Below are 110537 nucleotides of genomic sequence, written 5' to 3' on the forward strand. Positions count from 1 at the left end.
GCAGCGCCATCATCCCGCTGCTGGTCCGCAAGGAGCTCCTGCCCGCTGCCAACGCGCTGAGCATGATCAGCTTCGGGCTGACCCTGACGGCCGGGCCGCTGCTGGCCGGGCTGCTGGTCGCCACGGTCGGCTTCGCCTGGACCTACACCATTGACGTGGCCACCTTCGCCTTCGCCTTGTGGGCGCTGTTCAAGCTGCCCGCCATGCCGCCGGGGGAACATGCCCGGCCCGCGGGGCTGCGCTCCGTCGTCGAAGGCTTCCGTTTCCTGGGCACCCGCCCCAACCTGCGGATGACCTTCATCATCGACCTCGTCGCCATGATCTTCGCCCAGCCCCGGGCGCTGCTGCCCGCGATCGGCGCCGTGATGATCGGCGGCGGCGAAACCACGGTGGGGATCCTGCTGGCCTCCACGGCCGTCGGCGCGTTCCTGGCCGGCCTGTTCTCCGGGCCGCTGGGCGCGGTGCGGCGGCAGGGGACCGCCGTCGTCTGGTCCGTGATGGGCTGGGGCGCCTCCATTGCCGGGCTCGGCCTCGTCGTCGTGCTCGCCGGGAACGCCGGCGCCGAGGGTGTGACGTGGTGGCTGCTGCCCGCGGCCCTCTCCTGCGGGCTGGCCGGCATCGCCGACTCGGTCAGCGCCGTCTTCCGCACCACGATCCTGCAGGCCTCGACGCCGGACCACCTGCGCGGCCGGTTGCAGGGCGTCTTCATTGTGGTGGTGGCGGGCGGGCCGCGGGTGGGGGACATGCTCGCCGGCGGTGGGACTAAAATTCTGAGTGAAGGCTGGGTCCTGCTTTTGGGCGGCCTGTTGAGCATCGCGGTGGCGTGGGCCGTGGCGCACTGGCAGTCGGGCTTCCTGAAGTACGACGCGCGGAACCCGGTGCCATAGCGGGACGTTTTTCTTGTGCGGGTCGATATTGGGACGACTTCTGGAGGAACAGTGCATCAGCATCACAACGGACTGAAGACCGCCGCCCTGTTCGGCGTGCTGTGGGCGGTGCTGCTGGGACTCGGCGCGCTGATGGCCTCCAGCATGCGCAGCGCCGCTCCGATCTGGATCATGGCCCTGGTCGGCGTCGCCACGACGGCCTACGGCTACTGGAACAGTGACAAAATCGCCATCAGGGCCATGCAGGCCTTTCCCGTGACGGAGGCTGAGGCGCCCCAGCTCCACCAGATTGTCCGGGAGCTTTCCGCCGCCGCGCAGCAGCCGATGCCGCGGATCTACATCTCACCCACGATGGCCCCGAATGCCTTTGCGACCGGCCGGAACCCGCAAAACGCGGCGGTGTGCTGCACCGAAGGCATCCTGCGGATGCTCGACGCGCGGGAACTCCGCGGCGTGCTGGGCCACGAGCTGATGCACGTGTACAACCGGGACATCCTGACCGCCTCGGTGGCTGCCGCCGTCGCCGGCGTCATCACCTCGGTGGCGCAGATGTTCCTGATCTTCGGCGGCGGCGGCGGGGACCGGCGCAACGCCAACCCGATCGCCGCGATCGCCATGGCCCTGCTGGCACCGTTTGCCGCCTCGCTGATCCAGATGGCCATCTCCCGGACCCGGGAGTTCGACGCCGACGAGGACGGTTCCAAGCTCACAGGGGACCCGCTGGCGCTCGCCTCCGCGCTGCGCAAGATCGAGCAGGGCGTGCAGCTGGCGCCGCTGCCGCAGGACCAGCGGCTGGTCAACGCCTCGCACCTGATGATCGCGAACCCCTTCAGCGCCGGCGGTGTCGCGAAAATGTTCTCGACGCACCCGCCGATGAGCGAGCGGATCGGCCGGCTCGAGCGGATGGCCGGCCGGCAGCTGGGCTAGTCCGCTGGGCCCGGGCTGGCGACGCGCAAAAGTCCTGGCGACGCGCCTGCGGACTCGTGACACGCGAAAGGGCTGTCGACCCGGGAATACCCGGTGCGACAGCCCATTTGCGCAGCGTGAGGAAATCTGCGCCGCGGAGAGAGCCTAGCTGCGGAAGTTCACGAACTGCCAGCTACTGGCTGAGTGGAGTTGGCAAGTGCTGAGTTCCGCGAGTTCTAGGGGTTCCGGGGGTTGGTGGTGCTTGGCCAGACTCGCCCCTTTGCGGACCTCTTGCGGACTTTCTGCGGACTGGACTTCAAGAGGAATTCAGTTCCAGGCCGACCCGTATGTCAGCGCCCGGCATCAGGGGAATGCTAGTCTCGAATTACTCAGGCCGAACAGTCGGCCTTGATGAGCGCGTCGGGGGACTTGTGAAAAAAACCATTGCCCTGCTTGGTTGTGCCGCTGTGCTGATGACGGGCTGCGCGGCTCAATCTGCAGATTCGGCCCCGTCCAGCAGCCCCGCTCCCGCAAGTCCTTCGAGTAGCTCGCCCCCGGCATCCCCAGTTTCATCCACCGTCGCCAGCGCTAAGAGCTTCAGCCGACAGGATCAGATCAATGCCATCTATCTCAAGGGAATCCGGAGTGACCAGCCCGCCTTGGGCGTCGCCGCCGATGCGGATCTGATTTCGATCGGCCAGGGCCTGTGCAAGTTGTACGAAGGTGGGGCCAAAGGCACCGATGTGAACCATTACATTCTCACCGCGGCAGGATGGGCATACACCGTGCCGCAACTAGTCTCGATGCATGGCGCGGCCGTGGGCGCGTTCTGCCCCCAGTACATCGACAAAATGGGCCTATGAGCGTGAGCGACGAGGCAGCGAAAATCCCGCGAACCTACACAGTGGCTCAGCTGGCAGAGTATCTCCAACTCCAACCGGCTGCCGTCCGCAAAAACGCCAGGGGCGGTACTTGGCCACACCTTGCACTCGGCCCACGCACAATCCGCTTCACGGAGGCGCACCTCAGCGCAATCCTTGCTCTCTCCGAGTCGGCTCCACCGCCGCCGCTTACCCGCCTCCACCGCAGGCGGGGCGAGCCCCCGCGTTATGCCCCCGTCTCGCCCTGATTGGTCCACCGAACGGAATTCAGCGCCAAGACGACCACGGGGTGTCGCTACTACCGACACCCTTAGCGCCTCTGATGACGAGAAGGGTGTCATTAGTAGTGACACCCACTCGCAGTCCCTCGATGCAGAAGACAAGGGGGGTACGCAGATGATGAGTACCCCCGGCATGGCCGCCCCAGTCTCTCGATGAATGACCTAAGTACCACTGAGGCCATCGATTTGAATCGTTCGAAAGCAGACGGCGCGGACCCCGATGCCGTCGGAGGGCTCTATCAGGATGAGTTCATTACTACTGAACGCACCCTCATTTCGAATGAGGGCAGGGAAATGAACCACGGCAACGCACTCGCACACTGGAGGAGGATGAGAAAGGTTCCATCACTATTAGTGATGGAACTCCAGGCAACCCAAATAAGGCCTACGTGACCGAGGCAGGCGTGTCGTGGTTGCTTCCATTGTCCTTCAGTTGTCCACTGCGCGTACGCCTTGCCAGCTCCTCAATCAGTGCGGCCGCCGGCACCTGGGCCAGTACTGCTGTGGCTGGCTTCTGTGAGCCCAGCGGCCTTGGTGCCGGCTTGCCTCCAGCTATCGCCTTGAGCTCTTGCAGCTTATCGGCTGGCATAGCTGTCTCGCCGTGTTCCCATCGCCTGAGAGTGGCGACTGAGACGCCGATGGCTATCGCTACTTCCTGCTTCTTCAGCCCTGTTCGCTCAATCAGCTTTGATATTTCTGATGTGTTCATTACTCCAGAGTACGCGCCCTGAGCGCTTACAACATAGGCATGACATCGAGCCTTGGAATGCAGATAGAACACTGCTTGACATGAGCGCTCTTAGCGCTCATGATGAATACATCAGCAAGGCAAGCAACAACTAAGGAGCGGGGTAAACCATGAGCACCACCACCGAGACTGTCCGAGACGAAGCACCGCTTAGCGTTCCTGCCGGATTCAGAAGAGCAACGGCCGCCGACCTCACAGACCGGCCGTGCGGCTGGGTTGGTCCTAAGATCCACGCTCCCTACCTGGTCGATGGCCGACCCGAGACGGCGGCTACCGTGGCTTGGACTCCGGACGAGGGAATGGCCCCGATTCTGAACGAGGACGTCTACCCGAACATGGATTCACCCGCCGCCGAAGATGCGTTCGAGCGCCTCCAGATGATGCTCACATACGCCGCTCTCGAAGCCGAAGCGACATCGCCCTCGGAGCTGGCCAAGGCCTACCGGGCCAGCGATGACAACCTCTACAACTTCCCCGCCCCGTGGGATCATGCCGACTCGGCAGCCACCACGCTCGTTGAAGAAGTCATGAGCGCCCACGAAGTGATCGGCGGCGGCGCGGCGATCGGCCTTCAGCTCCAGATCTCCCTCGATGAGTTCGAGCGCCTCGGCCTCGACATGGTGACCGAAGGCGACCTCCTCCAGCTCACCGGGACACGCGACGAAATCACCCGGGCCGCCGACGTCTTCGCGGCCATGGGGACCAAGCTGCAAGCATTCCTGAACAAGCAGCCGGTGGAGTGATGGCCATGACGTACATCGAAGCCCTCCACCACGCGGTCCACGCCAACATCGAGGCCCACCTGGCGGGCCGCGGCCATCAGAACCTCAGTCTCCGTGACGCCGAGCCCGCGGGAGAACGCCCGGATCGTCTCCGGGTCAGGGAGCAGCTTCCGCTGGAACTTCGGGTCGCCCCACTGCTGCCATGTCGACAGCTTCGAAGCGTGGCCGAGGCCCGCGGCCTTCTCCATCAGCTCACGGAATGACCGCTCCCCCTTCACCTGCAGCATCAGGGCTGCCCAGAGTCTGGATGAAGATGAGGTGACTACTACTCACGTCACCGACACTCTTGGTCGTGAGCAGAGGTCCCGCCGCCGCTTCCCCGTGAGTCGCGCCGCAGGACCCGGCGCCCGACTACCTAGACGCGACACGGCGACTCGTGAGCGCCGGCCGAGCAATCAATGCATACGATCATCCCGAGCCGTCCAAGGCTCACACAACAGAGAATTATGGGGAACTTCATGAGCAATCCCGCCGGCTGGTATCCGGACCCGTCCAACGCGCCTCAGACGCGCTACTGGGACGGTGATGCATGGACCAGCGAGACGCGGCCCTTTGCGCCGCCAGAGGCCTCCCCTGAGGGCGGGAAGAAGCCAACCAAGAAGAAGCGCGGCGATGGGTGGATTGGCTTCGGCATTGTCATTGCCGGCCTTGGTGTGGTCACGGCCATCACCGCCGCTTTCACAACACACGTCGACGCCTACGGCCATAGCGTCCAAGGCGGTCCAACGGTGTTCACTTTCCTTGTCATCATTCTTGGAATCATCCTGGCGGCGATCGGATTTTGCATCCGACTGCTTGCCGCGGTTGAGAAGCGCTAAAGGGCCGATGCTGGCTACCTACTTACAGAGGCAGGACTTTGACAATGAAACCACTCGCCACCACGGCACTCCTCGCAGCGTCATTGCTGATGGCCGGATGCGCCGGCACGCCCCAGGCCACGCCGGAGGAACAATTCACCAAGGGCGTCATCGCGGCTGTCCCCGATATGTCGAGCATGGACTCAGCCAAGTTAGTTGATGCGGGGCACACGATCTGCGATCAGATGAAAGGCGGGAAGACGCTCGCTCAAATGGATGCTTTCACAAAAAGCACCGGCACTGGGACTCTTAGCGAGGCAGACGCGAACAAGATTCGGGCCATCCAGCGCAATGCGGCCACCTTCCTATGTTCCGAGTTCAAAGACCAAGTGAAATAGCGCAATTGAAGGCCCCTGTCACACTGCCGGAGGCGTGCCGGGGTCCGCAATCGAGGTGGCCGTCTACGCCAGCGAGGGATTCGTCAGCCAAGGCTGCGGAGCCTGGAAAAAGATCGACTGACCGCTGGATAGGGTCTGAATCGTACCTACGCGCCCCTACGGTGGCCGTTCACCTCATGGGCGGCCGGTAATCCGTAGACCCTAGAAAAGAGCCCTGTCCCGTGATTGCTAGTCACGGGGCAGGGCTCTCTTGTGTGCGGTGGAGGTCAGTCGGTCACTGGCGGCCGTGGCCGGCGGCTTGGTGTTCCCGCCTTGTATCCGGCAAGCAAGACCTCGATATCGTGCCTCAAACGTGCATCTTTATCATTTGAAGCATCGGCCGGGAGTGCTTCCATCAGCGCCTACAGCTGGGAGCAGGTCTCCGACTTGGGAGCGGACCGCGGTTGTGTGCGACATCCCAATTCCTTCGATTCACTGTGTGCGCATCTTCCAGGCGATGGCGCTTGCGATCTGCTCGGGCGTCGCGTTGCTCTGGACGCTGACGTTGTTCGTGATGTTGCTGCCCTGAGCTTGCTGCCCGACGATGCCCGTGGGCTGAGCCGAGCCCGTGGCGTAACCCGCAGCGAACCGGGATTGCATGGCGTCGCCGATGTTCAGGCCGGCGTTGCTTGCCTTGAGCCAGGGGAGGTTGGCCCGGGTCTGGTCCTCGTTGGTGATGAACTCACCGGAGCGGACCGCGAGGGGCCTGCCGCCAACCATTGCGAGGATGTTGTCGACGTTCGGCCGTGAAGGTGGCCTGCCGGGGATCACACCGCCGCCGACCATGCCCATGATTGAGGCGACGGCGCCGCCCGTGAAACCGCCCTTGGGTGGCCGGTAGGTGTCGCCGTTCACGTCGGCCTGCGTGGCGTACTCGCCCTTTTGCTGAATGAACTGCGTGAGGGTCATGCCAACGTGGATCTGGCGGCCGTCGAGATTGTCGAGGACGCCCTTGAGCCTCTCGGCCTCCTTCTTGGCGTAATCGTCGATCCACGTCTTGATGTCCACGCCAGGCGGGATCTTCAGGACTTCGCGGGTTAGGTCGACTGCTTTCTGCCCCTGAATGCCCATCCCGTCGGCGGCTTTGATCATGCTGTCGTAGGTCTTCTGCATTTCGACTTGGACCTTCGCCTGAGCGTCGGCGCCGGGCCCGGCCACTGACTTGGCGAGGTCAAGGCCGGAACGCATGACGTCCTGGAACTTGGCGTTGAGCTGCTGGCCGGAGTCGGTTGCGAGGTCAAAGTCGGTACGTGTGCCGTTCAGGGCGTTGGAGACGTCGACGTTGCCCTTGGCGAGGTCGGCCAGCGCCGTTCGCGCCGCTTCGGTGGACTTGTTGAATTTCGTTGTCGCGTCGCGGGTGTTCAGGGTCGCGAGGCCGCTGGCGAGCATCCCGTCGAGGACCAGTTGCAGGTCCGTGGCGAGGCCCTCAGCGGACACACCAGCCTTATCGAGTGACGCCTGCAGCTCCGGGCCGATCGGCTGGACCCGCCCGGCGGCGTCGGTGTACTTCTCCGTCGCACCGGTGGCCGCCTGCATGGACGCCGGTATCTTGCCCAGAGCAAAGTCCAGGAGCTCATGCGGCTTGAGGTCGACTTCCGCAGCGGTAGCTTGCGCCTTCAGGGCGTTCGCATATTCAGGCGCCAGCTTGAGAAGCTGCTCCGTTGTGAGCCGGGTCCGGGACTGTGCATCAGCAGTCTTGTCAGCCTCATCCTTGATGAGGCTAAATATCTCCGCAGCCTTCTTGCCGGCACCACCTTTAGCCAGTGCGCCGAGTTGAGTATCGAGCCCATGCATGTTGTCACGCATGCGCTGCGTGGCCGACGTGCCCCCGGCCATATCGCCGATGAAGTTGTTGACGTTATCCAGGATCAGGTTGTCATTCAGCCTGAGAGCCGCCTGACCAAGGCCATCGATTTCGACGCCAATCCCGCTGTCCTTGAAGATTCCGTTGAGGTCTTCAACTGCATCCGACGACTTCAGGGTCGCCTGTGCGAAGTCTTCCGCCGACTTGGCTCCGTCAACGAATGACTTCTGAATCGCCCCGGCAATCTGCAACACGGCGAGAGCGCCGGCCGCGATGCCAGCCGCCTTGGCGACTTTCCCGAGGCCGCGGCTGCTGCCGTCAGCCTTGGTGTCGAGTTCAGCGAAAGCGTTTTTTGCGTCTACGATTTTCGGGAAGAGAGTCAGGAAGGTTCCGCCCGCGAGGGCCGCGGCCCCTGCGACGGCGCCGATTCCGAGGCTGGCCTGAAGGACGGGGCCAGGGATGTTACCCACGGAGTCGACAAGGTCTTCGAAGTTCTGGACCATGCCGCGGAGGACGTCGTTTGCCCCGGATCCTGATTTGAGGAACACGGAGTCCAGTGAGCCGCCGAGCTTCTCAATATCGCCGGACAGGTTGTTCTGCTTCAGGGCGGCGGTTTGTGCCGCGTAGCCGTTCTCGTTCACGGCTTCGGTCATCTTCTGGACGCCGTCCGCGCCCGCCTTGTACAGGGAGACGGCCGCGCCGAGCGCTTCGTTGCCGAAGATCTGGGCGAGGGCCGCGTTCCGGGACATTTCGTCGATGCCGCCGAGCCGTTCTTTCAGGACTTGCCCGGCGCCGTCAAGGCCGATGAACTGACCTTTCGCGTCTTCGAAGCTGATGCCGAGCTTCTCCATCAGCACGCGGGTTTTATCGGCAGGGTTCGCCATCGAGACGAGCATGGCCCGGAGCGCGGTGCCTGCTTTCTCACCGATAATGCCGGACTTGGCGAAGAGTGCGATGGTGCCGGTGGTCTGCTCGATGGAGACGCCCATCGCGTCGGCGGGGACACCAGCGTAGGACAGGGCCAGGCCCATGTCCCGCACCGAGCCTTGGGCCTTGCCAGCACCCGCGGCGAGGAGGTCCGCGATGTGCGGGATGTCCTTGCCGGAAAGTTTGAACTGGGTCATAGCCGAGGCCGCGTATTCGGCAGAGTCGGCGACAGACAGGCCGCCGGCAGCCGCGAGTGAGAGCGCGCCCGCGAGGCCGCCGCCCATGATGTCGGCGTTCTCCACACCAGCCTTGGACAGCTCCTCGATGCCCTGCGCGGCTTCCTTGGCAGAGAACGACGTGTCGGCCCCCAGCTTCACGGCGAGGCCGCGGAGGTCTGTCATCTCGGCGCCCGTGGCGTGGGTGGCCGCCTGCACGGAGGACATCTGCTTGTCGAATTCCGCGTAAGACTTGACGGCCACGCCGACGCCCACGAGTGCGGCCGTACCGAATCCCAGGAGTGTGGCACCGGCCGTGGACCATGCCTGGCTGTGGTCCTGCGCTGACTGGGCAAGCTTTCCGAACGTGGAGTTGGCGCGCTTGGCAGCCTCTTCCGCTTTCTCCTGCGCCTTGGCGTACGCGTCGGCTGCGGCGGACGCCTTCTGCTTAGCCGCCACTTCCTTGGACGCGGCGAGTTCGGCGGCGTTGGCGGCCGTCTTGGCGGCGGCGGCCTGCTTGTCGTAGGCCGCCTGTTGCTTCTGGGTCATGACACCCATGGAGCTGGCCTGCATGTCGTTGGCCTTGCGGCCGGCTTCGGTGGCCCGGGCTTCGGCGGCGATGCGCTTGTCTGCGGCTACGGCGGCTGCAGCGCTGGCCGTGCGTGAAGCTGCGGCGGCTTTCTCCGTGGCAGCGATGGTGGCGGCGGCCGTGGCCTTAGCGGACGCGGCGACCTTGTCCTGAGTGGCGAGGAACTGTGCAGCGTTCGCCCGGATCTCCATGACAACAGGGGGTAGGAATGACATCAGAGGGCCCCTGTTCGATTGGTTTGGTTCATGAGATTCTTTCGTGTCTGAATTTGGATGCTGGGACGCGGGCCATTGCTCGACTCAACCAGTGGCCAGACGATACCGTGGGATGCCAGCCACTGCTCCTGTGCTGACAAGGCGTTCCCGAAGAACTCGGCTACTTCCGGCGTCATGGCGCCCGGCGTTGATCTGATCTGCTCGAGCATCCGGGCCATCTGGGACATAAGTGCGAAATGGTGACCGAGTAGGGCGTCACGGAGGGCTTCCTCCTGTTCATCCGCTGGCATTACGTCATTGAGGTTTGGATCTTGATTGCTCATAAGGGGGCTCTTTCGTTGGTCAGGTCCGGCCGTTTGCGGCCGGAGTTCGTATATTCACTGGAGGAAACTGTTTTAATTCGGAGCGGTGGCGGTTAAGCTGTGGAAATGGAAACGAAATCGGCGGTACTCGGCGGAGCCGCAACATTGCTTGCGGTCGGTCTTGGGTTCGGTCTGATTGCCACGGCGAACGCGAACACCACGCCGGCGCCGATAGTGTCCGTGACAACTTCCTCGCCGGCCACAACGGCCGCGCCAACACCCACCCCGGAGCCTGTCGTGACAACTGAGCCTGTAGCACCCACCCCAGTAGTCGAGCCGGCCGCACCGGGGGCAACAGCACCAGAAGTCGTGGCCCCCGCGCCCGTAGTGGCCGCCCCTGCTGATCCGGCACCCCTCGTCGTGCCGGCCGTTCCGGGCAAGACGTACAACACCGCCATAGGCGAAGTGCCGCCTGCCGTGGCACCCCCGATGCCGCCTGCTTCTGCAAACAAGGCTGCACCGGGGCCGCCCACGCCGCGCCCGGCCGACCCGGGAATGTACGGGCCTCCGTCTGTCCCGTAGCTAGCGGAGGAACTGGACAATTGCGTTTGTGTTGGCAATGTTGGCGCCGTTCGCGGCCCAGCCTGCAGCGCCGGTCCAGACACGGCACCCGACCGTGATCACTCCGCCCGATAGCCCGGTAAGCGTCCGGATCGCAAAGGCGCTCGCGGATCCGTAGCTACTGCCAGCGGCTCCCTGCGGAGTGCTTCCTCCTGCGCTCCCGTTGATGTCGCCGGCGACATAGAGGTAGTCGTATGCCGCGGTGTTGTTCCATGCGCCTCCGGACACACCTAGGAAGACGAGGGCTTGGGTGAATCCCGTGGGGACGGCTATGGACTGCTGAGCGTAAACCGTTGATGTCGTGGTGTAGGCATGGCCCGGATCCGAGAGGCCGGCGGAGCCAGGCTTGACCGGGTTCACAAGGGCGTCGTTGTTGATGGAGCCATTCGGCAGGTTTAGGGTGCCGCGGATGGTTATGGACCCGTCCTGGCCGCTGATGGTCACCGTCTCGGTCCCGGTGCTGTCGAAGGCGTGAAGACCGTTGATGTCCGTGGAGATGCCCGGCTGGCCGCCGCCCTGCCCCGTGGAGGCGTTGAGCAGGATCTGCTGAGTAGAAAGCGCCCGGATGTTTGCTTCGATCTGGTTCAGGCGCTGGGTCAGGTCGTGGCTGCCGCCGAGGATGGGATTTACCATGTGTAGGTTCCTTGGCTGGTCTGGGTGTGCTGGATGGGGTGATTCGGGCAGCCGGACTCGTGCGCCGCTTCTGTGGTGTTCTCGAAGTAGTGGCCCACGACGCGGATAACAGGGATGCAGAGCTCGCACTGGCTGGGCCTGACATACGCGGCTCGAGCCGCCTTCACGGGCTCAGACATCCAGCGCTCGGAGCTCGTGCGGGACGTGCGGGCGGCCGCCTTACAGTGAGCTTGCATGGGGTCCTTCTTCGGGGCGGTGATGTATGGGGTTCAGACGCTGGCCATGGGACTGCTCGTTGCCGCTCACGCGGGTTCGTTCGGCAATCCGGCGAGGATGCGCGCCACGCGAACGCGTTCCAGCCACGCCGCGATGTCCTTGCGGGCGGGGAGCACAGTGGCGAGCCACAGGTCCACCGTCACCGTCGGGTCGAGCACGGCGCCCCCGCGGCCGCTCACGTACATGCTCCCGCCGTGTTGGACCGCGTGGTCGGCGGGATCCGTGTATCCGCCGCCGGCGACGTACTGGGTGAGGGCTCCGACGGCAGCGTTGTGGCGCATTACGGGTGCCTGGGCTTCAGTGAGGGCCGCTTGGAGTTCTGCCACGGCGGCGCGGACCCGCGGCGCGAGCTTCTCCAGCGCAGCGGACAGTTCGGATGCCGGGTTGTCGAGTAAGTACCCAAGTTGCTCGTCGCGGAGGATGGACCATGCGGCACGGCGCTCTTGGTCGTACGCCTTTTGGTATGCGGCGTTGGCGGATTCGAGGGCGAGGGCGGCGTGTCTGGCCTTTGTCTCGGCGGCGTCGACGTCGTCGGGGGTGACGGTCCTGTCGCCGTCGATCAGCCGGGCGCGGAGCTCGGCGGCGCGGATCAGGGCGTTCTCAGCGTCGGTGCGTGCGGCCTCAGCCTCGGTGCGTGATGCGTTGAGGTGTTCGGCGGGGGTGGGAGGGGTAACAGTGCTGGGAGGATTCACGGGGTGGATCTCCTTGGGGGTTGGGGTGGGTTTCTGGCGGAGTCGATCGAGGATGCTCATGCAGCGGGCCCTCCGTTGCGGCGTGTCCGACGTGCTTTGTCCCGTATGCGGGCGCGGTCCGTCGCGGCCGCCTGGATCCGCTGGCGGGCCTGGTCTGCGGTCCGTGCCTGTGCGCGGGAACCTTGGGCGGCGCGGCGGCGCGATCCGCGGCTCACCAGGCGCTCCAAGGCTTCGGGCTGTTATGCATGTCTTGATTTCTCATTGCGTGGCGTTCTTTCGTTGATTGGTAGATGCGGGTAAGGGCATTTCAGTTCTCATGATTCGTGGCGGTACTGGCGGGCTCGTATGCAGCCCTGAGAGTGGCAAGCCGGGATTCTGCGAGTAGTGCCCGGTTCATCCATCCGCGGGACTCCTGGTGGGCCTGCTGGGCCTTGTCCCGGAACCTGTCACAGAGTTCGATGTACTCGGCCTTGGACAGCTTCATGACGGCTACGGATGGTGGCTTGGTGGTAGTCATGAGGCCTTCTTCTGTTCGGCGATGCGTCGCTCGAGTGCTGCGAGTTGCCGGGATCGTTCGTCTTCGAGTGAGGGCCTTTCATCCAGGGCGGCGAGTTCTCGTGTTCGCGCAGTGGTGAGATCAGAGTGGTTGGTGATTTGTACTCCTCCCTGTTTTTCCTCAAGTACTCCTCCCTGTTTTTCCTCAGTGCTCCTGGGGGGCACCGCCAGGGTGCCGCGCTCCCCACCTTCTGGGGGGTGCACATGGGGCACCTTTTGGGTGGATGGTGGGGCACCTTCTGGGGGGTGCACATGGGGCACCTTTTGGGTGGGGCTCTCGGTCCTCGGCAATGAGACCCATTTGATACTTCGGCCGGTTCCTGCGGGCTCATAAGTCATGTCAGGATCCAGGGCCAACGCGTATTCGGCTCTGACTCCGAGTTTCGCTTGACCACTCGAAACAACCGCGCCGGAAGTCGCCAGCCCCGCGATCGTTCTTCGGAATTGCTCTTGGGCGTTGGCCCGCTTGGCCTCGCAGTCGAGCCCTAAGGCTGACGCCACGGCTACCCAGCCGCCGAAGTAAACGGGGGGCTTGTCCGCGTCGAGGGCCATGTTTGCCATGAACGCCAGGGCACGTGCTTCCCGGTGGCTCAGGTGTCGCCAGTTCGCGAAGACCTTGGCTACGTTGGTGGCTCCCATGAAGTCTGTCCCGGTCCTTTCTGGGGCTCAGGCCGGCGAGCCGACGGTCTTTGGCGAGGCGTCACGGTCTTTTGCTGTCTTGAGGCGGATCTTGCATGCTTTGGCCGGAGTGGTTACCAGCACTTCCCGCACTTCGCAGGCGCAATCTCCGAGCCACTCGCACTCGCATCTACCGGCCTTCATGCGTTCGCCGGCGCCGAGTTGTGTTTGAAGTCCATCCAGCGGCGGGCGACGCCTTCCCCTACCGGGTCGCTGTGCGTGATGCGAAGGTAGGATTCGGGGTCGTTCCTATCGAGGTAGTCTCCGGCCGTTTTCTTAGCCCGCCGGACGCTCATCACTACGTTGGCGTCGGCCGCGGCCTCCAGGATCCAGCCCTTGACCGTTGTGAAATTCGGACCAATCTCGGGCATGGCTTCGTGTTCTTTCTCAGCTGGGATGCTTGCCGTCAGACAACGGTCTTTCAGGGGGGTCCGGGGCGGGCTCATGCCGACGCCTGATCTTCGAACGCGGCGTTGATCCAGTCGATAACGTCCTGCTCGCGGTACATGACGCGGCCTCCTAGGCGGGCCGCCTTGGGGCCGGTGCCGTTGTGCCGCATCCAGCGCATCTGCGCCGGCGACTTCCGCAGCATCAATGCCACCTCGTCCAGGGTCAATAGCTTCATGGCTTTTACGGTCTCCATCGGTTCACTCGTTTCTAGTTGGGTTACGACTGCGTTTTCTAGTGTGCGTGAAGTCTAGTGGACTGTCAACTGGGTTTCCTAGTAGTCTGTTGGCCATGGCAGAAGAAGATGGGCTAGTTGGGCAACGCATCACTCGACTCCGGGGCGAAAGGAGCCAAAAGGCAGTAGCTGCGGACATGCGTTCGCGCGGCTGGAAGTGGTCTCAAGCCACTATGTGGAGCGTCGAGCGCGGAGAACGTCCGCTGCGACTGACGGAGGCGAAGGATCTCGTCGCCATCCTTGGCTGTCAGCTGATGGATCTATTCAGTGAAGCGACGGTCTTGGACACTGAAGCAACAATCAAGGACCTGATTCGGGGGGTGGAGAGAGAATACCGAGAAGCGACTTTGGGCTTGATCGGATTATCAGCCGATCAGGACCTGCTGCGGGTGACCATCCAACAATCTGCCATCGCTGACGACCCCCGATTCCAGGGCGTACTCGGCCTTGCCGGAAGTGTTTTGAAACTCACGCCGGAACGGGCGTTCAGGAAGGCGCAGCTAGCTTCCGAACCTCGTCATCTCCTTACCGACTTCGACGACTTAGAGATTGAGCTCGACAACAACGTGGTTGACGGATTCTAGTGGCGAGCATCCAGAAGAGGCCTGACGGCCGGTGGCGGGCCCGGTACCGTGACGCCGCGGGCAAGGAGCACGCCAGGCACTTCGTCCGGAAAATAGACGCTCAGCGGTGGCTTGACGAGGTTACGGCGTCGGTGGTTACGGGTCGGTACGTCGATCCTAAGGGCGGGAAGATCACGTTTGCCCAGTGGTTTGAGCAGTGGGCTGCGGCCCAAGTGTGGGCAACTGGGACCAAGCTGAAAGCCGAGCAAGCACTCGCGATAGCCACATTCCGGGAACATCAGATCCGGTCGATACTGCCGTCACACGTGCAGGCCTGGGTGAAGGGGATGTCTTCGAGGCTGGCGCCGGCGACCGTGAAGGTCTACTTCAACATCGTGAGCTCCGCATTTCGTGCGGCGGTTACGGACAAGGTCATCGCGGAAAACCCCTGCGCCGGGGCGAAGCTGCCCCGTGAGCGCCGTCGTGAAGCGGCAATGACCATTCCCACGCCGGAACAGCTAGGGGAGGCGCTGGAGGCCGCTCCGGACTGGTTTGCCCCGTTCGTCTCCGTCTGCGCATTCGCGGGACTGCGCCTGGGCGAAGCGGCGGGCCTCCAGCTGGCGGACGTGGACTTCCTGCGCCGGACCATCAGCGTCTCTCGGCAGATCCAAGGAAGCACCAAAGCTAGCGCTGAGGTAGTCCCGCCCAAGCATGGCTCCGAGCGGGTTGTCTACGTGGCCGAAGAACTCGTCCAGGTCCTAGCCCTGCACGTCGAAACGACTGGGGTGTTCGGTGATGAGAAATGGCTGTTCGGGACCGGCGGAACCTACTTCAACCGCAACTCAGCGGCCGACCGCTGGCGGCAGGTCCGCGAGGCTGCCCATATTGGCGAGTTCACGCTTCACGATCTCCGGCACTTTTACGCCTCCGGACTCATCGCTGACGGGTGTGACGTGGTTACCGTGCAGCGGGCACTCGGCCACGCGGCGCCGTCGATCACCCTGAACACTTACTCCCATCTCTGGCCTACTGCCGAAGACAAGACGAGGACCGCAGGATCAAGGCTGATCGCTGCGGTCCTCGGGGATCCTGCGGACTCTGTGCGGACTGCGGAAGCAAGTTCCCCGTAATCACGCGGCAGAATCGGTCTTAGCTGCGGAAGTTCACGAACTGCAGGTCGGCCTCGTCAAAGTCCTTCAGCAGCGCCATGACGGCCTGCAGGTCATCGCGGGACTTGGACGAGACGCGGAGTTCGTCGCCCTGGATCTGGGACTTGACGCCTTTGGGCCCCTCATCCCGGATCAGCTTGTTGATCTTCTTGGCCAGGTCCTGCTCGATGCCCTCCTTGATGGTGGCTTCGAGCCGGAACTCCTTGCCGGACGGGTAGGGCTCGCCGGTGTCCAGGGACTTCAGCGAGATGCCGCGGCGGATCAGCTTGGACTGGAGCACGTCCAGGACGGCCAGAACACGCTCTTCGGAGTTGGCCTTCATGAGGATTTTCTCGCCACTGAAATCGACCTCGGCCCCGACGCCCTTGAAGTCGTAGCGCTGGACCAGTTCCTTCTGCGCCTGGTTCAGCGCGTTGGCGACTTCCTGCTTGTCGACCTTGCTGACGACGTCGAATGTTGATTCGCCTGCCATAACTGTCCTCCTGGTGGTTGGGGGCCCGGTGACGGGCTGAAGCATCTGCCATCCAGCCTAATACGGATGCCCCCGACATGAAGGCCGGCGGGGCATTGTCCCGTTCACAGTCCGCTCAAAGCTGGGTCAGGGCGGGAACGAAGTTTCGCACGGCACAGTTGCAGGAGTTGGAAGAGTCGTTCGAAAGGTACACCTCATGCAGAACCAGGCCGTCCGGTACGTCATCCGCTCCACCGCAGCTGCCGCCGGCGGTATTGCCGCGGCCGCGACGTCGTTAGCGGCGGCAACGCTGGCAGCCTCGATCATCTTCAGCCCGGCCGCGGATGCCTCTTCGAGGCTCGACGGCGTCCATGCGGACCTGGCCCGTGCCGTCCAGCTGAACCAGATCACGGCGGAGCAGGCTGCGAGGTTTGAGTCCAAACTCGCTGGCCGGATCCTTGGGGAGGCCTGAGTTTCCGGGCTTTTTGGGGCCACAACGCGCCGATTCGATTCTTCGGCGGAAGTTCTGTAAAGTTGTCTTGCCCGCGGTTACTGGAAGCGGAACGGACTGGAAACAGGCGTTCTGAACACGGAGGCCGCGAGTGATCTTCTTTTGAAGTTCGGCAGATTACCCGAGCGGCCAAAGGGGGCTGACTGTAAATCAGCTGGCAACGCCTACGGGGGTTCGAATCCCTCATCTGCCACCCTTGACGAAGGGCCCTATTTCCTTGCTATTGCTGGGAAGTAGGGCCCTTCGTTGTTCCTAGGGAACGGCCCTTGCCCACATCTTGCCCACACTCGCCTGTGAAACAGCGTGATCCAGAGCGGTAGCCACGGCATCCAGATCGTCATCAAACAAGTCGGCGTAGATGTCCAGCGTCATGGCCGCGGAGCTATGCCCGAGCATCCGCTGAACAGCCTTCACATTCGCTCCGGCCGATACTGCGAAGGAGGCCGCGGTGTGCCGCAGATCGTGCGGAGTAATCCGAGGGATGCCCGACCGCTTCACGGCACCGGAGAACCAGCCGCCATGGTCCTCCTGGACCCGGGTGCTGCGCAGATACCCACCATCCTCGCCCGCAAATACCAGACCGTCACGACTCTTGCCCTCGCACTGCTTCGCCAGGGACTCGGCAAGGAACGCGGGGAAGGGCACAGTACGTCGCTTGTGGTTTTTCGGCGTCCCAACTTCGATCTTGTTGCCGACTTCGACCGCGTTCTCTTCGATACGAATGCGGCGCTTCAACATGTCGAGATCCTTCACGGTGAGCCCGACAGCTTCACCCCAGCGGATTCCGCAATAGGCCAGGACCATGACCAGTGTCGGATGCTTCGCCTCGGATGCCAGCGTGTGTATCTGCTCATGGCTGAGGTAGACGTGGGCCTTCTTGCCCTTGCGTGGGAGGGTCACGCCTCGCGCAGGATTCGACAGGATGCGCCGGTCATCTACGCAGCCGTCCAAAATTGACCCGAGAATGCCGTAGGCACGGATTACGACTGTTGCACTTTTGGGCTTACGTTCCGGCGTGAGGGTCTGATCGCCGGCCGTCAGGTCAGACAGCCATTGTTGAACGGCGGTCTTCCGTACGTCCGCAACGCTTGTCGATCCCCAGGCCGGTTCCACATGATTGCGCCAGGAAGCCTCCACTGGCCTGTAGGACGACGGTTTCAAATGTGTCTGTCTGGTCAACCACTCTGCCCCGAGCTGACCAATGGTCAGGCGGCTGGCGGCGACGTCGATAAACTCACCCCTGAGCTTGGACACCTCCACTGTTGCGGCGAACGCCTCCGCGTCCCGTTTGGTCCTGAATCCCCGCTTGTCGGTTTGCGTGTGGTCAGGCTTGCGATAACGGACGCGGTAGCGCATGCCGGCCTTCGTGTCGTATTTCTCAATCGTTGCCATCGGTGCCGCTGCCCTTCTGCCACCAAGCATCGAATTCTTCTGCGGGGATCGGGTCGCGGCCGACGGTCGCCGTCAGGCTTTGCACATGGAGCCACGGCGGTAGTGAGTCCGCTTGGAAACGGCGTTGATCGCCGCCATCCAAAGGCCTTTCCCCGATGGCCCATTGCCATAGCTGGTCGTTGCGGACGCTCTTGTCTGCAAATTCACGGGTGTCTGACTGTCCGCCGTGGGGCAACAGCAGAGCCAGCGGCGAAACGCCGAGAACCACGGCTAGGGCCATGAGGTCGTCAACATCGACCCGGCGTTCTCCGGCCTCGATCCGGCGCAGGCCCAGGGACGGAATCGGCCGCCCAAGCGCTGCAAGCCGCCGGGCTAGTTCCGCGTAGGTCATTTCGCCTCGCGCGCGTTTCAGGTTTTCCATCGTGGTTGCGCCGGTTACTCCCGGCGTGAGTTCTTTTCCTACCATGCCCCCACTGTAGCGGTCAAAGATGCATCTTTCAATATCACTCTTGCACAACACGCGTTAATCATGATTCCATCAGATCACGAAGATCATAAATAATCTATTAGCGATCAAAGATGGAGTATGCGATGGAATCGGATCTTATGGCACCGACCGACCTGGCCACGAAACTCGGAAAATCCCAGGCCGCCCTCGCGCAATGGCGGTACCTCGGCATAGGACCGCCGTTCATCAAGCTCGGCCGTAACGTCCGTTACCGGACCAGAGATGTTGAGGCCTGGCTGGATCGGCAGACCATGCAACGCACCGGCGATCCCGCCGGCGGCGCAGCATGAGCCGCCTAGCGAGTCCGGCCCGGCGGGGCGAAGGTGAGCGGGCCGGGGCGTGGCGGTGGTCCCGCATGAGGCCTGCACAAGAAAGCCCCCAAAGCCGGGAAGCAGTGGGGGCCGTAAATCTTGAACTGTCTACGAGTCTAGTGCGCCGGCGGCTGGCGTCGCTGCGCTGCCCGCCGTTGGAAGACGGCCGCCGGGACCCGCTGGACCCTTGCGCCGATTCCTTCCGGCTGGCTCCGGCGGGGTTCGGGCTTGACGGGGGCGAGTTGGCGGCGGAGGTATTGCGGCTGGAACGGGCGGGCTGGCGGCCGTGGGAAGTCCGGGCCTGCCTGGGTCTGGCCTGGTGCGGGGACGGCAGGCCATGAGGGACCGGTTCGCGCCGTTGACGGAAGCGGAATGGGGTCCCGGTGTTTCTGACGTTCCCGACGTTGCCGACTTTGGGACAAGCGGGCGGGATGTAAGCGATGATCTGGTGGACGTTTCGGCAGCGTTCCGCGTTCCCCGGACAGAGGGGGCAGGAACGGGGAACGCTACGCCGGCGGTGATTTACGGCGACGTGGCCGGTCTGCTCTCCGGTACGCTGCCTGAGCCGCCGGCTCCGTCGCACCTGATCCGTAGCGACGGTGCGGCGGTGTTCTATTCAGGGCAGGTCAATATGTTGTTTGGTGAGCCGGAGTCGGGCAAGACGTGGGTAGCGTTGGCGGCCGTTGCGGAGGCACTGGGTCGCGGATGTTCTGCTGCTGTGGTGGACCTGGACCATAACGGGATGGCGTCAACCGTCACCCGGTTGTTGGGTTTGGGGGCCCCGGTGCCGGCCTTATCTGACTTGGGCCTGTTCCGGTACAAGGAACCTGAGGACAAAGCTGACCTCATGGCGACGGTTGCGGACCTGCGGGTTTGGGTTCCGGCCGTCGTCGTTATGGACAGCATAGGGGAACTGCTGCCGGTGCTGAACCTCAACTCCAACAGCCCCGATGATTTCACTATCGCCCATACTCACGCACTCAAGCCTTTGGCGCGTGCCGGCAGCTGTGTGATTGTGATTGATCACGTTGCCAAGAATCCGGAGACCAAGGGCCCTACAGGTACGGCGGCGAAACTCCGGGCGATCGGCGGGGCGTCGTTGCGCGTAAGGATCAAGGAGGCCTTCGCTCCGGGCCGCGGCGGTTCCTGCCATCTCGGAATACAGAAGGACAGGCACGGGGGTTTGCGGGCTTCAAGTCCTGCCGGCGAGAAGGAGCCGCTGGCCGGAACGTTCCGGCTGAACGGCGACGGGTCGTGGATGGTCTGGGCCCCGACGTCTGGGGAGCGGGTGCTGGAAGCTGTGCCCGGACCGGACCTGGCCAGTTTGCAGGGGCTTGATCCGGAGCCGGCATCCGTTCGTGACATCAAGGACCGTCTGGGCTGGGGTACTGACCGGGCGACCTTGGCCTTGCGGGTGTACCGCCAGCAAGTTGATAAGACGGCCGGGCCTTGATGCTGTTCCTCGGTTCCTGGCCCGTACCCGCGGAACACGGAACAACGGCTGTCGGGCAGGCGGCGCGTGTTCCGCGTTCCCCGGCCCTATGCCCGGGGAACGCGGAACACGAACGTCTTGGGGAAATATCAGGGGCGAACCTATGAGCCGGCCTGCCGTTTCTAGCGCAGTCAGGTCATTTCCTCTATTTGACCCGGCTGTCTTGTATCCGGGCGGGGTGTCGTGGTGACTGATCGGCGGCCAAACGAGCCTCGAGCTGCTGCGCGCGGGAAGCAAGGCGACGACTCCGGACGGCACGCCGGCCACGCGGACCTTATGGGCGCGCTCGGGCTGGTGGTCCGGTCCGGCGGTTCCGTTCCGTGCCTGGGGAATCGTGCCTCCTGGGCATCTGAGGATGCGGCGACGTCGGCGGCAGCAGCGGCGGCGTGCCTGGGGTGTCAGGCCCTGGCCGCTTGTGGTGCCTACGTCGCGGCGTATCCCGAACCTGCCGGCGTCTGGGCCGGCCAAACACTCAAACAAAGAAACCTCCAACGAAAAAGGGACAACGACATGGGTAGCACACAAATTCAGCGCGACGTTCTCGGACTTATCCACGGGTACGCCGTGGACCCGGCCGGCGCGATAGGGATGCTTTCCGGCATGGACCGGGACGAGATCCTGGAGCTCACGGTTTATCTGCTCGGGATGATGACGGCAGCGCGGACTGTCCGGACCGATCTGGGCCTGACGGATTGGGCCGCGCTGATGCTCCGGCACCTGGAAGAAGAGCGGGACCTGGCCGGGACTGAGGAACCGGAATAATGGCGGCGCTGCGGGGCCGCCGGCCACGGTACTCTGATCCCAACGCAACGGGCCCGCCGCAAACGGGCGGCCGGCGTAGGTGCCTACGGGCACCGCCAGGGAGTGTGGCCGCCAGCGGCACCGGGACGAGGTCAAGATCGAGGGCGCTTGCGGCGTCAAGATCGAGGAACCAGGACCCGGTCGGCCGTCCGCAGGAGCTCGCCAGGGTGTTCTCAAATCACTTTCGCGCGTGCCGGTTTACGGCCGCCATTCCCTGCCCTGGAGGGCTGACTTATGAGTATCAAAACTGAGAAGCTGCGGGCGTCCGCGGGCGCTGCTGCTAAACAGGCGCGGGCCATTGCTGAGAAGGCGGGCGACGCCGGCCGGGACCTCACCGCGGGCGAGAAGGCCGAATATGACCGGCTGAGGACCGCGGCCGTTGGGCACCTGGACGCGCTCAAGGCGGCGCTGGCTGACGAGGAAATCGTGGCGACGGCTCGGGCCCTCGCTGCCGACGTGGACGGGCCCGGCGGTGCCGGTGCCGGCGTTGACCGGCTCGCGCTGACCGGTCGCGGCCGGAAGAGTGCGGCGGCCGGGATCGCTAAGAAAATGCACGCTTATGGTGGGGACCCTGCCGGGCGGAAGGCTCTGGTGGAGACGGGTTCCGTCCTGACTCCGGCCCCGGTGTCCGGTGACGCGGTGCCGCTGGGCCGGCCGGCGACGTCGGTCCTGGACTTCCTCACGCTGATCCGGCGGGAGTCCCCGACGTTCAAGACGATGCGGCAGACGACGCGGACGAACAACGCGGCGGTGGTGCCGGCCGGCGGAACCAAACCGACGAGCGTCTACACAATCAAGGGCGTAGACAACGAGCTGCAGGTCGTGGCGCATCTTTCGGAACCGCTCGACAAGTATCTTTTGCAGGATTCCGCGAACCTTGAGCGGTTCATTGCCGACGAAATGCTTTACGGGCTGGGCCTCGCGGTTGAGGCTGAGATTCTGAACGGCGACGGGACGGCGGGCCATATTGCCGGCATCCTGGCCACGTCGGGGATTCAGGCGGTTGCCGCCGGTGCGGACGACGTCGTGACGCTGCGGGCGGCACTTACTCGCCTTGAGTCCGCCGGCCACGAGGGTTCGGTGTTCATGCTCAACCCTGCCGATTGGGAAAAAATCGAGACTAAGCGCAACACGTCCGGGAACTTTGACCTCGGGGGCCCGGTGGATCGTGCGGCGCGGACTGTCTGGGGCGTGCCGGTCGTGGTGTCCTCTGCCGTCGCGGTGCGGACCGCCGTTGTCCTGGACGCTTCCGCCGTTGGGGTGGACACGGACCAGGCCGGCATTGAGACGCTGTGGGATTCCTCGGGCGTGCTCTTCGATAAGAACCAGCTCAAGGCGCGGACCGAGGGCCGGTTCTCCGTGTCGGTGTTCCAGCCGCTCGGCGTCGCTGAGATCACGTTGCCGGCGGCCGCATAAGCCGGCCCCAATGACTTGCGTCAACGTCACCCGCCGCGGGGCTTTCGATCTTGTCCACACGTAGCGGGAACGATGGGAAGACTTCCCGCCCTGGCATGGGGCGGACCTTGGTGGCTCATCGACTTTTAGCGTGGTGTCCTTCAAATGAAGGGGCTCGTAGCCCTGCGAGCATAGGTGTTGTCGAGACATCTATTGCTGAGGACTACGAGCCTTGTTACAGATTACGCAGACGTGCGATGCCGCGTCGATTCTGTTCAATTTGGAGGGCCATGTTGTGCTCTCCGCCGAGCGCGCCGGCGGGGTCCGGACGGTTCTTGTCGAGCCGGTCGAGCGGGAAGGGGCTTGTCCTGACTGCGGGGTGTTGTCGTCCCGGATCCAGGCCCGTCCGGTTCACCGTGTCCGGGATGTCCAGTGCGGCGGAGAGCCCTTGGACGTCAGGGTCCGGAAGCGGCGGCTGGCGTGTCTGGAACCGCAGTGTCCGCGGCGGTCCTTCGTGCAGACCACCGATGAGATTCCGCTGCGTTCCCGGCTGACCAGCAGGCTCGTGGCCGGCATTGTCGCAGACCTGTCCGCGGAGCTTCGGGCCGTCTCCCGGGTTGCCGCGGCCTCGGGTGTGTCGTGGACGACCGCCATGCGTGTCATGGAGGACACTGCCGTCCTGGACGGCGGTGTGGACCGTCGCCTGGTCCGCCGTCTGGGCGTGGACGAGCACCGCTTCCGGCGGGTCCGCTACCTGAAAAACGATGCCGGAAAAGTCACCCGGGTAGAGCCCTGGTCGATCGTTTTCACGGACCTGGACACCGGCGCGATCCTGGACATTGTGGACGGCCGCCGCGGCCAGGCGGTGCGTGACTGGATCGGCGCACGACCGCGCTGGTGGCGTAACAAGGTGGAAATGGTGGCCATGGACATGTCCACCGAGTTCCGCCGGGCCATCCGCAAGGTCCTGCCCAAGGCAGCCATCACCGTGGACCACTGGCATGTGGTGGCCCGGGCGAACCAGATGGTCACCGATGTCCGGCGGCGCCGCGCTCACGACCTCCACGGCAGGCGCGGCAGGGCCACGGATCCGGCCTGGAAGTACCGGAAATTGCTGACCTGCAACCAGGAAAACATGTCCTCCGCCCAGCGCGGACGGATGCAGGAAATCATTGGCTCTGACCTTGAACTCGGTGTCGTCTGGGGCATCAAGGAACACGTCCGCCAGCTGCTGAAGACCAATCACATCGACGGCTTCCACCGAGCCTGGGCCGAGCTCGAAAACGCCGTGAAAGCGACCAGAATGCGCGAGGCGAAATCACTGTTCCTGACCCTGAAAATGTGGCGCAAAGAACTGCTCAGGTTCTGCCGGGCCAGGGTCACGAACGCGCGCAGCGAAGCGGCGAACCTCAGCGCCAAGAACCTCAAACGAGCGGCCCGCGGATACCGGAATCATGAGCATTACAGGCTCCGGCTATTGTTGTACACGGCAGCCCAACAAGCATGCTGAACACCTGCCGCCACGCCAAAAGTGGAAGAGCCACCTTGGTCTTTCCAGCGCATGAAGACTTCGGGCCCCGGCGTCCTTTCCTTTCCGGGAGACGTCGGGTCCCGTTGTCATGCCGGGGGTGCCTCGGTCCTGGGGGTGCCTGCTCCGGGGGCAGGGGTGGGGGTGGCCGGCCTCGGTCACGGCCGGACAACTCGGATGCCGGCGCAACGAGGGCGGACAACGTCGGCGGCGGGGCATCCCGTCCACGGCGGTGGCCGGCTGCTGGTCCCGGTGGACGACACGGGCCGGGCGGGGCGGGGCGGAACCTCGCGGCACCGCTGGCTGGCGGAACCGCCACAAGGCGCTGTCCCGGCCGCAAACCTGGCGGAAGCACCACGGCCGCGAAACGGTACGGAACGCAAAAGAACAAGGCAGCGTGCATCACTGAGCACACGCTGGGGGTAAGGGGGTCTGAATCGCTGGCGCTTGTGCTCGGAAACGCGAGTTCCGGCAGTGATCCGTCTCCCCCCAAGCGCATAGGGGGTCGAGCGCGCGAGGCTACCTAGAGGAAGCCAAATGGGTTTATCCCGCGGCAACTTCTTCCGATTTAACGTTCATATTCAGGACCCACTGGTCATCCGGAACGAGCGGCAAAAGCAGCGGAGGTAGACCACTCTGAGAGATCATTTGGCCAATTATCTGCCGGTGATACGGATAGCACACGCGCATGGCCAGTGCCGCCAGATGGGCTTGCATATCCTCACTCTCGAGATCCGCACTTTCGGAACTGAAAACGACCCGATAAGCACTTTCGACGGACATCGGTGACTCCCCACTGTCATCGTCGTTAGCATCCAAGGAAACTCGGCATCGAGATACTGCCGCAGATGGATCATCTGTCGACATTTCACTGCCGATTTCTATCCGAACGTCTCGGCGTCCTGGGACGACATCCAAGTCACGTTCAAAATTCACGTGCACCAAGGTGACCGATTTGAGTTGAACATCAGACAGGGTGCGACTGTTGATTTCAGCGGCTTTAGCCATCAGGACTTGACCACAGTCCTTTCCTCTTGAGCTTCTATGGAACAATCAAATAGCAAAGGCTCGCCAACCTTGCGGCTAGGAGCATCTCCTGCCGCAGGCAATTTCCTAATGTGAGTTTCGCCCGTCACGCTGTTGACGGTGACAACCTCAGTTGCCTGCTCCATCCATCCGATTGGGTTCTTCTCGGCACTCTGCAGGACTGTGATCGCGTAAGAAGCCCCGGAACCATCCAAGTACGGCTGGCGGATAACATGTGTGTAATCAAAGCCCTTTTTTGGGGCATCCTTCTTCGCACGTCGCTTTTTTGGCTGCGGCTCGATAAATGCCGGCACATCATCATCCGCCGCTTCAAGGACCAGCTTGGCTTTGTACCCTATGCCTCGTAGGAATCGGCCTAACGTTGCAATATGGACGTTTCCGTCACCACGCAACACCTGAGAAACGCGACTCTCCCCAATGCCTAATCTGTCGGCTAGATCCTTCTGGGACCTGCCGCTTTGATCTAAAGCTAGGTTCAGGACGTCCGCAACCCTAATGCACAGTTCAGCTGCCGCCATTCCCTGGTCCTCGATCAGGTTATCCAGCGACATCAACTCGGTCGACTTCTTTGTCTGGCTCGTCTTGATTGTCTGGCTCGTCATGATGCAGATCCTCCTGCCGTACTTTCTGTGTTGCCTGGAGATCGTTAGTCTCAGTTCGCTGTGTCCGTTTGTTGAACGCGTGACCCAGGCGAATATAATCGTCGAATTCTGGAAGTTCGGGATATTCCTTTTTGTTATCCCACGTGATTACAGACTCACCCTCTTTGGCGATGTATCCACCAACTCCGTCCGTGTCATAGAAACTAAGCCGGAAAATTCCAACTTTTAGTTCCCATATTCCGTCATCGAGTTTATTGAAGGCGTGCTTGGAAAGCCTGCCTGTACTGGCAAGCATCTTTGTAAGTGCTTTAAAGGTGTGCAGGTCACGAACTTGAGCGTGGTCGGGAAGCTCGACAGTCTCGTCAGGCCAAGTGCCAGCCGCTAGGTGCTCAATGAAGTCTGCCGCGGGGGAACTCGTTCCGTCCGCAACAACAGCGCATGCAATTTCATAGGCATCCCCATCCCACCCCCACTGCTTCTTGACTATACGTTGTACTTTACTCAACTGTAAACTCCAAGGCTTTGTTCCCCCCGAGACTGTGACGGTCGGCAAGTTCCGCTTGGACGTCACAGTGGGGTTCAGGATATAGCAGAGACGCTACGGGGCGGCGATGGAGACGGTGAGAACGGTCGCGAGTCGGAGTTTGAACAGCTTCCGTGTGCGGCCACCGCGCCCCACCAGAGCCATCGCGCCTTACAGAACTGGGCGACCAAGCCCACCCCGCCTGCACATCCGGATGGTGATGAGAAGGCAACAGTCGGATCGGTAAGATAGATCCGCACCTGAAGGCTCATGGCGAACAAGCGGGACCCCCTTTGCCTCCCGCCCACATTTTGCCCACATCTGGAGTTATTCACTGTGATGTGAGGTGATGAAAGTTACCGAAATCCAGGGCTTGCCTACTCCAACTATGGGGCGAGAGAGGTTTCGAATCCCTCATCTGCCACCCTTGGAAAGCCTCCGGAACCACCAGGTTTCGGAGGCTTTTTCTTTGCCCTGCGGGGGTGGGGCTGTCCGCAGGCTTCAGGAGCACGCCGTCGCGCATCGAAAGTCGCCGGGCTTCGGCGTGACCTTCTCCCCTGTTGAGGTCCGCGTGCGCTGTCTACTGTGCGAGGCATAGACCCGCTCACAGCGGCGGACTCCGCAGGGCCGCCGCGCCCACCACCTAAAAGGAGATCAGCGCCATGGCGAAACTGACGAAGAGCATCACCGTCAACGCGCCCGTCGAGAAGGTGTTCGAGTTCGCGAGGGATGTCGGCAGGCTCTGGGCCTGTTTTCCGGAGGTTGCGGTCAGGGATGTTGAGCTGAAGCCCGACGGCGTCGGCTCCTCCGCCCGGTGGTTCACGCACACGCTGGGGATCCACAATGAGGGAACCATTGAGTTCACCGGGGTCGTCCCCAACCAGCGCATCCTCGCGAAGTCCTCTGCCGGCCCGACCTTCACATTCACGTTCGAGGCCGACGGCGGCGGAACGAAGCTGACGGTCGACGCCGAGTGGCACCTTCCGGTCCCGCTTGTCGGCCCGCCGGTCGAGGCGCTGATCATGAAGCGGAGCGAGAAAGACGGCGAGGCGATGCTGGCGGGCATCAAAGCCCAGGTGGAGGGAACCGCGGCGTGACTGGAAGGGCCGTCAGGCGCCCCGCCACGAGTCCGGCGTCGTAAAGCGTTGCCCCTGTGGGCTCACCCGAAAGGGATGATGCGGCGACCGTCCGTTGGCGCTGTAGTGGTCTCAAGATCCCCTTGACGACAGAAGCGGACTGACCCGCGGCCCGCTGGCGCCCTGCCTGGGGTATCACCCCACGCGGGTGGTGACCGCCCGGCACGCGACGTCCACACTTAAACGAACGCGCCGGACAGCGCGCTCGAATCTGAACGGAGGAAAGCCAGTGACAACCACACCGGAGACCGAGGCCCACGGGCCGGTCGACTTTGTGCTCCTCGAGTTCCCCATGGCAGGACTGACCGGAAGGGCGAGTGAAGAACTCGTACGGCTCGTCGAGCAGGGTGTGATCCGGCTCTTCGATCTCCTCGTCGTCATGAAGAACGAGGACGGTGCGGTCGAGGTGCTTGAACTCACCGACCCGGGCGGTCCTGCGGAGGCGTTCTCGTACTTCGACGGAGCGCAATCCGGGCTCCTCGGCGATGAGGAAATCGCCGAAGCGGCAGAGGCAATTCTCCCGGGGAGCCTCGCCGCGCTGATTGTCTACGAAAACATGTGGGCGGCACCATTTGTGGCGGCCGTTCGGGACTCAGGGGGCGAGCTCGTAGCGAGCACGCGGATCCCTGCGCCGGACGTGATGGCAGCACTCGAAGCCCTCGACGCCAGGCCGCCCGTAGCCTGACATACAAAAGACGCGATGCGAGAGGAAAGACATTATGGGACTGCTTAGGGGTATGGCGCGGACGGCGGTCGTTGCCGGGACGGCATCTGCGGTCAGCGGCCGCGTCCAGCGCAGGCAGGCTGCGAAGTTCGCCGACAAGGACGCCGCGACCGCGGCGAAGCAGCAGCAGGCCTACGACCAACAAATGGGCCAGCAGCAGCAGGCTGCGTACCAGCAGCCGGCGCAGCCCCCGCCCCCGCCTCCGGCTGCCGCCGGCGGAATCACCAACGACGCCATCGAGCAGCTCAAAGAACTCGCGGCGTTGAAGGAGCAGGGGATTCTCACCGAACAGGAGTTCGGAGCCCAGAAGGCGAAGATCCTCGGCGGATAATGCCGGCGGAGCCCGTCAGCCGACTTTGGAGCCGGCGAGGATGGCGTCGATCTGGCCGAGGGCCTGCTTCATGCCCTCTTCCATGCCCATGGCGAGAACCTGTTCCAACGCATCTGCGGAGTCAAAGGTCGACACAATGGTCATCCGGGTGCGGTTCTCGACTGCCTCAAGCCGCATCACGGCATGGCTCGTGCCCAGGTCGGGGTTCGGATCGCCATTCTCGTCGGCAAAACCGTCGTCGAACTCCAAGTGGTGCGGAGCCTCGATGGCCGTGAACCGCCACAAGCCCCGGCTCGTCTCGCCGTCGGGCCCGGTCATGAAGTAGCTGGCCTTACCTCCGGACACGAAGTCGTGGCTTTCAAAGGTTGCGGGCCAGGTGGGCGGACCCCACCAGCGCTCCAGTTGGCGGGGGTCTTCCCAGACCTGCCACACGCGCTCGACGCCGGCATCGAACTCGGCGACGACGGTGAAGCTCAGTGCTTCGGCATTCTTGTGCGAACTGATAACGGTCATGACGGAACTCTTCCTATCCCTCGGCGAGAATGTCGGCGATCCGGTCGGCCCGCTGCCGCCAGATCGTTTCGTACTCATCGAGCAGCCGTCGGGCCCTTTGCAGGCCATCGTGGTGGGCCCGCACGATCTGCTCCCGTCCGCGCTTTTCCTTCGTAATGAGGGAGGCGCGCTCCAACACCGCCACGTGTTTCTGCACGGCGGCGAAACTCATGGCGTAGTGCCCCGCCAGCCTTGACACTGAATACTCGCCGGCGGTCACGCGGGTGACGATGTCCCTGCGGGTCGCATCGGCGAACGCCTGGAACAGGCGGTCAAGGTCGCCATCTCGGAGCTCATCTACAACCATTTGGTTGTAGAATAATCCGCCCGATCCGCGATGTCAATGGGTGCCGGGGCGGCTATTTGGCCATCCCGGGGTGCACCGCGACGAACTCGATCTTGTTCGCAGGCTGGACCGTCCTTTTCGGTGCCCGGGAGTACCCCTTGGCATCCAGGTGGTTCTCCGCCCGGAAGACGGCGAGGGCATCGTCATAGATCGCGTTGAGTTGCTGCCCGGAAAACTCCTCCGACGAGCCATCGGTGAACGTGACGGAAATGATGGTGCTGCCCGGAAAGTGCCGCTTCATGCGGATGAAGCCTTCGGCGTCCTGCTGGAGATTGATCAATGCGGTCCTGCCTTCGTGATCGTGGACTTCCAGTCTCCCGTACCTTCTTCGGAACGTCCGCACGCCGCAGCCTGGCTGCCCCTCATTGAGGGGGAAGGCCCCTCATTGAGGAGCCTTCCGTTGACTGTCGGGTCATACCTTCTCGCGGGTCCGGTCAGCTATCGCCGGTTCCTCGACCGTGAATTCCCTGCTGCGGCGGGGGAAGGCCCAAAACTTGAAGTTAGGGGCTTCCGCCCGGGGCTCCGGGCGCGGCTCAGTTTCCTTTGATTCACCCTTCTTGATGTCCCGCCGGAAATCCCTGTTGTACGGATAGCACATCACTTACCTCCTTAAACGTGAGCGCCTTCTAATCGTCCTCCGCATCGATCCCTGCGTCGATACCCTTTTTCCGGATCCGCCGAATGGTCCGGGATGCCCTTCCGCCCCGGCCGGAGTTCCGGTTTACTGAACCATGAGACACACACTGGAGGGGGAACCATGATGTCCAAGGGAACATGGCAAATTGCAGCAGGGGGCGTTGCCCTGGCTGCCACCATCTTTGTCCTGCCGACGCCGCTGTTCCACGTTGCTTCCGGCAACGCCGATGCGGGGGCTGTGGGTCTTTTTGTTTTGGGACTGGCGCTGCTGGCGGCCGGCCTCGGATCGCTCGGCTTCGGACTGTACCGACGCTCCCGCGACCTGAAAACCGCGCGGAGCTACGCCACCAGGGAACCGTCCTCGTTGGATGAGGACCGGCCGGTCAACCCGTATGGGATCCCCAGGTCGTACGGCGCGGTGCCCCCGCTGACCTGAGGTGATCGCCCGGCCTGCCACGGAGATGTTCGGCCCGGACCCATCCCTTGGCTGACAGACAACGAAGTCTCCTTCGGGAGGCCGCCGCGGCACGTGGTCCTACGCGGCCGTCCGGCAGCCAAAACACCTGGCGGTCCTGGGGCGGATATCGCTTCCTCCTTGTGCGCAAGGCAGTAGGGTGGTGCAGTTCGCCGTCGAATATAAGGAGCCTTAGTGAAATCGTTTGCGTGTGGAGATGTAGTGCCCGGATGCGAAGCCCGATGGGTTTGTAGTACGGAAGATGAAATCCTGGTCAACGTCGCCGCGCACGCCGCGTCCACGCATGGGCTGGTGGAACTGCCGGCCGAACTCGTCCAGTCGGTCCACAAAGCAATCAGTCCGGTGAGTTGAGCAGTACCGCGGCAGGCGGGCCGTCTCCCGCTGCCGATGCAGCCAGCGGGCCGGACTGGGGTGAGCTCCTGGCGGCCGCCTGCCGCGGAGAAGGCCTGGCCTCGGCTTACCAGCCGATCGTCGACACGTCACGTGGCACGGTGGTGGGCTATGAAGCGCTCGCACGTTTCCCCGGCTTCGCCGAAAAGAACCCCGAGGTGTGGTTTTCTGCTGCCCGTGCCCACGGCAGATCCGCGGAGCTGGAGTCGGCGGCGCTGCGGACGGCGCTCGCGGCCCGTTCCTCGCTGCCCACCAACTGCTTCCTGACCGTCAACGTCTCGCCCGAACTGCTGAGCACCGAGGAGATCCGGAGCGTCTGGCGGGACGAGGGAAACCTGGGCGGCCTCGTCGTCGAGCTCACCGAGCAGACCCCCATCGACTCCTACGTGGGGCTGGAACCGGACCTGAACCAGCTGCGCGCGGCCGGCGCGTTGATCGCCGTCGACGACGCCGGTGCCGGCTACGCGGGATTGCGGCACCTGCTGGCGCTGCGACCCTCGCTGATCAAGATCGACCGTGAACTGGTCCAGGATATCGATCGGGATGAGGCCAAGCGTGCCCTGATCGAGATGCTTGGCACCTTTGCCGGCCGGGTGGATGCGTGGATCCTGGCCGAGGGTGTGGAACGGCTGGAGGAACTCGATACGCTGGTTTCCCTGGGCGTGCCGCTGGTGCAGGGGTATTGCCTGGCCCGGCCGGCGCCGGCGTGGGCGGGCATCGATCTGGATCTGGCCCACCGCCTCGCCTCGAAGCCGCCAGTGACCCGCAAAGCCGTGATTCGCGATGTCCTCGAATCCGCGACGACAGCCGCGACTGCCGCGCTCGCCGCGGAGGCCTTCGCCGGGAACCCCGGGCTTCAGTCGGTGGTACTGATCGGCGACCACCTGCGGCCGGTCTCGGTGCTGGACCCGGTGGCGGCCGGGTTGGGCGTGGTGAGTCCCGGGATGCGCGTGAATCTGGACACCCCCCTGAACGCGGCGCTGGCCCGGTCCATGACGCGGACCGCCTCCAGCCGGTTTGAGCCCCTTTTGGTGACGGATAACGCCGGGCGGTACGCCGGCGTCGCGCGCATGGAACGGATGATTACTGCGCTGGCGGTGCCGGGGGAGTAGCTGGGGCCGCCTGGCCGCTGCCAAGGAGCCGGTCGGTGGCCGCATCGGGCAGCCCGTCGAAGTATTTCGCCAGGACCTCCTGGAAGACACCCGCCCGGGGGTCCGCCCGGAGGAAGAGTGTCATCGAGGAGTGCAGTTTCCGCTCATCGATGCCGCCGAAGATCTGCCCCGCCGTGCGCCCTTCGAGACCGGCCACAGCCCCGGCGCATTCGACCAGCCGAGGACCGAGTACGGGGTGCCGCAGATACGCCTGCGCTTCATCCAACGAGGTCACGGCATACTTCCGGGCAGTCGGGCTCTGCCCGAGCCCGGCGATCTGCGGAAAAACAAACCACATCCAGTGGCTGCGCTTGGAACCTCCGCGGAGCTCGCCGAGGGCGTGCCGGTAAGTTCCGCCCGAATCCTGGGCCGTGACGAACCGTTCCAGGTCGTAGGGATCCCCCACTGTCTCCTCGCTGGTCCCGCGTGACATCAGTCCTCGAATCGTGCCGTGATGTCGGTATCGCCGGCAATGGACGCCACGACTGCTGCCGCGATGTCGCGGATCTTCATGTTCCTGTTGTTGGAGGTATTCCGGAGGATCTTGAAAGCGGCTTCGCGCCCGCACCGGTTCTGGGCCATGATTGCCCCGATGGCCAGGTCGATGATGGTCCGGGACTGCATGGCGGCGGCGATGTCGTCCCGGGATTCCCGGAGCTGGGAGATCCTCAAGGCCAGGAGAAGTGCCCGCGAGGCGTCGGCGCCGAACTGCCGCGCCCGCTCCACATCGTCCGTGGAGAATGCGGCGCTCCGCGTCGAGTAGAGACTGACAACGGCGGAGTTCTCGTCGTCAAGTTCCAACGGAGCCTGGATCATGCTCGCGGATCCGTCGCCGGTGCTGCCCCAGTCGGCGGACGGCTGCTTCCGCCGGTAGACGGTGATCCCGCAGGCCACCTCGAGCTCCGGGCGGGATAATTCTTCCGCCGCCAAGTCGGACAGCCCGGCCAGGAAGTATTCCGCCCCGGACCCTGCCCCGGTGCTGTCCAGCACGAGATCCAGCAGCCTGCCGCCGGTGCCGGCGATGTTCTGCGACGTAGTTGAAATGGTGCGGTTGTCCCGCATGGCTGCCCCCAATTTCCCGGCCGGTCGCTGACAAGGCGGCGGCTTTCCTCCATCCTGTTGCGGGGGGTCCGCCGAAGGTAGGGATGCCCCGTGCAGAATGTCAACGGCAATGGCGTGGAGCTTCGTGTTAGTTGCCCTGGCGGCAACGTGAAGCAGCTCCATGGACCGTTCCCTGCTGTACCGGTTCTGGACCATAATCAGTGCGACGGCGGCGTCAACGATGGCGCGGGATTTCAAGGCGGAGCGGAGATGCTCGGGATAGATTTCCGGGGGGTGGACTTTGAGCGCCAGTCGCAGGATCCGCGAGATGGACAGGGCATGGCGCTCCACCTCCGCAACGGTGGTGCTGTCAAAAACGCCCTTCGAGCGTGCATAGCAGTTCAATGCTGCGGCTGCACCCGGATCCGTGGCGATGGGTACGGCCAGGACCGACACGATGCCCTCGCAGGAGACCGCGGAGGCGTAGTGCTCCCAGCGGTCGTCAGCCGCCACATCGGGAACCCGGACTGTGGTGCCATGCCGCAGGGCCGTGAGGCAGGGACCGTCGTCGAACACGTACTGCTTCTCATCCAGCCGTCTCGCGTCCTCGTCGCTGCTGGCGACGGTGGCCGGAGTGCCGTCCCTTTCCACGGTGATGGCGCACAGCATGGGTTCGGACCCACCGAGACGGGTCGCGGAGATGGTGGTCAGGCCCAGGAGGAATTCGGTGAACCCGGGACTTTCCAGCAGGAGGTCCTGCAGCTGCTCGGGTGTTGGAGATGCGCCGGTACCGGAAACCATGCCGGCCTCAATCCTACGAACGCCTGGACGTCCGTGACGCGTCGGCTCAGCGGCTGCGGACTCTTGATCGCCCGCAGCCCAAATAGCGCACCTCAGCCCCGATCGAGCCCAGATGTCACTACTAGCGACACTACGCCGTGCGGGGGACAGTGAGTATAGGCGCCCCGGCCGGGCCGCCGTATGCTTGAGTCTGCGGCGATGCGCGCCGGCTGTCGACCTGCCGGTATGGACTTCTGAGGTGAAGATGAGCGTCGAACTGCCGCTGGCTGACGAGATCACTGCCGTTTTTGCCCGGGCCACGAGGCTGCTGCTGACGGAAGAAACGGTGGGCCACGCCCTCCGGCTGATTACGGACGCCGCGACTGCCGCGATTCCCGGCGCTATCGGTGCCGGAGTGAGCCTGATCAACGGTTCGGGCCGGCGGCAGACGACCGCAGCGTCCGACGCCGTCGTGGCCGAAGCTGACGCACTCCAGTACGAGCTGGGGGAAGGCCCGTGCATCACGGCCTGGGCGAGCGGGGAAACGGTCCTGGTCGAGGATCTGCCCTCCGACCGGCGATGGTCCCGGTGGGCTCCCGCCGCCGCAGCGCTGGGGATTTCGTCCTCGGTGAGCTGCCCTCTGTTGTCCGGCGGTCTTGCTTTGGGGGCCGTCAAGGTCTACTCGGACGGTGGTCACTTCGCAGGCAACGGCACGGTCCGATTGGCTGAACTTTTTGCCGAACAAGCGACGCTTTTTGTCATCCACACGCACGCCCGGGAGGCTGCCCGGACGCTGAGCGACCGCTTGCAGGAATCCCTTGCGCAGAGGGACACAATCAGCATGGCCAAGGGCCTGCTGATGGCCCGGAACGGAACCAACGATGAAGTGGCCCTCCGGGATTTGATGATGCTGTCGCGGCAGGCGGGGAAGCCCCTGGCCCTGGTCGCGGCAGAACTGCTGGCTGCGGCCAGTCCCTTCGAAAACTGAACGCAGGACGACGGCGTGGCCTTGGGTGACGAGGAGAGCGAGCAGCGGCGGCGATTCGCCGAATCGTTGCGCCATGCCGACGTCAGTACTGAGGAGCTGTGGTTGCGGTACTTCACGCTCGGTGGCCACGCCGGACAGTTCGAGATCGAGGCCTACATCCACGGCGCGATGGCACTGCCCGCACTCCAGCGCGACATCCTCGCGCACGCCCTGAACGAACGACTGGATGAGCTGTACTCCGGGGCGCCGCGGGCGCCGTACAGCGTAGACGGCCGCGATGACGACTGACCTTGGCCTTGCTAGAGTCAGCAACACGGACAGTGATCCCGGGCCGGGCCGGGTCCGCCGCTGACTAACGGGCCACAGGAAGGTGGGCGGCATGTTCGCGTTCTTCACCGAAACCAGCCTGGTGGAAGCCGGGCTGCTGCTCGCGACGTTTGTGCTGTGTTCGCTGATCGGCATCGAGCGGCAGGTCCGGCAGAAGAGCGCAGGCTACCGGACCCACGTGCTGGTGGGGCTTGGCTCGTGCGCCTTCACCCTGGTCTCCGCGTATGGCTTCGCGTTAGTGACGGAGCCCGGAGCTGTCGTGGACCCTTCCCGCATCGCGGCCCAGATCGTAAGCGGGATCGGCTTCCTGGGCGCCGGCGTCATCTTCAAGGGCCGTGACGTGGTCCGCGGCCTCACCACGGCCGCCACCATCTGGGTATCGGCAGCAGTGGGCATGGCCTGCGGAGCCGGCATGGTCTCCCTGGGGGTGGTGCTGACGATCTTCCACCTCATCACACTGTTCGTGATTGCCCCCGCGGTCCGCAGGATCCCCTCTGTGGACCGGAACCGGGTGATGCACATCGATTATGCCGATGGCCAAGGGGTGTTGCGGCAGATCCTTGAAGTCGCCACCACCATGGGGTTCAGCTCGTCGATCCTGCGCACCCGGCGGACCGGGGATGAGCAGAAGCCGATGGTCTCGATGGAGGTGCGGTTCTTCGGGCGCCATCCGCTGCGCAACCTCGTCCTGCCCCTGATGGACCTGCACGGCGTGGCAAGTGTGATCGTGCGGGGTGCCGACTCCAGTGAGGATGACGACGACGATGACGATGAAGCCTGAGCTGCTGCCTCGATCATCACCCCGGGGCACGGGAACAAGACCGCCCGCACCGTGGCTGTGCGGCAGGGCCGGGCGGTGTTGACGGTGGTGCGGGGTGCAAGGATGGGGGCATGCGCTTCTTTGACGATCTTCCGGCGCCGCTGTGCCAGCCCAAGCAGCCGTGCCAGCCCAACTTTGTGCTGCCCCCGTGCGGGGAGTGAGGCTACGGATGCCCGGCAACAGTACGACCCTGGCCGGCAGCATTCGGATCCGGGTGTTGCGGGCCTCCGACGTGGAAGCTATGTGCGCCGCCTACCTGCGGAACCGTGAACACCTGGCGCCCTGGGAGCCGCTGCGGGCAGAGGAGTTCTTCACTGTCGACGGTCAAATGATGAGCGTCCAGTCCAAGCTGGCCCTGTTTATTGCGGGGTCGGATGTTCCGTGGGTCCTGACGGATGGTGAAGCGATTGTGGGGCTGATGACCCTCAGCGGCATCGTCCGCGGGCCGTTCCTCAGCGCCCATCTGGGGTACTGGGTGGACAAGGACTACAACGGACGCGGGATCGGCTCGGCGGCCGTGGCTTTTGCAGTGGACGCTGCGCGGGAGGAGCTGGGCCTGCACCGGCTGCAGGCCGCCACGCTCCAATACAATGCAGCCTCCCAGAAGATCCTGCAGCGCTCGGGGTTCACGGCGATCGGTGTGGCCCCGGCCTACCTCAACATCGCCGGAGCCTGGCAGGACCACATTCTCTTCCAGCGCATTTTGTATTGAGCCCCGGGGCCTGGCGAAAACCTGTGCCAGGCCGTGCGAGACTCTCCTCGTGACGGATGAATCGCTCGGGGCCCTGCACCATGTGGAACTGTGGGTCCCGCACCTGGGCCGCGCCAAGGACGAATGGGGCTGGCTCCTGGCGAGGCTGGGCTACCTCAAGTACCAGGACTGGCCGGACGGGTGCAGCTGGCGGCGGGGCCTGACGTACATCGTCGTCGAGGAATCCCCGGCCCTGAGCAGCCGAACGCACGACCGCACCGCTCCCGGTCTCAATCACCTGGCCTTCAGGGCGGGGACCCGGCCCCAGGTCGATGCCCTGGCGGCAGACGCGCTCGCGCACGGCTGGAGTGAACTGTTCCCGGAACAGTACCCGCACGCCGGCGGCCCGGATCACTTCGCCGCGTACCTGGTGAATTCGGACGGCTTCGAGGCCGAGCTGGTCGCCACGGACTGACGCCTGGCCCGCCGGACCCCGTATAGGGCGCCGGCACACGGCTCGGCGCACCATCCGCAGGATCCGGACTGGCGTACCGATCAGCTCATGAGCCGCGGTGGCACCGTCAGGGACGAAGCCGTCGCGCCGGTAGAAGGCGAGGGCGCGGGGGTTCTGTTCCGCAACCCAGAGGTAGGCGCCGCCGCCGGCCACGGCTGAATCGAGCAGCATTTGGCCTGCCCCGGAGCCGTAGTGGCTGGCCAGCACGTAGATTCCCTGCAGCTCCCAGGGCCGGGGTGCGTCGTCATCGCGTCCGGCCCCGGCGCTCGCCCAGGCGACTATATCCATACCCGCGCAGGCAACCCAGACATTCGAGGCGGCAGCGGAGATGTTGGCGCGCCATTTGTCCTCCCGCGGGCCCTGTTGCAGCCCGGCCAAGTCTTCGGCCGGCAGCAGGTGGGCGCAGCACTCGCGCCAGGCCTGGATGTGCACCCGGGCAATGCCGGTGGCGTCGTCCAGCACGGCGGCCCTGACAGCCAGGTCTGTTGTCATCCGGCAAGAGTAGTACGGGTTGCACCCGCTGATCCGCGGTGCCGGGCCATGAGCCGCGGCCCCGGTTCTTGGCCGTGTTGTTACCCGCGGGTAACATAATCCCCATGCACCTGCTCCTCCGCACGCTTGTCCAGCTGTTCACGTCCTCCCGACGCTCCCCGCTGAGCATCTGGGATACCGCGTCATTGCCGTTGAAGGTCCTGCCGACCGACATCGACATCGCGATGCATGTCAACAACGGAATGTACTTCTCCCTGATGGACCTGGGCCGGTTCGATCTGATGGCCCGCAGCGGCACCTGGAAGGCCATGCGCCGCCGGGGATGGAGTCCCGTGGCGGCGGGGGAGACCATCGCCTTCCGCCGTTCGCTGCAGTTGTGGCAGCGGTACACGATCGAAACGAAGATCATTGGCCTCGACGGGAAGGCCATCTACTTCGAGCAGCGCATGGTGGTGGACGGGGAAATCTACGCCCGCGCCTTCATCGCGACCCGCCTGGTCAGCAAGGGCAAGCCGGTCAGCCAGGAAGAAATCATCCGGGAGTTCGGTGCGCCTCCGGCGGACCTGGAACTTCCCGCCTGGATCCACGAGTGGCGCGAAACCAACGCCCTTCCGGGGGCGCGGCGGCCCGCCCCGCACGCCTGGGCCTAAGCCGGCCTGCGCCTAGGTCCCGACGTCGCGCCGGCCCAGTGCCACCGCGCTGAGCCCCACGAGCGCGGCCGAAATGCCCCACAGCCAGCCCGCGGCCGGCCAGTCCGCCCCGTTGGCCAGCGGGTTGTTGGCGTAGGCCCAGTTGTAGGGGGACAGGTTCAGGAGCCAGTCGACGTCCCTGCTTTGCCGGCCGACCGCGTTGAACACATAGCCCAGTACGCCGACGCCGGCGCCGGCGGCCAGCCCGTAAGTCTTCCGCCCCGTCACCGCGCCGGCGAACAGCGCCGTGCTGCCGGTGAGCATGCTCAGCCCGGCGAACAGCACTGAGGCGCCAAAAAGGTTCTCCGGCTGGATGTTCAACTCCGCGGAATCATTCAGCAGCCGGATGAGGGCGAACACGAGGGCCGCGAGAAGCAGCACGCGCAGCAAGATGGCCAGCGCCCGCTCCAGGACCACCTGCGTGCGGGTCACGCCGTGGGCCAGGGTGAGTTCGAGCTGGCCGGATTCCTCGTCCCCGCCGACTGCCGCCGCGCCCCACGCCACCGAGGCGATGGTCATCAGCAGGAAGCCGATCAGCCCGAACATCGTGGCCTGGGTGTAGCCGGGGCCGGTGGTCACCAGGTCGTAGTTGAGCGCCTTGATGATCTCCGGCGGGAAGGCCTGCACCATGCGCTGCATCTCCGGGCTTGCGCCGATCGAGGGGTAGAGCGGCAGGTAGAGGAAGATCGTGACGGCGAGCCCCGCCGCCCACCCGAGCGTGGAGCGCCAGGGGTCCACGAACGCCCGCGTGAACAGCGGCAGCGGCTTCCTCATCGGCCGCGCCCCTTTCGTCGGCGGCGGCCATTGCCGGTGGCGTCGGCTCCGCCGGTGCCGCTGCCGTTCCCGCGGATCGTTCCATACAGCTCCAATACCGATTCCTCGAGATCCGGTTCCTCCAGCACCAGCTCGGTCAGCCTGAGGGAAGCCAGAACGTGGAGCAGCGGCTGGATGGCGCCGCCCAGGGTCGCGGACAGTTCGACGCCGTCGCCCGACGGCAGCACCTCGAGGTGCCCGATCCCGGGCACCCGTGCCAGCAGCGCGCCGGCGTCGGCCGCCGAAATCCCTGCGGCGGTCAGCCGCACGTGCCGCACCGCGCCTTCCCGCAGGCTGTCCACGGTGGCGACAGTGATGATCCGGCCGTCGCGGAGGATCGCCACTTCGTCGGCGGCCTGCTGGACCTCGCTGAGCATATGGGAGCTGAGGAAGATGGTCTGCCCGTTGCCCTGCGCCTCGCGGACCATGGCAAGGAATTCCTGCTGGACCAGGGGGTCCAGTCCGCTCGTCGGTTCATCCAGCACCAGCAATTCCGGATCATGCATGAAGGCCTGCACGAGCCCCAGCTTCTGCTTGTTGCCCTTGGAGAGCTTGCGGGTGTGGCGGTCCAGGTCCAGGCCCAGCCGCTCGGCAAGGGTATCGATCCTGCCGGGTCTGACAGGGCCGCTGATGTCCGCGTAGTGCGAGAGCAGCTTGCGGCCGGTGATCCGTCCCTCCAGGAACAGTTCGCCGGGCAGATAGCCGATCCGGCGGCGGAGCGCCGGGCCTGCGGTCCGAGGGTTCCCGCCGAGCACTCGCGACGTTCCTGCGGTGGGACGGATGATGTCCAGCAGGCACCTCATGACGGTCGTCTTGCCCGCACCGTTGGGGCCGATCACGCCAAAGACGGAGCCCTTCCCGATCTCGAAGCTGATGCCGTGCAGCACTTCACGGCGGCCGAATTTCTTGGTCAGGGAGTCGACAACAATGGCCTGGCTCGCGGTGTTTCCCGGGTCGTGGGGCATGGCGCCGATGGTAGGCCGCGGCCGCCATGCGGGCTAGGGTCCAAGGACCCCGCGCCGGATGGCCGGGCGCGGGGGAGGGTCGTCATATGCATGTGCCAACAGCGAAATGCGGGGGACAAGGCGCCGCTGCTCGCGTACCGTTGACCCATGGCTACCGTAGACATTACAGGTGAACAGTTCGCATCTACTGTCGAGGACAATGACATTGTCCTCGTCGATTTCTGGGCCGAATGGTGTGGCCCGTGCAAGCAGTTCGGCCCCACATACGCCGCAGTTTCCGAGAAACACCAGGACGTCGTTTTCACCAAGGTGGATACCGAGGCCGAGCAGCAGCTCGCCGCCGAGGCCGGCATTACGTCCATCCCGACGTTGATGGCGTTCCGCGAAAAGGTGCTGGTGTTCTCCCAGCCCGGCGCCCTGAACGCCCAGCAGCTGGAACAGGTCGTTGACGCCGTCAAGGCCCTCGACATGGAAGAAGTCCACGCGCACGTGGCCCGGTCCCAGGCCGAGGCTGCCGCGGCGGTCAGCAAGCAGGACGGCAGCCAGATCCCGGAGGCCTAGTCGCCCCACAGCAACCCGACAAACAACAACGCGGGGTAACGTCGCGCCCATTGACTTATGGGCGCGACGTGACCCCGCGTTGTCTTTGTGACTTTGTCCGGGAGGGCCTAGAGTGTCACGAGTTTGACCGGCTCGGCCAGCAGAGCGCTGAGTGACTCGTTGAGGTCCTGGACCGCGGTGCCTTTCGAGTGCTTGTCCAGGTCCTCCTGCGAGGCCCACTGTTCGGTCAGCACCAGCCGGTCCTCGGTGGCCTCGGTCAGCTCGTACCGGATGCAGCCGGGTTCGGTGACCACCTCGTCGATCGCGATCTCCAGCGCGAGCTTCACACGGAAGAACTCGCCGTCGTTGGGAATGAAGATGGCCTGAAGGTCAATGGGTGCGCTCATGGTTTTCACAATACCGGGCCGCGGCTTCTTGTCCCGAAGATTTCGTAGGACATCCAAGCTTTACTCTTCTTTTGCCGGCCGAGTGTTGGTAGCGTCACATCATGCTTGCATACACAGCTGGGGACACTGACGTCCCGCTGCTCGAGGAAACCATCGGCGAGAATTTCGAACGGATCGTGGCCAGGTTCCCCTTCCAGGACGCCCTGATCGAGGCCGCGGCCGTGCCCGGGGAAGAGGCCCGGCGCTGGAGCTACACCAAACTGAACGACGACGTCGACCGCGTGGCCCGCGCGCTGCTGGCCCTGGGCGTAGCCAAGGGCGACCGGATCGGCATCTGGAGCCCGAACTGCGCCGAGTGGACCATCCTGCAGTACGCGACGGCCAAGACAGGGGCGATCCTGGTCAATGTCAATCCCGCCTACCGCAGCCACGAGCTGGAGTTCGTGGTCAAGCAGAACGGCATGCGGATGCTGGTCGCGGCGCCGTCGGACCGCAACAGCGACTACACCGGCATGGCCCGGCAGGCGCTGGCTGAATGCCCGGAGCTGCGCGAACTCGTTTTCCTTCCCGACGCCGGCCTGCCGGCCCTGACGGCGGGGGTCCCCGAATCGGAGGCGGAGCGGACGTTCGCGGAGCTGCTCAAGCGGGCCGACGACGTCGCCCATGCCGACCTCAAGGCACGGATGGCCGGACTGGACCCGCACGACGCGATCAACCTGCAGTACACCTCCGGTACGACCGGCTTCCCCAAAGGTGCCACGCTCTCGCACTACAACATCCTGAACAACGGCCACTCGATCGGCGAGCTGCTGGAGTACACCGAGCACGACCGGGTGGTGCTGCCGGTGCCTTTCTATCACTGCTTCGGCATGGTGATCGGGAACCTGGCCGCCCTGAGCCACGGCTGCGCCACCATCATTCCGGGCCGGGGGTTCACCCCCGCCGCGGCGCTGGAAGCGGTCCAGGACTTCGGCGGCACGTCACTGTACGGGGTGCCGACGATGTTCATCGCCGAGCTCGCCCTGCCGGACTTCGCGTCCTACGACCTCTCGACCCTGCGCACCGGGGTGATGGCCGGCTCGCTGTGCCCCATCGAGGTGATGAACCGCGTCATCTCCGAGATGAACATGTCCGACGTGGCCATCTGCTACGGGATGACGGAGACCTCGCCGGTGTCCACCATGACCCGCAGCGTGGACACCATGGCCCAGCGCACGGAGAGCGTAGGCCGGACCATGCCGCAGCTGGAGAGCCAGATCGTGGATCCGATGACCGGGGCGGTGCTGCAGCGCGGCGAGATCGGCGAACTGTGCACCCGCGGGTACTCCGTGATGAAGGGCTACTGGAACCAGCCGGACAAGACCGCCGAGGCGATCGATGCCGGGGGCTGGATGCACACCGGGGACCTCGCCCGGATGGACGAGGACGGCTACATCGTGATCGAAGGCCGGATCAAGGACCTGGTGATCCGCGGCGGCGAGAACGTCTACCCGCGCGAGATCGAGGAGTTCCTCTACACCCATCCGGACATCCAGGACGTGCAGGTGATCGGCGTGCCGGATGCCAAGTACGGTGAGGAACTGATGGCATGCGTCATCCTCAAGGCCGGCGCCGCGATGCTGGACGCCGCCAGCCTGGCCGAGTATTGCCGCGGGAAGCTGGCGCACTACAAGATCCCGCGCTACGTCGACGTGCGCGAGAGCTTTCCGATGACCGTCTCCGGCAAGATCCGCAAGGTGGACATGCGGCAGGAAGCTGTATCCCGGCTGGGACTCTGACAGCGCGTTGTATTTTAGTGGGGCGTTAGTGGGCGCGGTGGTCCTGGACGGTCATCCGCGGGCCGAAGGTGGGTTTCCGGAAGCCGCTGAGGGCGATCATCCGGACAACGCGCTGCCGGTGTCCGGCCCATGGAGCCAGCAGGCGGAGCATCCCGGCGTCGTCAGTCCGGCGTCCGGTCAGCGCCGCGCCCACATAGGCCGCGAGGTGGTAGTCGCCCACCGCGATTGAGTCCGGGCAGCCGTGGGTGCGCTGCACCACCTCCGCCGCGGTCCACGCCCCAATGCCGGGAAGGGTCTGCAGCTTTGCGGAGGCCTCTGCCGCCGGGAGCGCGGCGAGCCGTTCCAGCGCGACGGCGGAGCGCAGCGCGCGCATGACGGTCGCCGAACGCTGGGGGCCAACCCCGGCCTGGTGCCATTCCCAGGACGGGATGCGCAGCCACTGCTCGGGGGTGGGCTGGACCATCAGGTTGGCGGGCGCGACAGTACCGGCGCCGGGGGCCGGCGTGCCGAAGCGGTACATCAGATACCGGTAGCCGCGCCGGGCCTCGATCACCGTGACCTTCTGCTCCAGGATCGTGGGCACGAGGGAATCGACCAGGCGACCGGTGGCGGGCAGCCGCACAGCGGGGTTCCGGCGTCGGGCCTCCACAACCATCCGGGGGAGCGTGGCGTGGAACGCCGGCTCGTCAAAGCCGGACCAGTCGTCGTCACGGCCCAGCATCCGCGGCACGGAATCGGCGGCCGCGCCCGCGCCCGGTCCCCAGGCCTGGACGTCGATGGCCGGGTCCTCCGGCGGGCCGGCGGCGGTGAGGCGGAGCGTGGCCGGACCCGACGGCGTGGTGAATCCCAGCCAGAGCCCGTCCGGCGCTGCGCGGATGGACGGGTCGCCATGTCCCCGCAGGAGCGTTCCGATTGTCTGGGACAGGTCGAAGGGGCCGCCCGGATGCCAGCGGAGCGAGGCGTCCGCCGCGGCGGCAAAGCCGGCGGGGACGTCTGCAATGGTCATCCGACCATGATTCCACGAACGCCTGGCAGCGGCCGTATCTGCGGCACCCGGGGCCGGGGCCGTACGGCCCTTAAACTCCCGCGCTGCCGGGGCTAGACTCCGGCTGTGGGACGGGCTGCCTGTGCCTGCCCTTTGGCCCGAATCCTTGTTCTTAGGAGAGTGTTATGGCTGGTGGAGTAGTACATTTTGAGATCCCCGCGGACGACGAGAACCGCGCGCGGGAGTTCTACAGCTCGGTGTTCGGCTGGGGCTTTCAGGTTATGCCGGAGATGGAATACAGCCTGGCGATGACCACGCCGATGGACGAGCATGGCCGGCCGGCGGTGTCCGGTTCCATCAACGGCGGACTGTTCAAACGGGGGGAAGGGCTCACGGCGCCGGTTGTCACGGTGGACGTGGACGACATCGACGCCGCGCTGGAGAAAATCACCGCGCTCGGCGGATCGACGTACCGGGAAAAGTTGGAGGTGCCCGGGTCTGGCTGGAACGCCTACTTCAAGGACTCCGAAGGCAACATTGTGGGACTGTGGCAGAACGCGGCGCCCGACGCCGCCGCGGGCTCCACCGCTGCCGGAAACGACATCGGCGCCTGACGCCGTCGTCGGCGTCCTGCCTTCAGTGCATCCCGGTGGTGAGCCAGAGTGCGACGACCGCGAGCGGGACGGTGAGGACGACGGCGGCGAGGCCGGCGGCCGCGAATCCGCCCCAGCGGATCTCGACGTTGAGCGTGCGGAGCCGTTCGTGCCAGAGCAGTGTGGCCAGCGACGCCCACGGGGTCACCAGCGGGCCGAGGTTCACCCCGATCAGCAGGGCCGCCAGCCGCACCGGCGAGTCTCCTACCGGCTCCAACGCGAGGTAGGCCGGCAGGTTGTTCACTGCGTTCGCCGCTCCGGCCCCCAGGCCCGCAAGCTGCAGCAGTGCCGGGAGGCCCTCGCCCGATCCGGCGATCCTTGACAGGAAACGCGTCAGGCCGTTCGCGTGCAGGGCCTCCACCACCATGAACAGCCCCGAGGTGAGCATGAGCGGGCGCCAGGGAACCATGGACCAGCGCAGCGCAGAGCGGCGCCGGCAGAGGAAAAGACCAAGCAGGACCGCCGCCGCCGCCATCGCAGGGAACTGCACGGGTACACCGGAGACGAGGGCGGGGAGCAGCAGCACCATCACCCCCGACGCCGAGTACAGCAGCACCTTGTCCCGCGCCCTGTGGACGGGCTGCGGTGGGTAGCGGCCGGCCAGGTCCTTCCGGAAGGCCAGCCACAGCAGCCCGATCGGGACCAGGATCCCCACCAGCGCCGGCGCCCAGACGAGGCCGGCGAAGGCGGCCGGGCTGAGGTTCAGCCGGTCCTGGGCCAGCAGATTGGTCAGGTTCGACACCGGCAGCAGCAGGGAAGCGGTGTTGGCCAGCCAGACCGTGGTCAGGGCAAACGGCAGCGGCGGGATCCGGGCGTGGATCGCCAGCAGCACGACGACGGGGGTCACGAGCACCGCCGTCGTATCCAGGGACAGGAACACGGTGGAGACGGTGGCCAGGCCGATCACGAGCAGCCACATCAGGGAAACCCGGCCCCGGCCCAGCGCCGCGAGACGCTCCGTCACGACCCGGAACAGGCCGGCGTCGTCGACCATTTCCGTCACCAGGGACATCGCCACAACGAAGGTCAGCACGGGGACGGTGCGGCCGGCCAGTTCCTGGAAAGCGGGCCAGGGCAGGAGGCCGGTGAGCAGCGCGGCGGTGCCCGCCGCCAGCATCCCGGCAGGGAGCAGATAGCTCTTCAGGGGCTTCAGCCAGCGCCAGCTCGTCACCGCAATATCTTCGCATTCGGCGGCCCCGATGACCGTCCCGACGTGCCTGAATCCGCCCCTGGCGGGTGGAGACGGTAACTTTGTACCTATGAAGTACGCCCAGTCCGTTCTGGACCTCATCGGCAATACGCCGCTCGTCAAGCTCCACCACGTCACCGACGGCATCGGGGCCACGGTCCTGGTGAAGCTGGAATACCTGAACCCCGGCGGTTCAATCAAAGACCGCATCGCGGTGAAGATGATCGAGGAGGCCGAACGCACCGGCAAGCTCCTGCCCGGCGGCACCATCGTGGAACCCACCTCCGGCAACACCGGCGTCGGGCTGGCCCTGGTGGCCCAGCAGAAGGGCTACCGGTGCATCTTCGTGGTGCCGGACAAGGTCGGCGAGGACAAGCGCGCCGTGCTGCAGGCCTACGGCGCCGAGGTCGTGGTGACGCCCACCGCCGTCGCCCCCGACAGCCCGCAAAGCTACTACGGTGTCTCGGACCGGCTGGTCACCGAGATCCCCGGCGCCTACAAGCCCGACCAGTTCTCCAACCCGGCCGCCCCGGCCAGCCACTACGAATCCACCGGCCCGGAAATCTGGCGCGACACGGACGGCCGGGTCACGCACTGCGTGATCGGGGCCGGCACGGGCGGAACCATCACCGGCACCGGCCGGTACCTCAAGGAAGTCTCCGCCGGCCGTGCGGAGTCCGACGGCGGCGTGGTCAAGATCATCGGCGCGGACCCGGCAGGTTCGGTCTACTCCGGCGGCACCGGCCGGCCGTACTTCGTCGAAGGTGTCGGCGAGGACATGTGGCCTGCCAACTACGACAAGGCCGTCCCCGACGACGTCATCGCCGTGAGCGACGCCGACTCCTTCGAGATGACGCGCCGGCTGGCCCGCGAGGAGGGCCTGCTCGTGGGCGGTTCCTCCGGCATGGCCGTCGTCGCCGCCCTGCAGGTCGCCAAGGACCTGCCGGATGATGCCGTCGTCGTCGTGATCCTGCCGGACTCCGGCCGCGGCTACCTCGCCAAGATCTTCAACGACCAGTGGATGCGCTCCTACGGCTTCCTCGCCAGCGGGGACGAAGCCTCCGTGGGCGAGATCCTCAAGGCCAAGACCGGGGAGCTGCCGGACCTCGTGCACATCCACCCCAACGAGAGCGTCCGCGACGTCATCAACATCATGAACGAGTACGGGGTCTCCCACATCCCGGTGCTGTCGCAGGAGCCGCCGGTGGTGATGGGCGAGGTCCTCGGCGCCGTCGACGAGCGCACCCTGACCGCGAAGCTGTTCCGCGGTGAAGCCAAGCTCTCGGACAAGATTTCCGAACACATGGAGGCCCGGCTGCCGGTGATCGGCTCGCTCGAATCGATCTCGACGGCCCGCGAACTCCTCTCCGACGCGGACACCCTGATGGTGACCTTCGTCGGCGCTCCGGTGGGGATCCTGACCCGCCACGACCTCCTCGCCTACCTGAGCAACTGACCCCAGCAACTGGTTTCAGCAATTGACCCGGATGCCGGAACGCCCTCCCAGGGGCGCCCCGGCCGCCGGCCGAAAGGAACGCATATGTCTTTGCCAGAAAGCTCTTCCGCCAAAACCGCCGGGTTCAACACCCGCGCCGTGCACGCCGGCCAGGAGTTCGAGCCGCGCACCGGCGCCGTCGTGCCGCCCGTGCATTTCTCCACCACCTATGCCCAGGAAGCGATCGGCGTGCTGCGGGCCGGCTACGAATACGGCCGCGGGACCAACCCCACCCGTGACTCGCTGCAGGAACAGCTCGCAGCGCTGGAAGGCGGGACCGCCGCGTTCTCCTTCAGCTCCGGCCTCGCCGCCGAGGACTCCATGATCCGCGCCCTCACCCGGCCCGGCGACCACATCGTGCTCGGCAACGACGCCTACGGCGGCACCTACCGGCTGATTGCCCGGGTGCTGGGGGAGTGGGGCATCGGCAACACCCCGGTGGACATGTCCAACCTTGACGCCGTGGCGAAGGCCGTGGCAGCTGGGGGGTCGAACGGCGGCAAGACCCGGCTCGTCTGGGTCGAGACGCCGTCGAACCCGATGATGAAGATCACCGACATCGCGGCCCTGTCCAAGGTGGCGCACGACGCTGGTGCCCTCCTCGTGGTGGACAACACCTTCGCCTCGCCATACCTGCAGAACCCGCTGGCCCTCGGCGCCGACGTCGTGGTTCACTCCACCACCAAGTACATCGGCGGACACTCCGACGTCGTCGGCGGCGCCATCATCGTCAACGACCCGGAGCTGGCGGAGAAGATCGGCTTCGTGCAGTTCGCCGTCGGTGCCGTCTCCGGCCCGATGGACGCGTTCCTGACCACCCGGGGCCTGAAGACCCTCGGCGTGAGGATGGACCGGCACAGCGACAACGCCCAGGCCGTAGCGGAGTGGCTGCTGCAGCGGCCCGAGGTTGAGGCCGTGCTGTACCCGGGCCTGCCCTCACACCCCGGGCACGAGCTCGCGAAGAAGCAGATGAAGAAGTTCGGCGGGATGATCTCCGTGCAGTTCAAGGGCGGCGAAGCCGCGGCACGCAAGGTGGCCGAGTCCACCTCCGTGTTCACCCTCGCGGAGTCCCTTGGCGGGATCGAATCCCTCATGAACTACCCCTCGGAAATGACGCACGCCTCGGTCAAAGGCACTGAACTGGCCGTCCCGGTCAACCTGATCCGGCTCTCCTGCGGCATCGAGGACGTCGAGGACCTCATCGCCGACCTGGAGCAGGCGTTCGCGCAGATTGCCACCGCCGGTGAGTCAGGCAGCTAACCACCCGTGACCACCACCACCGCCAGGGCCACGCCCTCCACCACCCGCGGCTGGCTCGCGACGGCGGCCGGCGCGCTCGCCGTCGTCGTCGCCCTGGTGGTGCTGTACTCGGCGTACATCCCGCTGATGAACGACTTCGAGGTCTACTTCTACGGCGGCAACCGGGTGCTGCAGTCCGGCGAGACCGGCGTCAACGAGCTTTACGCGGCGCGGGACGGGCTGCCGTTCACGTACCCGCCCTTCGCCGCGCTGCTGTTCGCCGCCCTGGCGACGCTGGGCCAAAGCGGCGGCAGCCTCGTGTTCATCACGACCGCGCTGCTGGGCGCCGCAATCGTGTCCGCCTGGCTCGCACGGCACTACTTCCGCCTCGGCAGCTGGCGGAACGCGTTCGCCGACTGGCGTTTCCGGGCCCTGGCGCTGGCAGGCACCGCGGCGATCCTGCTCCTGGGGCCGTGGCGGGACACCTTCGACTTCGGCCAGATCAACATCATCCTGATGGGCCTGATCCTCGGCGACTTTGCGCTCTTCGGGAAAGCCCGGGCGGGGCAGATCCGCTGGCCCGCAGGGCTGCTGATCGGCATCGCGGCGGGCATCAAACTGACCCCGCTCGCGTTCGGGCTCTATTTCCTGGTCCGCCGCGACTTCAAGGCCCTCGGCTGGATGGCCGCCGGCTTCTTCGGCTCGATCGGCCTGGCCTGGGCCGTACTGCCCACGGCCTCACTGACCTTCTGGACCAAGATCCTGCCCGACACCGGACGGATCGGCGGGCCGGCGTACGTGGACAACCTCTCGGTCAAGGGCCTGCTGCTGCACCTGGGACTGCCGGATTCCGGCCTGACGAGCCTGTTGTGGCTCGCGTTGTCACTGGCCCTGGCCGCGACAGCCGCGCTCGTGATCAAGTGGGCGGTGGCCGCCGAGGAGAACTTCGTCGCCGTCTCCGCCACCGCCGTGCTGATGCTGCTGGTCAGTCCGGTGTCCTGGTCCCACCACTGGGTCTGGATGGCCGTTGCCCTGCCCAGCATGGGCTTCGCCATCCACCGGGTGCCGTCCCGCAACGGACGGATGCGCCTGGCCGGGTGGATCATCGTCACGTTCTCGGCCCTGTCCTTCTACCTGACGCCCAAGTACCTGTCGGTCATGGCAGGAGCGGCCGAGTGGGGCAAGGACCCGCAGACCCAATGGCAGCTCATCGTGGCCAGCCTCGGGGTGCTCTGCGGCATCGCCATGCTGGTCTACTGGGCCCTGGCCTACCGGCCGTCCCGCGCCGCGCTCCGCCCCTAGCTTTCTTGAAGGAAGGCAGCTAGGGTCGTCCGCGTGGCACTTCGATCCGACTGGTCCCAGCGGAACTGCAGCATGGCCCGCGGCCTGGACATCCTTGGCGACCCGTGGGGCATGCTGGTCCTGCGCGAGGTCTTCTTCGGCAACGGCCGTTTCGACTCGATGAAGGCCCGGCTCGGGGCAGCGGATTCCGTCCTCACCAGGCGCCTCGCAGCCCTCGTTGACGCCGGGCTGCTCACCCGCCGGCCGTACGACGGCGGCCGCGCCCGCCAGGAGTACGTGCTCACCGCCAAAGGTGAGGACGCGCTGCCGGTGCTCAACGCCCTTGTCATCTGGGCCGAAAAATACCTCCCGGCCCCGTCCGAGCAGGCCCACATGTTCGTGATCCACTCCACGTGCGGCCAGCGCACCACCTCCGCTGACACCTGCACATCCTGCGGGGAGCGGCTCACGGCGGACAACACCAGCTGGCACAGCCTGACCCGCACCGCCGAGCCCGTGGCCCTCGCCACCGCCCCCACGACACAGCAGAACGGAACCGCGGCATGAGTGCTCCCGAAACCACCCCTCGGCAACGCCTCCACCCGGCCCCCAAGCGCCGCCTCCACCCGGCCTGGGTGGTTGCCGCCGTCGCGTTCCTGGCGCTGGTCGGCGCGGCCGGCTTCCGTGCCGCGCCCGGCGTGCTGATGGTGCCGCTGCAGAGCGAATTCGGCTGGTCCACCACGGTGCTCTCAGCCGCGGTCAGCATCAACCTGGTGCTCTTCGGCCTCACGGCACCGTTCGCCGCGGCCCTCATGGAACGGTTCGGAATCCGCGCCGTCACGTCCGTCGCGCTCGTGCTGATCGGGGCCGGCAGCGCCCTGACCGTGCTGGTCAACCAGTCCTGGCAGATCCTGCTGACCTGGGGCCTGCTGATCGGGCTCGGGACAGGATCCATGGCGCTGGTCTTCGCCGCCACCATCGCCAACACCTGGTTCGTCAAGAGCCGCGGGCTGGTGATCGGCATCCTCACCGCCGGCAGCGCCGCGGGCCAGCTGGTCTTCCTGCCGTTCATCGCCGCGCTCGCCCAGGATCCGGGCTGGCGGCAGGCCTCGCTGCTGATCGCGGCCGGCGCGCTGGCTGTGGTGCCGCTCGTGTTGAAGTTCCTCAAGAACTCACCCGCCGACGCCGGTGTGCTGCCGTACGGCGCCGGCGCCGGCGCCGGGGAATCCGGGGAGGCCGGGGGTGCCATCGCTGCAGACGCGGCGCCGAAAGCCCCGGGGGAGCCCGCGGAACCGAGCCGGAACGCCGCCGTGCGGGCGCTGCAGGTGCTCAAACGGGCCAGTAAGGTCCGGACCTTCTGGGCCCTCGTCGCCGGGTTCGCGATCTGCGGCGCCACGACCAACGGGCTGATCGGCACACATTTCATCCCGTCTGCCCACGACCACGGCATGACCCAAACCACGGCGGCGGGCCTGCTGGCCGTCGTCGGAATCTTCGACATCGTCGGCACCATTGCCTCCGGCTGGCTGACCGACCGCTACAACCCGCGGATCCTGCTGGCCGTCTACTACCAGTTCCGCGGGATCGGCCTGCTGGTGCTGCCGCTGCTGCTCAGCGCCACCGTGCAGCCCAGCATGATCGTGTTCGTCGTGATCTACGGTCTGGACTGGGTGGCCACCGTCCCGCCAACCGCCGCGATCTGCCGCCAGGTGTTCGGAGCCGACGGCAGCGTGGTGTTCGGCTGGGTCTTCGCCGCCCACCAGCTCGGCGCTGCCGCTGCGGCGCTGGCTGCGGGCGCCATCCGGGACGCCACGGGCCAGTACACCTATGCCTGGTTCGGCGCGGCCGCGATGTGCACCATCGCCGCCGTCATCAGCGCGACCATCCGCAAGGACGCCGGCAAGAAGGACGTAATCCCGGTACCGGCGTAGCGGCTCGGTAGGATAACAGCAGGGGTCCCGGCCGCGGCCGGCCCCCGACGACACCAAACTGGGGGAACCATGTCACTGCTCGATGCCGAAAACAGACCCGTCACGGCGCCGGACCCTGTGACGGAAGCCCAGCCAGCGCGGTTCCCCGGCCGGCTTCCCGAGCGGGCTCCCGTCCCGCAGCTGCTTCGGCTCTCCACGGTCCTGGCCGTGGCCGCCGTGGTTTACCTGGTGTGGCACTGGCTCGGCGTCTGGGGCAAACAGGGCCTCGACTTCAGCGTCTACTGGTATGGAGGCACCATCCTCAACGAGGCGGGCCAGGCACCGTCAGACCTCTACCAGGGCAACGTTGACTGGGCAGGCGGCCCGCAGCTTCCCTTCACCTACCCGCCGTTCGCCGCCCTCCTCTTCAGCCTCCTGGCCCTGCTGCCCCAACACGCTGCCCTCATGCTCTTCAACGCCGCCGGCGCCATCGTGGCACTGTGGGTGGCCGTCCGCGGCGTCCGCTACTGGAATGCCACGGCGGACTGGCGCACCACCTTCCGCTCCCCGGGCAACCGCTGGGCCGCAGCCATACTGGTCCTCGCCGTGCTGAACCTTGGGCCGTGGCGCGAGACCCTGGCGTTCGGCCAGATCAACATCCTGCTGATGGGCCTGATGGCCGTGGATCTGCTGGCCCGCAACCCCCGCTGGACCCGGGGATTCCCCGGCAGCGGCTTCCTCGTGGGTGTCGCGGCCGGCATCAAACTGACGCCCCTGGTGTTCGGCCTCTACTTCCTCGTCCGCAGGGACTGGCGCGGGCTGCTGAACATGGGGGCAGGGTTCGCCAGCACCGTGCTGCTCGGCTGGCTCGTGCGGCCGGCCGAATCCCTGCAGTTCTGGCTTCAGATACTGCCGGACACCTCCCGGATCGGCGGCGCCGGCTACGTCGACAACCTCTCCCTCAAGGGCGCGCTGCTGCACTTCGGCGTCCCCGAAAGGTCCGTCACCGTTCCCTGGCTTGTGCTGAGCATGCTCGTGGTGGCGCTGGCTGCCGGAGTCATCAAAACCGCCAGCGATCAAGGTGCCCGCGTGGTTGCCATCTCGACGACGGCGCTAACTATGCTGCTGGTCAGCCCGGTTTCGTGGTCCCACCACTGGGTCTGGGTCGCGGCCGTCCTGCCGGCCTTCGCCTGGACCCTGCGCGAGATCCCGCACCGCTACCGCGGGATGCGGTGGCTCATGGGCGGGGTCCTGGGCGTGTCGGTGCTGGTGTTCCTGTTTTCGCCGAAGACCATCGGCACGGCCCTCGGCGCCGAAGACCTCAACATCCAGACCCCGGGGCTCTGGATCATGGCCTCCAGCGCCGGGGTGTTCTGCGCCCTGGCCATCATGGTGTGCTGGTTTGTGGTCCTCCGGCGCGGCTCCCTGACGACGGCGTGACCGTTCCGAGTGCGCACTTCCCGGCAATGTTTGCGCGGCATACACTGCCGGGAAGTGCCTACTCGGGGCTAGCGGAAGGCGGCCAGCCCTGTGATGTGCTGGCCGAGGACCAGGGTGTGGACTTCGTCGGTGCCCTCGTAGGTGCGGACCGACTCCAGGTTGGCGGCGTGCCGCAGCGGGGAATAGTCCAAGGTGATCCCGTTTCCGCCCAGGATGGTGCGGGCCTCGCGGGCAATCGCGATCGCCTCGCGCACGTTGTTGAGCTTGCCGAGCGAGATCTGTTCCGGCCGCAGCTTCCCGGCGTCCTTGAGCCGGCCCAGCTGCAGCGCAAGGAGGGTGCCCTTCTGGATCTCGAGCAGCATGTTCACGAGTTTCTCCTGCGTCAGCTGGTACCCGGCGAGGGGCTTGCCGAACTGCAGCCGCTCCTGCGAATACTTCAGCGCGGCCTCGTAGGAGTCCCGGGCCGCGCCCATCGCGCCCCATGCGATCCCGTACCGGGCCTCGTTGAGGCAGCTGAACGGGCCGCGCAGGCCGCGGGCTGCCGGGAGCAGGGCCTCAGGTCCCAGCCGGACGCCGTCGAACGTGACATCGCACTGGATGGAGGCGCGCATTGAGAGCTTCTGCCCGATCGGCGTCGCGGTGACCCCTGGGGTGCCGGCGGGGACAAGAAATCCGTGGACACCGTCGTCGGTCATCGCCCAGACCACCAGCACGTCCGCCACGGAGGCGAGCCCGATCCAGCGTTTGGTGCCGTCCAGGATCCAGCCGGCGCTGTCGCCGGAGCCGTCGCGGCGGGCGAAGGTCTTCATCGAGGCGGGGTCCGAGCCGGCGGTGGGTTCGGTCAGGGCGAAGCTGCCGATCAGTTCGCCGGCGGCCATCCGGGGGAGCCACTCCAGCTTCTGCTCCTCGGAGCCCCACTTGTGGATGGCCGTCATGGCCAGTGAGCCCTGCACGGAGACGAACGTGCGGATGCCGGAATCGCCGGCTTCCAGTTCCATCGCGGCCAGTCCGTATTCGACGGCGGAACGCCCCGGGCAGCCGTATCCCTCCAGATGCATGCCGAGGACGCCGAGTTCGCCCAGCTCGGGGGCCAGCTCCAGCGGGAAGACGCCGTCGTCGTACCAGCCTGCGATGCCTGGCCGGATCCGCTGGTCCGTGAAATCGCGGACCCGCTCCCGGACGGCCAGCTCGTCGGCGCTCAGCAGCGAATCGATCGCCAGGACATCGGACACATCTACTTCAGACCCGTTGGGGAAGCCAGCCTCGTTGCTCATTCCAGCATCCTACGGTCTTGTCCCGGCGCGGGCCCCGCCTTCCTGCCCAGTTACTTCCGGACCCGGTTGCGGATCCGGGCCGACTCGCCGGTGTCGCCAGCCACTTGCATGGTGCGCGGGAAAGTAACTGGGCAGGAGCGTCGCGCGGGGTTCGATGGCCTGGCTGCGGCGGGGGTCGGGGGTGGCGTGCGGGGGACATGTCCAGTCGGAGCGCCGCCCGCGGGGGCCGGGCCTACACTGGTGCCATGGACACCGCTTCTGTTCTCGCCGTCTGCCGCGTACACCAGTTGCTGAGCGACCCCGGAAATGTGGGCGTGACGGCGATCGACAAACGGCCCGTGGCGGGGCCGGTCAAGGTGCACAGGCTCGGACTGCACGGTGACATCCAGGCCAGCCGGGTTCACCACGGCGGCGAAGACCAGGCGCTCTACGCCTACTCCCAGGATGACGCCGACTACTGGGCCGCGGAACTCGGCCGCGACCTTCCGCCGGGGATCTTCGGTGAGAACCTGCGCGTCGCCGGCATCAGCGCCACCGACGCCATCATCGGCGAACGCTGGAAGATCGGACTCGACGTCGAAGTTGAGGTGACCTCGCCCCGCACCCCCTGCGCCACTTTCCAGCGCCGGATGCATGAGCAGCACTGGGTCAAGCGGTTCGGCGATGCCGGGCGGGTGGGAACGTATCTGCGCGTGGTGCGGGTCGGCAGCATCAAGGCGGGCGACCACATCCACCGGATCTTTGTCCCCACCCACGGGGTGACCATTGGCAAATGGTTCAGCGACCCCACGCTTGGGGACATAGAGGCCCTGCGGGACGCCGACGCCGACGGGCAAATCCGCCTCCAGCCCGAGTACCAGCAGGAGTTCGAGAAGCTGCAGCGCCGCGCGCTCTAACAGCGGCGCGCACGCGGCCCACCGGAGTCAGTCGCAACCGCCTCCGCCGCCGCCGTCACCGCTCCCGCAGTCGCTTCCGTCGCTTCCCCCGCCGCCGCCGCCGTCACCGCGCCAGCCGGATCCGCCGTCGCCGTGGCGCCTTCCCGGTCGGGTCTTCGGCGTGCGGGCGACCATAACGCCGAACAGCAGCACGCCGGTGGCATTTGGGACACCGCCCGATGCCAGAAATGCTGCCCGACGACTGCGGCCAAGGAGCCAGATGATGCCAAGGAAAAGGGCGAAGGACAACCCCAGGCCAACGAATATAGCCGCGGCGGTCCCTGAACCGGACTCTTCGGTGTTGAAAGCTCGGTTCAGCCTCCAGCCGAGAAATAGGCCGACGGGTACTGCGAAGCTCAGCCTGCGGATCAGCGCCCAGCGGAGCGTGGAGACCGGAACAGGAAGCTTTCTGAACCGGCGGCTGCGGATGGCCCTGCCGGTGCGCGGCGCAATTTTCGACCTTGTCATGGCCCACACCCTACGGCCTGCGATCCTGGACGCTGACCCGGATCCATGCGCCACTGGGCCTGAGGGAAAGTGGCAGGACCGCGTGAGCGTCTCGCGATGGAGGCGTCCGTTGAAACGCCGGATTGCTGTAGGCGCCTCGGGCCGTGGTCCGGCTCGGCGACTCCACCCGGCACCGTCGCCGAGGGACGCACTCGGGCTGGCGACGCGAATCAGCTTCCGCGACGCGCATCAGATTCCGCGACGCGCTTAAGAGAAAGCGCTAGGGGTATACCCGGTGCGCCAGCTTGTTTGCGCGTCATGGGCTAAGCGGGGCCGCTGTTCCGAAGACTTGATACAGACGACTCTGGTCTTCAAGGTTGTAGATGGCCCGATCATCCACCTGTTCCAGGAGACGTGCTTCCGCTCGGATGTGATGAAGTGGAGCGCCAGTACGTATGTCGATCATCTGGAGAAGTCCGTTGTGGAGGTACGTCCGGACGCTTTGCCCCCCGCCTAAGGGCGCTCCGGTCGGATCGAGGATTGTCTCCGACGTCCCGCCGCAAAGCCGGGCAGATGCCTGTGTGCGCAAGCTCACCGCCCTTACGGGTCCCCTGGTTACCCATGCGCGGATCCATGCCCTACAATTGAACTATCCCCCACTCCGGAAATCCCTTATTTCCTGCCCAATTCTTGAGGCAAGACTGGTAAGTGTTGGGGCCCGCGCAATTGCGATGCGGGCATTTTCATAGGGAGAGCCGGCTAAAGAAAACGCTGTACAGACTGCTGGGATAGCAGCCAAGAGATGCAGCGGGAAGTCCTGCCACGGGATTGCGAAAGCGCCGGGCTTCTATGTGACCGGCCGGTCAAAGTATGCCCGGCGATTTAGCGTCACGCGTACTGCGGCTCCGCTCACCTCGGGTTGTGCCGCTTGGCCCCTATGGATGAGGATATTTCACCTATGCCCGAAAATCAGAACAACTCCGTCGAAACCGAAAACATTCAGAGCGACGTCGAGACTTCTGAAACGGCTGCCCCCGCAGCCGGCTCCGCCCCGGTATTCACCGAGGCTCCTGCACACGTTGAGGTTCCGGCTGCTGCCGAGACCGCACCGCAGGCTGACACCCAGGCTGCACCGCAGGCTGACACCAAGACTGCCCCGGCCAAGGACGAGGACGAAGAAGAAGGCGTCAAGTTCGTCGACCTCGGCATCGACGGCCGTGTTCTCGCTGCCCTGCAGGACGTCGGCTACGAGAAGCCGTCCCCGATCCAGGCCGCAACCATCCCGTTGCTGCTTGAAGGCCGCGACGTCGTGGGCCTGGCCCAGACCGGCACCGGTAAGACTGCAGCATTCGCAGTACCGGCGCTGTCCCGCCTGGCCGAGCTCCACGACCTCAACGGCCCGTCCCGCAAGACCCAGGCCCTGGTGCTTGCTCCGACCCGTGAGCTCGCGCTCCAGGTCGCCGAGGCCTTCACCTCCTACGCCAAGCACATCGACGACTTCACCGTCCTCCCGGTGTACGGCGGCTCCGCCTACGGTCCCCAACTCGCCGGCCTGCGCCGCGGCGCCCAGGTTGTTGTCGGTACCCCCGGCCGCGTGATCGACCACATCGCCAAGGGCTCCCTTGACCTGTCCGAACTCCAGTACCTGGTACTGGACGAGGCTGACGAGATGCTCCGCATGGGCTTCGCCGAAGACGTTGAGCAGATCTTCCAGCAGACCCCCGAGGGCCGCCAGGTTGCACTGTTCTCCGCCACGATGCCGAGCCAGATCCGCCGGCTCTCCAAGCAGTACCTCAACAACCCGGCCGAGGTGCAGGTCAAGTCCAAGACCACCACGGGCGCCAACACCCGCCAGCGCTACCTGCAGGTCATGGGCCCGCACAAGCTCGACGCGCTGACCCGCATCCTCGAGGTTGAAGAGTTCGAGGGCGTCATCGCCTTCGTGCGCACCAAGATGGCGACCGAGGACCTGGCCGACAAGCTGCGTTCACGGGGCTTCCAGGCTGCCGCCATCAACGGCGACATTCCGCAGCAGCAGCGCGAGCGCACCGTTGAGGCCCTGCGCGACGGAAAGATCGACATCCTCGTCGCCACCGACGTCGCGGCCCGCGGCCTTGACGTCGAGCGCGTCAGCCACGTGGTCAACTACGACATCCCCCACGACACCGAGTCCTACGTGCACCGCATCGGCCGCACCGGCCGTGCAGGCCGTTCCGGTGACGCGATCCTCTTCATGACGCCGCGGGAGAAGTACCTGCTGCGTTCCATCGAGAAGGCGACCCGCCAGCCGGTCGAGCAGATGCACCTGCCGACCGCGGAGTCGGTCAACACCCTGCGCCTGGGCAAGTTTGCCGAGAAGATCACGGAGACGCTTGCGTCCGAGGACGTGGCCGCATTCCGCGACCTAATCTCCTCCTACGAAGAAGAGCACAACGTTCCGGCGTCGGAGATCGCTGCTGCACTGGCCGTCATGGCCCAGGGCGGCCAGCCGCTCCTGGTCAAGGAACTGCCTGCCGCTCCTGAGTTCCAGAAGCGCGAGCGGTCCAAGGACGGCTTCGGCTCACGCGGCCCGACCCGCACCCTGACCGAGGGCAATGCCACCTACCGGATCGCCGTCGGACGCCGTCAGCGCGTTATGCCGGGTTCCATCGTTGGCGCCATTGCCAACGAAGGCGGCATCTCCTCGGCCCAGATCGGCGGCATTGACATCCGTGCGGACCACTCCCTCGTGGAGCTCCCGGCGGACCTCAGCGCCGACCAGCTGAAGGCGCTGTCCCGCACCCGCATCGGCGGCGAGCTGATCCACCTCGAGCTGGACAACGGCCGTTCGCCCGCGAGCGACCGTGGCGGCTACCAGGGCGGCAGCCGCGGCGGTGACCGTGGCGGTTACTCCGGCGGCGGCGACCGTGGCGGCAACTTCAAGGGCAACGGCGGCTTCAAGCGCGAATTCCGCAAGACCGACGGCGAGCGGTCCTCCGCTGACCGTGGCGGACGCTCCTTCAGCGACCGCAACGAGCGTGGCGTCGGCACCGACGCGGCCCGCAAGCCGCGCACCGAGGGCGGCTTCAAGCCCCGCACCAAGTGGTAACCAGCAGCTGCTGAGCACCGATTGACCCTGAGAACGGGCCGGCTCTTGAGCCGGCCCGTTCTTCGTTAAGTTCCCTTGGTCACATGCGGGCGTCCGGTGCTGACGCGGGTCGCTGTCTGGCTGGCCGCGGGGTCCCATCCACCCCGGATTTCCGCCGGTTTTGACGCTTTCAGGGCCGCCCCGACATCGATTTGTTGGGAGGGGAATCTTCCGGTAGAGTATTTACTCGTTGCCCCCCTAGCTCAGTGGTAGAGCGCGTTCTTGGTAAGAACGAGGTCACCGGATCGATTCCGGTGGGGGGCTCTGAATGAGGGCCTGTGTCAAGGCGGTTTTTGACCGGCTTAGCGCAGGTTTTCCTCATTTATGGCGGCGTAGCTCAGTTGGTTAGAGCGCACGACTCATAATCGTGAGGTCGGGAGATCGAGCCTCCCCGCCGCTACAGAAAGACCCTGCAGGCCACGGCCGCAGGGTCCTTTTGTTTTAACAACTTTGCGCTATCACTCTTGGTGGGGTTAGCGGCCAAAATGTGTGTATGGCTTGGGCGTGTCACCGGTTTCTTCCGCCCCATCCTTGCTGGATTCCGTTGCCGTCTTCGAAGCTGAAGGCTGTGTCGTAGAGGGCCGGTTGGATGGGCTCCTCCACCTCCTTTGACTCCTTCTTTTGGGGTTGCCAGTGGTGTGGTTTCACGAGGTCCCAAGGGTCCTGGGGTGATTCAGTGTGCTGGTAGAGGTACCAGTCGACGGCGCGTGTGGCGTGGTCTTCGCTGAGGCCGCGGTGGTTCCGCAGAAGGTCTTTGAGGCCTGCGTTGATTCCTCCCTCCAGCGGGCTGGTCGTCCGGGCGATCTGCTGGCCTTCGGTAGCGCTGGTAAGCCAGGTGAAGAGGTGCCCTGCCTTGATGGCAGCGGCCAGGCTTCCCCGTGCCCGGCGCAGGCCCAGATGTGTGTACCACCAGGTCTGTGCCGGTCCGATGTGTGAGGGCCTGGCGCCGGTTTTCTTCGCGTAGGTCCGGTGCTTGAGGAAGCTCTCCCAGCGGGCCTCCCAGGAAGCGAACGCACCGGACCAGGCGGCGGCCTGGTCAAGGTCCGTGACGTGGGTGAGTGCCTTGGCCAGGGCTAGTAGTTCCTTACCGGCATCGAGCTTCGGACGCATCGTCAGATGCGTGCGGATGTTCTGCCGGATATGGAACAGGCACCGTTGAACGTTCGTTTCCGGCCAGTGTTCCCTCAAGGCGCTCTCCAGGCCCTTGTGGCCGTCCACGACGGCCACCGCCGGGGCCGGGATCTGCCGCAGAAGCGCAGCCCACGAGGCGTGCTTTTCCCGGTCACACCACTGCCACGCGATGACGTGCTCGCCGGTGTAAGCGACCAGGACGCACCAGCCGTTGAAGTAGGTGCCATCGAGCATGATCACCGGGTGTATTTCCCCGGTCCGCGCGGCCGCCGGGGCGACATTCCAGCACCAGGCACTCCGGCGCCTGAAGGTCCTCTCCGAGCCGGCGTGGGCGCCTTGCCGCTGCTTCCCCGTGATCCAGGAAATGAAGGCCGTGAACTCTGCCCTCTTCGTGACATCAACCCGGGATTGAGTACTCGAAGCACCACACGACCTACACCGCCATCTCGTCCGCCCGGCACTGGTCGAACCGTTCTTCACAAGCTTCTGAGCACATACACCACACCGGGGCTGATTTGATCGAACCGTCACTCCACATGCTTTCAAAGCATGTGGACACCCCTACAACCCGCGCGAACACTGGCAACCAAGCCAATCTCATACACACATTTTGGCCGCTAACCCTCTTGGTGCTTAAACGGGGGGTTTGGCTGCTAAATCTGCCAGCGCAACGGTGGCAGGTGCGGGGTTGTGGGACAGAATGGGTCCATGACGCGAATCGCAATCATTGGCGGCCACGGCAAAGTGGCTCTGGAACTGTCCCGCATCCTCTCCGAAGAGGGAACAGACGTTACGTCCTTTATCCGCAACCCGGACCACGGGACAGACGTCGCGGCAACGGGCGCCACTCCTGTTGTCCTGGACGTTGAACATTCGACGACCGCGGAGATCGCCGAGGCGCTGCGGAACCACGACGCCGTGGTCTGGTCGGCCGGCGCCGGCGGGGGAAGCCCCGAGCGGACCTACGCGGTGGACCGGGACGCCGCCATCCGGTCGATGGATGCGGCCGCGGCGGCCGGCGTCGGGCGGTACGTCATGGTGTCCTACCTTGGCGCCGGACCGGACCACGGCATCCCCGAGGACAGCAGCTTCTTCGCGTATGCGGAGGCCAAGGCCGCCGCGGACTCCTACCTGCGCGGAACGGACCTGCACTGGACCATCCTGGGACCTGGAGCGCTCACCGACGGGCCCGGCAATGGCCTGATCGACGTCAACCCAGCCGACGACTCCGGAGGCCGGGAAACAGCCCGTGCCAACGTGGCACTCGTCGCCGCGGCAGTACTGGGCCTGCCCTCAACCGCCGGGCGCACCATCGAATTCCGGGACGGCGACCTGCCCATCGCGGCCGCCCTGGAACCCGTGAGCTAGCCAGCCCAGCAGGCCGCTGACCGCCTGGCAGGGCCGTTCACCATGGGCCGATAAAGTGGTGGGGGCGACCCGCTCATCCGACGCAGCGGGTTGACCCGAAGCACTCCCGGGGAAGTGGGCCTATGGACCAGTTGGCAATCATCATCGGACTCCTGCTGGCCACTGTGGTGGCCGTCGGCGTCGGGGACCGGCTGCGGCTGCCGTTTCCGGTCCTCATGCTGATCCTGGCGGCCTCGCTGACCTTCATTCCTGGATTTCCGGACATCGCCATCTCACCGGACCTGATCCTGCCCATCTTCCTGCCGCCATTGCTCTTTGCCACGGCCCAACGCAGTTCGTGGGCCGTGTTCAGGGTCCGTTGGCGTACGCTGCTGATGCTCGCGGTGGCCCTCGTGGTGGTTTCGACCGCGGTGGTGGCAGGAGCGGCCTGGCTCCTGATCCCGGGCATCGGAATTCCCGCGGCGATCGCCCTGGGCGCGATGGTGGCCCCGCCGGATCCGGTGGCCGTGGAGTCCATTGCGGGTCGGGTGCACATGCCCCGGCGGCTCATCACGGTGCTGCAAAGCGAGGGCCTCTTCAACGACGCCGCCGCCATCGTCATCTTCCAGGCTGCTGTCGCCGCGACCGTGTCCGGCACTGAAGTCTCTGCCGACGTCGTCCTGCAGTTTGTGCAAGGCGCGGTGATCGCGGTGGCGGTGGGAATCGGCATGGGCTGGCTCACCAGCCTCATCACCAGGCTGGTGCAGGCTATGGTTGCCCGCAGCGCCGTCACCCTCGTGGTGCCGTTCGCGGCCTACATCCTGGCCGAGGAGGTGCACGCCTCGGGTGTGATTGCTGTTGTCGTCACGGCCTTGGAGATTCAGCGCCACGCCAGGCCGCAGGACGCCGCCGAGCGGGTGACCCGCACCGCCTTCTGGGACGTGGTGGAGCTGTTGGTCACGGGTCTGGCGTTCGGCCTGGTGGGGCTGGAAGTTCGGCAGGTCATCCGCGACGAAGGCAACGGAATTGTCGGCATGATCGGCAACGCCGTGGTGGTGTGCGTGCTGGTGTTTGCTGTCCGGTTCGCGTGGCTGGCGATGATGTCCGTCCTGGCGCGCAGCACAAAGGATTCCCTGCGGCCCAACTCCGCCAAGGAAGTCCTCATCCTTACCTGGTGCGGCATGCGGGGGCTCGCCACCCTGGCGCTCGCTCTGGCGCTTCCGCTTACCCTGGCCGACGGGAGTCCGTTCCCGGCCCGAAGCCAGCTCATCGTCATCGCCTGCGCGGTCCTGCTGGCCACCCTGGTGCTGCCGGGGCTGACGCTGCCGTGGCTGATGCGGATACTGAAGGCTTCCGGCGACGGTTCGGAAGAGCGCGACGCCGCGCGGGTTCTCGCCGGGCGGGCACAGGAGGCGGCCATCGCGGCGCTGAAGGCGCACGAGCTGATGAAAGAGCTGCCGGCGGAGAAGGTGGCGCTGGTCAAGGAGAAAATGACCCGGCTGCATGCCGAACTGCTCGATGGCAGCATCCGCAACGAAAGCGTTGGGGAGATGCGCAAGCGCGGACGCGAGCTGGCGATTGCCGTGCAGACGATCGCGCTCGATGCGGCCCGCCAGGAACTCGTCGCGGCCCGCAACGAGCCCGGTGTGGACCCCGAGGTCGCGGACCGGGTCCTCCGGCAGCTGGACCTGCGCACCATGATCATGCCGGAGTAGCCCGCCGGGGTGACCGCTGTCCCTACGGCCCAGCTCAAGCTCCAGGGCATTGGTCTCGACCCGCGGTACGGGTAACCGCCGAAGCAGGGCAACCCAGGCGGCCTGTGCCTGACGCAGGCTTCGGACGTGCACCCGGATACTGCTCACTGTGAGTTAACAGTTTGCGTGGGAGGCCCTGCGCACAACGAGGTTCAATAGGCGGCCGTGGTGCATCCGAGCAGGCTGTTGCCGTAGGACATGGGGCTGACAGCGATCCCGTAGGAGCAGATCCGGTAAGTGCCGGGCTTGGTGATGGGAAGCGAGGCTGTGAATCCGTGGTTGCCGGTGACGCCGAGGTACTGGTTGACGTCGGGGCGCGGGTTGTCGGCGGTGAACGGGTAGCCGAGGGTGGTGCCGTCGGGGTACGTCACGTAGATGTGGGCGGGGATTGAAGCGGAGGGTGTTCCCTTGTCCACTGTCCATCCGGACACCCGCAGCTCGGTCCCGTTTGCGGTCTTGTTGACACTGACGCCGTCCTGGAAGCCGACCGGAGCCGGTGCTACAACGACTTCCTTCGTGGTGCATCCGAGCAGGCTGTTGCCGTAGGACATGGGGCTGACAGCGATCCCGTAGGAGCAGATCCGGTAAGTGCCGGGCTTGGTGATGGGAAGCGAGGCTGTGAATCCGTGGTTGCCGGTGACGCCGAGGTACTGGTTGACGTCGGGGCGCGGGTTGTCGGCGGTGAACGGGTAGCCGAGGTTTGTGCCGTCGGGGTAGGTCACGTAGACGTGGGCCGGGATGGACGCGGAGGGCGTTCCCTTGTCCACGGTCCAGCCCGACACCCGCAGCTCGGTCCCGTTTGCGGTCTTGTTGACACTGACGCCGTCCTGGAAACCGACCGGAGCCGGTGCTACAACGACTTCCTTCGTGGTGCATCCCAGCAGGCTGTTGCCGTAGGACATGTGGCTGACGGCGATACCGTAGGAGCAGATCCGGTAAGTGCCGGGCTTGGTGATGGGAAGCGAGGCTGTGAATCCGTGGTTGCCGGTGACGCCGAGGTACTGGTTGACGTCGGGGCGCGGGTTGTCGGCGGTGAACGGGTAGCCGAGGTTTGTGCCGTCGGGGTACGTCACGTAGACGTGGGCCGGGATGGACGCGGAGGGCGTTCCCTTGTCCACGGTCCAGCCCGACACCCGCAGCTCGGTCCCGTTTGCGGTCTTGTTGACACTGACGCCGTCCTGGAAACCGACCGGAGCCGGTGCTCCCGGGACGTCGATGTCCTTGCATCCGAGCAGGCTGTTGCCGTAGGACATGGGGCTGACAGCGATCCCGTAGGAGCAGATCCGGTAAGTGCCGGGCTTGGTGATGGGAAGCGAGGCTGTGAATCCGTGGTTGCCGGTGACGCCGAGGTACTGGTTGACGTCGGGGCGCGGGTTGTCGGCGGTGAACGGGTAGCCGAGGTTTGTGCCGTCGGGGTAGGTCACGTAGACGTGGGCCGGGATGGACGCGGAGGGCGTTCCCTTGTCCACGGTCCAGCCGGACACGGTCAGTGCAGCCCCGTTTGCTGTTTTGCTGACAGTGACGCCGTCCTGGAAACCGACCGGAGCCGGTGCTCCCGGGACCTCGATGTCCTTGCAGCCGATTTGTGGGCTGGCGTAAATACCGATGGCATAAACACAGACACCGTACGATCCCGGTGCGTTCACCCCGAATGTCTGGTCGAATCCATGGTTCTGTCCCAGACCGTACGTCGATTGGACGTCCGGGCGGGCACCCGCGGCGAGCACCGCGTAGCCTACTCGAGCCCCGCTGGGGGAAGTGATGTAAACGTGTGCCTCGGTGGACTTTGCGGGCTCGGCCCTGTCGACGGCCCAGCCTGTCACCCGCAGCGAGGTCTTGCCGTCCGCGAGGACCATGTCCAGGCTGTCAAAGTTGCCGGTGGGAACCGGAATCGCGTTGACCGTGACGCCTGCCGCCGAGTCCGAAACCCAGTCGATGGATACGCGCGTGCCTGCATGGGTGGTGAACGTCTGGCCTGCTTGCCATGCTTGGTTGTAGCTGTAATAGCCGTTAAACGTCGTGGTACTTGGCTGCAGGGCGAGGGAGCCTGCGCCGAATGATTGGACTATTTTGACTCCGCGGTTGCCGCCAAGGGCCGTCGCCGCATCATTGCCCACAGGCAGCCGCAACTCAAGATAATACACCTCGCCGCTAACGGGATCGGAAAACTTAACCGCGCGGTTGTCGTCCGCGCTTCCCCAGGCCTTCAACTGGTAGGAGTTCCTCCCTACCGCCTTCCCCAGGTCCCTGACTTCGGTGCCGGCCCCGAATCCGCCAAATTCGTAGATAGGGGAACTGACCACCGGCTGGCTGGTCTGAGAGACGCCCATCAGGTCAAGGTTGTCCTTGTATTCCTCGATGCTGCACGTGCCGTTGGCGAACGATCCGTCGGCGTTGCTGGCAGTGTCCACGGCTCCGTCCGCACAGCGGAGGCGGTTGGCGTGCATCAGACCGAGGACGTGGCCGAATTCGTGAGTCAGTACGCTCTTGGTCAGTGTTGCCGGGAGCGGCATGAGGACACGTCCGCTGGTTCCGTTGTAGCTCCAGCCCGCGCCGAACGCCCCATCGGACAACGTGGGAGTCGACACGAAAACCACAAGTGACGTGTAAGAACTGGGGACCCAGCCGATTTCGGCCGCGATCGTGTTCATCATTGATGAATAACTCTGTGTGGAGGTTGCCTTGCTCGACCTGTTTTCGACACTGGCGACGCTCATGGACAGCCTGCCATTCGACATGGCCTGCCAGTAGTTGCTGCTGGTCGTGATAGCCGCCCGGGCGTCCGCTTCCGGGATGGTCGCTTGCCGGTCGGCCAGCTGGACCATCACCAGCTTGACCTTGATGTCACCGCTCCGAGCAAGGGAGTATGCCTCGGTGGTCGTGTGGGGCGATTCAGCGCCCTTTCTTTCCTGCGTTGCAGTGATATTGAGCGACTCACTGGTTGCGGGATTGCTGCCACCGATGACTTCCGTGAAGAGGGGCTCCGGAGATACCAGAGTCCCTGACTCGACCGTTGCCAGGGAATCCGTGGCTGCAGTCGGCGAAGATGATGGGAGTGGCGCTGCTGTGACCTCAGGGGATGGAGACGCCGCCGGCGCAGGGCTCGAGGCTGGCGCGGGCGCCGGCGCGGGCGCCGCCGACAAAGCAACTGTCGGTGCCGTCGGCTCGGCGAGGGCAGGCGAGAGAGGCACAGCGGTGAGCGAGGCAAGAGTAACGACAAGCGCCGCCAGAAGCGCTGTCGTCTTCCGTATTGAATTCACGTGGTGTCTTTCATGAGACCGCCGCCCCACTGAACACTCAGCGAGACGGCCGGGAGACCGGGAAGTGAGGTCAGTCTACGGATGGCGCGCCGTCAGAACCGGCAACCTGCAACAAACTTTCGTCTTAGGTAGCGAATCGTTGCCTAATCTTGAGCAAAGTCAGCCCGTCCCACCAATGTGCGCTGTCCCTACTGCCCCAGCTCAAGCTCCAGGGCATTGGCCTCGACGTAGTCCAGCGCGTGCCGGACGGCACCGACTGTGACAATCGAGGCGCCCAGGGGCGAGACCGTCACGAGCGGGGGAGTGGCCGTGAATCGGGGGAGCAGCGCGGTGATCCGGGGCAGCAGGGCCCCCGCGGATTCAGCCACAGCGCCGCCGATGACCACCTGTTCCGGGTTGATGAAGCTGGCCAAGGAGGCGATGACCCGGGCCATCCGCTCCGAAATCCGGTCCAGGATAGCCAGCGCTGCGGGATCCCCGGCGGCGGCATCCTCGAAGACGCGCCGGGCGCTGGCCTCGCCGCCAGCGGCGGGACCGCCGCCGGCCGCGGACCACTGCCGGGCCAGGCTGGCGATGCCATCGCTGGAGCCGACACCCTCCACGAGGTCCAGGTACCCCATTTCGCCGGCCGCGCCGCCGCGGCCGTGCAGCAGCCGCCCGGACTCCATCACACCGGCGCCCAGCCGTTCGCCGGCCAGCAGCACCACGAGGTCGTCGACGCCGGCGCCCGAACCCCGCCAGCGTTCGCCCAGGGCGGCCAGGTTCGCGTCGTTCTCCAGCAGCACGGTCCAGCCGTGCAGGTCCTGCAGCGCCGAGCGGAGACCGACGTCGAACAGGCTCCAGAAATGCTGGCTCACCAGCACCTCGCCGTCGCGGTCCACCGGCGCGGCGATGCCCGCGCCGACGGCCAGGACCTTGTCCGGGCTGGTCCCGGCGTCCGCCAGCGCCTGCCGGCAGGCCCGGTCGACGACGCCGATCCGCTCCTCCGCGGGGATGTCGACGGCCCGGAAGCTCCCGCTGGAGCGTCCGACGACAATCCCGCGGAGGTCGGCGACGGCCGCGGTGGTGGTGGCGGCGCCGATGTCGAGGCCGAGCACGAACCCGGCCCCGCTGTTGAGCTCGAAGCGCCGGGCGGGACGTCCTTTGCGGGGGTTCCCGGGCTGTTCCTCGTCGCGGGCGTCCAGTTCCCGGATCCAGCCGCGCCGGATCAGGTCCTCGCAGACGGCGATAACGGATGCCCGCGTCAGTCCGGTCCGGGCCATGAGCTCGGTCCCGGTGGCCACCTCCGTGTTCCGGATTGCAGACAGCACCGCCTGGGCGTTCACCCGGCGCAGCAGCTGGGGCGTGGCGGCGGCTGCCTGCGGCATCAAAATCTTGACCTCCCCGTAAGTCCGGACCCATAATTGATCCGGCAATATATTTAGCTTGTATCTAAATTATCAGAAGCCTGTTCCGAGCCCCGAAGGATTACCTCTTGTCCAACACAGCCACGCTGGCAACCCTGTCCGGTTCCGATCTCGCTGCCGACCCCAACTGGTGGCGGCAGGCGTCCGTGTACCAGATCTACCCGCGCAGCTTCTCGGACTCCAACGGTGACGGCCTGGGCGACCTCAAGGGCATCACGGCCAAGGTGCCCTACCTGAAAGACCTCGGGATCGACGCCGTCTGGCTCTCCCCGTTCTACCCCTCCGCCTTGGCCGACGGCGGCTACGACGTCGACGACTACCGCGACGTCGATCCCAAGCTCGGCACGCTGGAGGACTTCGATGAGATGTCCGCCGCCCTGCACGCCGCCGGCATCAAGCTGATCGCCGATATCGTCCCCAACCACTCCTCGAACCGCCACGCCTGGTTCCGGGAAGCCCTCGCGTCCCCCCGCGGCTCCGACGCCCGGGAACGCTACATCTTCCGGGATGGGCTTGGACAAAACGGCGAGATCCCGCCGTCGGACTGGGAATCCGTCTTCGGCGGCCCGGCCTGGGAGCGCATTACCGAACCCGACGGCACTCCCGGCCAGTGGTACATGCACATCTTCGCCAAGGAGCAGCCGGACCTGAACTGGTCCAACCGCGAAATCCGCGACGACTTCCTCAAGACCCTGCGCTTCTGGTCCGACCGCGGCGTCGACGGCTTCCGCGTCGACGTGGCGCACGCCCTGACCAAGGACCTCACCGAACCGCTGCTGTCCAAGGTCGAGCTGAGCGAGGCCAACAGCGGCACCGACGGTTTCGACGACGGCTCGCACCCTTTCTGGGACCGTGACGACGTCCATGAGATCTACGTCGAGTGGCGCGAAGTCTTCAACGAATACAATCCGCCGCGCACCGCCGTCGCCGAAGCCTGGGTGCACGCCAGCCGCCGCGGCCGCTACGCGAGCCCCCAGGGCCTGGGCCAGGCGTTCAACTTCGACCTGCTCCAGGCCGACTTCGACGCCAGCGAATTCCACGAAATCATCACGCGCAACCTCGCCGAAGCCACCGAATCCGGCGCCTCCTCCACCTGGGTGTTCTCCAACCACGACGTCGTCCGCCACGCCACCCGCTACGGCCTGCCCAAGGGCGGCGGCAGACACGCCAAGGGCCAGGACGGCAAGGGCTGGCTGCTGGCCGGCGCCCCGGCCGAGGAGCTCGACGTCGAGCTCGGACTGCGGCGCGCCCGTGCCGCCACCCAGCTGATGCTGGCGCTCCCGGGATCCGCATACCTGTACCAAGGGGAGGAGCTTGGACTGCAGGAGGTCGCGGACATCCCCGACGCGGAGCGCCAGGACCCCACTTTCTTCCGCAACAAGGGGGTCGAGATCGGCCGGGACGGCTGCCGCGTGCCGCTGCCGTGGGCCGCCGAAGGAACCTCCTTTGGATTCGGCGACGGCGGGGCGCACCTGCCGCAGCCGGCGTGGTTCAGCCGCTATGCCGTCGCAGCCGAGGACGGCGTGGAGGGTTCCACCCTCGAGTTCTACCGCCAGGCCTTGAAGCTGCGCCGCGAACTGCAGACCTCGGAAGAACTGCAATGGCTGGAATCCGGCAACGCCCGCGTCCTGCACTTCAGCCGCCCCGGCGGCTGGCAGACCCTGACGAACTTCGGTGACGAACCCGTTGAGCTGCCCGAAGGAACGGCACTGCTCAGCAGCGGACCGCTCGACGGGAACCTCCTGCCGGGCAGCACCACCGTCTGGCTGCGGTGAGCTCCACGCCCGGAAGGGAGCCGGCCGAACAGCCCGCCCAGGAACTGATTTACGGCTGCATGGGCCTGGGCGGCACCTGGTCCCCGGAGCCGCACTTGTCCGCCCACGTGGACGAGGCGGCGGCCGCGGTCGAGGCTGCCCTCGAGGTTGGCATCACGCTGTTCGACCACGCCGACATCTACCGCGGCGGCAAGTCCGAAGCGGTGTTCGGCGAGGTGCTGGCACAGACGCCGGGGCTGCGGGAGAAGATCCGGCTGCAGACCAAGTGCGGCATCCGGCTCAACGAACAGGGCCTGGAGACCCACTACGACCTGAGCCGGGACGGCATCCTGACGAGAGTCAACGAAAGCCTGGCCCGGCTCCGCACGGACTATGTGGACGTCCTGATGCTCCACCGCCCCGATCCGCTGATGGACCCTGCTGAGGTGGCCTCCGCCGTCGGGCAGCTCATGGCGGAGGGCAAGGTCAGGGCGTTGGGCGTGTCCAACATGTCCGGATCGCAGATCGAAGTGCTGCAGGACCGGCTCGAGACCCCGGTGGTCGCCAACCAGCTGGAGATGAGCCTGCTCAAACGCGCCTGGCTGGAGAGCACGGTGCTGGTCAACCATGCCGAGGGAACGGACTACAGCTTCCCGCACGGCACCGTGGAGCACTGCGTCCGGCACGGAATCACCCTGCAGGCCTACGGCTCCCTGGCGCGGGGCCTCTACACCGGGGCGCCCGCCGCAACGCGGTCGGCCGCGGAAGAGGCGACCGCGGGGCTCGTGGCGCAGCTGGCGGCGGAGAAAAAGACCACCGGGGAATCGATCCTGCTGGGCTGGCTGATGAGGCACCCGGCCCGGATCGCCCCCGTGATCGGCACTGCCAACCCGGACCGCATCCGTGCCTGTGCGGACGTGGCCGCGGTGGCCGCGGGCCTGACCCGGGCGCAGTGGTACCGGCTCTGGGTGACGGCGCGCGGCAGCAACATCCCGTAACTTGTGATTTTGGTCGTATTGGTCGGTCTCCAGGGCCGGATAACTTGGCTGGGGACAGCCCTGAACGGATAGCGTAGAGACATGACCTCCACCACCACTGCCGGGACCGTCCGGCCTCAACGCAACATCCCAGCTGAAATCGCACGCTCCTGGCTGCTGGTCAACGCTATGAAAACCGAGCTCTTCGACCAGTCGGCCGCCTCCCGCGCGGACGCGATCATCCTGGACATCGAAGACGCGGTGGACCCCTCACAGAAGGATGCCGCCCGCGGAAACGTCGTGGACTGGCTGACCGGCGGCGGCAGCGCCTGGGTCCGGATCAACGACGCCACGAGCCCCTTCTGGGCCGACGACCTCGCCGGTCTCCGCGGCACGCCGGGCCTGCTCGGGGTGATGCTGGCCAAGACCGAGTCCGCGGACCAGGTCACCGAAAGCTTCCACCGGATGGATGGCAAGACGCCGGTCATCCCGCTGGTCGAGTCCGCCGTCGGCATCGAGGAAGCCAACAACATCGCGAAGGCCCAGGGTGCGTTCCGGCTGGCCTTCGGGTCGGGCGATTTCCGCCGCGACACCGGCATGGCAGCCACCCCGGAGGCCATGGCCTACCCGCGCGCCAAGCTGGTTGTGGCCAGCCGCGTCGGCAACCTGCCGGGCCCCATTGACGGCCCTACTGTCGGCACCAACCACCCGATCCTGCGCGAACAGACGGGCATCACGGTGATGATGGGCATGACCGGCAAGCTCTGCCTCGCGATCGACCAGACCCCGGTCATCAACGAGGTCATCAGCCCCACACCGTCCGACGTCGCCTGGGCCACTGACTTCATGGCCGACTTCGAGGCCAGCGGCCGCGTCATCCGCGACGGCTCGGACCTGCCGCGCCTGGGCCGCGCCGAGAAGATCATGAAGCTCGCGGTAGCCTTTGGGGTGCAGCCGGCCCTGTAGCCACCCGCCACTGAAGGAGACCCCGTGACCGATACCCGCTATCTGGTCCACGGGGTCTTTTGGGATGCCTCACCGGCCGTACCGGGGGACGCCGGCATACCCGACGGCGGCAGCCCGGTCATGCGCCTGCAGGACCCGGGCGGCGGCTTCACCGATCTGGCGCTCGACGCCGGCACCCGCCTCGGCTTCCGGCTCGCCGCCGGGGGAAAATCCTGTCTCGGGCACCACAAGGTCCACGGGCCAGCTGACCGGGATCACGTCCTTTGCCCGGACCGGGCGCAGGCCGTGAAGGGCAGCCAGTGTGAGCGCTGCTTCGTCGTGGACGATTCGCGCCTCATCCACGATTTCCACCGCGGCGGACATGTGCCGCCCGGGCTGCGGGCCTACCTGATGCAGCCGCACTGGCTCTACATCGCCACCTTCGCCAGCGGCGCCAGCAAGGTGGGCACGGCAGCGAACCTGCGCAAATGGAAGCGGCTCGCGGAGCAGGGCGCCGTCGTCGCCCGGTACGTCGCGCGCGCTGACGACGGCCGGGTGGTCCGGAACCTCGAGGACCTGGTGACCCGCGACGCCGGTGTCCCGCAGCAGATCCGCTCGGCTGCCAAGGCCGCAGCCCTGACCGGGCCGGCGCCCGCCGTCGAACTGGATGCCCTGAACTTCGGGCTGGCAGGGGTCGTCCGCAGGCTGCTCGCCGGTGCCGGTGCCGGGGGCGGGGGCTTCGAGGTCGTGGACGAGCGGTGGCTGCGGCCGGGACTGTCGGATGCGGTCTGCGGGCAGGCCGTCCGGCACGCCTACCCGCATGAGCTCAGCACGGGTGCCCACGGGTTCCGGATCGACTCGCTGAGCGGCAGCGTTGCGCTGGCCAGGCTGGACGGCGCCGACCTTGAATTCGTCGTCAACCTTGGCCGGCTGAAGGCGCGGACCATCGAACTCGGCGGCCACGGAAGCGACGTTCCGGCAGTCCAGGAGCCGCTGTTCTGACGCGGAGCCTGCCCCGCGAGGCGCGAAATACCGGACGCGCCTGTATTCCCGCGTCGCCGGGCATTTTGTGTGTCGCCAGGCATTTTGCGGCTCACGGCGGTGCCGGCGGTCCCCAGTAGACTGGCACGGTGCTGAAAGAATTCTGGGACTCCGCGTCAACCACCTACAAGGTGCTGGTTTTCAGCGCGATGGGGCTGCTCGCCGTCGGCATCACCCTGAACGTCGTGGGGAACTCCTCCGGCAACCAGGACCTCGCCGTGGCCTCCCTCGCCGTGATCGGGCTCGGCCTGATCCTGCACATCGCGGGCATCGTGGTCCGCGGCCAGACGATCCGAAAAAACCTCAAGCGTTAGCAGCGGCATTCCGGAGCACGTGGCTGCGGGCGTGAGCCACGGCCTCGGGCAGCGAGGTGAACAGGTGTTTGTGGTGCCGCAGCGAGCGGATCACTCCGACGTTGGTCACGAGCTCAAGGTGCTGCGGCTGGACACCCTTCAGCAGGACCGTCACGCCGCGCAGCTCCAGCGCCGAAATGACCTCCACCAGCGTATGGGCCCCGGTGGCGTCGAGCATCCGCACCTGGGACAGCCGGATGATGGCCACCTGGATGTCCTTGACCTGGCTGATTTCCTGCAGGACGCGTTCCGCGGCGCCGAAGAACATGGCCCCGTCCAGCCTGAAGATCGCGATGTGCTCGTCCCCTGCCTGGTGCGGTCCCGGAACCTCCTCGCGCTTCACCCCGCTGAGCGAGGCGAACTTGCGCAACGTAAAGAGGGCCGCGGCGACAAGCCCGATCTCGATGGCCACAATCAGGTCGAAGGCCACGGTGATGAGTGCCGTCAGGATGAACACGAAGGCGTCGGCGCGGGTGGAGCGCATGATGGCGCCGACCGTGTGCCTGGACACCATGCGGGTTGCCGTGACCATCAGGATCCCGGCCAGGACCGCGAGCGGAATCTTCCCGACCAGCCCGGCCGCCAGGTAGATGATGGCCAGCAGCACCAGCGCGTGCACAATCGCGGAGAGCCGGGTTTTGGCGCCGGAGCGGACGTTGACCGCGGTCCGGGCGATGGCGCCGGTGGCCGGCATGCCGCCGAAGAATCCCGCCGCGACGGAAGCGAGTCCCTGCCCCATCAGCTCCCGGTCCGGGCTGTAGGCCCCGGAGGGCCTCCCGTCAGGGCCCACCATGCCGGCGGCCACCCGTGCAGAGAGCAGGGATTCGATGGCGGCGAGCATCGCGATGGAGACCGCCGGCATCAGCAGACCGCCCAGTGTCGCCGGATCAAGGGACGGCAGCGACGGTGCTGACAGGGAATGCGGCAGCTCGCCGATCCGGGGAATCTCGAGCTGGAGCAGCTCGGCGGCCACGGTGGCCAGCAGGACCGCGATCAGGCTCGCCGGCAGGGCCTTGTTCAGCTTCGGGAGCAGGAGCATCACGGCGGCCACGCCCGCCACGACGCCCAGCGTCTGAAAAACGGCGGGCGCGGTGGCCTGTGACGCGCTCTCGAAGGCGGCCAGCAGGGTATTGTGGCCCGGTATCCCCTCGGTGCCGGTGGCCATCGGGACCTGCTGGAGGAAGATGATCGCGGCGATTCCGAGGGTGAAGCCCTCCACCACCGGCCACGGGATGAAGGCCACGGCCCGGCCCAGCCCGCTGATGCCCAGGATGATCACCAGCAGTCCCGCCATCAGCGACACCAGGGCGATGCTGCCAACGCCGTGGGCCGCGACGACCGGTGCCAACACAACGACCATGGCGCCGGTCGGGCCGGAGACCTGGACGTGCGAGCCGCCCATCACCGCGGCGACGAGGCCGGCCACGACGGCGGTGATGAGTCCGGCTTCGGCGCCGACGCCGGAACTCACTCCGAAGGCCAGCGCCAGCGGCAGGGCCACGATCCCCACGGTGATGCCTGCCAGCAGATCTGTTTTCCAGGACGAGCGCAGCCCGTCATAGTCACGCCGGGACGGCAGGAACCGGCTGAGATGCGCCAGGGCCGCGCTCATGAAACGGAATCCTTGAGGTGTTCATTGGGCAGTTCCTGCGCGAGTCTGAGCTGGTCGTTGGAATCGGCCAGGCTGTCGAGGAGGAAGGTCCGGGCGATGGACAGCAACTCGGCGATTTTCGGATGGGCCAGCCGGTAGGTCACGGTGTTGGCGGCGCGGGTCGACGTCACCACCCCGTGCCGACGCAGCGTGGCGAGGTGCTGGGACAGGTGGGACGCTTCGAGGCCCGTCTCGGCCAGCAGGTAGCTCACGGGCGCGGCGTTATCCGGGGCGGCGGACAGCAGTTCGAGCACGCGGATCCGCGCCGGGTGGGCGAGGGCCTTGAACAGGTTCGCTTTGATCTCGTACAAGGGGGTTTGTGCTGCCGAAATCATCGCTGCCTGTGCTTCCTGGCCCCCGCGAATCCGAAGACCGGCCGTGAATTGATGAGATGATGTTTTCATCATACCGCATCCCGTTTAACCCCATGTCATCGGCGCGGGCGGTCGGCGGCCTGGCGCTAGGCTGGAACCCATGACTATCAATCCGGATCTGCAGGGGCGCAGCTACCCTGCCAAAGAGGTGTACGACGTGGGCCGCGAGAAAATTCGCGAGTTCGCCCGCGCGGTCAAAGCCACCCATCCCGCCCACTTCGATGTGGATGCGGCCAAAGCCCTGGGCCACAGCGACCTCGTGGCGCCCCCGACCTTCGCCATCATCGTGGCGCAAAGGGCCGACGCCCAGCTGATCGAGGACCCGGACTCCGGCATCGACTTCTCCCGCGTGGTCCACGCGGACCAGCGGTTCATCCACCACCGGCCCATCATCGCCGGGGACCGGCTGGTTGCCGAACTCCACGTCGACGGCGTCCGTGCCATGGGCGGCGGAGCCATGATCACCACCCGCTCGGAAATCTTCGCTGTGGCCGCCGGAACTGCCGCTGACGCAGCACGCGAGGCCGTCGCCACCGCCACCTCATCCATCCTGGTCCGCGGAGAGGGACAGTAGACATGACACCCACCCTTTCAGAACTCGCTGTCGGCCAAAACATCGGCAGCCGCAGCATCGACGTCACCCGCACGGACCTCGTCAAGTACGCGGGCGCCTCCGGCGACTTCAATCCGATCCACTGGAACGAGGCCTTCGCCACGAGCGTGGGACTGCCTGGTGTGATCGCCCACGGCATGTTCACCATGGGCTCCGCCGTCCAGCTCGTGACCGACTGGGCCGGCGACCCCGCCGCCGTCGTCGATTTCCAGACCCGCTTCACCAAGCCGGTCCCGGTGTCCGACACCACGGGGACCGCCGACGCCGGCGCCGTGATTGAGGTCAGCGGCGCCATCGGAGCTCTCGACGCCGAGGCAGGCACCGTCCGCGTGGACCTCACCGTCACCTCGGCCGGCCAGAAAGTGCTGATGAAGGCCCAGGCCGTCGTCAGGCTGGCCTAGCCGCATGGCTATGCCGTGAACGTGCGCACGGGCCAGGCTGCTGAGGTCACGCACTGGCGGAACGCCGTCGTGGTTGCCTACGCAGTCAGCGGCATCGCCTTCGCCACCTGGGTCTCCCGGCTGCCGGCCATCCGTGACGGACTGGACCTCACCCCGGGGAATGTCGGGCTCCTGCTGCTGTGCATGACCCTGGGCTCCTTCATCTCGGTCTCCGCGTCCGGGCTGATCGTGCTGCGGTTCGGGTCCAAGCAGACCATCCGGATCGGCAGCATCATGGTGGGCGCCGGGATGGTCGTCGCCGGCGCAGGAACCTCCGTCCTGGCCAACCCGCTCGTCGTCGCCGCAGGGCTGGCCGTGATCGGCCTCGGCACGGCGAGCTGGAACACGGCTTCCAACGTCGAGGGAGCCGCTGTGGAGCGGGCCGTCCGCCGGCACATCATGCCGCGGCTGCACGGAGCGTTCTCCCTTGGCACCGTCGCCGGCGCGGGCGCAGGCGCCTGGGCCGCGGGGGCCGGGGTGCCCGTCTTCTCGCACTTCGCCGCAGTGGGTCTGCTGGTCGCCGGCTCCGTGGCCACCGCAGCGTCGTGGTTCCGCGCGGACATCACCCCGGTGGAGGGCGGGCAACGCTTCAAGCCAGCCAAGCCCGATACGTTCGAGGATCCCTCCACCGGGCCTATTCCGATCATCAGCCCGGATACGGACCGGCCCGAGGCCCCGCTGGACAGCAAACGCCAGATTGCGCAGGCCTGGCGGGACCGCCGGACGCTCCTGTTGGGGGTGCTCGTCCTGGGGCTCGCCCTCGCCGAGGGGGCGGCGGGGGACTGGGTGGCCCTGGCGCTCGCCGACGGCCACGGCCAGTCGGACGCCGCGGGCGCCGCCGGCTACGGGCTCTTCGTCACGTTCATGACCGTGGGACGCTTCACCGGCACCGTGGTCCTGGACCGCTTCGGCCGCGTCCCGGTGATGCGCTGGTGTGCGGCCCTTGCCGTGCTGGGCCTGGGTATGTTCGTCTTCGCGCCCGTGCCGTGGGTGGCTTATGCGGCCCTCGCGGTCTGGGGGCTCGGTGCCTCGCTGGGCTTCCCGGTGGGCATGTCCGCCGCCGCCGACGACCCCCTCAAGGCCGCCGCCCGGGTCTCCGTCGTCTCCACGATCGGCTACGGCGCGTTCCTCTGCGGGCCGCCCCTGCTGGGCCTCCTGGCGGAGCACGTCGGCATCCTGCACTCCCTGCTGGCCGTGATGGTGATGCTCGTGGTCAGCTTCCTGCTCTCACCGGTGGCCCGCAAGGTCGGCTAGGGACCTGCTTAGGGGAGTCCGGCCATACCCCGCTAGGCTGGTCGGGTGACCCAGACACTGCTCTCCGCCCTGACCACCGCCGCCGTGGGCGGCCCCGCCGGCAGCTTCATCGAGGCCCGCACCGAGGCCGCGATCATCGACGCCGTCCGCTCAGCGGACGCTGCCGGCGAGCCGCTGCTGATCCTCGGCGGAGGCTCCAACCTGCTGGTGTCCGACGACGGGTTCCCCGGCACTGTGCTGAAGATCGCCTCGGAGGGTTTCACTGTCAACGCGGAGGACTCCTGCGGCGGCGTCGCCGTAGTGGTCCAGGCCGGCCATAACTGGGACGCCCTGGTGGAGCACGCCGTGCTCCACGCCTGGTCCGGGATCGAGGCGCTCTCCGGCATCCCGGGCGCCACGGGCGCCACCCCGGTCCAGAACGTCGGTGCCTACGGCTCGGACGTGTCCCAGACCATCGCCGTCGTACGGACCTGGGACCGGCAGCGCAACGCCGTGCAGACCTTCACCAACTCGGAGCTGAAGTTCGGCTACCGCGACTCGATCCTGAAACAAACCACCGTCAACGGCTCGCCGCGCTACGTCGTGCTGACGGTCGAGTTCCAGCTGCCCCTGGGCCGGATGAGCGCCCCGATCCGCTACGCCGAGCTCGCCCGCGCGCTGGGCGTTGAGGCGGGCCAGCGGGCCTATTCCAACGATGTCCGGCGCGAGGTCCTCCGGCTCCGTGCGTCCAAGGGCATGGTGTGGGACACCGCGGACCGGGACACGTACTCCACCGGCTCCTTCTTCACGAACCCGATCGTGCCGGCGGACGTAGCCGCCGGGCTGCCGGCCGGCGCACCGCGCTACCCGGGCGGCGCCGACGGACTGACCAAGCTCTCGGCGGCGTGGCTGATCGACCAGGCCGGCTACGGCAAAGGATTCGGGCTGGAGCCGGAGAGTGTGTCCGGCGGCCGGGCCTCGCTGTCCACCAAACACACCCTGGCGATCACCAACAGGGGAGGCGCAAGCACCGCGGACCTGCTGGCGATCGCGCGCGAGGTGCGCCGCGGCGTCGTCGAACGCTTCGGGATTGAACTGCACCCGGAACCGCTGCTCATCGGCGTGAAGCTCTAAGGAACGGAATCAACGGGTTCCGAAGGTGCTGCAGCGCCCTGCGCTTGCCGCCGCCAACGCGGCGCTCAGTTCCTGCCGTGGCGTCCGACGACCCGGCTGAAGAGCATAAACGTGAAGCCGGATGCCGCGGCGCCCAGGAAGAAGACCTGGCAAAACGCCACGGACTGTTCGCTGGGCCCGCTGCGGAGCAGGAAACCGGCGAGGGCGAAGACGACCGCCCCTGCCAGGAGCGCCAGAGAGCCGAGCAGGAAGCTTTGCACGGTGTCGGGGAGGCCCCCGGGTTCGCGGCCGTCCGGTGCTTCGACGTCGTCCCGCACTGGCGACCGCGGCTGTACCGATGCGGCCGTCACAAAACTGGCCACCGCCACGGCCATGGACACCATGGACACCAGCTGCAGGGTGCTCATCGTGGGGGAGAGCCGGGTGCCGCTGGCAATGGCAACGGTGAGCCCGGCGGTCATGCCGGCAGCGCTGGAAGCCCAGCCCAGCAGGGCCAGCCTCCGGCTCAGGGGCCGCAGCAGCGGCCACATCTCACTTAAGGTCATCCATCAAGGGTAGGGAGCCCGGCTGGAAGGCGGCTGGGAACCGCCCGGCAGGCCTCCTAGCATGGGGTGCATGACAGCAAAGGCGCGTATCCGGTTAAGCCGGGGGATCATTGGCCGGCTGCGGTTGGCCTCGCAGGGGCTGGCCGGGTCCGGGTTCCGCAGCGTCCCTGCGGCCGTGCGCTGGATGACCGCCATGCAGGCGCAGGACCTGCAGTCCGTCCTCTGGGCGGTCGGACAGCGTGTGCCGGGTTCCCGGGTGGGCGATGTCCGCCGCGCCCTGGACCGGGGGGAGATCGTCCGGTCCTGGCCGATGCGCGGCACCTTGCACCTGCTGGCTCCCGAAGACCTGAAGTGGATGCTGGCCATTACCTCCGATCGGCTGATCCGGGGGATGGCCGGGCGCCACCGGGAGCTCGATATCTCGGCCCGGGACATCGACGCTGCAGCGGGTGCCGCGTTGGAGCTGGTGTCCGGCGGTGCAGCGGCCAGCCGGGCGGAGTTGTTCCAGGCCTTCGAACGGTCCGGCCATTCCACGGCCGGCCAGCGCGGCATCCATCTGCTGGGCATGATGTGCCAGCGCGGTTGGCTGGTGCAGGGTCCGCTGGCCGGCAACCAGCAGCTGCTGGTGGCCTTCGACGACTGGATCACGGAGTCGCGGACACTGGACCGTGCGGAGGGGACCGCGGAGTGGCTGCTGCGGTACCTGCGCAGCCACGGGCCCGCCACCGAGCGTGACTTTGCCTGGTGGTCCGGCATACCCCTGACGGAGGTCCGCGCGGCCCTTGGCCGGGTGAAAAGCCAGGTGGTGGAACTGGAGTTCGAGCGGACCAGCTACTGGCTCTCCCCGGAGGCGGCGGCGCTGCTGGACGAAGGCGTCCCCGCCGGGCGGCTGGTCCTTGCGCTGCCGGGATTCGATGAGTTCCTGCTCGGCTACACGGACCGGTCGATCGTGCTGCCGCCGGAGCATGCGAACAGGATCGTGCCGGGCGGCAACGGGGTCTTCCGGAGAACGATTGTTGCCGGCGGCCGGATCGTCGGCACCTGGGACGTGGCCCGCAGCGGGGGCGCGGTGGCCGTGCCTGAGCCGTTCGACGACGTCAACGGACTGCGGCCTGCCGCCCAAAGGTCCTTTGAGCTGCAGGCCGCGAAGTACCGGAGATTCCTTGGTACCTGAACCGGGGTGAAGCCCGGTGAGGATGCTGCAGAGGTCCTACAGGGTGCCGGTCGCGATGTTGAGCATCCGGCGCAGCGGTTCGGCCGCGCCCCACAGGAGCTGGTCGCCCACGGTGAAGGCGCTGATGTACTGCGGCCCCATTTCCAGCTTCCGGATGCGGCCCACCGGGATATCCAGGGTGCCGGAGGCTGCCACCGGCGTGAGGTTCTGCATGGAGGCCTCCTTGGTGTTGGGCACCACTGTGGCCCACTCGTTGTCCGCGTCCAGGAGCTTCTCGATCTCAGCGACGGAGAGGTCTTCGCGGAGCTTGAGCGTGAGCGCCTGGGAGTGGGACCGCATGGCGCCGATCCGGATGCACAGCCCGTCCATGATGATGTGCTCATCGCCGGAGGTGCCGAGGATCTTGTTGGTCTCCACCCCGGCCTTCCACTCTTCCTTGGACTGGCCGTTGCCGAGGTCCGCGTCGATCCAGGGGATCAGCGATCCGGCCAGTGGCACGCCGAACTGGGTGGCGTCGATGTCGGTGCGCTGGTGGGCCAGGACTTTGCGGTCGATCTCCAGGATGGCCGACGCCGGGTCGTCCAGTTCCGGGCTGACCTGGGCGTTAAGCGTGCCGAACTGGCTCAGCAGTTCGCGCATGTGCCGGGCGCCACCGCCGGAGGCCGCCTGGTAGGTCATGGACGTGCCCCATTCGACGAGGCCGTTCTTGAACAGCCCGCCCAGGCCCATCAGCATGCAGGAGACGGTGCAGTTGCCGCCAATGAAATCCTTGGTGCCGTTGGCAAGGCCCTTGTCGATCACGTCGCGGTTTATCGGGTCCAGCACAATGATCGAATCGTCGTTCATCCGCAGGGTGGATGCGGCGTCGATCCAGAGGCCGTCCCAGCCGCGGCTGCGCAGCTCGCCGTGGACCTGTTTGGTGTAGTCGCCGCCCTGGGCGGTCACGATGATCGGCAGCTTCGCGAGCGTCTCGACGTCGAACGCGTCCTCGAGCTTGCCGGCCCCTTCAGCGAACGCCGGGGCAGCACCTCCCGCGTTGGAGGTGGAGAAAAATACGGGGTTGATGTTGGCGAAGTCGCCCTCGTCCTGCATACGCTGCATCAGGACGGAACCGACCATGCCACGCCAACCGACCAGTCCAACGGACGGAGTAGCTGCTGTAGTCATTGCCCCAGTTTAGACTTTGCCGGCCCACGGACGCAGTCGGTTACGTCGCCGCTGTTACTCAACGGGCCGGGGGAGGTTGCGGGCCGTGCGCAGCTTCCCGGCCTTGCGTTCCGCGAGGTAGCCGGCCCAGCCTGCGGTCAGGGGATAAAGAACCAGCAAGTACATCCACCAGATCTCGCCCAGAATCTCCCACTGGTCGGTTATCCCCATTTGAACGAGCCCGTACAGCATGCCGCCGAAGGCGATTGTCATCAAGACTGCGAGGACGAGCAGACCGGCCGCAGAGTTCACCGGCTTGACGACGCCGAAGCCGTCATCCTTGCGGACACCGTACTCGTCGGCGGTGTAGGCGACCAGTTCGCCGTTCTCCGCAAGGCGGTGGATCACCCGCTCGTCAGTTGGCTGGTAAGGGACGTAGCCTGGTTCCTGGGGCACGTTTTGGCTACGTTTGGCCACGGTTCTCCTTGAGGCTGAGTGCGGTTTTCTGGATACGGCACGGTGGACGCTGTTCCAATCGGAAGCTGCAGCCTAGTCCCGGATGGTAGAACGGCGGGTGGGGGGCTGAAGTGTCTTGCCGCTGGCCCGTCGAAGGCGGACGGCCTTGCGTTCCTTCAGGTAATACGCCCATGACGTGGGCACGACGAACAGGACGATGGCGAAGGCGACGATCAATTCCACCCAGCTCGTCACCTCGTCGTCGATCAGGATCTTGATGCCGCCTACAACGACCACGCTGGAGAACAGCGAGATCAGGAGGGCGAGGAACAACAGGCCTCCGGCCGAATTGATCGGCTCGATGGCACTCCCCACTGAGCCTTTGTAGACGCCGTATTCCTCAACCGTGAGTCCCTGCTTCGCGGCTTCCAGCTCGATCTGGCGCTTGTAGTAGCCCTTGCGCCGGGACGGGCGTTCCTTCTCCGAAGCGTCGCTCATGATGCGCCGGCCCCTCTGGTTTCCCGAATCCGGGCGAGCAGTCCCGCGGTGTCCAGCCCCGTTGTTTCCTCGACGTCCGTTGAGGGATCGACAACTTTGGCGACCGCCCAGCCGCCCCTGTCCGGGCGGATGAGGAGGTGGTCTTCGCCGGAGATCGTCTTGACGCGGATGAACGCTGTGCCCGCGGGGTGGGTTCGGGTGTGTTCTTCGATGATGGACAGCTCGGCGTCCGCGCCGTCAATCCCGGGGTCCTGGGCAAAGACGAACCACGTGCTGAGGGTTCGGGGCTGCATCAGCAGTGATACCTTGTCGGACTCCACGTGCACGACGGTATCTGTCTTTTCGCCGTCGACCAGACTCATTTCGGTCCAGCGGTCCGCCCGCGACAGGGCGTACGCGGTGGGTGCTGCCGGGCCTTCCAGTTCAAGGTCGTCGTCGACGCTGGCAAAGCCGCGGCCCAGAAGCGAGGATCCTCCGGCGATGCAGATCGGATCGGACTGGACTTCCTCTTCAAGCCGCAGTACCTGAGCAGATTTCCTTGCGGCGTCGGTGTCGAACCTCCGGATCAGGTAGGCGATTTCGGCAAAGCCGAAGCCGACTGCCGTATCCGGCGATTCGGTGGATTCGGTACTGGTTGTCACGAAGTTACCCTTCAATTGAATTTATCCGAAGCCAAGGAAGCTGGCGGCGCCCTTGCCGAGGTCGGCCAGATTCTTGCCGGTGTCCTCGACGAATTTGCCGGGATCCTTCACCGCGCTGGCCACGGTGTCCGCGACATTGCTTGCAGCGCCGTTCACGAATTCCTTGACCGCAGGGATCTCGTAGATCGCTATCGCCGCGCTGGCCACGGTACAGACGGTCCCAACTGGCGGGGGCAGGAAACACGCAACGCCGAGGGCCGCCTTGCCTCCCGACCAGATGGCATCTCCTGTTTTGCCCTCTGAAATGTATCTGGCGGCGTCTAGTCCGTTCAGGCCCACGCCGGCCCAGCCCAGACCACGGCCGAGGCCACCCTTACCCAGGCTCTCAAGGACCGAGCCCTGGCCTTTGAACAGCCATGCGCTCTCTTTGAAGACGCCACCGAACTGGTTGAGCGCCGGGATGTATTTCTGGAGATTCTTGAGCCCGATGAGGTCTGTGCCCGAATCCAGAAGGTTGTAGGTGACGCTGGTGGCTGGGAGCTTGGCCCAGCGGGCGGCGTCGGTAAAGTTGTCGAGGCCCTTGGAGGCCATCGTGGCCAAACCGAAAACATTCTTGGGAAGGTCAAGGGCTGCTTTCGACAGACCCCGGAGACCCCACGCGTCCCTGAACGGTGAACCCTTTGCCAGCCAGTCCGGTCCCCAGGGATTGCCGGCAGTACCGGCCCCGGCGGTAATGCCGGAGATTCCGGCGCCTGCCCCGGTGGCCGTGTTGCTGGCCTTCTCCTGCTGTTCCGCGTGGGTCAGCAGCCGCTTGGACTCTTCCTTGAGGGCAAATGCGGTCTTCTGGATCAGGGCACGGTGGCTGCCGTTCCACTCGGAGGTGAAGCGGGCGCCGTCGGCTCCCTTCCAGGACGTGGTGCCGTTGATGGCCGACGTCAGGGTGGTCGACTGCTGCAGCAGCGTCTCGGACGTCTTGCCAAACTGTTGTGCGAGTGTGCGCAACTGGGCGACGTCGGCGCCCCACAAGTTTCCTGCCATAGTGGCTCCCCCTATACGTGCATCAGCCTAACCGGCTATGGCCGGGACCCGGTGCATTCCGGCGTACGTATCCAACCGGGACCAATGTAGCCGGAACCGCTCTCCGCGGCGATGGGGTGGTCTCCCCATGCGGGCCCGGCGCCGGGGGCGCAGCCGCTACTCGCCGTCGGGCTCCGGGAGCAGGACGTGTTTCCGCCTCCGGAGGACGAAGAACGCCCCGAAGGCAAAAGCCTGGGTGACCACCACGAGCACGATCGCGCCCACGATCTTGTCGCCACCCAGGATCATGGTCAGCCCCACGATCGCGGACAGCAGCGCCAGCAGCGGAAGCAGCATGTAGCCAAGGACAAAAAGAAGTTCGGGTTTTGTCAGCATTTCCTTAGCCTTCCGTCCGGCGCCAAACGTTGATGCGGTAGCGGGTGCCGTTGGCGGAGGTCTCCCAGCCGTCGGCCGGCAGGCTCCCGTCCATGGTCCAGTCGTACCCGAGGTCCGGGGCGAACGTGTCGCCCTCCGTGGTGGTGTCGATCGTGGTGATGACGGTGACGTCGGCGAGGTCCATGGACTGTGCGAAGATGTTGCCGCCGCCGATGATCCAGACCATGTCGTTGCCCGGCGCGAACTGGGACTCGAGGAGCGCGTCGTCCAGGGACCTGACCGCGGTGGCGCCCTCGGCCGCCGGAGTCGCACCCCAGCCTTCCTGGCGGGTGATGACAATGTTCGTCCGCCCGGGCAGGGGACGGTATTTGTCGGGAAAGGACTCCCAGGTCTTGCGGCCCATGATCACCGGGTGGCCTGTCGTGAGGCGGGCGAAGTGCGCCATGTCCTCCGGAAGGTGCCACGGCATGCCGCCGTCCTTGCCGATGACACCGGTGCTGGTTTGGGCCCAGACAAGGCCGAGGCCGGTGAGGGCGGCCAGCCTGTCGGGAAAGTCGGCGGGCTGGGCGCCCTGCATGTTGTCGTCGCTCATACGGCTATCGGGGCCTTAATCGTCGGGTGGTGCTGGTATCCGACCACTTCGAAGTCATCGAGGGTGTAGTCGAAGATGGAGTCCGGCTTGCGGTTGATCTTGAGCTGCGGGTACTCGTAGGGGGTGCGGGTGAGCTGTTTGAGGACCTGGTCCATGTGGTTGTCGTAGATGTGCACGTCGCCACCGGTCCAGACGAATTCGCCGGGTTCCAGGCCGGTCTGCTGGGCGACCATGCAGGTCAGCAGGGCGTAGGAGGCGATGTTGAACGGCACGCCCAGGAAGGTGTCCGCGGAGCGCTGGTACAGCTGGCAGGAGAGCTTGCCGTCGGCCACGTAGAACTGGAAGAACGCGTGGCACGGCGGCAGGGCCATGTCCTTGAGCTCGGCGACGTTCCAGGCCGAGACGATGTGGCGCCGGGAATCCGGGTTGGTCTTGAGGTTTTCGATAAGTTCGGCGATCTGGTCGATGTGGCCGCCGTCGGGGGTCGGCCAGGAGCGCCACTGGACGCCGTACACCGGGCCCAGTTCGCCGTCGGCGTCGGCCCATTCGTTCCAGATGGTGACACCCTGGTCCTGCATCCATTTCACGTTCGTGTCCCCGCGGAGGAACCAGAGAAGCTCCACGGCGACGGACTTGAAGTGCACGCGTTTGGTGGTGACCAGGGGGAAGCTCTGGCTCAGGTCGAACCGCATCTGGCGGCCGAACACACTCAGGGTCCCGGTCCCGGTCCGGTCCGATTTGTGCGTGCCGTGGTCCAGGACATCGCGCAGCAGGTCTTCATAGGGCGTTGGAATGCTCACTGTCCCAGTCTACTGAGAAGTCGCGGTCGCTCCTTATTCGTCTTGGTGGGTGAGCTTCGTCCGCAGGATTGCCAGCAGCGCGGTGTCGTCCAGGCCGGCGCGCCTGCCTTCCGCAATGTAGCGCTCGACGGCGGCAGTCACCTCCGCGGCGACGGACTCCGGCGCGGGGGTGCCTGTTGGGGTCGCGGGTGGAGGCGTCCCGGCGACCACAGTGCCGTTGCGCCGCCTGGCCTCGGTCAGCCCTGCCTGCTCGAGCTCCCGATAGGCCCGGGCGACGGTTCCGGCCGCGATGCCGAGGTCCGCCGCAAGGCTCCGCACCGTCGGCAGCCGGGTTCCCGGTGCCAGCGCTCCGAGGGCGATCAGGGAGGAGACCTGTGCCCGGATCTGTTCGTACGGCGGCGTGGCCGACCCCAGGTCCACGGAGATCCCCGCCGTCACGCGGAGACTCCCTTTCTCGGCAGGGGAGCCGGGGCACGCCCGGCCAGTATGCCCACCGGGATGACGGCGATGACCGTTGCCACAACGCAGAGGATTGCGCCGGCCGCGACCGCCGGCCCCCAGAATGTCGCGGCGGGGTTGGTCTCCCCAAAAGCCGTCCGGCCCAGGACCGCTGCCCAGGCGTTGCTCTGGGTCAGCAGCAGGATGCCGGCCTGCGCGGTGAGGGTGGCCGCCACGGTCCGCACGACCCGATGCACCGTGATGGCGCGCAGGGCCGCGTCCAGTCCGGTCTGGGGACCGGCGACACCCTGACGGAGCCTGGCCGTGAAGAGTGCCGGGAGTGCGATAACGCAGACTCCGGCTGTGAGCAGCGCGGCCGGAACCCAGTCCGGGCACGCGGCGAGGCGGCCCTGCCCCAGCGCCGTGACGATCAGGACGACGAGGAAGACCAGCAGTGCCAGGACGGCAGTGCTCAGCAGGGCCGGACCCACCGGCTGCCGCGGCCAGCGGCGCGGCGCTTCCGGAGTTCCGTAGTTACGCTGCAGCAGGAGCTCGCCGGCGGTGATGACCACCAGCACGGATGCTGCCATCATCGCCACGAAGCCCGCAAAACCAGAGCTGACGGCAGCCATCAGGGCCTGGGCGAGGCAAACGCCGGCCAGCAGCGGCACGGCGGCCGCCAGTCCCAGGAGCGCCCCGAGGGAGCGGACGAGCCGTGCGGCCGGGTGCTGCCGGCCGGGGGCGAGCCCCGCTGCCGGCCGGTTCCGGACGCCCAGCTCGGCAGCCGCGAGCCGGGGCGGCCGCCACCACCACATGACCAGCAGGACCGCCGTGCCCGCCAGCCCGGCCGGATTCGTCCACGACGGGTCTCCGGTCGACGGGTCGGGCCGGGCCGCGAAGTTCCCCGCGATCACACCCAGTCCGGCGGCCACCGTGGACACCGTTCGCAGCAGCCGGTTCATCGCGATGGTCCGCAGCACGGCGTTGTCCGCCGCGTCGAGGGACTCCAGCTGGCGCCGGCTGGAGATCAGCCACAGCACCAGCCACGTCCCGCCGGCCAGCAAGAGCAGGGCGCCGCCGAGCCAGCCGGCCGCGTCCGCCCCGGGGATGCGGCCGTCACCGCCGCCGTTGTAGTAGTTGTACTGGCCGTCACTGACCCTGGTGGGGGCCACGGCCGCGAATGCCGGCAGGGTGGCTGTCCGGGCGATGGCCGCGGCGGCTGAGACGAAGATGGCCGCCGTGGTGAGTGCCAGCCGTCGGGGCAGGAAGTCCCGGATGTGCCGCACCGCAAGCACGGCCTGCCGCCGGATTCGCCGCGGACCCGGATAACTGATCTGGCCCAGGGCATGCACCGTCAGGCAGCCCAGGACCGGCCAGGCCAGGGCCGGCGCGATCGTGCCAGCGCTGGTCAGGGAACTGCCGGTGGAGGGATTGGCCGGAATGATGCCCAGAGTCAGCGACCCCTGCAGGGAGCTCGCCAGCCAGCCGATGACGCCCACCCACAGCGCGTGTTCGGACACCGACGGCGGCGAGATCCCCGTGCGCGGTGCCCAGATCACCCAGCGCAGCACCACGTACACCACCAGGGCGGCGGGAGGGGACCGAGCAACAGCATCGGCGGCAGGTTGAACTGGACCGGCATGGAATCCCCCAAAGATTCTGCAGCCATGTATCAAGTGCTTGATACAAACTATGGCCGGCAGGGCGGAGGGTCAAGGACCTTAATCGTCGAAGGGCCTGAACCGCTCCACGGCGACCACCTTGTCTTTGCTGTGGTGCGCCACATGGCACACGACAATCTCACCGGGAGCCAGGAACGGGTCGGCGTCCGGCAGCTGGGCGCGCAGGCGCGAACCCATGTGCTTTCCCAGCTGGGCGAACACGGTGGGGAGGGCGGGGCGGTGGGTGCACAGCGCCACTGCCCGCTGCTTGTCGAAAAGACCCTCGACGGCAGCGGCTGTCTTGTGCGGATGGCGGCCGTGCCGGTGCTCGGTCAGGGCCTCGTTCAACTTCACCTTCGCATCCGACGCCTTGGCGTACGGGGCGATGGTGGCCACGCACCTGAGCCACGGGCTGGAGACAATCCGCATGGGTTTCCAGGCCTGCAGGAGACGCCCCACCGCCTGTGCCTGCCGCATCCCGGTGGCGGCAAGCGGCCGGTCCCCTTCGGCTTTGGTCCAGGAGGAGCGCGGCTTGGCCTTGGCATGGCGGACGATCACGAGCGGCCACGTCTTCAGCTCGCCCCGGGCATGCGCGGCCGCCAGGTGCTCCAACGGGCCCACGTCGCTCGGGTTGCTCAGCAGCCGGGCCGCCTTCTCCGGCGAGCACCACATGACGCTGTCCACTTCCTTGCCGTCCGGCAGAAGGGCGGCCCCGTCGACGTCGACAGCCCAGTAATGAACCACTTTCAGCCCGGCGGGGACGTGGTAATGGATGGCCGGCAGCGGGATGCCCAGCGGCGCCTGTAGCCCGATTTCCTCATCGACCTCGCGGGCGGCACATTCGGGCACCGTCTCGCCGGGGTCGATCTTGCCCTTGGGCCAGGACCAGTCGTCATACCGCGGGCGGTGGATCAGCAGGACCTCCAGCTGGCCCTTGTCGCCCGGGGCGACACGCCAGGGCAGGGCGCCCGCAGCCACCACCGCGATTGCTTCGCCGGGATGGTCGCTCTGGTCGGCAACCAGTGAATCGCTACTCAATGCCAGAGCCCCTACCGCAGCCCGGACGAGCGCTGCCGCGAGCGGGAATTGAGCAGCCAGGACTGGATATCCTCGAGATCGTGGCCGTCCTCCGCGAGGTGGTGGCGGGTCCATACGGCCTGGTTGTCGAGGTGCCAGCTGGCGGTGCCCGGGTCCATGTAGCGGCGCAGCAGATCCATGACATACGTTGTGTCGTCCCCGCTGGTGAGCTGGACGAGGGCTTCCACCCGGCGGTCCAGGTTGCGGTGCATCATGTCCGCCGAACCGATGTAGACCACCGGGTCCCCGGCGTTGGCGAAGGCGAAAACGCGGGAGTGCTCCAGGAAACGGCCCAGCACGGACCGGACCGTGATGTTCTCGCTGAGTCCGGGCACTCCCGGGCGCAGCGAGCAGATGCCGCGGACGATAATGTCCACGGGAACGCCCGCCTGGGAGGCCCGGTACAGGGAATCGATGATGGCTTCGTCCACCATCGAGTTGACCTTGATCTGGACCCGGGCGGCCAGGCCGGCGCGCGCGTTCCGGATCTCTGTTTCGATCCGGTCGATGAGTCCCGAACGCACCGACCGCGGGGCCACCAAAAGGCGCTTGAAGGTTGACTTCGGAGCATAGCCGGAGAGCTGGTTGAAGAGCTTGGAGAGGTCCTCGCCCACCTGCTCATTGGCCGTGAGGAGGCCCAGGTCCTCGTAGTAACGGGCCGTGCGCGGGTGGTAATTGCCGGTGCCGATGTGGCAGTAGCGGCGGAGCCCGTCCACTTCCTGGCGCACCACGAGGGAGAGTTTGCAGTGGGTCTTGAGGCCCACGATGCCGTAAACCACATGGACGCCGGCCTGCTCGAGCTTCCGTGCCCACGAGATGTTGGCCTGCTCGTCGAACCGGGCCTTGATTTCGACGAGGGCCAGGACCTGCTTGCCGGCCTCGGCGGCGTCGATCAGGGCGTCAACGATCGGCGAGTCGCCCGAAGTACGGTACAGCGTCTGCTTGATGGCCTGGACCTTCGGGTCCGACGCAGCCTGTTCCAGGAACGCCTGCACCGAGGTGGAGAACGAGTCATACGGGTGGTGCAGCAGGATGTCACGCCGCCGCATGGCCGCGAAGACGTTCGCCGCCTTGGAGGTTTCCGATTCGTTGAGGTACCGGGACGTGTGCGGGACATGCTTCGGGTAGTGCAGGTCGGCGCGGTCGATTCCGGCGATGACCGAGAGCCCGCGGAGGTCCAGCGGGGCCGGGACCGAGTAGACCTCGGATTCCTCGACGCCCAGTTCGCGGATCAGCAGCGCCCGGATGTTCGGATTGATGTCATTCGTGACTTCGAGCCGGACCGGCGGGCCGAAACGGCGGCGCAGCAGTTCTTTCTCAAGGGCCTGCAGCAGGTTCTCGGCGTCGTCCTCTTCGACCTCCACGTCTTCGTTGCGGGTGACGCGGAAGGTGTGGTGCTCCAGCACCTCCATGCCGGCAAAGAGCTGGTCCAGGTGGACCGCGATGACTTCCTCGAGGGCGATGAAGCGTGCCACCCGGCCCGGCACGGAGCCGGCGCGGGGCCCGTCAATGGAGATCAGCCGGGGGAGCTGGTCCGGGACCTTGAGGCGGGCAAAGAGTTCCTTGTCGCTGACCGGGTTGCGGACGACGACGGCGAGGTTCAGGGAGAGCCCCGAGATGTACGGGAAGGGGTGGGCCGGGTCCACCGCCAGCGGGGTCAGGATCGGGAAGACCTTCTCCGCGAACATGGCGCTGAGCTGGTCCTTGGCCTGGGAATCAAGCTCCTCCCAGTGCATAAGATGGATGTGCTCGTAGGCCAGCGCCGGACGGATCTGCTCGGCGTAGACGCGGGCGTGACGCTGCTGCAGCCGATGGGCCTCGTCCCCGATCTGCTCCAGGACCTGCATCGGGCTGAGCCCGGCAGGGGAGGGGACAGCCAGTCCCGTGGCGATCCGGCGCTTGAGGCCGGCAACACGGACCATAAAGAACTCATCCAGGTTGGACGCGAAGATGGAGAGGAAGCTGACACGCTCCAGCAGGTGCAGGTTCGGGTCTTCGGCGAGTTCGAGCACGCGGGCGTTGAACGAGAGCCAGCTCAGTTCGCGGTCCAGGAAACGGTCCGGGCTGAAATCGCCCTCCGGCTCCAGATTGGGCGCGAACTCAGGAATATCGATCCGGTCCTGGGTGGCACGCGAGGCAGGCACTTCGGAGGAGCCGAACCGGGCACGCGCGGGTCGCACTTTTTTGTCCGACGTAGCGGCCTCAGACGTGGCTGTCCGGGCAGATTCCCGTTGCATGGTGTCTCCTAATGCTGGCGCGGTGTGCTTCAACCTTACAAGCATTCACCGTGCCATTAGCTTTCGACGAGTCCAGAATTCCCCGGGTGGACACCTGATGTCCGCCGAATGGATTATTGCTCCTCCAGCGGGGCATACATCACGTCGACGTCCCAGCGGGTGAACCCCAGCCGCCGGTACAGCGACACGGCCGGAATGTTGTCCGCATCGACGTAGAGCATGACGGCGTGCAGGCCCTGGTGCTGCAAATGCCGGATGCCGGCGACCGTCAGGGCTTTCCCCAGTCCCGTGCCCTGCGCGCCGGGAGTCACGCCCACCACGTACACCTCGCCGATCGCCGGATGGTCTCCGTGCCGGGGGTGCACCTTGGTCCAGTGAAAGCCGATAATCCGGTCGGAGGCGTCGACGGCCAGCAGGAAACCGGCGGGATCGAACCACGGCTCGGCCATCCTGGCGTCCAGATCGCCGCGCGTCATGTTTCCCTGCTCCGCATGGTGCGCGAAGGCGGCCCGGTTCGCCGCCAGCCAGGCATCCTCATCCCGGCCCGGGACGAAGGCGCGGAGTGTCACCCCGGCCGGCAGGGGGACGTCGGGCAGCTCCGCCGCCGCGCTCGTGAGCCGCATTTTCCACAGCTCCCGGACGGGCCCGTAGCCGTAGCGCGCGGCGAGGTCGGCCGCGGCCTCGTGGTTGCCGTGGGACCACGCCTTGAGGCCCGCGAAGCCGCGGATGTTCTTGAGTTCGCGGACCAGCCGGTCCGCTACGCCCTGGCTCCGGTAGCTGGGGTGGACGGCAATTTCCAGCACGCCCGTACCGTCCGGTTCCCCGATGACGACGGCGACCCCGGCCAGATCCTGCGCCGTCGCCGGGTCGGACCTCTCTTCGGGGCTGTAAAGGGCGAGTGTCAGGACAGAATGCCCGCCGTCGGCGGCACGCAGCGTCACGAGCGTCTGTTCGGACAGCGGCGGATTGCCATCAGATTCCTCCGCGGCGGCCACGAGGGCTTTGACGTCCTTCAGGAGCTGCGCATCCGCAGCTCCCTTGACGGCGAGCACGGGCCAGTTTTCAGGATGCGCAGGACTCATGGTGCAAGGCTATACGGTGCCGCCGGGGCGACCGCGATTTTGTCGTTTCCGGAACTGTTACGTATAGTCGTTAACTCATCCGGCTGTTCGGTCCAGAACCTGTTTCTCGGAACGGCCAGCCCAGGTGCGAGGGGGATCCACCACTGGGGTGGCCTCGATACGTTCGACCCGTATGTCCTCCACTCGAAATGCAGAAAGCCCCGGACCGATGTCCGGGGCTTTTCTGTTTGTCGTTTCAGCCGGATCGGATGGGGCCGGCGCCGCTCAGGCCTCGGTGAGTTCTTCCTCCGGATGCCGGACCAGGGTCAGGCGGTAACCCACGTTGCGGACCGTGCTGATCAGGTTCTCGTGGTCAGCGCCGAGCTTCGCCCGCAGGCGCCGGACGTGCACGTCCACCGTGCGGGTGCCGCCGTAGTAGTCGTAGCCCCAGACCTCGGTCAGCAGCTGCTGGCGGGTGAAGACCCGTCCGGGGTGCTGGGCCAGGTACTTGAGCAGTTCAAATTCCTTGAAGGTCAGGTTGAGCGGCGCGCCGTTGACCCGGGCGGTGTAGCTGGCCTCATCGATGACGACGCCGGCGGCCCGGATCTCTGTCGGGGCATCGTCCTGGTCCGGCACGGCCCGGGCGACGCCGAGGCGGATGCGGGCTTCGACTTCGGCGGGGCCCGCGGAGTCCAGCAGGATGTCATCGACGGCCCAGGCGGAGGACACGGCGGCCATGCCGCCCTCGGTCAGGATCAGCATAAGGGGGGCGCTCAGGCCCGTGGCCTTGAGCAGCTGGGTGAGGGAGCGTGCGCCGACAAGGTCTTTGCGCGCGTCCAGCAGGACGATGTCGCAGGGGTCCGTCTCCAGCAGTGCCGTCGGCTCGGCGGGGAGGATATGGACCCGGTGGTTCAGTAGTTCCAAAGCAGGCAGGACGTCCACCGACGAGCCGGTGCTGTTGGTCAGTAGCAGGATGTGCGACATGTTTCCTCCAAGGGGTGTCCGCGCATCGTTGGGCGTCTGTAGCTGAGTCTGAGTATACCCAAACGACCCTTCCCGGACATGCTTGCGTCACCTGCGTCCGGTCCCTTTGCGACACAAAACGGTCACATAGGGCAGGATTGATCCGTCGGGGCCCGCAGCCCCCTGACGAAAGATCAGGTCGAATTGGGGTCCGCAGTGAGCGAAAGTACGACGATGACCGGAAAACGGATGACGGATACGACGATGTCGGGTAAACAGTGAAGACGTGGTCCATCGGCGTCATCGGGCTGGCCGGACTCGCCGCGATAGTCGGCGCGTCGTACATCTCGCCGGAGGCGCTCCTGGCGGTGGGAGTGCTCACCGCCGCCGCCGTCGGGATCGGCTGGCCGCACTTCCTGGGGATTCCGGCCAAGAAGACCCTGGCAGCCTTGATCGGCCTGCCGGGCGTCGGCGCCGCCGTTGCCGCCACCTACCTTCCCGCCCCGGGATTCCTGGACTGGACCCCGTCGTTTATGGCGGCAGGCGTAATGGCGGTCTTCGTGATGCAGCTGATCCGCGGCACCGGGCAGGCGCAGCGGCTGGAGTCCACACTCGGTTCGAGTGCCGGCGTTATGCTCTCCTGCCTGGGCGCCGGCTGGATTGCGTGCTCCCGCTTCAACGGCGTTCAAGAGATGCTCCTGGTCGCCGCCATCAGCGCTGCGATCGCCCTGCTGGCCGGCCTGATCCGCTGGCCGGACCGGGTCGTGGCGCCGCTGGGCGTCGTCGGCGCCGGGCTGGCGGGGCCGCTCGCGGGCCTCGTCTTCTCCGACATCGCAGTGCTGCCGGCCGCGATCGTCGGCGTGGTGGTCGGGGCCGTGCTGATGAGTTTCCGCCGGCTGGTGATCATCCGCGGCGAATCGCTAAGCTTTGCGGCGGCCCTCGGAATGGGGCTGGGCCCGGTCTCCGCCGTCGGTTCCCTGGCTTACTTCATAGACAAACTACTCATCTACTAACACGCTAGGATGGCATCATGTCCGTACTTGCATTTGAAATCTTCTTCCTTGTACTGCTCGGCGTTGCCAGCCTGGCCATGGCGTGGTTTGCCGGCTTTGTTGTCTACCGCCTCTTCAAAGGCCAGAAGTAACAGCCAGAAATCAATAGCCGTCTTCGTTTCCAGAGGTAGCTGCTGTGCCGATTGAAATACCAACAGATCTGACACCCGAAATCGTTCCGCTTTCCTGGCTCATTGGTGAGTGGGAGGGCAGGGGCCGGCTGGGGGCCGGGGAAGAGGATTCCGAGCACTTCCGGCAACACGTGTCCTTCACGCATAACGGTTTGCCCTACCTGCAATACCGTGCCGAGAGCTGGCTGACCGACGACGCAGGCACCACGTTGCGTCCGCTGACCGTCGAAACCGGTTTCTGGGCGCTGGAGCGAAAACAGCGCGAAGAGGATGGCGGCCCGGGGCTTATTCCGGCCGACATCGTTCCTGTGCTTAAGAGCGCCGACGAAGTCGAGGCGCTGCGCAACAAGGACGGCGGCTTCGATATCTCCGTGTCGATCTCCCACCCCGGCGGGATCTCCGAGCTGTACTACGGCCAGATCAAGGGCCCGCAGATCCAGCTCAGCACCGATATGGTGATGCGGGGCAGCCACTCCAAGGAGTACACGGCCGCCACCAGGATCTTCGGCCTCGTGGACGGCAACCTGCTCTGGCGCTGGGACGTGGCAACGGGCAAGGGCCCTGCCGGGGGCAGCGGCCTGGAAGCCCACGCGTCCGCCATCCTCCACAAAGTCAGCTGACCGGCGGCGCCCGGCGCGCCGGCGGACACTGCCCGATCCTGAGGTCTCACTGATTTTCCGTTGTCCGCCGCGACCGCAGGGAGCACCCCAGTGAATGCCACACCCGCAACAACCGCCGATTTCAGCGACCTCAAAGCCGTGTTTTTCAACGGCACTTTGAAGAAGTCCCCCGAGACCTCCAACACGCAGGGCCTGATCGACGTCAGCCGCCGGATCATGGACAAGCATGGCGTCGCCACCCGGGTCATCCGGACGGTGGACCACGACATCGCGAGCGGCGTTTATCCGGACATGCGCCGGCACGGCTGCGCGAGCGATGAATGGCCGGAGCTCTATCCGGCCGTCCGGGACGCGGACATCGTTGTGGTGGCCGGGCCCATCTGGCTGGGAGACAACTCCTCGCAGACCAAGAAGCTGATCGAGCGCCTCTACGCGCACTCGGGCGAGCTGAACGAGAAGGGCCAGTGGGCGTTCTACCCCAAGGTGGGCGGCTGCCTCATCACCGGCAATGAGGACGGGATCAAGCACTGCGCCATGAACGTCCTCTACAGCCTCCAGCACATCGGCTTCACGATCCCGCCGCAGGCCGACGCCGGCTGGATCGGCGCCGTCGGGCCCGGCCCGAGCTACCTGGATGAGGGCTCCGGCGGTCCCGAAAGTGATTTCACCAACCGCAACACCACCTTCATGACGTGGAACCTGCTGCACCTGGCCCGGATGCTCAAGGACGCCGGCGGCATTCCTGCCTACGGCAACCTGCCCGAGGCCTGGAAAGCCGGGACCAGGTTTGACTTCGAAAATCCGGAATACCGCTAACCGCTGAGGACTTCTAATACATATGACTACCAAGAGCCCACTGCTTGCGCGCCCTGGCGCCGTCGAAGCCGGCGGCGCTGACGCCGGCGTCGCCTCCCACTACGGCGAACCGCTGCGCGAACAGCGGGCACTGGCCGCCGGCACCGCCGTCGTCGATTTGTCGCACCGCGGCGTCGTCACCGTTACCGGGCCGGACCGGCTGAGCTGGCTCAACACGCTGTCCTCCCAGCAGCTCACGGACCTGGCGCCGGGGCAGTCCAGCGAACTGCTGCTGCTGAGCGTGCAGGGCCGGATCGAATTCGACGCACGGGTGGTGGACGACGGCGCCACGACCTGGCTGATCGTCGAGGCCGCCGAGGCCGGCCCGCTGGCGGAGTGGCTCAACAAGATGAAGTTCATGCTCCGGGTCGAGATCACCGACGTATCGGCGGACTGGGCCGTGCTGGGGTCCACCCGACGGGTGCCCGAATGGTCCGGGCTGCTTGTCTGGGAAGACCCGTGGCCGCATGTCGGCGCTGGCGGCTACTCCTACGCGGTGGTGGGGGAGGACTCCCACCCCGGGCTCGAACGGCCGTGGTTCGAGTACCTCGTCCCGGCCGCTGAACTTGAAGCCACGGCCGGCGAACGCCCGCTGGCCGGGGTCTGGGCAGCCGAAGCCCTGCGCATCGCAGCGTGGCGGCCGCGCTGGGGTGCCGAAACCGACGACAAGACCATCCCGCACGAACTCGACCTGCTCCGCACCGCCGTGCACCTGAACAAGGGCTGCTATAAGGGCCAGGAGACCGTGGCCCGGGTCCACAACCTGGGCCACCCGCCGCGCCGGCTGGTGTTCCTGCAGCTCGACGGCTCGCAGCACACCATGCCCGCCGTCGGCAGCGAGGTCCGGTCCGGTGACCGCAGGGTCGGCACCGTAACGTCCGTGGCGCAGCATTACGAAATGGGGCCGGTGGCCCTGGCCGTGGTCAAACGCTCGGTAGCGCCCGGGGAAGTACTGACCGTCCTTGACGGCGAAGAGCCCTACACGGCGGTGCAGGAGGTCATTGTGGCTCCCGACGCCGGCCAGGTCGTGGGGCGGCAGACCGGTTTCCTGAGGGGGACCCGATGACAGAGGGAAGCACCGCACCGGACGAGGAGACCCTGGCCCTGGCCCACAGGCTTCTCGATGCTGCCCGCCAGGGTGACTCCGCCATGCTCGGAAGCTACCTCACCGCCGGAGTCCCGGCCACCCTGACCAACGCGGCCGGGGATTCCCTGCTGATGCTCGCGGCCTACCATGGCCACGCCGACACCGTCCGGCTTATCCTGGCGAACGGCGGAGACGCCAATACCGCCAACGACCGCGGCCAGACGCCTCTTGCCGGTGCCGTTTTCAAGGGCTACACGGATGTGTCGCAGGTGCTGCTCGACGCCGGCGCGGACCCCGACGCCGGGACGCCCTCCGCCCGGGCGGCCGCCCGGATGTTCGACCGGAAGGACATCCTGGCCCTGCTGGGCTGACCGTGTCCCGGGGCCCGAATGGTCGTTTGCGTGCTCATACTCCATGTGGAATAGTTCTAGTGGAATACTACCCGCGGCTTCTCGCCGCGTTGACAGACACCGCGTGAAGGAAAATGCTCCATGGTCCGAACCGCGCCGCTGACACCGCTGGGTGTCGCCGCTCTCTCCCTGCTGGTGGAAGAGCCCATGCATCCCTACGAGATGTACCAGCTCCTGATGGCCCGGCATGAGGACCGGCTCGTGAAGGTCCGGCCGGGAACGCTGTACCACGCGGTGGGGCGGCTTGAGGAGCAGGGGCTGGTCCTGGCTACCGGTACAGACCGTGAAGGCAACCGTCCCGAACGGACCACGTATGAGATTTCCGAGGCAGGGCGGGCAGCCCTCACCCAAAGGCTCCGGGACATGCTGGCCAGCCCCGTCAACGAGTACCCCTCGTTCCCGCTGGCCGTCTCGGAAGCGTATAACCTTCCGGCCGGCGTCGTTACCGGATTGCTCGACCGCCGCCTCCAGGGCCTGCAGGAGCAGCTGGATTTCCTCGCCGCGGCGCAGGACCGGGTACGGAAGAAGGGCGTCGAACGCAAGTACTGGATCGACATGGACTACCAGCAGGTGATGCTGCAGGCCGAGATCGGCTGGATCCGGAATCTCCAGGACCAGCTCGGCAGCGGCCAGCTTGCCTGGTAGTCCATCCGGGGCTTCGGCCCCTCCGAACACCTTGAGTACCACAACAAGCATCCTTTTCGACCCGTAAGGAATCCCATGGAAATCGTTGCCAGGCCGTGGCCGGCGCTGTGGTCCCTCGTGATCGGGTTCTTTATGATCCTGATCGACACCACCATCGTCTCGGTGGCCAACCCCCGCATCATGGAAGGCCTGAACGCCGACATCAACGCGGTGATCTGGGTGACCAGCGCCTACCTGCTGGCCTACGCCGTGCCGCTGCTGATCACCGGCCGGCTGGGCGACCGCTTCGGCCCGAAGAAGCTCTACCTGACGGGGCTCGTTGTCTTCACGCTGGCTTCGCTCTGGTGCGGGCTGTCCGGCGACGTCCAGACACTGATCCTGGCCCGGGTCTTCCAGGGCTTCGGCGCCGCGCTGATGACACCCCAGACCATGGCCGTCATCACCCGGATCTTCCCGCCGGACCGGCGCGGCGCCGCGATGGGCATCTGGGGCGCCACCGCGGGCGTCGCCACCCTCGTGGGACCGATCCTCGGCGGCGTCCTCGTGGACGGCCTCGGCTGGGAGTGGATCTTCTTCATCAACCTCCCGGTCGGCCTCGTCGGCTTCTTCCTGGCCCTGCGCTACGTGCCCGCCCTGACCACCCACCCGCACAAGTTCGACATCCCCGGCGTGCTGCTCAGCGCCGTCGGGCTGTTCCTGCTGGTGTTCGGCATCCAGGAAGGCGAGACCTACAACTGGGGCACCATCACCGGACCCATCACGGTGTGGGGGCTCATTATCTCGGGGATCATCGTGCTGGTGGCGTTTGTCGTGTGGCAGAAGGTGAACAAGGGCGAGCCGCTGCTGCCGCTGTCCCTGTTCAAGGACCGGAACTTTTCCCTGGCGAACATCGGCATCACCACCGTCGGCTTCGCCATCACCTCCTTCACGCTGCCGCTGATCTTCTACTTCCAGATCGTCCGCGGGCTGACCCCCACCCAGTCGGCACTGATGATGGTGCCAATGGCGCTCATTTCCGGCGGGCTCGCGCCCGTGGTGGGCAAGATCATCGACCGGGTCAACCCGAAGTTCATCACCGCGACCGGTCTGCTCCTGATGTCGGTGGCGCTGGCCTGGAATGCCGTCCTGATGCACCCGGACACGCCGATCCTGCTGTTCCTCCTGCCCAGTGCCGTGCTCGGTTTCGCGAACGCCGGCATCTGGGCGCCGCTGAGTACCACCGCCACCCGGAACCTGCCGCCGCGGCTGGCCGGCGCCGGTTCAGGCGTGTACAACACGACCCGCCAGATCGGGGCAGTCCTCGGCAGTGCCGCGATAGCGGTCCTGATCCAGACGCGGCTCGCGGCCGAACTCCCGGCAGTTCCGGGCGGATCCGGGGAGGCAAGCCCGATGTCGTTTGGCGGCACACTGCCCGAGGCTTTGCAGGAGGGGTTCTCGACGGCGATGGGCCAGTCCATCCTGCTGCCCGCTGCTGTGATCCTGATCGGCATGGCGGTGGTCCTGTTCTTCGCCAAACCCCAGCCGGTCCAGGGCTGGGGCACGCCCGGCTCCGTGCAGGCAACGTCCAAGGGCGCCAAGGGCGCCGGGGTGCAGTCCCGCTGAGTTGACGCCGGTGTGCTGCCGGGTCATCCCAGCAGCACACTGGTCTGGATGCCGCCGGCGGAAAAACCCAGACTGCGGGCGATGGCCAGGGAGCCTTTGTTGCTGACCTCGGCACGCCACTGCAGCGTCAGCCCGGAGGCGAGGGCCTCATGGGCCGCGATGGAGGCGGCCAATGAGCCCAGTCCTTGGCGGCGCCACTCCGGGGCGACCAGCACCCCCATCTGGGCCAGGATGCCCTCCCACTCGGTGTAGGCGCCGCAGGCCACCGGGGTCCGGCGGCCGTCCTCCAGGTGCATGATGGTGAAGCGGTGCTCGAGGTCCGAGAGGCCCACTTCGTTGACGTCATCCGGCGGGCAGGCGGCTTCCAGCTCGACCGCTTCCGGGCTGCCCTGCGAGACGGTCAGTTCCTCCGCGGGCTGCTGCAGGGGCAGGTCGTCCGCGAAGAACAGCGCCGCGGCGCCGAGCCCGTGGCCGCCGTGGTCCCGTGTGATGGTCAACATGGTGCCGTGCTGGGCCAGTTCCCCGTCGGACAGCCCGACGGCGGCGTCGAGCGCCCATTGCGGTCCCACCAGGGCGGAATTGCCGAACAGCCGGACGAACTGGACGGCGCGGGCCGACTCGTCGGCACGTGCGATGCGTTCGCCCGCGGCAGCCGCAAACGCGCCGTCGTCGAGGCCCAGGCGGCGGGCCCACGCGAGCTGGATGATATCGACCGAACCGGGCTCAAGTGTCATGGCTCCACCCTACCCACCGGCGTGTGCGGCCCAGTGCAGCGGATCAGGCGGCTCAGCCGAAGAGGACCGCGGCCTCGTCATAGCGGTACTGCGGGACGGTCTTGAGGTTGCCGAGCGCGGCGTCGAAGCCCACATGGACGATGTCGGTGCCGTTAAGGGACACCATGGTGCCCCAGCGTTTTTCGACGACCGAGTCGATGGCGGCCATGCCCAGGCGGGTCGCCAGCACACGGTCGAATGCGGTGGGGACCCCGCCGCGCTGGATGTGGCCCAGGACCGTCGCCCGGGTTTCGATGCCGGTCATGGCCTCCAGTTCGGGGGCCAGCCGCTCGGAGATCCCGCCCAGCCGCGGACGGCCGAAGGTGTCCAGCCCGCGTTCGGAATGCGGCGTTTCCTGGTCATCCGGCACGAAGCCCTCCGCGACGACCACGAGCGGAGCGCGGCCGCGGTCGCGTGCGGAGACGACCCATTCGGCGATTTGCTCCATGGAGGCTTTCTGCTCCGGAATCAGGATGGCGTGGGCGCCCGAGGCCATGCCGGCGTGCAGGGCGATCCAGCCAACGTGGCGTCCCATGACCTCGGCGATCATGCAGCGGTGGTGGGACTCGCCAGTGGTCCGCAGCCGGTCGATCGCCTCGGTGGCGATCTCGACGGCGGTGTCGAAGCCGAAGGTGTAGTCCGTTGCGTCGAGGTCGTTGTCGACGGTCTTGGGGACGCCGACAATCTTCAGGCCGGCGTCGGTGAGCCGCTTGGCCGCGGCCAGGGTGCCTTCCCCGCCGATGGCGATGAGGGCGTCGATGCCCAACCGGTCCATATTGGCCTTGATGACCTCGGGCCCGCCGTTGTTTTCGAACGGGTTGGTGCGGGAGGTGCCCAGGATGGTCCCGCCCTGCTTGGCGATGCCGCGGACCATGGTGCGGGGGATATCGATGGTGTCGCCCTCGACGACGCCGCGCCAGCCGTCCAGGAACCCCACGAACTCGTGGCCATGCACGGCGATGCCCTTCAGGACGGCGCCACGGATGACGGCGTTCAGCCCGGGGCAGTCGCCGCCACTGGTGAGGATTCCAATTTTCATGTCTCGGCTCAAATCCTGGTTCGAAGGGTTACAGGCAGAGCGCCACGCTGAGCTCACCTAGAGTCTAGTAGCGCATGTGGGCCGGGACACAAACGGTGACAACGGCGAAGTGCCCCCGCCGGGCGGCAGGGGCACTTCCCGTCTCGCGGGCGGGATCTTAGGGGCGGGACGAACGATTCGCCAGGAACGTCTCAAGGACGATGGCGTTCCGCTGGTCCGGGAGGAGCAGCCAGGCCGCCAGATAGAACACGAAGGCCGGACCGGGAAGCAACGCGAAGAGCAGGAACGCGATCCGGACGAACGCGACATCCACATTCAGCTTGGCGGCGATGCCGCCGCAGACACCGCCCAACCAGCGCTGCGGACCACGTTTCAGGCCGAGGCCCCTGACGGTGCTGAAGAACTTTTCCATGGTTCAAGACTTCCCTGTCGATGCTGCTTTGTCACGTCCGCGGGCCGAAAGCAGCCCGCCCACCACAAGTGCCGCCCCCGCGCCGATCATCAGGCCGATCACCACGTAGGTGCCGTTGAGCGCGACGATGCCGAGCTGGGAAACGATGATCAGTGCGGCGAGGGCCACCACAATCAGCCCCCAGACGATGGTGCCCACGCGCGGCGGGGAATCCTCCGGCGGCTCCGGGGCGCCGGAGCGCGGGGGAGTGGCGGGGCTGCTGCCTTCCGGGCTGCCGGACGGTGCGTCATAGCTGCTCATGTCAGTTCCCTTCCTTGATGGTGACGTTGCTGAAGGTGCCGTTGATCTTCACGACCAGTGTCGCTCCCGGCTTGCCGGTGTTGTAGTTGCTTTGCTGGGTGGTCATGCCGCCGTGGTTCTGGCTGCCTTCGTTGAGGTTGCCCATGGTCATGTCGGCGCGGACCTCCACCGGAACAGTGTTCGGGATAACCACCGTGAGGTTGCTTACCGTCGCGTCAATGGGGACCACCAGATCTGTTCCCAGCGGAGGATTAAGTGAGATCCTGGTCAGGTCCACGGTCCCGGTGCCGGCCGTGATATCAAAGCCCCCCAGCGCCTGCTCGATGCTCACCGGTGACCAGTCGGCGTTCTGCGGGCGGAAGCGGTCGCCGTTGGGGAGCACATTGAAGATGCCGCCGACGATCAGGGCGACCGCGGCGAAGAATCCGAGGATGCCCGAGGTGCGGCCCCGGAGCCCGGCGATGAGGATCCCGAGACCCAGGACCACGGCGGCGCTGGCCCAGACGACGGCATTGCTGGAGGTGCCAAGGTCGATCACGTTCGCGACGTCGAGGGCCTTGATGCCGCCGCCCACCAGCAGTGCGAGCCCGGCGGTCACCGCCACCGCGGGGGCGCCGGGGCCGAGGTTCCGGGGTTTGGCCGGCGGGACAGGTCCGCCGCCCGGCACCGGCCGGTAGCCGCCCCCGGGGGGAGGCATGGGGCCCGACGGCGGAGGCGCGCCCCAGCCCGGTCCGGGCACGGTTGACTCGCCATAGCGGGGCAGCGCAGTCGACGCGCCGTAGCCGGTCGTGGCGAAAGGCGTTCCCGGCGTTGCCGGTGTCGAGAGTGTCGAAGGTGTTGCCGCGGCCGGTGGGTAGGCGGGGCCTGCCGGGCCGCCGGTCTGCGGGCTCGGGGACAGGGGTGTCACTCCGTTCCGGGGCTTGTTGCGTTGGCTCAGGTAGTAGATGAGGTAGATGACGCCGCCCACCCAGAAGACGGTCCAGATGAAAGGGCCGACGCCGTAGCGGTCCCAGCCCCAGACGCCGGTGCCCAGGCTGGGGAAGCCGATGATCGTGGTGATCAGGGCCCCGGTCATGCCGGACGACCACCGGCCGGCGGCGGCCTCCTGGACGTGGATGCGGCCATCGGGCTCGGGCAGGAGTGCCCACGCGATGCCATAGAGGAGGACTCCGACGCCGGCGAAGACTGTCAGGACAATCAGGATGCCGCGGACAATCAGCGGGTCGACGCCGAAGCGCCCGGCGATGCCACTGGCCACCCCGCCCACCCAGCGCTCGCGCCCGCGGTGGATGCCCTGGCTGCGGATCCAGTCGAAGAAGTTCTGCGGCTGGCTGCCGGCCGGCGGGGGTGTTGGACCGTAATAGTGCGGCGGCGGCGGGGGCGGCGGCGTCCCGGCGCCGGCCGGGAAGTCCAGCGGCAGAGTCGCGGACGTATCAACCGGAGCGGTGGCGGAGTCGTCTGCGGCAGGCGCCCGGTCCGCGGCGGAACCGGCAGAGGTGGCCGGCGACCGCTCGGCCGGTGCTCCTGTGGCTGGTTCTGCGGCTGGTTCCGCCGGTGACCCGGCAGGTTGTCCGGCGGTGCTGCCCGAAGGGACGTCGCCTTCATCAGGGTGCTCAGTGTGCGGATTCATACTTCGATCCTCCCGTCCGCCACGATTCCGCTCTACTGGGGAACACCCTGAACTGTCCCTGAGTCGCCCCCGGTTAGGGCTGGAAACACGTCCGGGGAACCCTGATCCGTGCTTGGATTGACTCATGACAACCGCCGCGTCCCGCCCGCCGCTGGTCCGCGGCAGCGACCGGGTGGTAGCCGGCGTCTGTGCCGGCCTCGCCCGGCACCTGGGCTGGCCGGTGCGGATGGTCCGGATCGGGATGGCCGTCGCCGCGCTCGCCGGCGGCGCCGGTGTGGCGTTCTACGCCTGGCTCTGGATCATGGTTCCCACCGCTGACGAAAGCGCCAAGCGCAATGCCCGCCAGCCGGCGTCGCCCATTGCCCCGGCCGTGAGCCAGCCCCACCTGGCCTACGCGGACCTCTACTCCGGGCTCCCGACGGCGGCCGCCTCCCCGGGCCTGGCCGCACCAGCAGTAGGCGCAGCGCCGGGACCGGCGGCTGCGCCGGACGGGGCAGCCCCTGGCGGTTCCTGGCGGGACCGGGTCACCGGCATGCGCTACGGCAAGGAGATTCTGCTCGGAGCGGGCCTGCTGCTGGCCGCCGGCATCCTGATCGCACGCCTGCTTGGCGTTGATGTTCCCCTCGGGACCCTCATCCCGGTTGCGGCCATCCTGGGCGGCGCGGCCATCGCCTGGATGCAACTGGATGAGACGCGCCGGGCCGGCCTCGTGGACAAGACCAAAGCGGACCAGGCCGGCGGCTGGGCACGCCTCGCCGCCGGGCTGGCCCTGGTTGTGACCGGAGTCCTGCTTATGGTGTCCGGGTCAGGGTCGTGGGAACAGACCTGGCTTGCCCTGCTGGCCTCGGTGGCGGTGCTGGGCGGCGTGGCCCTGGTGCTGCTGCCCTGGGGGCTGAAGTTCTGGCGGGACCTTGAAGCGGAGCGGGCCGGGCGGGTCCGCGCCACCGAACGGGCCGAGATCGCGGCGCACCTCCACGACTCGGTACTGCAGACCCTTGCCCTGATCCAGCGGCGCGCCGGCAACGAGACCGACGTCGTGCGCCTCGCACGGGCCCAGGAGCGCGAATTGAGGGGCTGGCTGTACCGGGATCCGGGCAAGGAAGCCGGTCAGTTGTCCGAGGGCATCCAGGCCGCGGCGGCGGAAGTGGAGGACTCCCTGGGCCACGCGGTCGAGGTGGTAGCCGTGGGCGACTGTGCCATGACCGAACGCCACGAGGCGCTCGTCCAGGCCGCCCGGGAGGCGATGCTGAACGCCGCCCGGCACGGCGGGGGCGCCGTGTCGGTGTACCTGGAAGTCACGGACGGCGCGGCGGAGGTCTTCGTGAAGGACCGCGGTCCCGGCTTCGACCCGGACGCAGTCCCCGCTGACCGGCTGGGAATCCGTGAGTCGATAGTGGGCCGGATGAAACGCCACGGCGGCACTGCCACCATCACCAGCAACCAGGACGGCACCGAGGTGCGGCTCAGGCTGCCCCAGCCAGCGGGAGCATCCACCGGCGCTTCCGCCAACAACAGCAACGGAGAGGCAAAACTGTGAGCAACACCGAAACGGGCACTCCCGTCCCAGGGATCCGGGTGGTGATCGTGGACGACCACACCATCTTCCGGTCCGGCCTGAAGGCCGACCTGGATCCGGACATCATCGTTGCCGGCGAGGCCGCAACCGTGGAAGACGCCGTTGCCGTGATCGCAGCCGTCCGACCCGACGTTGTGCTCCTCGATGTCCACCTTCCCGGCGGGCTCGGCGGCGGCGGACGCGAGGTGCTGGCCGGCTCGGCACCCTTGTTTGGCAGCACGCGGTTCCTGGCGCTGAGCGTCTCGGACGCGGCCGAGGACGTCGTCTCCGTGATCCGGGCAGGGGCGCGCGGCTATGTCACCAAAACCATTTCGGGTGCGGAAATTTCCGACGCCGTCCGCCGGGTTGCGGGCGGGGACGCCGTCTTCTCTCCCCGGCTGGCGGGCTTTGTGCTGGATGCCTTCGGGACCGCCCCTGCGGATATTGCCGACGACGAACTGGACAGGCTGTCAGCCCGCGAACTCGAAGTGATGCGGCTCATCGCCCGCGGCTACAGCTACAAGGAAGTCGCCAAGGAGCTGTTCATCTCGATCAAGACGGTCGAAACCCACGTCTCGGCGGTGCTGCGAAAACTCCAGCTCTCCAGCCGGCACGAACTCACCCGCTGGGCCGCCGAGCGCCGGCTCCTCTGACCCTCCCGCACCATGCACCCACGGGACATGCTCATTCTTGGACACCAGCAGTGGGCAGAATGGCATTCTGCGCACTGCTGGTGTTTGCCGCTGGGCATGTCCAGGGGTGCGGGGTGCGGGAGCGTCGGGTTTAGTGCTGCAGGATCTGCGGGAGCGTCCTATTTGGCCTTGCCGAGGAAGTCCTGCAGGCGGGCGACGCCGGTGGCGAGGTCCTCGTCGCCGAGGGCGTAGGACAGGCGCAGGTAGCCGGAAGGACCAAAAGCCTCGCCCGGAACGACGGCCACCTCGACCTCATCCAGGATCAGCGCGGCCAGCTCCGCCGACGTCGAGGGCCGGACGGGACCGTTCGCGGACGGGAACTCCTTGCCGAGCAGGGCACGGACGTCCGCGTAGACGTAGAAGGCGCCTTTCGGCGTCGGGCATTCCACACCCTCGATGGCGTTCAGGCCGGCCACGATCGCTTTGCGGCGCCGGCCGAAGGCGAGCTTCATCTCGTCGACGGCAGTCAGCGGGCCGGAGACTGCGGCGAGGGCGGCCATCTGCGGGATGTTGGACACGTTGGAGGTGGCGTGCGACTGCAGGTTGGTGGCGGCCTTGATGACGTCGGCCGGGCCGATCATCCAGCCCACGCGCCAGCCGGTCATGGCGTAGGTTTTCGCCACGCCGTTGAGGATCACCACCTTGTCGCCCAGCTCCGGGACGGCCGTGGCGATCGAGGTGAAGGGCACGCCGTCGTACGTCAGGTGCTCGTAGATCTCGTCCGTGACCACCCACAGGCCCTTGGCGGCGGCCCACTGGCCGATCTCCCGGACCTGCTCCGGGGAGTACACGGCTCCGGTGGGGTTCGAGGGGGAGACGAAGAGGAGGATCTTGGTGCGGTCCGTGAGGGCCGCCTCGAGCTGCTCCACGGTGACCAGATATCCCTGCTCCGGTCCGGCGAAGACCTCCACCGGAACGCCGCCGGCGAGCCGGATGGCTTCCGGGTAGGTGGTCCAGAAGGGCGTCGGGACAATGACCTCGTCGCCCGGGTCAAGCAGCGTGGCGAAGGTGTTATATACGGCCTGCTTGCCGCCGTTCGTGACGAGCACCTGGGACGCCTCGGCCCGGTAGCCGGAATCCCGGAACGTCTTGTCGGCGATGGCCTGTTTCAGTTCCGGCAGCCCGCCCGCCGGGGAATAGCGGTGGTACTTCGGCTGGCTTGCTGCCGCGATGGCTGCCTGCACGATGTAGTCGGGGGTCGGGAAGTCCGGCTCGCCGGCGCCGAAGCCGATGACCGGCCGGCCGGCCGCCTTCAACGCCTTCGCCTTGGCATCAACAGCCAACGTGGCGGATTCGGCTATGGCGGAAATACGCTGTGAAATGCGGGCGGCAGGCATCGCGGGTCCATTCTTCGCTAGCAGCTTCGGTGGCTGTTTGTGGGATTCGACGGAACCTACTCTATGCTGTTCACCGGATCGCCCGCGGTGCCGGCGTGGAAATGTGACTGCATGTTCGTCAGGACATTTTCGAGGCTGATTTCCCGGTGGGGCGGGCGTCCGGAGTGGCCGGTTCGACGTAGGCGCAGTTCTTGCGTAGACTGGTTCTCCGGTGTTGAAAACACGATGATGGTCTGCGCCTCAGGGAAGTCTGGGGAAACGGGCCGGAAGTGCTTTTCGATCCATAGGGTAGTGGCGCAATTGGTAGCGCAGCGGTCTCCAAAACCGCAGGTTGCAGGTTCGAGTCCTGTCTGCCCTGCGCAAGCTGCTCCGGTTTCTCCGGAGCAAGCGCAGCAACCATGGTTCAGTTCAGAGCCGGGTATCCGACATTTGCGAGGATGAGTGAGATCCAGGTGACCGAAACGGCTGCAAGCAGCTCCAGTGGCCGCCCCGCCAAGAATGCCCCCAAGGCAGGCTTTTTCGCTCGAATCACGCTCTTCGTCCGCCAGGTCATCGGCGAGCTGAAGAAGGTCGTTGCACCGACCCGCAAAGAACTGATCAACTACACGCTCGTGGTGCTGGTGTTCGTGGTCATCATGATGCTCATCGTCACCGTGCTGGATCTGGCCTTCGGGATCGGCGTGGGCTGGGTCTTCGGCGGCACGGGCCCCACGGACCGCTAAGGCGACCGGTCCGCAGACTGCGTGGATCACCACCGGGATTCCGGAGGTTCCGCGGGGTGTGCGGAATTGAGTCATTTAAATAGGCATGTTAGGCAATGAGGAAGCAGGAGACCAAGTGTCTGAGCAGGAGCTCGAGGTAACTGAGACTGAGCTGGATAAGAGCCAGGACGCCGCGGTGGAAACCGGGGAACAGTCCGAGGCCGCGTCCGCTGCGCCCGCATCCGACGTCGCTGACGAGGTAGACACGGCTGACGAGGCAGACACGGCAGAAGCCGGCGACGCCGCCGCAGCAGAGTCTGTCGAGGCGGGCTCTGACGACGAAGCCGCCACCGACGAAGCCGCCACCGACGAAGCCGCCACCGGTGAAGACGCAGCCGAGTCGGGCGACGCGCTGGCAGCCGCTGCCGCCGCCGCTGAGGTTGATCCGGCTGACGAGTTCAAGGCCAAGCTGCGCCGCCAGGAGGGTGACTGGTACGTCATCCACTCCTACGCCGGCTACGAAAACCGCGTCAAGGCCAACCTTGAAACCCGCATCCAGACCCTGGACATGGAAGATTACATCTTCGAGATCCAGGTTCCGATGGAGGAAGTCGTTGAGATCAAGAACGCTCAGCGCAAGGTCATCAACCGCGTCCGCATCCCGGGTTACGTCCTGGTCCGGATGGACCTGACGGATGCCTCCTGGGGCGCCGTCCGCCACACCCCCGGTGTCACCGGCTTCGTGGGCAACGCCCACAACCCGGTCCCGCTGCGCCTCGATGAGGTCTTCTCCATGCTCGCCCCGGTCTTCGAAGAAGAGCAGGCCGAGAAGGGCAAGCCCATCAAGCACGCAGCCGCGCAGATCGACGTCGACTTCGAGGTCGGCGAGTCCGTCATCGTCAAGGAAGGTCCGTTCGAGACCCTTCCGGCCACGATCTCCGAAATCAAGGTGGACTCCCAGACCCTCGTGGTGCTGGTCTCCATCTTCGAGCGCGAGACCCCGGTCACGCTGGCCTTCAACCAGGTCAGCAAGATCTAGCTTTCCCACAGAATTCGCTCCGGACTGCCCGCTTAGCAGCCCTGGAGCGGCCGGCCGCCTCGCCATGGCGGCCACCAACCTGAGGCACGCTCCTGTGCCCCAGGACGAAATTGAGAGAAGGACCCTACATTGGCTCCCAAGAAGAAGGTCACCGGCCTCATCAAGCTGCAGATCCAGGCAGGTGCCGCTAACCCGGCCCCGCCGATCGGTCCTGCGCTTGGCCAGCACGGTGTCAACATCATGGAATTCTGCAAGGCGTACAACGCTGCGACGGAAGCCCAGCGCGGCAACGTTATTCCGGTTGAAATCACGGTCTACGAGGACCGTTCATTCACGTTCATCACCAAGACCCCGCCGGCCGCGGAACTCATCAAGAAGGCTGCAGGCGTTGCCAAGGGTTCACCGACCCCGCACACCGTCAAGGTTGCCAAGCTGACCCAGGCCCAGGTGAACGAGATCGCCACCACCAAGATGGAAGACCTCAACGCCACGAGCCTTGAAGGCGCCGCGAAGATCATCGCCGGCACCGCCCGCTCCATGGGTATCACCGTCGAAGGCTAATAGCCTTTACCGCCGGGCAACCGGCACCACCTAAACATTGAAATGTTGGAAACCCGGCACGGATAAACCGGCCGGGCCCCGACTGTGGCAGGGCCCAGCGCGGTCCGCAGACCACAACTGCACAAGGAGAAATAAGCAGCATGGCAAAGCGCAGCAAAGCATATGAGGCAGCCGCAGCCAAGATCGACGCGGAGAAGTTCTACGCGCCGTTCGAGGCAGTGACGCTGGCCAAGGACACCAACCCGTCCAAGTTCGACGCCACCGTTGAGGTCGCTTTCCGCCTGGGCGTAGACCCTCGCAAGGCCGACCAGATGGTCCGCGGCACCGTTATCCTGCCCCACGGCACCGGTAAGACCGCCCGCGTCCTCGTCTTCGCAACGGGCGACAAGGCTGAGGCAGCAATCGCGGCCGGCGCCGACTTCGTTGGTTCCGATGACCTGATCGAAAAGATCGCAGCCGGCTGGACCGACTTCGACGCCGCCGTCGCCACCCCTGACCTCATGGGCAAGGTTGGCCGCCTCGGTAAGGTCCTGGGTCCGCGTAACCTGATGCCGAACCCGAAGACCGGCACCGTGACCGCTGACGTCGCCAAGGCCGTCAACGACATCAAGGGCGGCAAGATCGACTTCCGCGTCGACAAGCACTCCAACCTGCACTTCATCATCGGCAAGGTCTCGTTCGACGCCCTCAAGCTGGCCGAGAACTACGCCGCCGCGCTGGAAGAGGTTCTTCGCCTCAAGCCGTCCGCTTCCAAGGGCCGGTACATCCAGAAGGCTACCGTCGCCACCACGTTTGGCCCGGGCATCTCGGTTGACCCCAACGTCACCAAGGTCCTGACCGAGGTCTAATCCTCAGTAGGCAATAGGAAAAGACCGTCCCGCATCTGCGGGGCGGTCTTTTCTGCGTTTTGGGGCACGGTTACGCTGTTCCGGTGACCACAGCGCCGTACCGCATCGAACGCCTCGTACTCCCGGACGCCCTCGATTCCCCGGACGCGGGCAATTTCCTCGACGTCGGAGCATTATGCGACGCCCTCACACTCCAAACCTGGGGCAACCTGGACCGGTCAACCCCGCCCGAGGCCCGCCTGCAGTTCTGGCGGGACAACGAGTACCGGAAGATCCAGCTCTTCTTCGTGCGCCAGAACGGGCGGATGGCTGCCCGGTCGTGGGTCCGCTGCGAGCTCCAGGAGAACCTCCGCAGCGCGATGGTCCACGTC

117 protein-coding genes, 4 tRNA genes and 1 pseudogene (2 of these 122 running past the window's edge) are annotated in these 110537 nt (G+C 66.2%); 68 read left to right on the forward strand and 54 right to left on the reverse strand.

Annotation, left to right across the window (positions count from 1 at the left end; all coding sequences use genetic code 11):
* The 3 genes from GXK59_RS02370 to GXK59_RS02380 form a co-directional block, all read left to right on the forward strand.
* On the forward strand, positions 1–887 hold the 3' portion of the coding sequence (locus tag GXK59_RS02370; protein WP_160664081.1) for an MFS transporter. 385 nt of this gene lie to the left of the window's left edge; only the last 887 of its 1272 coding nucleotides appear in the window; the start codon falls outside the window, past its left edge; the stop codon is at positions 885–887.
* Positions 888–938: 51 nt separating this feature from the next.
* A complete protein-coding gene (htpX, locus tag GXK59_RS02375; RefSeq protein ID WP_160664083.1) occupies positions 939–1814 on the forward strand; it encodes a zinc metalloprotease HtpX in 876 nt (291 codons plus the stop codon).
* 410 nt (positions 1815–2224) lie between these two features.
* A complete protein-coding gene (locus tag GXK59_RS02380; RefSeq protein ID WP_160664085.1) occupies positions 2225–2656 on the forward strand; it encodes a DUF732 domain-containing protein in 432 nt (143 codons plus the stop codon).
* Positions 2657–3340: 684 nt separating this feature from the next.
* Here the strand turns inward: GXK59_RS02380 and GXK59_RS02385 are convergent.
* Positions 3341–3664, reverse strand: a complete 324-nt coding sequence (locus GXK59_RS02385; RefSeq protein ID WP_160664087.1) for a helix-turn-helix domain-containing protein — start codon at positions 3662–3664, stop codon at positions 3341–3343.
* 149 nt (positions 3665–3813) lie between these two features.
* Between GXK59_RS02385 and GXK59_RS02390 the strand changes: the two genes are divergently transcribed.
* The 4 genes from GXK59_RS02390 to GXK59_RS02405 all read left to right on the forward strand — a co-directional run bounded on the left by GXK59_RS02390 (position 3814) and on the right by GXK59_RS02405 (position 5680).
* Positions 3814–4446, forward strand: coding sequence for a hypothetical protein (locus GXK59_RS02390; protein ID WP_160664089.1), 633 nt, complete (start codon positions 3814–3816; stop codon positions 4444–4446).
* 5 nt (positions 4447–4451) lie between these two features.
* Positions 4452–4688, forward strand: a complete 237-nt coding sequence (locus tag GXK59_RS02395; protein WP_160664091.1) for a hypothetical protein — start codon at positions 4452–4454, stop codon at positions 4686–4688.
* Positions 4689–4943: 255 nt separating this feature from the next.
* A complete protein-coding gene (locus tag GXK59_RS02400; RefSeq protein WP_237393760.1) occupies positions 4944–5303 on the forward strand; it encodes a DUF2510 domain-containing protein in 360 nt (119 codons plus the stop codon).
* 44 nt (positions 5304–5347) lie between these two features.
* Entirely contained in the window at positions 5348–5680 is a 333-nt protein-coding gene (locus tag GXK59_RS02405; RefSeq protein ID WP_160664093.1) for a DUF732 domain-containing protein, read from the forward strand.
* A gap of 471 nt (positions 5681–6151) precedes the next feature.
* On the opposite strand, the gene GXK59_RS02410 is transcribed toward GXK59_RS02405, so the two are convergent.
* The 8 genes from GXK59_RS02410 to GXK59_RS02445 all read right to left on the reverse strand — a co-directional run bounded on the left by GXK59_RS02410 (position 6152) and on the right by GXK59_RS02445 (position 13869).
* Positions 6152–9469, reverse strand: coding sequence for a phage tail tape measure protein (locus GXK59_RS02410; protein WP_160664094.1), 3318 nt, complete (start codon positions 9467–9469; stop codon positions 6152–6154).
* On the reverse strand, positions 9469–9792 hold the full coding sequence (locus tag GXK59_RS02415) for a hypothetical protein (RefSeq protein WP_160664096.1): 324 nt from the start codon (positions 9790–9792) through the stop codon (positions 9469–9471). Before GXK59_RS02415 ends, GXK59_RS02410 begins: the two co-directional genes overlap by 1 nt.
* 561 nt (positions 9793–10353) lie before the next feature.
* A complete protein-coding gene (locus GXK59_RS02420; protein ID WP_160664098.1) occupies positions 10354–11025 on the reverse strand; it encodes a hypothetical protein in 672 nt (223 codons plus the stop codon).
* 302 nt (positions 11026–11327) lie between these two features.
* Positions 11328–12053: a hypothetical protein gene (locus GXK59_RS02425; protein ID WP_160664100.1), complete on the reverse strand. Its 726-nt coding sequence runs from the start codon at positions 12051–12053 to the stop codon at positions 11328–11330.
* A 247-nt stretch (positions 12054–12300) separates the two neighbouring features.
* A complete protein-coding gene (locus tag GXK59_RS02430; protein ID WP_160664102.1) occupies positions 12301–12510 on the reverse strand; it encodes a hypothetical protein in 210 nt (69 codons plus the stop codon).
* Positions 12507–13187, reverse strand: coding sequence for a hypothetical protein (locus tag GXK59_RS02435; RefSeq protein WP_160664104.1), 681 nt, complete (start codon positions 13185–13187; stop codon positions 12507–12509). The genes GXK59_RS02430 and GXK59_RS02435 overlap by 4 nt, the downstream gene beginning before the upstream one ends.
* 179 nt (positions 13188–13366) lie before the next feature.
* The gene (locus GXK59_RS02440) at positions 13367–13597 is read right to left on the reverse strand and encodes a hypothetical protein (protein ID WP_160664106.1); all 231 of its coding nucleotides are present in this window, start codon (positions 13595–13597) and stop codon (positions 13367–13369) included.
* Positions 13598–13668: 71 nt separating this feature from the next.
* Entirely contained in the window at positions 13669–13869 is a 201-nt protein-coding gene (locus GXK59_RS02445) for a helix-turn-helix transcriptional regulator (protein WP_237393761.1), read from the reverse strand.
* 95 nt (positions 13870–13964) lie between these two features.
* Here GXK59_RS02445 and GXK59_RS02450 point away from each other — a divergent pair, with 95 nt between their 5' ends.
* Both GXK59_RS02450 and GXK59_RS02455 read left to right on the forward strand, forming a co-directional pair.
* Positions 13965–14492 carry a helix-turn-helix domain-containing protein gene (locus GXK59_RS02450; protein ID WP_160664107.1) on the forward strand — a complete coding sequence of 176 codons (528 nt, stop codon included), beginning with the start codon at positions 13965–13967 and terminating at the stop codon, positions 14490–14492.
* Positions 14492–15601 (forward strand): tyrosine-type recombinase/integrase, encoded by a 1110-nt coding sequence (locus GXK59_RS02455; protein WP_160664109.1) that lies wholly within the window; start codon positions 14492–14494, stop codon positions 15599–15601. The genes GXK59_RS02450 and GXK59_RS02455 overlap by 1 nt, the downstream gene beginning before the upstream one ends.
* Before the next feature lie 19 nt (positions 15602–15620).
* Here the strand turns inward: GXK59_RS02455 and GXK59_RS02460 are convergent, their stop codons facing one another.
* Positions 15621–16112 carry a YajQ family cyclic di-GMP-binding protein gene (locus GXK59_RS02460; protein WP_160664111.1) on the reverse strand — a complete coding sequence of 164 codons (492 nt, stop codon included), beginning with the start codon at positions 16110–16112 and terminating at the stop codon, positions 15621–15623.
* 196 nt (positions 16113–16308) lie between these two features.
* Between GXK59_RS02460 and GXK59_RS02465 the strand changes: the two genes are divergently transcribed.
* Positions 16309–16563 carry a hypothetical protein gene (locus tag GXK59_RS02465; RefSeq protein ID WP_160664113.1) on the forward strand — a complete coding sequence of 85 codons (255 nt, stop codon included), beginning with the start codon at positions 16309–16311 and terminating at the stop codon, positions 16561–16563.
* Between the two features lie 150 nt (positions 16564–16713).
* Positions 16714–16795 (forward strand) — tRNA-Tyr (locus GXK59_RS02470).
* Positions 16796–16854: 59 nt separating this feature from the next.
* On the opposite strand, the gene GXK59_RS02475 is transcribed toward GXK59_RS02470, so the two are convergent.
* Together GXK59_RS02475 and GXK59_RS20400 are read right to left on the reverse strand one after the other, a co-directional pair.
* Entirely contained in the window at positions 16855–17994 is a 1140-nt protein-coding gene (locus tag GXK59_RS02475) for a tyrosine-type recombinase/integrase (protein ID WP_160664115.1), read from the reverse strand.
* Positions 17981–18460: a helix-turn-helix domain-containing protein gene (locus GXK59_RS20400; protein WP_202129048.1), complete on the reverse strand. Its 480-nt coding sequence runs from the start codon at positions 18458–18460 to the stop codon at positions 17981–17983. Before GXK59_RS20400 ends, GXK59_RS02475 begins: the two co-directional genes overlap by 14 nt.
* A 125-nt stretch (positions 18461–18585) precedes the next feature.
* Between GXK59_RS20400 and GXK59_RS02485 the strand changes: the two genes are divergently transcribed.
* The 5 genes from GXK59_RS02485 to GXK59_RS02505 all read left to right on the forward strand — a co-directional run bounded on the left by GXK59_RS02485 (position 18586) and on the right by GXK59_RS02505 (position 24011).
* Complete coding sequence (locus tag GXK59_RS02485) at positions 18586–18792, forward strand: helix-turn-helix transcriptional regulator (RefSeq protein ID WP_160664117.1); 207 nt, start codon at positions 18586–18588, stop codon at positions 18790–18792.
* 538 nt (positions 18793–19330) lie between these two features.
* Positions 19331–20266: an AAA family ATPase gene (locus GXK59_RS02490; protein ID WP_237393762.1), complete on the forward strand. Its 936-nt coding sequence runs from the start codon at positions 19331–19333 to the stop codon at positions 20264–20266.
* Positions 20267–20815: 549 nt separating this feature from the next.
* Positions 20816–21067 carry a hypothetical protein gene (locus GXK59_RS02495; protein WP_160664119.1) on the forward strand — a complete coding sequence of 84 codons (252 nt, stop codon included), beginning with the start codon at positions 20816–20818 and terminating at the stop codon, positions 21065–21067.
* Positions 21068–21340: 273 nt separating this feature from the next.
* On the forward strand, positions 21341–22522 hold the full coding sequence (locus tag GXK59_RS02500; protein WP_160664121.1) for a phage major capsid protein: 1182 nt from the start codon (positions 21341–21343) through the stop codon (positions 22520–22522).
* A 211-nt stretch (positions 22523–22733) separates the two neighbouring features.
* Positions 22734–24011: an ISL3 family transposase gene (locus GXK59_RS02505; RefSeq protein WP_160664123.1), complete on the forward strand. Its 1278-nt coding sequence runs from the start codon at positions 22734–22736 to the stop codon at positions 24009–24011.
* 561 nt (positions 24012–24572) lie between these two features.
* Here the strand turns inward: GXK59_RS02505 and GXK59_RS02510 are convergent.
* The 3 genes from GXK59_RS02510 to GXK59_RS02520 are packed head-to-tail and all read right to left on the reverse strand — an operon-like array spanning position 24573 to position 26183.
* Positions 24573–25037, reverse strand: a complete 465-nt coding sequence (locus GXK59_RS02510) for a protein-export chaperone SecB (protein ID WP_160664125.1) — start codon at positions 25035–25037, stop codon at positions 24573–24575.
* Positions 25037–25678, reverse strand: coding sequence for a helix-turn-helix domain-containing protein (locus tag GXK59_RS02515; RefSeq protein ID WP_160664127.1), 642 nt, complete (start codon positions 25676–25678; stop codon positions 25037–25039). The genes GXK59_RS02510 and GXK59_RS02515 overlap by 1 nt, the downstream gene beginning before the upstream one ends.
* Entirely contained in the window at positions 25614–26183 is a 570-nt protein-coding gene (locus GXK59_RS02520; RefSeq protein ID WP_160664129.1) for a hypothetical protein, read from the reverse strand. Before GXK59_RS02520 ends, GXK59_RS02515 begins: the two co-directional genes overlap by 65 nt.
* Before the next feature lie 680 nt (positions 26184–26863).
* Here GXK59_RS02520 and GXK59_RS02525 point away from each other — a divergent pair.
* From GXK59_RS02525 to GXK59_RS02535, 3 genes are all read left to right on the forward strand, one after another.
* Complete coding sequence (locus GXK59_RS02525; protein ID WP_160664131.1) at positions 26864–27298, forward strand: SRPBCC family protein; 435 nt, start codon at positions 26864–26866, stop codon at positions 27296–27298.
* Between the two features lie 268 nt (positions 27299–27566).
* Complete coding sequence (locus GXK59_RS02530; RefSeq protein WP_160664133.1) at positions 27567–28022, forward strand: DUF6325 family protein; 456 nt, start codon at positions 27567–27569, stop codon at positions 28020–28022.
* A 34-nt stretch (positions 28023–28056) separates the two neighbouring features.
* Positions 28057–28392 carry an SHOCT domain-containing protein gene (locus GXK59_RS02535; RefSeq protein WP_237393763.1) on the forward strand — a complete coding sequence of 112 codons (336 nt, stop codon included), beginning with the start codon at positions 28057–28059 and terminating at the stop codon, positions 28390–28392.
* 15 nt (positions 28393–28407) lie between these two features.
* On the opposite strand, the gene GXK59_RS02540 is transcribed toward GXK59_RS02535, so the two are convergent.
* The 3 genes from GXK59_RS02540 to GXK59_RS02550 are packed head-to-tail and all read right to left on the reverse strand — an operon-like array spanning position 28408 to position 29570.
* A complete protein-coding gene (locus tag GXK59_RS02540; protein WP_160664135.1) occupies positions 28408–28905 on the reverse strand; it encodes an SRPBCC family protein in 498 nt (165 codons plus the stop codon).
* 13 nt (positions 28906–28918) lie between these two features.
* Entirely contained in the window at positions 28919–29251 is a 333-nt protein-coding gene (locus GXK59_RS02545; protein WP_160664137.1) for an ArsR/SmtB family transcription factor, read from the reverse strand.
* A gap of 52 nt (positions 29252–29303) precedes the next feature.
* Positions 29304–29570 (reverse strand): hypothetical protein, encoded by a 267-nt coding sequence (locus GXK59_RS02550; RefSeq protein ID WP_160664139.1) that lies wholly within the window; start codon positions 29568–29570, stop codon positions 29304–29306.
* Positions 29571–30047: 477 nt separating this feature from the next.
* Between GXK59_RS02550 and GXK59_RS02555 the strand changes: the two genes are divergently transcribed.
* The 3 genes from GXK59_RS02555 (at position 30048) to GXK59_RS02565 (ending at position 31903) form a co-directional block, all read left to right on the forward strand.
* Positions 30048–30362: a hypothetical protein gene (locus GXK59_RS02555; protein ID WP_160664141.1), complete on the forward strand. Its 315-nt coding sequence runs from the start codon at positions 30048–30050 to the stop codon at positions 30360–30362.
* Between the two features lie 213 nt (positions 30363–30575).
* Positions 30576–30752, forward strand: a complete 177-nt coding sequence (locus tag GXK59_RS02560; RefSeq protein WP_160664143.1) for a DUF1059 domain-containing protein — start codon at positions 30576–30578, stop codon at positions 30750–30752.
* Complete coding sequence (locus tag GXK59_RS02565) at positions 30749–31903, forward strand: EAL domain-containing protein (protein WP_160664145.1); 1155 nt, start codon at positions 30749–30751, stop codon at positions 31901–31903. The genes GXK59_RS02560 and GXK59_RS02565 overlap by 4 nt, the downstream gene beginning before the upstream one ends.
* On the opposite strand, the gene GXK59_RS02570 is transcribed toward GXK59_RS02565, so the two are convergent.
* Both GXK59_RS02570 and GXK59_RS02575 read right to left on the reverse strand, forming a co-directional pair.
* Positions 31875–32348, reverse strand: coding sequence for a DUF1810 domain-containing protein (locus tag GXK59_RS02570; protein WP_160668949.1), 474 nt, complete (start codon positions 32346–32348; stop codon positions 31875–31877). The two genes, GXK59_RS02565 and GXK59_RS02570, sit on opposite strands and share 29 nt — an antisense overlap.
* Before the next feature lie 26 nt (positions 32349–32374).
* Positions 32375–33784 carry an ANTAR domain-containing protein gene (locus GXK59_RS02575; protein ID WP_160664147.1) on the reverse strand — a complete coding sequence of 470 codons (1410 nt, stop codon included), beginning with the start codon at positions 33782–33784 and terminating at the stop codon, positions 32375–32377.
* A gap of 244 nt (positions 33785–34028) precedes the next feature.
* Here GXK59_RS02575 and GXK59_RS02580 point away from each other — a divergent pair, with 244 nt between their 5' ends.
* The 5 genes from GXK59_RS02580 to GXK59_RS02600 all read left to right on the forward strand — a co-directional run bounded on the left by GXK59_RS02580 (position 34029) and on the right by GXK59_RS02600 (position 37064).
* Positions 34029–34751, forward strand: a complete 723-nt coding sequence (locus tag GXK59_RS02580; RefSeq protein WP_160664149.1) for a GAF and ANTAR domain-containing protein — start codon at positions 34029–34031, stop codon at positions 34749–34751.
* Positions 34752–34766: 15 nt separating this feature from the next.
* Positions 34767–35039 (forward strand): hypothetical protein, encoded by a 273-nt coding sequence (locus GXK59_RS02585; protein ID WP_160664151.1) that lies wholly within the window; start codon positions 34767–34769, stop codon positions 35037–35039.
* A 91-nt stretch (positions 35040–35130) separates the two neighbouring features.
* A complete protein-coding gene (locus GXK59_RS02590; protein ID WP_160664153.1) occupies positions 35131–35859 on the forward strand; it encodes an MgtC/SapB family protein in 729 nt (242 codons plus the stop codon).
* A 208-nt stretch (positions 35860–36067) separates the two neighbouring features.
* Positions 36068–36610: a GNAT family N-acetyltransferase gene (locus GXK59_RS02595; protein WP_160664155.1), complete on the forward strand. Its 543-nt coding sequence runs from the start codon at positions 36068–36070 to the stop codon at positions 36608–36610.
* A gap of 49 nt (positions 36611–36659) precedes the next feature.
* Positions 36660–37064 (forward strand): VOC family protein, encoded by a 405-nt coding sequence (locus tag GXK59_RS02600; RefSeq protein ID WP_202129241.1) that lies wholly within the window; start codon positions 36660–36662, stop codon positions 37062–37064.
* 123 nt (positions 37065–37187) lie between these two features.
* Here GXK59_RS02600 and GXK59_RS20835 read toward each other — a convergent pair.
* Positions 37188–37595: pseudogene (locus GXK59_RS20835) on the reverse strand (GNAT family N-acetyltransferase); the annotation flags it as partial.
* Between the two features lie 104 nt (positions 37596–37699).
* On the opposite strand from GXK59_RS20835, the gene GXK59_RS02610 reads away from it, so the two are divergent.
* Positions 37700–38245 (forward strand): acyl-CoA thioesterase, encoded by a 546-nt coding sequence (locus tag GXK59_RS02610; protein ID WP_160664157.1) that lies wholly within the window; start codon positions 37700–37702, stop codon positions 38243–38245.
* Between the two features lie 12 nt (positions 38246–38257).
* Here GXK59_RS02610 and GXK59_RS02615 read toward each other — a convergent pair whose 3' ends face one another.
* On the reverse strand, positions 38258–39058 hold the full coding sequence (locus GXK59_RS02615) for an ABC transporter permease subunit (RefSeq protein WP_160664159.1): 801 nt from the start codon (positions 39056–39058) through the stop codon (positions 38258–38260).
* Complete coding sequence (locus GXK59_RS02620) at positions 39055–40062, reverse strand: ABC transporter ATP-binding protein (RefSeq protein WP_160664161.1); 1008 nt, start codon at positions 40060–40062, stop codon at positions 39055–39057. Before GXK59_RS02620 ends, GXK59_RS02615 begins: the two co-directional genes overlap by 4 nt.
* 147 nt (positions 40063–40209) lie before the next feature.
* Between GXK59_RS02620 and trxA the strand changes: the two genes are divergently transcribed.
* Complete coding sequence (trxA, locus tag GXK59_RS02625; protein ID WP_160664163.1) at positions 40210–40623, forward strand: thioredoxin; 414 nt, start codon at positions 40210–40212, stop codon at positions 40621–40623.
* A 107-nt stretch (positions 40624–40730) separates the two neighbouring features.
* Here the strand turns inward: trxA and GXK59_RS02630 are convergent, their stop codons facing one another.
* On the reverse strand, positions 40731–41009 hold the full coding sequence (locus GXK59_RS02630) for a putative quinol monooxygenase (protein WP_160664165.1): 279 nt from the start codon (positions 41007–41009) through the stop codon (positions 40731–40733).
* Positions 41010–41110: 101 nt separating this feature from the next.
* Here GXK59_RS02630 and GXK59_RS02635 point away from each other — a divergent pair, with 101 nt between their 5' ends.
* Positions 41111–42787 carry an AMP-binding protein gene (locus GXK59_RS02635; protein WP_160664167.1) on the forward strand — a complete coding sequence of 559 codons (1677 nt, stop codon included), beginning with the start codon at positions 41111–41113 and terminating at the stop codon, positions 42785–42787.
* 25 nt (positions 42788–42812) lie between these two features.
* Here the strand turns inward: GXK59_RS02635 and GXK59_RS02640 are convergent, their stop codons facing one another.
* Positions 42813–43793, reverse strand: a complete 981-nt coding sequence (locus GXK59_RS02640; RefSeq protein ID WP_160664169.1) for a DNA-3-methyladenine glycosylase family protein — start codon at positions 43791–43793, stop codon at positions 42813–42815.
* A 164-nt stretch (positions 43794–43957) separates the two neighbouring features.
* Here GXK59_RS02640 and GXK59_RS02645 point away from each other — a divergent pair, with 164 nt between their 5' ends.
* Entirely contained in the window at positions 43958–44386 is a 429-nt protein-coding gene (locus tag GXK59_RS02645) for a VOC family protein (protein ID WP_160664171.1), read from the forward strand.
* Positions 44387–44408: 22 nt separating this feature from the next.
* On the opposite strand, the gene GXK59_RS02650 is transcribed toward GXK59_RS02645, so the two are convergent.
* Positions 44409–45542 (reverse strand): SLC13 family permease, encoded by a 1134-nt coding sequence (locus GXK59_RS02650; RefSeq protein ID WP_160668951.1) that lies wholly within the window; start codon positions 45540–45542, stop codon positions 44409–44411.
* Positions 45543–45684: 142 nt separating this feature from the next.
* Here GXK59_RS02650 and GXK59_RS02655 point away from each other — a divergent pair, with 142 nt between their 5' ends.
* The 6 genes from GXK59_RS02655 (at position 45685) to GXK59_RS02680 (ending at position 52979) form a co-directional block, all read left to right on the forward strand.
* Positions 45685–47070, forward strand: coding sequence for a cystathionine beta-synthase (locus GXK59_RS02655; protein ID WP_160664173.1), 1386 nt, complete (start codon positions 45685–45687; stop codon positions 47068–47070).
* Between the two features lie 84 nt (positions 47071–47154).
* A complete protein-coding gene (locus GXK59_RS02660) occupies positions 47155–48369 on the forward strand; it encodes a cystathionine gamma-synthase (protein ID WP_160664175.1) in 1215 nt (404 codons plus the stop codon).
* A gap of 6 nt (positions 48370–48375) precedes the next feature.
* Positions 48376–49650, forward strand: coding sequence for a glycosyltransferase 87 family protein (locus GXK59_RS02665; RefSeq protein ID WP_237393764.1), 1275 nt, complete (start codon positions 48376–48378; stop codon positions 49648–49650).
* A gap of 33 nt (positions 49651–49683) precedes the next feature.
* Entirely contained in the window at positions 49684–50196 is a 513-nt protein-coding gene (locus GXK59_RS02670; protein WP_160664177.1) for a winged helix-turn-helix transcriptional regulator, read from the forward strand.
* Positions 50193–51560, forward strand: a complete 1368-nt coding sequence (locus GXK59_RS02675) for an MFS transporter (RefSeq protein WP_160664179.1) — start codon at positions 50193–50195, stop codon at positions 51558–51560. The genes GXK59_RS02670 and GXK59_RS02675 overlap by 4 nt, the downstream gene beginning before the upstream one ends.
* Before the next feature lie 69 nt (positions 51561–51629).
* Entirely contained in the window at positions 51630–52979 is a 1350-nt protein-coding gene (locus tag GXK59_RS02680; RefSeq protein ID WP_160664181.1) for a glycosyltransferase 87 family protein, read from the forward strand.
* 68 nt (positions 52980–53047) lie between these two features.
* On the opposite strand, the gene GXK59_RS02685 is transcribed toward GXK59_RS02680, so the two are convergent.
* Entirely contained in the window at positions 53048–54253 is a 1206-nt protein-coding gene (locus tag GXK59_RS02685; protein ID WP_160664183.1) for an acyl-CoA dehydrogenase family protein, read from the reverse strand.
* Between the two features lie 245 nt (positions 54254–54498).
* Here GXK59_RS02685 and GXK59_RS02690 point away from each other — a divergent pair, with 245 nt between their 5' ends.
* Entirely contained in the window at positions 54499–55149 is a 651-nt protein-coding gene (locus GXK59_RS02690) for an MOSC domain-containing protein (RefSeq protein ID WP_160664185.1), read from the forward strand.
* A gap of 27 nt (positions 55150–55176) precedes the next feature.
* Here GXK59_RS02690 and GXK59_RS02695 read toward each other — a convergent pair whose 3' ends face one another.
* Positions 55177–55656, reverse strand: a complete 480-nt coding sequence (locus GXK59_RS02695; RefSeq protein WP_160664187.1) for a hypothetical protein — start codon at positions 55654–55656, stop codon at positions 55177–55179.
* Between the two features lie 937 nt (positions 55657–56593).
* Between GXK59_RS02695 and GXK59_RS02700 the strand changes: the two genes are divergently transcribed.
* From GXK59_RS02700 to GXK59_RS02710, 3 genes are all read left to right on the forward strand, one after another.
* A complete protein-coding gene (locus tag GXK59_RS02700; RefSeq protein WP_160664189.1) occupies positions 56594–58723 on the forward strand; it encodes a DEAD/DEAH box helicase in 2130 nt (709 codons plus the stop codon).
* 231 nt (positions 58724–58954) lie between these two features.
* Positions 58955–59026, forward strand: a tRNA-Thr gene (locus tag GXK59_RS02705).
* A 62-nt stretch (positions 59027–59088) separates the two neighbouring features.
* Positions 59089–59162 (forward strand) — tRNA-Met (locus tag GXK59_RS02710).
* 107 nt (positions 59163–59269) lie between these two features.
* Here GXK59_RS02710 and GXK59_RS02715 read toward each other — a convergent pair.
* Positions 59270–60424, reverse strand: a complete 1155-nt coding sequence (locus tag GXK59_RS02715) for an IS1249 family transposase (protein ID WP_160664191.1) — start codon at positions 60422–60424, stop codon at positions 59270–59272.
* A 177-nt stretch (positions 60425–60601) separates the two neighbouring features.
* Here GXK59_RS02715 and GXK59_RS02720 point away from each other — a divergent pair, with 177 nt between their 5' ends.
* Together GXK59_RS02720 and GXK59_RS02725 are read left to right on the forward strand one after the other, a co-directional pair.
* On the forward strand, positions 60602–61261 hold the full coding sequence (locus GXK59_RS02720; RefSeq protein WP_160664193.1) for an NAD(P)H-binding protein: 660 nt from the start codon (positions 60602–60604) through the stop codon (positions 61259–61261).
* Between the two features lie 122 nt (positions 61262–61383).
* A complete protein-coding gene (locus GXK59_RS02725; protein WP_160664195.1) occupies positions 61384–62955 on the forward strand; it encodes a Na+/H+ antiporter in 1572 nt (523 codons plus the stop codon).
* Positions 62956–63146: 191 nt separating this feature from the next.
* Here GXK59_RS02725 and GXK59_RS02730 read toward each other — a convergent pair whose 3' ends face one another.
* Positions 63147–65819 (reverse strand): M43 family zinc metalloprotease, encoded by a 2673-nt coding sequence (locus tag GXK59_RS02730; protein ID WP_237393961.1) that lies wholly within the window; start codon positions 65817–65819, stop codon positions 63147–63149.
* 623 nt (positions 65820–66442) lie between these two features.
* Positions 66443–67621 carry an ROK family protein gene (locus tag GXK59_RS02735; protein ID WP_160664199.1) on the reverse strand — a complete coding sequence of 393 codons (1179 nt, stop codon included), beginning with the start codon at positions 67619–67621 and terminating at the stop codon, positions 66443–66445.
* 107 nt (positions 67622–67728) lie between these two features.
* On the opposite strand from GXK59_RS02735, the gene GXK59_RS02740 reads away from it, so the two are divergent.
* From GXK59_RS02740 to GXK59_RS02760, 5 genes are all read left to right on the forward strand, one after another.
* Positions 67729–69435, forward strand: coding sequence for a glycoside hydrolase family 13 protein (locus GXK59_RS02740; protein ID WP_160664201.1), 1707 nt, complete (start codon positions 67729–67731; stop codon positions 69433–69435).
* Complete coding sequence (locus GXK59_RS02745; RefSeq protein ID WP_272927701.1) at positions 69432–70412, forward strand: aldo/keto reductase; 981 nt, start codon at positions 69432–69434, stop codon at positions 70410–70412. The genes GXK59_RS02740 and GXK59_RS02745 overlap by 4 nt, the downstream gene beginning before the upstream one ends.
* 81 nt (positions 70413–70493) lie before the next feature.
* Positions 70494–71357: an HpcH/HpaI aldolase/citrate lyase family protein gene (locus GXK59_RS02750; protein ID WP_160664203.1), complete on the forward strand. Its 864-nt coding sequence runs from the start codon at positions 70494–70496 to the stop codon at positions 71355–71357.
* Between the two features lie 24 nt (positions 71358–71381).
* Positions 71382–72338 carry a DUF2797 domain-containing protein gene (locus tag GXK59_RS02755; protein WP_160664205.1) on the forward strand — a complete coding sequence of 319 codons (957 nt, stop codon included), beginning with the start codon at positions 71382–71384 and terminating at the stop codon, positions 72336–72338.
* Positions 72339–72466: 128 nt separating this feature from the next.
* Positions 72467–72691, forward strand: a complete 225-nt coding sequence (locus GXK59_RS02760; RefSeq protein WP_160664207.1) for a DUF3188 domain-containing protein — start codon at positions 72467–72469, stop codon at positions 72689–72691.
* On the opposite strand, the gene GXK59_RS02765 is transcribed toward GXK59_RS02760, so the two are convergent.
* Entirely contained in the window at positions 72681–74342 is a 1662-nt protein-coding gene (locus GXK59_RS02765) for a SulP family inorganic anion transporter (RefSeq protein ID WP_160664209.1), read from the reverse strand. The two genes, GXK59_RS02760 and GXK59_RS02765, sit on opposite strands and share 11 nt — an antisense overlap.
* Positions 74339–74716: an ArsR/SmtB family transcription factor gene (locus GXK59_RS02770; protein ID WP_160664211.1), complete on the reverse strand. Its 378-nt coding sequence runs from the start codon at positions 74714–74716 to the stop codon at positions 74339–74341. Before GXK59_RS02770 ends, GXK59_RS02765 begins: the two co-directional genes overlap by 4 nt.
* A gap of 139 nt (positions 74717–74855) precedes the next feature.
* On the opposite strand from GXK59_RS02770, the gene GXK59_RS02775 reads away from it, so the two are divergent.
* From GXK59_RS02775 to GXK59_RS02790, 4 genes are read left to right on the forward strand one after another with little or no spacing between them, the layout of a single operon-like run.
* Complete coding sequence (locus tag GXK59_RS02775) at positions 74856–75329, forward strand: FAS1-like dehydratase domain-containing protein (RefSeq protein WP_160664214.1); 474 nt, start codon at positions 74856–74858, stop codon at positions 75327–75329.
* 2 nt (positions 75330–75331) lie between these two features.
* Complete coding sequence (locus GXK59_RS02780) at positions 75332–75769, forward strand: MaoC family dehydratase (protein WP_160664216.1); 438 nt, start codon at positions 75332–75334, stop codon at positions 75767–75769.
* A 15-nt stretch (positions 75770–75784) separates the two neighbouring features.
* Entirely contained in the window at positions 75785–77062 is a 1278-nt protein-coding gene (locus GXK59_RS02785; RefSeq protein WP_160664218.1) for an MFS transporter, read from the forward strand.
* Positions 77063–77107: 45 nt separating this feature from the next.
* Positions 77108–78175, forward strand: coding sequence for a UDP-N-acetylmuramate dehydrogenase (locus GXK59_RS02790; protein WP_160664220.1), 1068 nt, complete (start codon positions 77108–77110; stop codon positions 78173–78175).
* Positions 78176–78240: 65 nt separating this feature from the next.
* On the opposite strand, the gene GXK59_RS02795 is transcribed toward GXK59_RS02790, so the two are convergent.
* Positions 78241–78720, reverse strand: coding sequence for a hypothetical protein (locus GXK59_RS02795; RefSeq protein ID WP_160664222.1), 480 nt, complete (start codon positions 78718–78720; stop codon positions 78241–78243).
* 70 nt (positions 78721–78790) lie between these two features.
* Between GXK59_RS02795 and GXK59_RS02800 the strand changes: the two genes are divergently transcribed.
* Entirely contained in the window at positions 78791–79894 is a 1104-nt protein-coding gene (locus GXK59_RS02800; protein WP_160664224.1) for a winged helix DNA-binding domain-containing protein, read from the forward strand.
* A 36-nt stretch (positions 79895–79930) separates the two neighbouring features.
* Here GXK59_RS02800 and asd read toward each other — a convergent pair whose 3' ends face one another.
* The 14 genes from asd to GXK59_RS02870 all read right to left on the reverse strand — a co-directional run bounded on the left by asd (position 79931) and on the right by GXK59_RS02870 (position 92898).
* The gene (gene asd, locus GXK59_RS02805; protein ID WP_160664226.1) at positions 79931–81061 is read right to left on the reverse strand and encodes an aspartate-semialdehyde dehydrogenase; all 1131 of its coding nucleotides are present in this window, start codon (positions 81059–81061) and stop codon (positions 79931–79933) included.
* 54 nt (positions 81062–81115) lie between these two features.
* Positions 81116–81517 (reverse strand): hypothetical protein, encoded by a 402-nt coding sequence (locus GXK59_RS02810; protein ID WP_160664228.1) that lies wholly within the window; start codon positions 81515–81517, stop codon positions 81116–81118.
* Positions 81518–81589: 72 nt separating this feature from the next.
* Positions 81590–81994 (reverse strand): hypothetical protein, encoded by a 405-nt coding sequence (locus GXK59_RS02815; RefSeq protein WP_160664230.1) that lies wholly within the window; start codon positions 81992–81994, stop codon positions 81590–81592.
* A complete protein-coding gene (locus tag GXK59_RS02820; RefSeq protein ID WP_160664232.1) occupies positions 81991–82635 on the reverse strand; it encodes a hypothetical protein in 645 nt (214 codons plus the stop codon). Before GXK59_RS02820 ends, GXK59_RS02815 begins: the two co-directional genes overlap by 4 nt.
* Positions 82636–82656: 21 nt before the next feature.
* Entirely contained in the window at positions 82657–83673 is a 1017-nt protein-coding gene (locus tag GXK59_RS02825) for a hypothetical protein (protein ID WP_160664234.1), read from the reverse strand.
* A 156-nt stretch (positions 83674–83829) separates the two neighbouring features.
* Positions 83830–84048, reverse strand: coding sequence for an NF038396 family protein (locus tag GXK59_RS02830; RefSeq protein WP_160664236.1), 219 nt, complete (start codon positions 84046–84048; stop codon positions 83830–83832).
* A gap of 4 nt (positions 84049–84052) precedes the next feature.
* Positions 84053–84640, reverse strand: coding sequence for a dihydrofolate reductase (locus GXK59_RS02835; protein ID WP_160664238.1), 588 nt, complete (start codon positions 84638–84640; stop codon positions 84053–84055).
* Positions 84637–85440 carry a thymidylate synthase gene (locus GXK59_RS02840; protein WP_160664240.1) on the reverse strand — a complete coding sequence of 268 codons (804 nt, stop codon included), beginning with the start codon at positions 85438–85440 and terminating at the stop codon, positions 84637–84639. The genes GXK59_RS02835 and GXK59_RS02840 overlap by 4 nt, the downstream gene beginning before the upstream one ends.
* Positions 85441–85473: 33 nt before the next feature.
* On the reverse strand, positions 85474–85878 hold the full coding sequence (locus tag GXK59_RS02845) for a GntR family transcriptional regulator (RefSeq protein WP_160664242.1): 405 nt from the start codon (positions 85876–85878) through the stop codon (positions 85474–85476).
* Entirely contained in the window at positions 85875–87452 is a 1578-nt protein-coding gene (locus GXK59_RS02850) for a hypothetical protein (protein ID WP_237393765.1), read from the reverse strand. Before GXK59_RS02850 ends, GXK59_RS02845 begins: the two co-directional genes overlap by 4 nt.
* A gap of 147 nt (positions 87453–87599) precedes the next feature.
* Positions 87600–88577: an NUDIX hydrolase gene (locus GXK59_RS02855; protein WP_160664244.1), complete on the reverse strand. Its 978-nt coding sequence runs from the start codon at positions 88575–88577 to the stop codon at positions 87600–87602.
* Between the two features lie 11 nt (positions 88578–88588).
* A complete protein-coding gene (locus tag GXK59_RS02860) occupies positions 88589–90853 on the reverse strand; it encodes an RNA degradosome polyphosphate kinase (protein ID WP_160664246.1) in 2265 nt (754 codons plus the stop codon).
* Positions 90854–90966: 113 nt separating this feature from the next.
* Entirely contained in the window at positions 90967–91935 is a 969-nt protein-coding gene (gene mshD / locus GXK59_RS02865) for a mycothiol synthase (protein ID WP_160664248.1), read from the reverse strand.
* A 264-nt stretch (positions 91936–92199) separates the two neighbouring features.
* A complete protein-coding gene (locus tag GXK59_RS02870; RefSeq protein WP_024367663.1) occupies positions 92200–92898 on the reverse strand; it encodes a winged helix-turn-helix transcriptional regulator in 699 nt (232 codons plus the stop codon).
* Positions 92899–93155: 257 nt separating this feature from the next.
* On the opposite strand from GXK59_RS02870, the gene GXK59_RS02875 reads away from it, so the two are divergent.
* The 7 genes from GXK59_RS02875 (at position 93156) to GXK59_RS02905 (ending at position 99279) form a co-directional block, all read left to right on the forward strand.
* Entirely contained in the window at positions 93156–93890 is a 735-nt protein-coding gene (locus GXK59_RS02875; protein WP_160664250.1) for a permease, read from the forward strand.
* Between the two features lie 175 nt (positions 93891–94065).
* Positions 94066–94680 carry an FABP family protein gene (locus GXK59_RS02880; RefSeq protein ID WP_160664252.1) on the forward strand — a complete coding sequence of 205 codons (615 nt, stop codon included), beginning with the start codon at positions 94066–94068 and terminating at the stop codon, positions 94678–94680.
* 90 nt (positions 94681–94770) lie between these two features.
* The gene (locus GXK59_RS02885; protein WP_160664254.1) at positions 94771–95496 is read left to right on the forward strand and encodes a flavodoxin family protein; all 726 of its coding nucleotides are present in this window, start codon (positions 94771–94773) and stop codon (positions 95494–95496) included.
* A gap of 22 nt (positions 95497–95518) precedes the next feature.
* Entirely contained in the window at positions 95519–96601 is a 1083-nt protein-coding gene (gene ygfZ / locus GXK59_RS02890) for a CAF17-like 4Fe-4S cluster assembly/insertion protein YgfZ (protein WP_160664256.1), read from the forward strand.
* Positions 96598–96993, forward strand: coding sequence for an ankyrin repeat domain-containing protein (locus GXK59_RS02895; protein WP_160664258.1), 396 nt, complete (start codon positions 96598–96600; stop codon positions 96991–96993). Before ygfZ ends, GXK59_RS02895 begins: the two co-directional genes overlap by 4 nt.
* A 120-nt stretch (positions 96994–97113) precedes the next feature.
* The gene (locus tag GXK59_RS02900; protein WP_160664260.1) at positions 97114–97677 is read left to right on the forward strand and encodes a PadR family transcriptional regulator; all 564 of its coding nucleotides are present in this window, start codon (positions 97114–97116) and stop codon (positions 97675–97677) included.
* Between the two features lie 75 nt (positions 97678–97752).
* Positions 97753–99279 carry a DHA2 family efflux MFS transporter permease subunit gene (locus GXK59_RS02905; protein WP_160664262.1) on the forward strand — a complete coding sequence of 509 codons (1527 nt, stop codon included), beginning with the start codon at positions 97753–97755 and terminating at the stop codon, positions 99277–99279.
* Positions 99280–99302: 23 nt separating this feature from the next.
* On the opposite strand, the gene GXK59_RS02910 is transcribed toward GXK59_RS02905, so the two are convergent.
* From GXK59_RS02910 to GXK59_RS02930, 5 genes are all read right to left on the reverse strand, one after another.
* The gene (locus GXK59_RS02910; protein ID WP_160664264.1) at positions 99303–100013 is read right to left on the reverse strand and encodes a GNAT family N-acetyltransferase; all 711 of its coding nucleotides are present in this window, start codon (positions 100011–100013) and stop codon (positions 99303–99305) included.
* A gap of 52 nt (positions 100014–100065) precedes the next feature.
* The gene (locus GXK59_RS02915; protein ID WP_160664265.1) at positions 100066–101091 is read right to left on the reverse strand and encodes a 6-phosphofructokinase; all 1026 of its coding nucleotides are present in this window, start codon (positions 101089–101091) and stop codon (positions 100066–100068) included.
* Between the two features lie 157 nt (positions 101092–101248).
* On the reverse strand, positions 101249–101503 hold the full coding sequence (locus tag GXK59_RS02920; protein WP_024367654.1) for a PspC domain-containing protein: 255 nt from the start codon (positions 101501–101503) through the stop codon (positions 101249–101251).
* Positions 101504–101506: 3 nt separating this feature from the next.
* Positions 101507–101803, reverse strand: a complete 297-nt coding sequence (locus tag GXK59_RS02925; protein WP_024367653.1) for a hypothetical protein — start codon at positions 101801–101803, stop codon at positions 101507–101509.
* A gap of 1 nt (position 101804) precedes the next feature.
* Positions 101805–103433, reverse strand: coding sequence for a PspC domain-containing protein (locus GXK59_RS02930; RefSeq protein ID WP_160664267.1), 1629 nt, complete (start codon positions 103431–103433; stop codon positions 101805–101807).
* A gap of 124 nt (positions 103434–103557) precedes the next feature.
* Between GXK59_RS02930 and GXK59_RS02935 the strand changes: the two genes are divergently transcribed.
* Both GXK59_RS02935 and GXK59_RS02940 read left to right on the forward strand, forming a co-directional pair.
* A complete protein-coding gene (locus tag GXK59_RS02935; protein ID WP_160664269.1) occupies positions 103558–104970 on the forward strand; it encodes an ATP-binding protein in 1413 nt (470 codons plus the stop codon).
* Complete coding sequence (locus tag GXK59_RS02940; RefSeq protein WP_237393766.1) at positions 104967–105641, forward strand: LuxR C-terminal-related transcriptional regulator; 675 nt, start codon at positions 104967–104969, stop codon at positions 105639–105641. The genes GXK59_RS02935 and GXK59_RS02940 overlap by 4 nt, the downstream gene beginning before the upstream one ends.
* A gap of 158 nt (positions 105642–105799) precedes the next feature.
* Here GXK59_RS02940 and GXK59_RS02945 read toward each other — a convergent pair whose 3' ends face one another.
* Positions 105800–107017, reverse strand: a complete 1218-nt coding sequence (locus GXK59_RS02945) for a pyridoxal phosphate-dependent aminotransferase (protein WP_160664271.1) — start codon at positions 107015–107017, stop codon at positions 105800–105802.
* Between the two features lie 285 nt (positions 107018–107302).
* Here GXK59_RS02945 and GXK59_RS02950 point away from each other — a divergent pair.
* The 6 genes from GXK59_RS02950 to GXK59_RS02975 all read left to right on the forward strand — a co-directional run.
* Positions 107303–107375, forward strand: a tRNA-Trp gene (locus tag GXK59_RS02950).
* Between the two features lie 79 nt (positions 107376–107454).
* Complete coding sequence (gene secE, locus GXK59_RS02955; protein ID WP_160664273.1) at positions 107455–107739, forward strand: preprotein translocase subunit SecE; 285 nt, start codon at positions 107455–107457, stop codon at positions 107737–107739.
* 115 nt (positions 107740–107854) lie between these two features.
* Positions 107855–108757, forward strand: a complete 903-nt coding sequence (gene nusG, locus GXK59_RS02960) for a transcription termination/antitermination protein NusG (protein WP_160664275.1) — start codon at positions 107855–107857, stop codon at positions 108755–108757.
* Positions 108758–108886: 129 nt separating this feature from the next.
* Positions 108887–109318: a 50S ribosomal protein L11 gene (gene rplK / locus GXK59_RS02965; protein WP_024365990.1), complete on the forward strand. Its 432-nt coding sequence runs from the start codon at positions 108887–108889 to the stop codon at positions 109316–109318.
* Positions 109319–109458: 140 nt separating this feature from the next.
* Complete coding sequence (gene rplA, locus GXK59_RS02970; RefSeq protein ID WP_024365991.1) at positions 109459–110166, forward strand: 50S ribosomal protein L1; 708 nt, start codon at positions 109459–109461, stop codon at positions 110164–110166.
* Between the two features lie 83 nt (positions 110167–110249).
* Positions 110250–110537 carry the start of a GNAT family N-acetyltransferase gene (locus tag GXK59_RS02975; protein WP_160664277.1) on the forward strand. It continues 819 nt past the right edge of the window, so 288 of the gene's 1107 nt are visible here — the first part of the coding sequence; it begins with the start codon at positions 110250–110252; its stop codon lies off the right edge, out of view.

Source organism: Pseudarthrobacter sp. ATCC 49987 (assembly GCF_009928425.1).
Classification (GTDB): Bacteria; Actinomycetota; Actinomycetes; order Actinomycetales; family Micrococcaceae; genus Arthrobacter.

What these genes read in the sequence shown, in the direction of transcription:
- GXK59_RS02675 (WP_160664179.1), top strand. Translation starts at nt 50,193, where the DNA reads ATGAGTGCTCCCGAAACCACCCCTCGGCAACGCCTCCACCCGGCCCCC.
- GXK59_RS02390 (WP_160664089.1), top strand. Translation starts at nt 3,814, where the DNA reads ATGAGCACCACCACCGAGACTGTCCGAGACGAAGCACCGCTTAGCGTT.
- GXK59_RS02450 (WP_160664107.1), top strand. Translation starts at nt 13,965, where the DNA reads ATGGCAGAAGAAGATGGGCTAGTTGGGCAACGCATCACTCGACTCCGG.
- GXK59_RS02540 (WP_160664135.1), bottom strand. Translation starts at nt 28,905, where the DNA reads ATGACCGTTATCAGTTCGCACAAGAATGCCGAAGCACTGAGCTTCACC.
- GXK59_RS02750 (WP_160664203.1), top strand. Translation starts at nt 70,494, where the DNA reads ATGACCTCCACCACCACTGCCGGGACCGTCCGGCCTCAACGCAACATC.
- GXK59_RS02545 (WP_160664137.1), bottom strand. Translation starts at nt 29,251, where the DNA reads ATGGTTGTAGATGAGCTCCGAGATGGCGACCTTGACCGCCTGTTCCAG.
- GXK59_RS02770 (WP_160664211.1), bottom strand. Translation starts at nt 74,716, where the DNA reads ATGATTTCGGCAGCACAAACCCCCTTGTACGAGATCAAAGCGAACCTG.
- GXK59_RS02435 (WP_160664104.1), bottom strand. Translation starts at nt 13,187, where the DNA reads ATGGGAGCCACCAACGTAGCCAAGGTCTTCGCGAACTGGCGACACCTG.
- GXK59_RS02630 (WP_160664165.1), bottom strand. Translation starts at nt 41,009, where the DNA reads ATGAGCGCACCCATTGACCTTCAGGCCATCTTCATTCCCAACGACGGC.
- GXK59_RS02400 (WP_237393760.1), top strand. Translation starts at nt 4,944, where the DNA reads ATGAGCAATCCCGCCGGCTGGTATCCGGACCCGTCCAACGCGCCTCAG.
- GXK59_RS02895 (WP_160664258.1), top strand. Translation starts at nt 96,598, where the DNA reads ATGACAGAGGGAAGCACCGCACCGGACGAGGAGACCCTGGCCCTGGCC.
- mshD (WP_160664248.1), bottom strand. Translation starts at nt 91,935, where the DNA reads ATGAGTCCTGCGCATCCTGAAAACTGGCCCGTGCTCGCCGTCAAGGGA.
- GXK59_RS02780 (WP_160664216.1), top strand. Translation starts at nt 75,332, where the DNA reads ATGACACCCACCCTTTCAGAACTCGCTGTCGGCCAAAACATCGGCAGC.
- GXK59_RS02700 (WP_160664189.1), top strand. Translation starts at nt 56,594, where the DNA reads ATGCCCGAAAATCAGAACAACTCCGTCGAAACCGAAAACATTCAGAGC.
- GXK59_RS02595 (WP_160664155.1), top strand. Translation starts at nt 36,068, where the DNA reads ATGCCCGGCAACAGTACGACCCTGGCCGGCAGCATTCGGATCCGGGTG.
- GXK59_RS02915 (WP_160664265.1), bottom strand. Translation starts at nt 101,091, where the DNA reads ATGAAAATTGGAATCCTCACCAGTGGCGGCGACTGCCCCGGGCTGAAC.
- GXK59_RS02925 (WP_024367653.1), bottom strand. Translation starts at nt 101,803, where the DNA reads ATGAGCAGCTATGACGCACCGTCCGGCAGCCCGGAAGGCAGCAGCCCC.
- GXK59_RS02590 (WP_160664153.1), top strand. Translation starts at nt 35,131, where the DNA reads ATGTTCGCGTTCTTCACCGAAACCAGCCTGGTGGAAGCCGGGCTGCTG.
- GXK59_RS02775 (WP_160664214.1), top strand. Translation starts at nt 74,856, where the DNA reads ATGACTATCAATCCGGATCTGCAGGGGCGCAGCTACCCTGCCAAAGAG.
- GXK59_RS02650 (WP_160668951.1), bottom strand. Translation starts at nt 45,542, where the DNA reads ATGCTGGCGGCGGGCACCGCCGCGCTGCTCACCGGCCTCCTGCCCTGG.
- GXK59_RS02910 (WP_160664264.1), bottom strand. Translation starts at nt 100,013, where the DNA reads ATGACACTTGAGCCCGGTTCGGTCGATATCATCCAGCTCGCGTGGGCC.
- GXK59_RS02640 (WP_160664169.1), bottom strand. Translation starts at nt 43,793, where the DNA reads ATGACCATTGCAGACGTCCCCGCCGGCTTTGCCGCCGCGGCGGACGCC.
- GXK59_RS02795 (WP_160664222.1), bottom strand. Translation starts at nt 78,720, where the DNA reads ATGACCTTAAGTGAGATGTGGCCGCTGCTGCGGCCCCTGAGCCGGAGG.
- GXK59_RS02690 (WP_160664185.1), top strand. Translation starts at nt 54,499, where the DNA reads ATGGACACCGCTTCTGTTCTCGCCGTCTGCCGCGTACACCAGTTGCTG.
- GXK59_RS02655 (WP_160664173.1), top strand. Translation starts at nt 45,685, where the DNA reads ATGAAGTACGCCCAGTCCGTTCTGGACCTCATCGGCAATACGCCGCTC.
- GXK59_RS02430 (WP_160664102.1), bottom strand. Translation starts at nt 12,510, where the DNA reads ATGACTACCACCAAGCCACCATCCGTAGCCGTCATGAAGCTGTCCAAG.
- GXK59_RS02610 (WP_160664157.1), top strand. Translation starts at nt 37,700, where the DNA reads ATGCACCTGCTCCTCCGCACGCTTGTCCAGCTGTTCACGTCCTCCCGA.
- GXK59_RS02945 (WP_160664271.1), bottom strand. Translation starts at nt 107,017, where the DNA reads ATGCCTGCCGCCCGCATTTCACAGCGTATTTCCGCCATAGCCGAATCC.
- GXK59_RS02415 (WP_160664096.1), bottom strand. Translation starts at nt 9,792, where the DNA reads ATGAGCAATCAAGATCCAAACCTCAATGACGTAATGCCAGCGGATGAA.
- GXK59_RS02535 (WP_237393763.1), top strand. Translation starts at nt 28,057, where the DNA reads ATGGGACTGCTTAGGGGTATGGCGCGGACGGCGGTCGTTGCCGGGACG.
- asd (WP_160664226.1), bottom strand. Translation starts at nt 81,061, where the DNA reads ATGACTACAGCAGCTACTCCGTCCGTTGGACTGGTCGGTTGGCGTGGC.
- GXK59_RS02720 (WP_160664193.1), top strand. Translation starts at nt 60,602, where the DNA reads ATGACGCGAATCGCAATCATTGGCGGCCACGGCAAAGTGGCTCTGGAA.
- GXK59_RS02495 (WP_160664119.1), top strand. Translation starts at nt 20,816, where the DNA reads ATGGGTAGCACACAAATTCAGCGCGACGTTCTCGGACTTATCCACGGG.
- GXK59_RS02730 (WP_237393961.1), bottom strand. Translation starts at nt 65,819, where the DNA reads ATGGTCCAGCTGGCCGACCGGCAAGCGACCATCCCGGAAGCGGACGCC.
- GXK59_RS02685 (WP_160664183.1), bottom strand. Translation starts at nt 54,253, where the DNA reads ATGAGCAACGAGGCTGGCTTCCCCAACGGGTCTGAAGTAGATGTGTCC.
- GXK59_RS02635 (WP_160664167.1), top strand. Translation starts at nt 41,111, where the DNA reads ATGCTTGCATACACAGCTGGGGACACTGACGTCCCGCTGCTCGAGGAA.
- GXK59_RS02465 (WP_160664113.1), top strand. Translation starts at nt 16,309, where the DNA reads ATGCAGAACCAGGCCGTCCGGTACGTCATCCGCTCCACCGCAGCTGCC.
- GXK59_RS02860 (WP_160664246.1), bottom strand. Translation starts at nt 90,853, where the DNA reads ATGCAACGGGAATCTGCCCGGACAGCCACGTCTGAGGCCGCTACGTCG.
- GXK59_RS02620 (WP_160664161.1), bottom strand. Translation starts at nt 40,062, where the DNA reads ATGCCCCACGACCCGGGAAACACCGCGAGCCAGGCCATTGTTGTCGAC.
- GXK59_RS02930 (WP_160664267.1), bottom strand. Translation starts at nt 103,433, where the DNA reads ATGAATCCGCACACTGAGCACCCTGATGAAGGCGACGTCCCTTCGGGC.
- GXK59_RS02825 (WP_160664234.1), bottom strand. Translation starts at nt 83,673, where the DNA reads ATGGCAGGAAACTTGTGGGGCGCCGACGTCGCCCAGTTGCGCACACTC.
- GXK59_RS02485 (WP_160664117.1), top strand. Translation starts at nt 18,586, where the DNA reads ATGGAATCGGATCTTATGGCACCGACCGACCTGGCCACGAAACTCGGA.
- GXK59_RS02835 (WP_160664238.1), bottom strand. Translation starts at nt 84,640, where the DNA reads ATGAGCGACGACAACATGCAGGGCGCCCAGCCCGCCGACTTTCCCGAC.
- ygfZ (WP_160664256.1), top strand. Translation starts at nt 95,519, where the DNA reads ATGACTACCAAGAGCCCACTGCTTGCGCGCCCTGGCGCCGTCGAAGCC.
- GXK59_RS02440 (WP_160664106.1), bottom strand. Translation starts at nt 13,597, where the DNA reads ATGCCCGAGATTGGTCCGAATTTCACAACGGTCAAGGGCTGGATCCTG.
- GXK59_RS02410 (WP_160664094.1), bottom strand. Translation starts at nt 9,469, where the DNA reads ATGTCATTCCTACCCCCTGTTGTCATGGAGATCCGGGCGAACGCTGCA.
- GXK59_RS02695 (WP_160664187.1), bottom strand. Translation starts at nt 55,656, where the DNA reads ATGACAAGGTCGAAAATTGCGCCGCGCACCGGCAGGGCCATCCGCAGC.
- rplA (WP_024365991.1), top strand. Translation starts at nt 109,459, where the DNA reads ATGGCAAAGCGCAGCAAAGCATATGAGGCAGCCGCAGCCAAGATCGAC.
- GXK59_RS02800 (WP_160664224.1), top strand. Translation starts at nt 78,791, where the DNA reads ATGACAGCAAAGGCGCGTATCCGGTTAAGCCGGGGGATCATTGGCCGG.
- GXK59_RS02475 (WP_160664115.1), bottom strand. Translation starts at nt 17,994, where the DNA reads ATGGCAACGATTGAGAAATACGACACGAAGGCCGGCATGCGCTACCGC.
- GXK59_RS02900 (WP_160664260.1), top strand. Translation starts at nt 97,114, where the DNA reads ATGGTCCGAACCGCGCCGCTGACACCGCTGGGTGTCGCCGCTCTCTCC.
- GXK59_RS02445 (WP_237393761.1), bottom strand. Translation starts at nt 13,869, where the DNA reads ATGGAGACCGTAAAAGCCATGAAGCTATTGACCCTGGACGAGGTGGCA.
- secE (WP_160664273.1), top strand. Translation starts at nt 107,455, where the DNA reads ATGAGTGAGATCCAGGTGACCGAAACGGCTGCAAGCAGCTCCAGTGGC.
- GXK59_RS02935 (WP_160664269.1), top strand. Translation starts at nt 103,558, where the DNA reads ATGACAACCGCCGCGTCCCGCCCGCCGCTGGTCCGCGGCAGCGACCGG.
- GXK59_RS02870 (WP_024367663.1), bottom strand. Translation starts at nt 92,898, where the DNA reads ATGTCGCACATCCTGCTACTGACCAACAGCACCGGCTCGTCGGTGGAC.
- GXK59_RS02575 (WP_160664147.1), bottom strand. Translation starts at nt 33,784, where the DNA reads ATGGTTTCCGGTACCGGCGCATCTCCAACACCCGAGCAGCTGCAGGAC.
- GXK59_RS02905 (WP_160664262.1), top strand. Translation starts at nt 97,753, where the DNA reads ATGGAAATCGTTGCCAGGCCGTGGCCGGCGCTGTGGTCCCTCGTGATC.
- GXK59_RS02815 (WP_160664230.1), bottom strand. Translation starts at nt 81,994, where the DNA reads ATGAGCGACGCTTCGGAGAAGGAACGCCCGTCCCGGCGCAAGGGCTAC.
- GXK59_RS02395 (WP_160664091.1), top strand. Translation starts at nt 4,452, where the DNA reads ATGACGTACATCGAAGCCCTCCACCACGCGGTCCACGCCAACATCGAG.
- GXK59_RS02735 (WP_160664199.1), bottom strand. Translation starts at nt 67,621, where the DNA reads ATGCCGCAGGCAGCCGCCGCCACGCCCCAGCTGCTGCGCCGGGTGAAC.
- GXK59_RS02515 (WP_160664127.1), bottom strand. Translation starts at nt 25,678, where the DNA reads ATGACGAGCCAGACAATCAAGACGAGCCAGACAAAGAAGTCGACCGAG.
- GXK59_RS20400 (WP_202129048.1), bottom strand. Translation starts at nt 18,460, where the DNA reads ATGGTAGGAAAAGAACTCACGCCGGGAGTAACCGGCGCAACCACGATG.
- GXK59_RS02420 (WP_160664098.1), bottom strand. Translation starts at nt 11,025, where the DNA reads ATGGTAAATCCCATCCTCGGCGGCAGCCACGACCTGACCCAGCGCCTG.
- GXK59_RS02660 (WP_160664175.1), top strand. Translation starts at nt 47,155, where the DNA reads ATGTCTTTGCCAGAAAGCTCTTCCGCCAAAACCGCCGGGTTCAACACC.
- GXK59_RS02500 (WP_160664121.1), top strand. Translation starts at nt 21,341, where the DNA reads ATGAGTATCAAAACTGAGAAGCTGCGGGCGTCCGCGGGCGCTGCTGCT.
- GXK59_RS02580 (WP_160664149.1), top strand. Translation starts at nt 34,029, where the DNA reads ATGAGCGTCGAACTGCCGCTGGCTGACGAGATCACTGCCGTTTTTGCC.
- GXK59_RS02765 (WP_160664209.1), bottom strand. Translation starts at nt 74,342, where the DNA reads ATGAGCGCGGCCCTGGCGCATCTCAGCCGGTTCCTGCCGTCCCGGCGT.
- GXK59_RS02725 (WP_160664195.1), top strand. Translation starts at nt 61,384, where the DNA reads ATGGACCAGTTGGCAATCATCATCGGACTCCTGCTGGCCACTGTGGTG.
- GXK59_RS02510 (WP_160664125.1), bottom strand. Translation starts at nt 25,037, where the DNA reads ATGGCTAAAGCCGCTGAAATCAACAGTCGCACCCTGTCTGATGTTCAA.
- trxA (WP_160664163.1), top strand. Translation starts at nt 40,210, where the DNA reads ATGGCTACCGTAGACATTACAGGTGAACAGTTCGCATCTACTGTCGAG.
- GXK59_RS02615 (WP_160664159.1), bottom strand. Translation starts at nt 39,058, where the DNA reads ATGAGGAAGCCGCTGCCGCTGTTCACGCGGGCGTTCGTGGACCCCTGG.
- GXK59_RS02680 (WP_160664181.1), top strand. Translation starts at nt 51,630, where the DNA reads ATGTCACTGCTCGATGCCGAAAACAGACCCGTCACGGCGCCGGACCCT.
- GXK59_RS02405 (WP_160664093.1), top strand. Translation starts at nt 5,348, where the DNA reads ATGAAACCACTCGCCACCACGGCACTCCTCGCAGCGTCATTGCTGATG.
- GXK59_RS02385 (WP_160664087.1), bottom strand. Translation starts at nt 3,664, where the DNA reads ATGAACACATCAGAAATATCAAAGCTGATTGAGCGAACAGGGCTGAAG.
- GXK59_RS02525 (WP_160664131.1), top strand. Translation starts at nt 26,864, where the DNA reads ATGGCGAAACTGACGAAGAGCATCACCGTCAACGCGCCCGTCGAGAAG.
- GXK59_RS02425 (WP_160664100.1), bottom strand. Translation starts at nt 12,053, where the DNA reads ATGAGCATCCTCGATCGACTCCGCCAGAAACCCACCCCAACCCCCAAG.
- GXK59_RS02460 (WP_160664111.1), bottom strand. Translation starts at nt 16,112, where the DNA reads ATGGCAGGCGAATCAACATTCGACGTCGTCAGCAAGGTCGACAAGCAG.
- GXK59_RS02830 (WP_160664236.1), bottom strand. Translation starts at nt 84,048, where the DNA reads ATGCTGACAAAACCCGAACTTCTTTTTGTCCTTGGCTACATGCTGCTT.
- GXK59_RS02645 (WP_160664171.1), top strand. Translation starts at nt 43,958, where the DNA reads ATGGCTGGTGGAGTAGTACATTTTGAGATCCCCGCGGACGACGAGAAC.
- GXK59_RS02555 (WP_160664141.1), top strand. Translation starts at nt 30,048, where the DNA reads ATGATGTCCAAGGGAACATGGCAAATTGCAGCAGGGGGCGTTGCCCTG.
- GXK59_RS02920 (WP_024367654.1), bottom strand. Translation starts at nt 101,503, where the DNA reads ATGGAAAAGTTCTTCAGCACCGTCAGGGGCCTCGGCCTGAAACGTGGT.